Origin of the sequence: Paenarthrobacter sp. PPS72 (assembly GCF_048537125.1) — a bacterium.
GTDB classification, from domain to species: domain Bacteria; phylum Actinomycetota; class Actinomycetes; order Actinomycetales; family Micrococcaceae; genus Arthrobacter; species Arthrobacter nitroguajacolicus_E.
Genome location: NZ_JBLYIE010000019.1, coordinates 111,553 through 225,633 on the forward strand (window position 1 = coordinate 111,553; position 114,081 = coordinate 225,633).

The 114,081-nt window shown below is 60.9% G+C and carries 105 protein-coding genes, 4 tRNA genes and 2 pseudogenes (2 of these 111 cut by a window edge); 67 read left to right on the forward strand and 44 right to left on the reverse strand.

From position 1 onward, the window contains the following. A protein-coding gene (locus ACLRGI_RS09610) for a LysR family transcriptional regulator substrate-binding protein (protein WP_419201439.1) crosses the window boundary here: on the reverse strand, positions 1-70 show its start. The gene continues 656 nt to the left of window position 1, outside the view; the window shows 70 of its 726 coding nt (coding positions 1-70); the start codon lies at positions 68-70; the stop codon falls past the left edge of the window. Between the two features lie 33 nt (positions 71-103). Here ACLRGI_RS09610 and ACLRGI_RS09615 point away from each other — a divergent pair, with 33 nt between their 5' ends. The 6 genes from ACLRGI_RS09615 to ACLRGI_RS09640 all read left to right on the forward strand — a co-directional run bounded on the left by ACLRGI_RS09615 (position 104) and on the right by ACLRGI_RS09640 (position 4,455). After that, positions 104-553 (forward strand): DUF5997 family protein, encoded by a 450-nt coding sequence (locus ACLRGI_RS09615; protein ID WP_419201440.1) that lies wholly within the window; start codon positions 104-106, stop codon positions 551-553. 418 nt (positions 554-971) lie between these two features. Beyond that, complete coding sequence (locus ACLRGI_RS09620) at positions 972-1,268, forward strand: hypothetical protein (RefSeq protein ID WP_419201441.1); 297 nt, start codon at positions 972-974, stop codon at positions 1,266-1,268. Positions 1,269-1,307: 39 nt separating this feature from the next. Next, the gene (locus ACLRGI_RS09625; RefSeq protein WP_419201442.1) at positions 1,308-2,705 is read left to right on the forward strand and encodes a hypothetical protein; all 1,398 of its coding nucleotides are present in this window, start codon (positions 1,308-1,310) and stop codon (positions 2,703-2,705) included. Then, positions 2,702-3,340, forward strand: a complete 639-nt coding sequence (locus ACLRGI_RS09630) for an ABC transporter ATP-binding protein (RefSeq protein ID WP_419201443.1) — start codon at positions 2,702-2,704, stop codon at positions 3,338-3,340. Before ACLRGI_RS09625 ends, ACLRGI_RS09630 begins: the two co-directional genes overlap by 4 nt. Positions 3,341-3,420: 80 nt before the next feature. Then, positions 3,421-3,888 (forward strand): hypothetical protein, encoded by a 468-nt coding sequence (locus ACLRGI_RS09635; protein ID WP_419201444.1) that lies wholly within the window; start codon positions 3,421-3,423, stop codon positions 3,886-3,888. A 3-nt stretch (positions 3,889-3,891) separates the two neighbouring features. Continuing rightward, positions 3,892-4,455, forward strand: coding sequence for a hypothetical protein (locus ACLRGI_RS09640; protein WP_419201445.1), 564 nt, complete (start codon positions 3,892-3,894; stop codon positions 4,453-4,455). 18 nt (positions 4,456-4,473) lie between these two features. On the opposite strand, the gene ACLRGI_RS09645 is transcribed toward ACLRGI_RS09640, so the two are convergent. After that, entirely contained in the window at positions 4,474-4,854 is a 381-nt protein-coding gene (locus ACLRGI_RS09645; protein ID WP_419201446.1) for a VOC family protein, read from the reverse strand. Positions 4,855-5,010: 156 nt separating this feature from the next. On the opposite strand from ACLRGI_RS09645, the gene ACLRGI_RS09650 reads away from it, so the two are divergent. Continuing rightward, on the forward strand, positions 5,011-5,565 hold the full coding sequence (locus ACLRGI_RS09650) for a hypothetical protein (RefSeq protein WP_419201447.1): 555 nt from the start codon (positions 5,011-5,013) through the stop codon (positions 5,563-5,565). A 21-nt stretch (positions 5,566-5,586) separates the two neighbouring features. Here the strand turns inward: ACLRGI_RS09650 and ACLRGI_RS09655 are convergent, their stop codons facing one another. The 3 genes from ACLRGI_RS09655 to ACLRGI_RS09665 form a co-directional block, all read right to left on the reverse strand. Next, positions 5,587-7,092 carry an APC family permease gene (locus ACLRGI_RS09655; RefSeq protein WP_419201448.1) on the reverse strand — a complete coding sequence of 502 codons (1,506 nt, stop codon included), beginning with the start codon at positions 7,090-7,092 and terminating at the stop codon, positions 5,587-5,589. Between the two features lie 24 nt (positions 7,093-7,116). Beyond that, positions 7,117-8,004, reverse strand: a complete 888-nt coding sequence (locus tag ACLRGI_RS09660) for a universal stress protein (RefSeq protein ID WP_419201449.1) — start codon at positions 8,002-8,004, stop codon at positions 7,117-7,119. A gap of 86 nt (positions 8,005-8,090) precedes the next feature. After that, positions 8,091-9,467 carry a flavin monoamine oxidase family protein gene (locus ACLRGI_RS09665; protein ID WP_419201537.1) on the reverse strand — a complete coding sequence of 459 codons (1,377 nt, stop codon included), beginning with the start codon at positions 9,465-9,467 and terminating at the stop codon, positions 8,091-8,093. Between the two features lie 106 nt (positions 9,468-9,573). Between ACLRGI_RS09665 and ACLRGI_RS09670 the strand changes: the two genes are divergently transcribed. After that, on the forward strand, positions 9,574-10,290 hold the full coding sequence (locus ACLRGI_RS09670) for a TetR/AcrR family transcriptional regulator (protein WP_419201450.1): 717 nt from the start codon (positions 9,574-9,576) through the stop codon (positions 10,288-10,290). A 293-nt stretch (positions 10,291-10,583) separates the two neighbouring features. Here the strand turns inward: ACLRGI_RS09670 and ACLRGI_RS09675 are convergent, their stop codons facing one another. Both ACLRGI_RS09675 and ACLRGI_RS09680 read right to left on the reverse strand, forming a co-directional pair. Further along, entirely contained in the window at positions 10,584-11,207 is a 624-nt protein-coding gene (locus ACLRGI_RS09675) for an RES family NAD+ phosphorylase (protein WP_419201451.1), read from the reverse strand. Between the two features lie 56 nt (positions 11,208-11,263). Then, positions 11,264-11,647, reverse strand: coding sequence for a hypothetical protein (locus ACLRGI_RS09680; protein ID WP_419201452.1), 384 nt, complete (start codon positions 11,645-11,647; stop codon positions 11,264-11,266). Positions 11,648-12,285: 638 nt separating this feature from the next. Here ACLRGI_RS09680 and ACLRGI_RS09685 point away from each other — a divergent pair. Continuing rightward, complete coding sequence (locus tag ACLRGI_RS09685) at positions 12,286-13,413, forward strand: L-talarate/galactarate dehydratase (protein ID WP_419201453.1); 1,128 nt, start codon at positions 12,286-12,288, stop codon at positions 13,411-13,413. Between the two features lie 10 nt (positions 13,414-13,423). After that, complete coding sequence (locus tag ACLRGI_RS09690; protein ID WP_419201454.1) at positions 13,424-14,122, forward strand: FadR/GntR family transcriptional regulator; 699 nt, start codon at positions 13,424-13,426, stop codon at positions 14,120-14,122. Positions 14,123-14,165: 43 nt separating this feature from the next. On the opposite strand, the gene ACLRGI_RS09695 is transcribed toward ACLRGI_RS09690, so the two are convergent. Together ACLRGI_RS09695 and ACLRGI_RS09700 are read right to left on the reverse strand one after the other, a co-directional pair. Further along, complete coding sequence (locus ACLRGI_RS09695; protein ID WP_419201455.1) at positions 14,166-18,149, reverse strand: DEAD/DEAH box helicase; 3,984 nt, start codon at positions 18,147-18,149, stop codon at positions 14,166-14,168. Between the two features lie 435 nt (positions 18,150-18,584). Next, positions 18,585-18,667 (reverse strand) — tRNA-Leu (locus ACLRGI_RS09700). 376 nt (positions 18,668-19,043) lie between these two features. On the opposite strand from ACLRGI_RS09700, the gene ACLRGI_RS09705 reads away from it, so the two are divergent. Genes ACLRGI_RS09705 through pknB form a run of 7 tightly spaced genes read left to right on the forward strand, consistent with a single transcriptional unit; the run spans position 19,044 to position 28,634 of the window. Then, positions 19,044-19,793: an FHA domain-containing protein gene (locus tag ACLRGI_RS09705; RefSeq protein WP_419201456.1), complete on the forward strand. Its 750-nt coding sequence runs from the start codon at positions 19,044-19,046 to the stop codon at positions 19,791-19,793. Positions 19,794-19,798: 5 nt separating this feature from the next. Then, the gene (locus ACLRGI_RS09710) at positions 19,799-20,278 is read left to right on the forward strand and encodes an FHA domain-containing protein FhaB/FipA (RefSeq protein WP_419201538.1); all 480 of its coding nucleotides are present in this window, start codon (positions 19,799-19,801) and stop codon (positions 20,276-20,278) included. A 3-nt stretch (positions 20,279-20,281) separates the two neighbouring features. Continuing rightward, complete coding sequence (locus ACLRGI_RS09715; protein WP_419201457.1) at positions 20,282-21,991, forward strand: PP2C family protein-serine/threonine phosphatase; 1,710 nt, start codon at positions 20,282-20,284, stop codon at positions 21,989-21,991. After that, complete coding sequence (locus ACLRGI_RS09720; RefSeq protein WP_419201458.1) at positions 21,988-23,418, forward strand: FtsW/RodA/SpoVE family cell cycle protein; 1,431 nt, start codon at positions 21,988-21,990, stop codon at positions 23,416-23,418. The genes ACLRGI_RS09715 and ACLRGI_RS09720 overlap by 4 nt, the downstream gene beginning before the upstream one ends. Further along, a complete protein-coding gene (locus ACLRGI_RS09725) occupies positions 23,415-24,872 on the forward strand; it encodes a penicillin-binding transpeptidase domain-containing protein (RefSeq protein WP_419201459.1) in 1,458 nt (485 codons plus the stop codon). Before ACLRGI_RS09720 ends, ACLRGI_RS09725 begins: the two co-directional genes overlap by 4 nt. Continuing rightward, the gene (locus ACLRGI_RS09730) at positions 24,869-26,716 is read left to right on the forward strand and encodes a protein kinase domain-containing protein (RefSeq protein WP_419201460.1); all 1,848 of its coding nucleotides are present in this window, start codon (positions 24,869-24,871) and stop codon (positions 26,714-26,716) included. Before ACLRGI_RS09725 ends, ACLRGI_RS09730 begins: the two co-directional genes overlap by 4 nt. A gap of 10 nt (positions 26,717-26,726) precedes the next feature. Beyond that, a complete protein-coding gene (pknB, locus tag ACLRGI_RS09735; RefSeq protein ID WP_419201461.1) occupies positions 26,727-28,634 on the forward strand; it encodes a Stk1 family PASTA domain-containing Ser/Thr kinase in 1,908 nt (635 codons plus the stop codon). Between the two features lie 26 nt (positions 28,635-28,660). Here the strand turns inward: pknB and ACLRGI_RS09740 are convergent, their stop codons facing one another. Beyond that, positions 28,661-29,302, reverse strand: coding sequence for an aminodeoxychorismate/anthranilate synthase component II (locus ACLRGI_RS09740; protein WP_419201462.1), 642 nt, complete (start codon positions 29,300-29,302; stop codon positions 28,661-28,663). A gap of 170 nt (positions 29,303-29,472) precedes the next feature. Next, positions 29,473-30,300, reverse strand: coding sequence for a class E sortase (locus tag ACLRGI_RS09745; protein ID WP_419201539.1), 828 nt, complete (start codon positions 30,298-30,300; stop codon positions 29,473-29,475). Between the two features lie 155 nt (positions 30,301-30,455). Here ACLRGI_RS09745 and ACLRGI_RS09750 point away from each other — a divergent pair, with 155 nt between their 5' ends. The 7 genes from ACLRGI_RS09750 to ACLRGI_RS09780 all read left to right on the forward strand — a co-directional run bounded on the left by ACLRGI_RS09750 (position 30,456) and on the right by ACLRGI_RS09780 (position 35,181). Further along, a complete protein-coding gene (locus ACLRGI_RS09750; RefSeq protein WP_419201463.1) occupies positions 30,456-30,710 on the forward strand; it encodes a cell division protein CrgA in 255 nt (84 codons plus the stop codon). Between the two features lie 45 nt (positions 30,711-30,755). After that, a complete protein-coding gene (locus tag ACLRGI_RS09755) occupies positions 30,756-31,265 on the forward strand; it encodes a methylated-DNA--[protein]-cysteine S-methyltransferase (RefSeq protein ID WP_419201464.1) in 510 nt (169 codons plus the stop codon). Further along, entirely contained in the window at positions 31,265-31,792 is a 528-nt protein-coding gene (locus ACLRGI_RS09760) for an RNA polymerase sigma factor (RefSeq protein ID WP_419201465.1), read from the forward strand. The genes ACLRGI_RS09755 and ACLRGI_RS09760 overlap by 1 nt, the downstream gene beginning before the upstream one ends. After that, positions 31,792-32,421, forward strand: coding sequence for a methylated-DNA--[protein]-cysteine S-methyltransferase (locus ACLRGI_RS09765; protein ID WP_419201466.1), 630 nt, complete (start codon positions 31,792-31,794; stop codon positions 32,419-32,421). Before ACLRGI_RS09760 ends, ACLRGI_RS09765 begins: the two co-directional genes overlap by 1 nt. Next, positions 32,418-33,134, forward strand: coding sequence for an alpha-ketoglutarate-dependent dioxygenase AlkB family protein (locus ACLRGI_RS09770; protein WP_419201467.1), 717 nt, complete (start codon positions 32,418-32,420; stop codon positions 33,132-33,134). Before ACLRGI_RS09765 ends, ACLRGI_RS09770 begins: the two co-directional genes overlap by 4 nt. Before the next feature lie 103 nt (positions 33,135-33,237). Next, entirely contained in the window at positions 33,238-33,837 is a 600-nt protein-coding gene (locus ACLRGI_RS09775) for a DNA-3-methyladenine glycosylase I (RefSeq protein WP_419201468.1), read from the forward strand. A 732-nt stretch (positions 33,838-34,569) separates the two neighbouring features. Then, entirely contained in the window at positions 34,570-35,181 is a 612-nt protein-coding gene (locus ACLRGI_RS09780) for a GyrI-like domain-containing protein (RefSeq protein ID WP_419201540.1), read from the forward strand. Positions 35,182-35,208: 27 nt separating this feature from the next. Here ACLRGI_RS09780 and ACLRGI_RS09785 read toward each other — a convergent pair whose 3' ends face one another. Next, entirely contained in the window at positions 35,209-36,063 is an 855-nt protein-coding gene (locus ACLRGI_RS09785) for a rhomboid family intramembrane serine protease (RefSeq protein WP_419201469.1), read from the reverse strand. Positions 36,064-36,084: 21 nt separating this feature from the next. Further along, the gene (locus ACLRGI_RS09790) at positions 36,085-36,627 is read right to left on the reverse strand and encodes a peptidylprolyl isomerase (protein WP_011772794.1); all 543 of its coding nucleotides are present in this window, start codon (positions 36,625-36,627) and stop codon (positions 36,085-36,087) included. Positions 36,628-36,781: 154 nt separating this feature from the next. On the opposite strand from ACLRGI_RS09790, the gene ACLRGI_RS09795 reads away from it, so the two are divergent. Both ACLRGI_RS09795 and ACLRGI_RS09800 read left to right on the forward strand, forming a co-directional pair. Further along, the gene (locus ACLRGI_RS09795; protein WP_419201470.1) at positions 36,782-37,774 is read left to right on the forward strand and encodes a hypothetical protein; all 993 of its coding nucleotides are present in this window, start codon (positions 36,782-36,784) and stop codon (positions 37,772-37,774) included. Positions 37,775-37,914: 140 nt separating this feature from the next. Beyond that, the gene (locus ACLRGI_RS09800) at positions 37,915-38,790 is read left to right on the forward strand and encodes a glycosyltransferase family 2 protein (RefSeq protein WP_419201471.1); all 876 of its coding nucleotides are present in this window, start codon (positions 37,915-37,917) and stop codon (positions 38,788-38,790) included. Between the two features lie 18 nt (positions 38,791-38,808). Here ACLRGI_RS09800 and ACLRGI_RS09805 read toward each other — a convergent pair whose 3' ends face one another. From ACLRGI_RS09805 to dnaA, 12 genes and pseudogenes are all read right to left on the reverse strand, one after another. Then, the gene (locus tag ACLRGI_RS09805) at positions 38,809-39,717 is read right to left on the reverse strand and encodes a DMT family transporter (protein WP_419201472.1); all 909 of its coding nucleotides are present in this window, start codon (positions 39,715-39,717) and stop codon (positions 38,809-38,811) included. 145 nt (positions 39,718-39,862) lie between these two features. Next, positions 39,863-39,938: transfer RNA gene (locus ACLRGI_RS09810), tRNA-Ala, on the reverse strand. A 70-nt stretch (positions 39,939-40,008) separates the two neighbouring features. Beyond that, complete coding sequence (locus tag ACLRGI_RS09815) at positions 40,009-40,128, reverse strand: DLW-39 family protein (RefSeq protein ID WP_209756626.1); 120 nt, start codon at positions 40,126-40,128, stop codon at positions 40,009-40,011. A gap of 47 nt (positions 40,129-40,175) precedes the next feature. After that, positions 40,176-40,249: transfer RNA gene (locus ACLRGI_RS09820), tRNA-Ile, on the reverse strand. Positions 40,250-40,362: 113 nt separating this feature from the next. Continuing rightward, complete coding sequence (locus ACLRGI_RS09825) at positions 40,363-41,115, reverse strand: DUF3566 domain-containing protein (RefSeq protein WP_419201473.1); 753 nt, start codon at positions 41,113-41,115, stop codon at positions 40,363-40,365. Next, a complete protein-coding gene (gene gyrA / locus ACLRGI_RS09830) occupies positions 41,112-43,781 on the reverse strand; it encodes a DNA gyrase subunit A (RefSeq protein WP_419201474.1) in 2,670 nt (889 codons plus the stop codon). Before gyrA ends, ACLRGI_RS09825 begins: the two co-directional genes overlap by 4 nt. A 63-nt stretch (positions 43,782-43,844) precedes the next feature. Next, positions 43,845-45,923, reverse strand: coding sequence for a DNA topoisomerase (ATP-hydrolyzing) subunit B (gyrB, locus tag ACLRGI_RS09835; protein ID WP_419201475.1), 2,079 nt, complete (start codon positions 45,921-45,923; stop codon positions 43,845-43,847). A gap of 336 nt (positions 45,924-46,259) precedes the next feature. Next, positions 46,260-46,814, reverse strand: coding sequence for a DciA family protein (locus tag ACLRGI_RS09840; RefSeq protein WP_402938797.1), 555 nt, complete (start codon positions 46,812-46,814; stop codon positions 46,260-46,262). Continuing rightward, complete coding sequence (recF, locus tag ACLRGI_RS09845) at positions 46,801-47,994, reverse strand: DNA replication/repair protein RecF (protein WP_419201476.1); 1,194 nt, start codon at positions 47,992-47,994, stop codon at positions 46,801-46,803. The genes ACLRGI_RS09840 and recF overlap by 14 nt, the downstream gene beginning before the upstream one ends. 23 nt (positions 47,995-48,017) lie before the next feature. Continuing rightward, a pseudogene (gene gnd / locus ACLRGI_RS09850) lies at positions 48,018-48,938 on the reverse strand (phosphogluconate dehydrogenase (NAD(+)-dependent, decarboxylating)); the annotation flags it as partial. A 69-nt stretch (positions 48,939-49,007) separates the two neighbouring features. After that, positions 49,008-50,132, reverse strand: coding sequence for a DNA polymerase III subunit beta (dnaN, locus tag ACLRGI_RS09855; RefSeq protein WP_402938803.1), 1,125 nt, complete (start codon positions 50,130-50,132; stop codon positions 49,008-49,010). A gap of 575 nt (positions 50,133-50,707) precedes the next feature. Next, positions 50,708-52,126 carry a chromosomal replication initiator protein DnaA gene (dnaA, locus tag ACLRGI_RS09860; protein ID WP_419201477.1) on the reverse strand — a complete coding sequence of 473 codons (1,419 nt, stop codon included), beginning with the start codon at positions 52,124-52,126 and terminating at the stop codon, positions 50,708-50,710. Between the two features lie 465 nt (positions 52,127-52,591). On the opposite strand from dnaA, the gene rpmH reads away from it, so the two are divergent. The 8 genes from rpmH to ACLRGI_RS09900 all read left to right on the forward strand — a co-directional run bounded on the left by rpmH (position 52,592) and on the right by ACLRGI_RS09900 (position 58,232). Further along, a complete protein-coding gene (rpmH, locus tag ACLRGI_RS09865; RefSeq protein WP_011776797.1) occupies positions 52,592-52,729 on the forward strand; it encodes a 50S ribosomal protein L34 in 138 nt (45 codons plus the stop codon). Between the two features lie 41 nt (positions 52,730-52,770). Then, the gene (gene rnpA / locus ACLRGI_RS09870) at positions 52,771-53,187 is read left to right on the forward strand and encodes a ribonuclease P protein component (protein ID WP_419201478.1); all 417 of its coding nucleotides are present in this window, start codon (positions 52,771-52,773) and stop codon (positions 53,185-53,187) included. Further along, positions 53,184-53,597 carry a membrane protein insertion efficiency factor YidD gene (gene yidD, locus ACLRGI_RS09875; RefSeq protein WP_419201541.1) on the forward strand — a complete coding sequence of 138 codons (414 nt, stop codon included), beginning with the start codon at positions 53,184-53,186 and terminating at the stop codon, positions 53,595-53,597. The genes rnpA and yidD overlap by 4 nt, the downstream gene beginning before the upstream one ends. 16 nt (positions 53,598-53,613) lie before the next feature. Further along, a complete protein-coding gene (gene yidC, locus ACLRGI_RS09880) occupies positions 53,614-54,597 on the forward strand; it encodes a membrane protein insertase YidC (RefSeq protein ID WP_419201479.1) in 984 nt (327 codons plus the stop codon). Beyond that, a complete protein-coding gene (locus ACLRGI_RS09885; RefSeq protein WP_419201480.1) occupies positions 54,597-55,148 on the forward strand; it encodes a Jag family protein in 552 nt (183 codons plus the stop codon). Before yidC ends, ACLRGI_RS09885 begins: the two co-directional genes overlap by 1 nt. Positions 55,149-55,154: 6 nt before the next feature. Continuing rightward, the gene (gene rsmG, locus ACLRGI_RS09890; protein WP_419201481.1) at positions 55,155-55,805 is read left to right on the forward strand and encodes a 16S rRNA (guanine(527)-N(7))-methyltransferase RsmG; all 651 of its coding nucleotides are present in this window, start codon (positions 55,155-55,157) and stop codon (positions 55,803-55,805) included. A gap of 89 nt (positions 55,806-55,894) precedes the next feature. Then, the gene (locus ACLRGI_RS09895; RefSeq protein WP_419201482.1) at positions 55,895-56,950 is read left to right on the forward strand and encodes a ParA family protein; all 1,056 of its coding nucleotides are present in this window, start codon (positions 55,895-55,897) and stop codon (positions 56,948-56,950) included. Positions 56,951-57,017: 67 nt separating this feature from the next. Beyond that, on the forward strand, positions 57,018-58,232 hold the full coding sequence (locus ACLRGI_RS09900; protein ID WP_419201483.1) for a ParB/RepB/Spo0J family partition protein: 1,215 nt from the start codon (positions 57,018-57,020) through the stop codon (positions 58,230-58,232). Between the two features lie 6,608 nt (positions 58,233-64,840). Here the strand turns inward: ACLRGI_RS09900 and trxA are convergent. The 5 genes from trxA to ACLRGI_RS09925 all read right to left on the reverse strand — a co-directional run bounded on the left by trxA (position 64,841) and on the right by ACLRGI_RS09925 (position 70,794). Beyond that, positions 64,841-65,167 carry a thioredoxin gene (gene trxA / locus ACLRGI_RS09905; RefSeq protein ID WP_024818839.1) on the reverse strand — a complete coding sequence of 109 codons (327 nt, stop codon included), beginning with the start codon at positions 65,165-65,167 and terminating at the stop codon, positions 64,841-64,843. Positions 65,168-65,205: 38 nt separating this feature from the next. Further along, entirely contained in the window at positions 65,206-66,162 is a 957-nt protein-coding gene (gene trxB, locus ACLRGI_RS09910; RefSeq protein WP_419201484.1) for a thioredoxin-disulfide reductase, read from the reverse strand. Positions 66,163-66,390: 228 nt separating this feature from the next. After that, entirely contained in the window at positions 66,391-68,103 is a 1,713-nt protein-coding gene (locus tag ACLRGI_RS09915; protein WP_419201485.1) for an ABC transporter substrate-binding protein, read from the reverse strand. A gap of 141 nt (positions 68,104-68,244) precedes the next feature. Further along, positions 68,245-70,263: a murein biosynthesis integral membrane protein MurJ gene (murJ, locus tag ACLRGI_RS09920; protein WP_419201486.1), complete on the reverse strand. Its 2,019-nt coding sequence runs from the start codon at positions 70,261-70,263 to the stop codon at positions 68,245-68,247. A 27-nt stretch (positions 70,264-70,290) separates the two neighbouring features. Further along, entirely contained in the window at positions 70,291-70,794 is a 504-nt protein-coding gene (locus ACLRGI_RS09925) for an NUDIX hydrolase (RefSeq protein ID WP_026005276.1), read from the reverse strand. Positions 70,795-70,990: 196 nt separating this feature from the next. On the opposite strand from ACLRGI_RS09925, the gene ACLRGI_RS09930 reads away from it, so the two are divergent. The 5 genes from ACLRGI_RS09930 (at position 70,991) to ACLRGI_RS09950 (ending at position 76,885) form a co-directional block, all read left to right on the forward strand. Then, positions 70,991-72,457 (forward strand): CCA tRNA nucleotidyltransferase, encoded by a 1,467-nt coding sequence (locus ACLRGI_RS09930; protein WP_419201487.1) that lies wholly within the window; start codon positions 70,991-70,993, stop codon positions 72,455-72,457. Beyond that, complete coding sequence (locus ACLRGI_RS09935; protein ID WP_419201488.1) at positions 72,458-73,039, forward strand: histidine phosphatase family protein; 582 nt, start codon at positions 72,458-72,460, stop codon at positions 73,037-73,039. A 581-nt stretch (positions 73,040-73,620) separates the two neighbouring features. Then, a complete protein-coding gene (locus tag ACLRGI_RS09940; protein WP_419201489.1) occupies positions 73,621-73,761 on the forward strand; it encodes a hypothetical protein in 141 nt (46 codons plus the stop codon). A 168-nt stretch (positions 73,762-73,929) separates the two neighbouring features. Continuing rightward, positions 73,930-75,447: a glycosyltransferase family 87 protein gene (locus ACLRGI_RS09945; protein ID WP_419201490.1), complete on the forward strand. Its 1,518-nt coding sequence runs from the start codon at positions 73,930-73,932 to the stop codon at positions 75,445-75,447. Then, the gene (locus ACLRGI_RS09950; protein WP_419201491.1) at positions 75,440-76,885 is read left to right on the forward strand and encodes a phytoene desaturase family protein; all 1,446 of its coding nucleotides are present in this window, start codon (positions 75,440-75,442) and stop codon (positions 76,883-76,885) included. The genes ACLRGI_RS09945 and ACLRGI_RS09950 overlap by 8 nt, the downstream gene beginning before the upstream one ends. A 20-nt stretch (positions 76,886-76,905) precedes the next feature. Here ACLRGI_RS09950 and ACLRGI_RS09955 read toward each other — a convergent pair whose 3' ends face one another. Further along, the gene (locus tag ACLRGI_RS09955) at positions 76,906-77,511 is read right to left on the reverse strand and encodes an NAD(P)-dependent oxidoreductase (protein ID WP_419201492.1); all 606 of its coding nucleotides are present in this window, start codon (positions 77,509-77,511) and stop codon (positions 76,906-76,908) included. An 84-nt stretch (positions 77,512-77,595) separates the two neighbouring features. Here ACLRGI_RS09955 and ACLRGI_RS09960 point away from each other — a divergent pair, with 84 nt between their 5' ends. Next, positions 77,596-77,994 carry a winged helix-turn-helix transcriptional regulator gene (locus ACLRGI_RS09960; protein ID WP_419201493.1) on the forward strand — a complete coding sequence of 133 codons (399 nt, stop codon included), beginning with the start codon at positions 77,596-77,598 and terminating at the stop codon, positions 77,992-77,994. Between the two features lie 46 nt (positions 77,995-78,040). Here ACLRGI_RS09960 and ACLRGI_RS09965 read toward each other — a convergent pair whose 3' ends face one another. Together ACLRGI_RS09965 and ACLRGI_RS09970 are read right to left on the reverse strand one after the other, a co-directional pair. Then, positions 78,041-78,742, reverse strand: coding sequence for an ABC transporter ATP-binding protein (locus tag ACLRGI_RS09965; protein WP_419201494.1), 702 nt, complete (start codon positions 78,740-78,742; stop codon positions 78,041-78,043). Between the two features lie 28 nt (positions 78,743-78,770). Then, positions 78,771-79,850, reverse strand: a complete 1,080-nt coding sequence (locus ACLRGI_RS09970; protein WP_419201495.1) for an ABC transporter permease — start codon at positions 79,848-79,850, stop codon at positions 78,771-78,773. Between the two features lie 194 nt (positions 79,851-80,044). Here ACLRGI_RS09970 and ACLRGI_RS09975 point away from each other — a divergent pair, with 194 nt between their 5' ends. From ACLRGI_RS09975 to ACLRGI_RS10000, 6 genes are all read left to right on the forward strand, one after another. Then, positions 80,045-81,325: a sensor histidine kinase gene (locus ACLRGI_RS09975; RefSeq protein WP_419201496.1), complete on the forward strand. Its 1,281-nt coding sequence runs from the start codon at positions 80,045-80,047 to the stop codon at positions 81,323-81,325. Then, positions 81,322-81,978 (forward strand): response regulator, encoded by a 657-nt coding sequence (locus ACLRGI_RS09980; RefSeq protein WP_419201497.1) that lies wholly within the window; start codon positions 81,322-81,324, stop codon positions 81,976-81,978. The genes ACLRGI_RS09975 and ACLRGI_RS09980 overlap by 4 nt, the downstream gene beginning before the upstream one ends. Positions 81,979-82,046: 68 nt before the next feature. Then, positions 82,047-84,494: a penicillin-binding transpeptidase domain-containing protein gene (locus ACLRGI_RS09985; protein ID WP_419201498.1), complete on the forward strand. Its 2,448-nt coding sequence runs from the start codon at positions 82,047-82,049 to the stop codon at positions 84,492-84,494. Between the two features lie 71 nt (positions 84,495-84,565). Further along, entirely contained in the window at positions 84,566-86,248 is a 1,683-nt protein-coding gene (locus ACLRGI_RS09990) for an ABC-F family ATP-binding cassette domain-containing protein (RefSeq protein ID WP_419201499.1), read from the forward strand. Between the two features lie 64 nt (positions 86,249-86,312). Next, positions 86,313-87,080 carry a DeoR/GlpR family DNA-binding transcription regulator gene (locus tag ACLRGI_RS09995; protein WP_419201500.1) on the forward strand — a complete coding sequence of 256 codons (768 nt, stop codon included), beginning with the start codon at positions 86,313-86,315 and terminating at the stop codon, positions 87,078-87,080. Further along, the gene (locus ACLRGI_RS10000; protein WP_419201501.1) at positions 87,077-88,264 is read left to right on the forward strand and encodes an MFS transporter; all 1,188 of its coding nucleotides are present in this window, start codon (positions 87,077-87,079) and stop codon (positions 88,262-88,264) included. The genes ACLRGI_RS09995 and ACLRGI_RS10000 overlap by 4 nt, the downstream gene beginning before the upstream one ends. Here the strand turns inward: ACLRGI_RS10000 and ACLRGI_RS10005 are convergent. Then, a complete protein-coding gene (locus ACLRGI_RS10005) occupies positions 88,209-88,913 on the reverse strand; it encodes a phosphatase PAP2 family protein (protein ID WP_419201502.1) in 705 nt (234 codons plus the stop codon). The genes ACLRGI_RS10000 and ACLRGI_RS10005 overlap by 56 nt on opposite strands. A gap of 55 nt (positions 88,914-88,968) precedes the next feature. Here ACLRGI_RS10005 and ACLRGI_RS10010 point away from each other — a divergent pair, with 55 nt between their 5' ends. The 7 genes from ACLRGI_RS10010 (at position 88,969) to ACLRGI_RS10040 (ending at position 97,007) form a co-directional block, all read left to right on the forward strand. Continuing rightward, on the forward strand, positions 88,969-90,471 hold the full coding sequence (locus ACLRGI_RS10010) for a bifunctional phosphatase PAP2/diacylglycerol kinase family protein (protein ID WP_419201503.1): 1,503 nt from the start codon (positions 88,969-88,971) through the stop codon (positions 90,469-90,471). A 149-nt stretch (positions 90,472-90,620) separates the two neighbouring features. Beyond that, on the forward strand, positions 90,621-91,565 hold the full coding sequence (locus ACLRGI_RS10015) for an ABC transporter ATP-binding protein (RefSeq protein ID WP_142937331.1): 945 nt from the start codon (positions 90,621-90,623) through the stop codon (positions 91,563-91,565). A 2-nt stretch (positions 91,566-91,567) separates the two neighbouring features. Then, complete coding sequence (locus ACLRGI_RS10020; RefSeq protein ID WP_419201504.1) at positions 91,568-92,419, forward strand: ABC transporter permease; 852 nt, start codon at positions 91,568-91,570, stop codon at positions 92,417-92,419. Between the two features lie 26 nt (positions 92,420-92,445). Continuing rightward, positions 92,446-93,735, forward strand: coding sequence for a sensor histidine kinase (locus ACLRGI_RS10025; RefSeq protein WP_419201505.1), 1,290 nt, complete (start codon positions 92,446-92,448; stop codon positions 93,733-93,735). Further along, the gene (locus ACLRGI_RS10030) at positions 93,732-94,424 is read left to right on the forward strand and encodes a response regulator (RefSeq protein WP_419201506.1); all 693 of its coding nucleotides are present in this window, start codon (positions 93,732-93,734) and stop codon (positions 94,422-94,424) included. Before ACLRGI_RS10025 ends, ACLRGI_RS10030 begins: the two co-directional genes overlap by 4 nt. A 222-nt stretch (positions 94,425-94,646) precedes the next feature. Continuing rightward, positions 94,647-96,089, forward strand: coding sequence for an amino acid permease (locus tag ACLRGI_RS10035; protein ID WP_419201507.1), 1,443 nt, complete (start codon positions 94,647-94,649; stop codon positions 96,087-96,089). A gap of 132 nt (positions 96,090-96,221) precedes the next feature. After that, positions 96,222-97,007 carry an IclR family transcriptional regulator gene (locus ACLRGI_RS10040; protein WP_419201508.1) on the forward strand — a complete coding sequence of 262 codons (786 nt, stop codon included), beginning with the start codon at positions 96,222-96,224 and terminating at the stop codon, positions 97,005-97,007. On the opposite strand, the gene ACLRGI_RS10045 is transcribed toward ACLRGI_RS10040, so the two are convergent. Genes ACLRGI_RS10045 through ACLRGI_RS10055 form a run of 3 tightly spaced genes read right to left on the reverse strand, consistent with a single transcriptional unit; the run spans position 96,954 to position 98,962 of the window. Further along, positions 96,954-97,724 (reverse strand): IclR family transcriptional regulator, encoded by a 771-nt coding sequence (locus ACLRGI_RS10045; protein WP_419201509.1) that lies wholly within the window; start codon positions 97,722-97,724, stop codon positions 96,954-96,956. The genes ACLRGI_RS10040 and ACLRGI_RS10045 overlap by 54 nt on opposite strands. A 51-nt stretch (positions 97,725-97,775) precedes the next feature. Beyond that, positions 97,776-98,516, reverse strand: coding sequence for a cyclase family protein (locus ACLRGI_RS10050; RefSeq protein ID WP_419201510.1), 741 nt, complete (start codon positions 98,514-98,516; stop codon positions 97,776-97,778). Beyond that, positions 98,513-98,962 carry a hypothetical protein gene (locus tag ACLRGI_RS10055; RefSeq protein ID WP_419201511.1) on the reverse strand — a complete coding sequence of 150 codons (450 nt, stop codon included), beginning with the start codon at positions 98,960-98,962 and terminating at the stop codon, positions 98,513-98,515. The genes ACLRGI_RS10050 and ACLRGI_RS10055 overlap by 4 nt, the downstream gene beginning before the upstream one ends. A gap of 165 nt (positions 98,963-99,127) precedes the next feature. Here ACLRGI_RS10055 and ACLRGI_RS10060 point away from each other — a divergent pair, with 165 nt between their 5' ends. The 3 genes from ACLRGI_RS10060 (at position 99,128) to ACLRGI_RS10070 (ending at position 102,983) form a co-directional block, all read left to right on the forward strand. Next, positions 99,128-100,009, forward strand: coding sequence for an intradiol ring-cleavage dioxygenase (locus ACLRGI_RS10060; RefSeq protein ID WP_419201512.1), 882 nt, complete (start codon positions 99,128-99,130; stop codon positions 100,007-100,009). A gap of 37 nt (positions 100,010-100,046) precedes the next feature. Then, a complete protein-coding gene (locus ACLRGI_RS10065) occupies positions 100,047-101,354 on the forward strand; it encodes a M18 family aminopeptidase (protein ID WP_419201513.1) in 1,308 nt (435 codons plus the stop codon). 222 nt (positions 101,355-101,576) lie between these two features. Then, positions 101,577-102,983, forward strand: coding sequence for an amino acid permease (locus tag ACLRGI_RS10070; RefSeq protein WP_419201514.1), 1,407 nt, complete (start codon positions 101,577-101,579; stop codon positions 102,981-102,983). A 92-nt stretch (positions 102,984-103,075) separates the two neighbouring features. Here the strand turns inward: ACLRGI_RS10070 and ACLRGI_RS10075 are convergent, their stop codons facing one another. Further along, positions 103,076-103,240: a hypothetical protein gene (locus ACLRGI_RS10075; protein WP_419201515.1), complete on the reverse strand. Its 165-nt coding sequence runs from the start codon at positions 103,238-103,240 to the stop codon at positions 103,076-103,078. 119 nt (positions 103,241-103,359) lie between these two features. On the opposite strand from ACLRGI_RS10075, the gene ACLRGI_RS10080 reads away from it, so the two are divergent. Further along, positions 103,360-103,442 (forward strand) — tRNA-Leu (locus ACLRGI_RS10080). Positions 103,443-103,513: 71 nt separating this feature from the next. Here the strand turns inward: ACLRGI_RS10080 and ACLRGI_RS10085 are convergent. Then, positions 103,514-103,729: pseudogene (locus ACLRGI_RS10085) on the reverse strand (YnfA family protein); the annotation flags it as partial. A 267-nt stretch (positions 103,730-103,996) separates the two neighbouring features. Here ACLRGI_RS10085 and rpsF point away from each other — a divergent pair. From rpsF to rplI, 4 genes are all read left to right on the forward strand, one after another. Next, complete coding sequence (gene rpsF, locus ACLRGI_RS10090; RefSeq protein WP_011776755.1) at positions 103,997-104,302, forward strand: 30S ribosomal protein S6; 306 nt, start codon at positions 103,997-103,999, stop codon at positions 104,300-104,302. Between the two features lie 50 nt (positions 104,303-104,352). Continuing rightward, the gene (locus ACLRGI_RS10095) at positions 104,353-104,934 is read left to right on the forward strand and encodes a single-stranded DNA-binding protein (RefSeq protein WP_011776754.1); all 582 of its coding nucleotides are present in this window, start codon (positions 104,353-104,355) and stop codon (positions 104,932-104,934) included. Between the two features lie 128 nt (positions 104,935-105,062). After that, positions 105,063-105,302 carry a 30S ribosomal protein S18 gene (gene rpsR / locus ACLRGI_RS10100; RefSeq protein WP_003800144.1) on the forward strand — a complete coding sequence of 80 codons (240 nt, stop codon included), beginning with the start codon at positions 105,063-105,065 and terminating at the stop codon, positions 105,300-105,302. An 18-nt stretch (positions 105,303-105,320) separates the two neighbouring features. Then, positions 105,321-105,773: a 50S ribosomal protein L9 gene (gene rplI, locus ACLRGI_RS10105; RefSeq protein ID WP_089597031.1), complete on the forward strand. Its 453-nt coding sequence runs from the start codon at positions 105,321-105,323 to the stop codon at positions 105,771-105,773. Positions 105,774-105,912: 139 nt separating this feature from the next. On the opposite strand, the gene ACLRGI_RS10110 is transcribed toward rplI, so the two are convergent. Then, entirely contained in the window at positions 105,913-106,335 is a 423-nt protein-coding gene (locus tag ACLRGI_RS10110) for a DUF1801 domain-containing protein (protein ID WP_419201516.1), read from the reverse strand. Between the two features lie 72 nt (positions 106,336-106,407). On the opposite strand from ACLRGI_RS10110, the gene ACLRGI_RS10115 reads away from it, so the two are divergent. Next, the gene (locus ACLRGI_RS10115; protein WP_419201517.1) at positions 106,408-107,259 is read left to right on the forward strand and encodes a PhzF family phenazine biosynthesis protein; all 852 of its coding nucleotides are present in this window, start codon (positions 106,408-106,410) and stop codon (positions 107,257-107,259) included. A 49-nt stretch (positions 107,260-107,308) separates the two neighbouring features. Here ACLRGI_RS10115 and ACLRGI_RS10120 read toward each other — a convergent pair whose 3' ends face one another. Together ACLRGI_RS10120 and ACLRGI_RS10125 are read right to left on the reverse strand one after the other, a co-directional pair. Then, positions 107,309-108,841, reverse strand: coding sequence for a DUF6297 family protein (locus ACLRGI_RS10120; RefSeq protein WP_419201518.1), 1,533 nt, complete (start codon positions 108,839-108,841; stop codon positions 107,309-107,311). A 1-nt stretch (position 108,842) separates the two neighbouring features. Further along, complete coding sequence (locus tag ACLRGI_RS10125) at positions 108,843-109,520, reverse strand: ABC transporter ATP-binding protein (protein WP_419201519.1); 678 nt, start codon at positions 109,518-109,520, stop codon at positions 108,843-108,845. A 58-nt stretch (positions 109,521-109,578) separates the two neighbouring features. Between ACLRGI_RS10125 and ACLRGI_RS10130 the strand changes: the two genes are divergently transcribed. The 3 genes from ACLRGI_RS10130 to ACLRGI_RS10140 all read left to right on the forward strand — a co-directional run bounded on the left by ACLRGI_RS10130 (position 109,579) and on the right by ACLRGI_RS10140 (position 111,806). Next, positions 109,579-110,370: an IclR family transcriptional regulator gene (locus ACLRGI_RS10130; protein ID WP_419201542.1), complete on the forward strand. Its 792-nt coding sequence runs from the start codon at positions 109,579-109,581 to the stop codon at positions 110,368-110,370. Between the two features lie 25 nt (positions 110,371-110,395). After that, entirely contained in the window at positions 110,396-110,746 is a 351-nt protein-coding gene (locus ACLRGI_RS10135) for an iron chaperone (RefSeq protein ID WP_419201520.1), read from the forward strand. Between the two features lie 160 nt (positions 110,747-110,906). Further along, on the forward strand, positions 110,907-111,806 hold the full coding sequence (locus ACLRGI_RS10140; protein ID WP_419201521.1) for a diacylglycerol/lipid kinase family protein: 900 nt from the start codon (positions 110,907-110,909) through the stop codon (positions 111,804-111,806). Here ACLRGI_RS10140 and ACLRGI_RS10145 read toward each other — a convergent pair. Then, entirely contained in the window at positions 111,803-112,690 is an 888-nt protein-coding gene (locus ACLRGI_RS10145; RefSeq protein ID WP_419201522.1) for a hypothetical protein, read from the reverse strand. The genes ACLRGI_RS10140 and ACLRGI_RS10145 overlap by 4 nt on opposite strands. Positions 112,691-112,850: 160 nt before the next feature. Between ACLRGI_RS10145 and ACLRGI_RS10150 the strand changes: the two genes are divergently transcribed. Continuing rightward, the gene (locus ACLRGI_RS10150) at positions 112,851-113,144 is read left to right on the forward strand and encodes a DUF4287 domain-containing protein (RefSeq protein ID WP_419201523.1); all 294 of its coding nucleotides are present in this window, start codon (positions 112,851-112,853) and stop codon (positions 113,142-113,144) included. Positions 113,145-113,220: 76 nt separating this feature from the next. Then, positions 113,221-113,670 (forward strand): SRPBCC family protein, encoded by a 450-nt coding sequence (locus ACLRGI_RS10155; RefSeq protein WP_419201524.1) that lies wholly within the window; start codon positions 113,221-113,223, stop codon positions 113,668-113,670. Positions 113,671-113,679: 9 nt separating this feature from the next. Here the strand turns inward: ACLRGI_RS10155 and ACLRGI_RS10160 are convergent, their stop codons facing one another. Further along, positions 113,680-114,081, reverse strand: the 3' end of a protein-coding gene (locus tag ACLRGI_RS10160) for a hydroxymethylglutaryl-CoA lyase-like TIM-barrel protein (protein WP_419201525.1). It continues 567 nt past the right edge of the window; the window shows 402 of its 969 coding nt (coding positions 568-969); its start codon lies beyond the right edge, outside the window; the stop codon is at positions 113,680-113,682.

The window sequence follows — 114,081 nt, forward strand, 5'->3', positions numbered from 1 at the left end:
CCGCAACATAGGCGAAGCGGAGCCCGGCTAGGGGTTCTGTTGTTTCGGCGGAATCTTCAGCGTCTGGCACACACTCACAGTACCGGCCAGATACCCTTGAAGCATGACGTCCTCGAACTCCCAGTCCATGAAGCCGGCAACAGTTGCCAAGAAACTCGGTATCTACCTGCCCGCGACACCCCAGGAGTTCCAGGATTCGTCCATCTCCCGCGAAGAATTCGCAGAACTTCAGGCCAACCCGCCGGAGTGGCTCGCTGAACTGCGCCGCAACGGCCCGCACCCGCGCCCCGTAGTTGCGCAGAAGCTCAACATCTCCATCAGCGGCTTGGCACGCGGTGGCGTTGAGGATGCGCTCACGACGTCGGAAATTACCGAGCTGCTGCAGGCTCCACCGCAGTGGCTGGTGACCGAGCGCGCAACACACGCAGCTGTGCGCTCCGAGGCGCAGCGGGTCAAGGACGAAGCAGCCAAGAAGGCTGCCACCAAGGAAGCCCGGGACAATGCCGCTGCAAAGCGCGACGCTCCGAAGACCTCCAAGCGCGACCACGCGTAGCTTTCACTGGGTTGTGGCCGGGACCAAGGTCCCGGCCACAGCTGTTTAAGGCACCTTTACGCCCGGGAGCGGGCACGACTATGCCACAACAGCCGTCAATAGGCCGGGACGCAGGGTGCGGCAAAAGTTGAATAGATCTTGATGCGGTTCTGGAGCATTGCTCGAATCCATAATTCCTGCCGTGCGCGGCAGACATAACTCATCATTGACTCCCCCAAGTCGATCACGTTGTTTGTACAACAGTTGTGATCCTAGCCCAGAGAAGCTTCCAGTGTGGGCAGATTTATTGACTTGACTTATCGAGTTCCATGGGGAACGCTCAATCTTGGTTATTTGAGGTCCGGAATGCATGCAGTCTCAAATAGCATATTTCCATCAATTGTGCGGCTTCCTAAAGTCGCTTTATGAAAGGTGAATCATGTCAGCTATTGTTGATGGCGGAAAGCGTTCCGCTGGCATCAACGCGGCCAAGGTTGCGAAAATTGGAGGCGTCACCTTGGCCCTCTTTGCCACTATGTCCGTCGCTTTCCAGGCGGTAGCAACGCTGGGCATTTCGTCCGGCCTTGCCACCAACCTGTACTTTGCCCTGAATGCACTCTCGTGGGCAGCTGCTGCGGCTGCCGTTGTGGCGTCGTTCGGCATTGGAACTGCTGTGGCAGGACTCGTGTTCGGCCTGGCCAAGAAGTGGGCCTTGAAGCAGTTTGTTGCTTGGTAAACCGCTGAATCAACCGCTCTAGCCTCAGGGAGGGCTGCAATGACATCACCCAGCGCCGCTCAGCGACGCCCGCGTGCCGGCACTGCGGCCCTCTCTGGGTGCCAAGCCACCTTTACGAACGACTTTCGACGCCGATCGCACCGCTTCCGGGACCTCATGGGCAGCCTGGGGTTCACGGTTCATGCCCGGGCAGTCACTGCGCTCCTGTCCATCGGACAGGTTCTGTTGCTGGTGGTCATCGGCTATGGATTGCTCTGGAGTCCTCCCCGGGAGGGGCTCGCCCAAGTGGGCGTACCCCTTGAAAGTCCGGACATCGTCGCGATCGTTGGCGCATTCCTGGCGGTGGCACTTCTTCAAGCCAGGCGCAGGTTCAAGCGCTCCCACCTAGCGTGGAACACGGTGTCGCGCACACTGGAAGTTGGAATGCGCGCCGGTTTGGTCTTGCTGGACCTTGGCCTTGCGGGGATGCTCGTTGTACAGAACCTACGTTGGCATGAGCCGGGCAACATTCTCGTGACCTTCTCACTCCTTATTGCCTCCGTACTCGCTGTGACCCCAATGAGGGTTTCACTGGTTCGATCTCTCACAACTGCGGTGTTGATCAGCGGAATCAGCGGCATTGTGGTGGTGCTCCTGGAAGCACCGTGGCTCCGGGCAGCGGGCGAACTTGGGGCTGCCGGGATTTCCCAGCTACCCATCATCATCACAGGCACCTTCCTGGTCGCCGCACTAACACCCGTTGCTTATAAAGCGACCGCCCTTCCCCAGGCCATGAAGAGCCGGGGCCTACTCTTGGATTTGGCGTTGAAGGCTGGAACCATATTCCTGCTTGCCGGCACTGGCTTTGCCATTGCCCAAGTGACACCGTGGCCTTGGGTGGCACCCTATGTCTCACTTGCAGTCTTTTTCCTGGGAATTGTTCTCTATCGATCTGCATTTGCGCGGATTTCATCCCCTGAGGCGTTGGGATTTTCTCTTTTTCTCCTGCGACTCAGCAAACGACACGTGAAGCCGCTGGTTCTTCACAGCATTTTGTCCGCCTGTGTTCTTGTCGCACCACTAACATTGACAATGTCCGGCATGCTGCTTCTGAACAGACAGCCCTTGGTGGCCCTTTTATTGATTTCACTTGTTCTCCTGGAAGTCAGCATTGATGCATTGGTGATACAACGACGCACTGCTGTTTTGCCAGCCAGCCACATTCGAAAACTGGCACAGAAGTCCAAGAGCGGCATAGGGGCTGCTCTTTGCGCCGGTGTGGCGGTTATCTTCTCTGGAATCCTGGGGACCTCGTCAACCCAATCCGCGGACAGCCCGTGGCTCGCTTTGATCGCAGCTGCCTTCGTCCTTGTCGCTGTCCTTCTGACCAGCCTTGTTTTCACCGACGCACCAGCTTGGCTGCGCGACCTTTCTGCTACAGACACGGAGGATGCATGAAATCCCTTGCCAGCGTGGACCATGCTTTCGGAGACCACGTCATCTTCGATGGGACCTCCATTCAACTTCCGGAACTGGGCGTGGTTGCCCTCCGTGGACCCAACGGCTGCGGAAAGACCACCCTCCTCAAACTTTTGGGTGGGGTAATTGGAAGCTCCTGCCTTGACGTTGACCGATGGCGAAAAGAATTCGTAGCCGTCTATTTGGACATGGAATACCTGACGCTTGACTATCTTTCAGTGGGCGAGTTCCTGAGGATGCTCCGCCCGCTCACTGGCTCGTTGACAGCAACCAGCAATGAGACCCGCTCAGGTGGGCCGGGGACCGGGGAAGGCCTCCTCCTGACGGAACAGATGGTGGGAACCAAAGTTGGAGACTTGTCCCTGGGACAGCGGCAACGCTTGATCCTGACCGTAGCGTTGACACTCAAGAATGTGGACGTCCTACTTCTGGACGAACCGCTGAATGGTCTTGACCGGAATGCTGCGGCGGTAGCCCGCGAGGCTATCTTGAGGGCCGGGCAACACCAATTGATCATTGTGGCCACTCACGAGGACGAGCATTGGACCGACTTTGACCTTGAGGTTCGCAGCGGCTTCGCAGTCGAGCTGAGTCAGGCCGGGGCCCGGCGTTGAGCACTGTCAGTTCCCATGCCGCGTCCATCTCAATGAGAACCTCAGCCAGGTGGTGGCGTTACCGGTTCCCGCATCTGGGCATGGACCTGCTAAAAATCACAGTGGCCATAGCTTGCGGTATCGGCTTTGCTTCCCTTTTTACCTGGGGGAACGGAACCGACGTCGCGTCCATCAGTGCATCAGGAATCCTTGTGCACAACGCCTCGTTAGCTCTGCTGGCGCTGTTCCTGACCCACTACGGAGCCACCGTCATGATGGTCCTCAACGGTTTCTGGCTGGGGATGGGCTTGGTTGCGAGCGTGGCCGCCGTCGGCCTTCCACAGACTCTTGCGCTGACAGTGGTCCATATCCCCCTTGAAGTTATCGCGTGGGGACTCACTATCCAGGGCGCCCGGTTGGTCTGGCCGCTAATTCTGGGAAGTGGACGAAAGCGCCACAGTTGGCGTCATGCTGCCCGCCACTTAAAGGGCGTCCTTGCGGCACCCCTTGTTTTTTATATCTTGGCCGCCCTTGCCGAATGGGCAGAACATGCACTCCTTGAAAGGTAAGTAATGACCCCCGCTTTCCCCTCGACGTCCAACCGATCCGCTACGGAGACCCCGCCGAAAATCAACCCGGTCTGGATCATCTGCCTGCTGCTCGCCTACACCGCAGCAACCCAGTACGCGGTGGCATCAGGAATCGACCGATTGGTGGCGGACAACGCCGAGTACAACCAGTTCTCCAGCCAGGAAGTTCTGGTGACCTTCCTCCGCGTTGGCGTGGTGGTTTGGAGTTTCCTGGCCTCGTTCCTGCAGGCTTTGGTCCTCCGGCTGGTTTACAGGGGAATCGTGCGGGGGCAGTCCCCCACACTGAGGACGAGTTGGTTCTGGGTCCTTCTCGGCCAAATCCCGTTCATGCTGACGGTGCTTGTCATGGGATTGTTTATGCAGCCTGAAGCGCTCGGAGTCCTGGGCCAAGCCTGGATCCGGATTCTCTTCGGTGCCGTTGCTGCCGCGATCTACATAGCCCTGGCGAAGAAGGCCTTTGCAGCTGCCAATTCCCGCCTGGCCATCCTCTTTGTCATCATCACGGTGGTCAATTCAGTACTGCTGGTTTCCACAGCCACGGCCTAGCAGGATGGCCCGCCGGGACTAGTCCTGGTGGAGCTGGATGAAGTTGCCGCACCCGTCATCGAAGACCGCGCTGACGCCGGACGGATCCTCGGACGGCTCGCCTTGGAACGTCACGCCGGCGGCAAGCAACCGTTCATACTCGGCCTGCACATCCGGAACGCCGAACGTGATGGCTGCCAGGCCGGAATCGTGCAGGGCGTTCATGTAGTTCGAGGCGATGGGGTTGTCGCTGGGTTCCAGCAGGAGGCCCACGGAACTGTTGTCCGCACCGGGATCCTTGATGATGAAGAGGTTGTACTCGGGCATGGCCATCAGGGTCTCGAAGCCCAAGGTCTCTGTGTAGAAGACGTGGGCGGCCGCTGGGTCCTTGACGTGGATGCTGCACATTTTCAGTCTCATGGTGCCTAGGCTACCTCCCGGGTCCGACAGAAGGACCCCACGTCCAATTGCCCGTCGGGACCGGATTGCCGTCGGCATCCAATTGCCCCTCGCGCCCGGACAGGCGCTGCCGCATACTGAATTCAAAGCAGCGTGATGTCGCCTGGAGGTGGTCCGATGCCCGCATTGATGCTCCTGTGGGGTGTAGCCCTGGTTCTCGCAGCCGCAGCAACCACGTACGCCGTGCACCGAAAACTGGCCTACGGCCCAGGCACGGAGCCGGATGGGATCTTCTGGGATCTGTTCGGGGGCTCGATTGTGATTGCGCCGGCCATCCTCGTACCCGCGGTGCAGTGGCCGCCGGCCGGACTTGTCATGGTTTTCCTGGGCATCGTCACAGCGGCAGCCACCGTGGCAAGCATCCGGAAAGTGGAGCGGATCCACGCAGCCGAGCCCCGCCGTCGTGCGGGTTTTGCCGCCGACGCTGCCCGCCACGAGTACATCCTGGCGCAGTGGAGCCGTTATGAGCTGGATCCCGCCCAAACCATCGACTTTCCGGCCATGACGGATGTCCGGACTACCGAAACGGCGGCCTTGACTCGTGCCATGCGGGAGGCCGAGTACTGCAAAGTGACGGCCTGGACCGACTACCGCGCCGCCGTCGAGCGTCTCGCCCAAGCGCTGACCGACGCCGAACGCGCAGCAGGGGTCCCCACACCCTCGCCGAGATGACAGGTCGGCGGGAGAAAAGTCCTAGAGGACCTTGCCCTTGAAGAACTCGGGACGCAGCCGGTACATCACCAGCATGATCACTACCCCGAGCAGGATCACGCCCATTCCCAGGACGAACACCAGCCCCACGCCGCCTACGGACGAGCCCGAGCCGTATTCCGGATCCATCGAGTCCATGGCCGTTTTCACGAACATGACCAGCAGGATGACACCGCCCACCAAAGGCGCCAGGAACTTGAAGAAGAACGCTCGCGCGCCACGGAATGCCTCTGCACGGAAGAACCAAACGCAGGCCAGCGCCGTGATGCCGTAGTAGAAGCAGATCATCATGCCCAGGGCTGTGATGGTGTCCCACAACGCGTTCTCGGACACCGTCCGGGTAATCACATAGAACGCGGCAGCTGCAATCGCGGCCGCGATCGTGGCGAAACTTGGCGATTTGAACGTGGGGCTGATCTTGCCGAACTTAGGCGAGATGGCGCGGTAGTGGCCCATGGCCAACATGGTGCGGGCAGGGGAAACGAACGTGGACTGCAAGGATGCGGCCGAGCTGCTCAGGATGGCGAGCGACATCAGGATGGCGAACGGACCCATCACCGGACCTGCCAGGACGGCGAAGATGCTGGACTGGTTTTCCGGGTTCCCGGCACCCAGCCCGGTCTCACCGACGCCGGCGAAGGACAGCGTGGCCAACGCGACGGTCATGTAGATGATCACGATGACCAGCACCGTGATGGTGGCTGCACGGCCCGGGGTTTTCTCCGGATTCTTGGTTTCCTCGTTCATGGTGAGGGTGACGTCCCAGCCCCAGTAAATGAAGATCGAGAGTGACACGCCAGCGGCGAAGGACGAGAAGGAATCCACGGCGAACGGGTTGAACCAGTCCGGCGAAATGGCTGTGGCATCGAAGGCCGTTCCGTTGGCCACGTGGGCGAACGCAGAAACCGCAAACCAGCCCAGGACCAGCAACTGGAAGGCCACCAGCACGTACTGGACGCCTTTGGTGGTCTCCATGCCGCGGTAGGAAATCCAACAAGCCAAGGCGATAAACACCAGCGTTGTGGCGATGTTCAGGGGCAGGATCTTGCTGAGCTCCCCCAGTTCCGGGTTACTGAAAATCTGCGCCAGCATCAGGTAGAAGAAGTCGACGGCCACTGCCGCAAGGTTGGACAACACAATGATCGTTGCTGCGATCAGCCCCCACCCACCCATCCAGCCGATCCACGGACCAAAGGCGCGCGTCGCCCACGTGAAGGAAGTACCGGCGTCGGGCATGGCATTATTCAGTTCCCGGTAGCCGAGGGCCACCAGCAGCATGGGGATGAAGCCCACCAGGAAGATGGCGGGCAGGTGCACGCCAACCTCGGAGACGGTGGGGCCCAAGGCCGCTGTGAGCGTGTACGCGGGCGCGATGCAGGAAACACCAATCACGACGGCGCCGATCAGGCCCACCGATCCGGCTTTCAGCCCCTTCTCACTCAGGGTTGACGTTTCTTTCGACTGGACCGTCTTTGGTGCAGTTGACATGGGTTTTTGCCTCTCAGGCGATTGCTAGGCGCTTTGGCGCGTGTAGTCGCGGGGGACCACGATCATGGGAACAGGGAGGGCACGCAGGATCCGGTTCGCGGTGCTGCCCAGGAAAGTGGCCCGGTGCTGGGCCAAGCGGCTGGAACCGATCAGCAGGATTTCGCCGTCTTCCCAGTCGAGTCGGTCAACGGCTTCTTCGATGGTGCGGCCTTGGGCTACTACGATCTCAGGTTCGGGGACAGCGGCATCAAGCGCGCCGGCGGAACTCCCGCCAGCGGAACTTCCGACGGCGGCAAGCCGGTCGGCCGCGTGCATCCAGGCGGCGTCGGCCAACCCGGGCGAGTTACCGCCGTCGAGCGCCAACAGGGAGACGAGCCGAAGCGGCAGGCCACGATCAATCGCGGACTCAACAGCGACGTCGAGCAGCTCGTCGGCCCCGGGACGGGTTCCGAAACCGCAGCTCAACCGTGTGATCGGCTCGGTGCGGTGATATCCATGAGGTGCCAAAGCGACCGGAACCGGCGACGAATGAAGCAGTGAACCGGCGACGGAGCCGATGGTGAAGCGCTTGAACAAGCCACCATTCGTGGCACCGATAACCAGCGCTGCCGCGTCCATCTCCACTGCGGCGTCGATCAGCATTTGGGCTTCGGAGTCACCGCGGCGGATGTGGGCTCGGGCTGTAACGTCTGCCGGAACCAGCGCGAGGCCTTCGTCCAGCCAGCGCTGCGCCTGCTCGTTAAGAATGTCGTCGTAACCGGTCTCCGGAGGGTAGACGGCGTTGAAGGGGGAATCTTCCGGGATCACCAGGACCAGGTCCAGGCTGACATCGTGGTTCCTGGCCAGCGCAACGGCAAGGTGAACGGCGTCGTGCCCCCTCGCGTTGGCGGTGTAGCCCACTACGTAGCGCATGGTGGTCCCTTTCTTGTCTTAAACAGTGGAGCCGGCAGGCCGGGGAATGGTGCTCCCCCGGCCTGCCGGTTTTGGTGCTGAATGCCTTAGGCGACCGGTACCGCGGCCAGTTTGTTGGCCTCGACGATGCGGGCGGCAGTTGCCTGGCCCATACGGACGGCGCCATCCACGTGCTGGTAGCCCTCTGCGGCGAGGTCGGACGAAGACCAGTAAATGGGTCCGACGTTCGCGTGCTGATCCTTGCCGTAGCGGTGCAGCCCACCGAGGTCATAGCTGGAAGCGTATGCGCCGCGGGTCCATTCTTCAGAGCCCCAGTCGGATTCGTAATAGACCTCGGGTGTGAGCGCCTTATCGCCAAGGAAGCCGGCGATGGATTCGAGGATGGCCTTCTTGCGGTCTTCGGCGCTGAGCTCGAACACGGCGTCGGCCTTTTCGTCGGAAACGAAGCCCACCAGGGTGCCGCGGGAATCTCCGTGGTTGGTGTTGTCATAAACCTCTTGGACCAGCGCGCCGGCGCTGAAGCCCGTTCCGGAGAGTCCTTCTTCGCGCCAGAAGGGCGTGTCGTAGACAGCGTGGACCTTGATGACCAGGCCCAGCGACTGGTGCTGGTGCATCTGGTGCTGGCGGCGCGGCAGCGGCGGCTCGAACGAGACGCGCGAGTAGAGGTTCGGTGGTACTGCCATGATCACGTAACGCGCATTGACGGTTGCCTGCTCCGACACGACGGTCACGTTGTTGTCGTCCCACTTGATGGTGCGGACCGGACTGTTAAGCACGACGTCGTCACCCAGCTCTGCTGCCTGCAGCAGCGAAACCTGCTGCATGCCACCGATGACGCGCTTGTCCAGGATGAAGTCTTCGTCGGTCAGGTGGCTGAAGGAACCGGCCGAGGCGGCCATGAGGACGGCCTGCAGTGCGGAGAACGCGTGTGCGGGCTTGGTGAGCATTCCACCGGCAATGAAGAGGCCGATGTTGTTGCAGGCTTCTTCATCATTGGAGTTCCGGCGGAGCCAGTGGTGGAAGGAGATGGTGTCCAGCTCGCGCGCCTTGGGGTGTGCCCAGGGCTCGGTGGGGCCGATCTCGGCGGCGAGGCCGTCCAGGATGGCAACAAGCTTGTCCATCTCGGCCTTGGTGTTTTCGTTCACGGGGAACGTGTCACCGGTGTACTGGGTGCGTTTGCCGTCGGCGCCGATGTAGACGGACTCGCCCTCGCGGTATCGCGAGTACATTTTCAGTCCGAGCTCGTCCAGCAGCTCCATGAGTACCGTCTGGTCGGGGGATACCCACTGGCCGCCGATTTCCAGCATGGCGCCGTCAATGGTGTCGGTCCAGGTTCGGCCGCCCACGCGGTCGCGTGCTTCGAGCACTGCAACGCTGAGCCCGGCCTTCTTCAATTCGCGCGCGGCCGTCAACCCTGACGGCCCGGCGCCGACGATCACAACGTCGCGATCAAGATTCTGCATGTTGTCCTCTCCGTGGCCGTCCGTGGTGGCTGACCAATAAATGAATGCCATTCATTTATCTCCATAGTAGCGTTGGAGGCGCCCAGTGTGAAGGCCCGATGGAATAATGCTGGGGACACAGGCAGCAGAAAGGCCTCCGATGCCCGCACCAACGCCCGCTCCTTCCGCCCTCCCGGCCGGCTCGGTACGCCGCCGCGCCGGTCGGCCGACAGCGGCGATCCTGGACCAGGACGGCATTACGACGGCGGCGCTTGAATTGATCAGCAGCAAAGGTTACAACGGGCTCACCATGGCGGCCCTGGCGCGCTCCCTCGGCGTCGCGCCTTCTGCCCTGTACAACCACGTAGCCTCCAAGGATGACGTGTTGCTGCTGGTGGAAGACCACCTCGCGGCGATGGTGGATGTCTCCGCCTTCGGGGTGGAACCATGGGATGTTGCCGTGCGTCGCTGGGCATGGTCCTACCGCGACGTGTTCTCGGAGCATACGCCGCTGATCCCCGTGATTGCAGTGCTTCCCGTGGCTAATGCGCCCAAAACCTTGGCTATGTACGAGGCCGTGACCGCCGGCTTCCGCGACGCCGGGTTCCCGGAGGAGAAGATCATCTCAGCGATCGTGGCACTTGAGGCCTTTGTCTTCGGCGCCGCTTACGACGTCACGGCGCCTGAAGACATCTTCGACGCCGGCAGCCTCGCCGAGCAGGTCCCCAACTTCACGGCAGCCGTGGACCGGCTGGCTTTGGAGAAGCACCCGCGGCCCACCGACGTCGCCTTCAGCTTGGGGCTTGAGGCGCTGATTACGGGGTTCGGCGCGCTGCGGGGGTAGTTTTCGCCCCAGCGACCTGAGTCAGCTTGCCTTTCTGGGCCTTGACTGTCACAACGACTCGGATCTCAACCGTCACCGAAAAGTAGTGGGGACCATAGCCGTCCCCACAGTAGACCTAGATCGATCGCAAGCACCGAGCGCAGTTTCCTTCTCGAACTTTTATCTATGTGTCTTTGGACCTAGGGATTTTCGCGCCGCCCCATCTTGCTGGGGAGAAGCAATGCCGCGCACCCTGCCAACTGATGTTCTCGTCGTGCGATTCCGTAGAGCTTCTCTGCCCCGCGAGGGCCAGCCTACCGGTGCAAGGTTAACCCGTATTCCTGGGCGATACGTTGCAGGTCTGGATCACCATGCTCGATGGAGTGAGTCGCATACGTTTCCACTTCCGTGCCATCGAAAATGGCCCAGCACTCATAATCCCCAAGCCTGGACATATACCTGACTCCTGAATACAGCGGCTCGCCGTCATCGTCTGTAGCAGTATAAATTCGCCGTGCCACTTCCCTTGTAAGGAGACGATCCTTACCCCGTATATCGTCCACATCTATTGCATCAATGTCGAACCTTTCCAGATCCACACCCATTCGCCGACTCATCCACGAGCGAGTGTCCCGATTCTCCACATCCACGAAAGGCAGGGGGTCAATTAGCTGAAGTTCATACTTACGGCGCTGCAGGCGCCAGTCGCGTGCAATTGATCCGGGTGGCATATGGTGCGGATCTTCCGAGAAGTTGAGACGCGACATGGCCGGGCTGGGGCGTAATCTAGCTAGCGTCTCCGCGAAACATCCTTCGGCTTTGCTCGCGGCATAGAGGACGCCGCCGCCAGGCACGTCGAACCGGTTTCCTGCTCGTCGACTCTCAGCTTGAAATGGGTCAATCCAAGAGAATTTTTGGTCATTGCCGGTGTATGACACCCGCCAAGGCGGGTTGGGGGAGGGACGAGACTTGGTTCGACGGACCTGGACAACTACTAACCGCCCATCAAGAATGCGTCGGCGGCAGCAGCAACGTCCCGGAACTCGTCCTGGCGTAATGCCTCCACTGGCGAGACGTCATCCAACTGCGGATTCATTCCCATGAACCAGGCTCGGATGGTCGCCGATGCATCCTTGACGGACAGCTTTACGAAAATGGCGTACGACTCGCGCATACGGCGCTCAATTCCGACGGCCGGCTGCTGCGTTCCCGTTCGCCAGCGATCAACGGTTTGAGGGCTGACGCCGGCTATCTCCGAGGTCAGAACCTTTCCGAGATGATCCACGAGGAAGCCAATAATGTCCGGGAGACTGTTTTCAACAGACTTGCGGTGGGCTGTAGTTCGGCTCGAAGTCACGATCTGACGGTTGGACGTCATAGCATTTCCCATCCTAGGTGAATACTCCTGCACTGATTAAGCGCCAAAGGCTCGACATATGCTCCGATAGCCTGACGATACCGCAACGATAGTGATTCGATGCAGGTTGACGCTTAACTCGTTAGACATGTCGCCCCTGCGGGAAGCAGTTTTCTGATCTGTGCACAGCGTGCCGACACCGAAGTCACTCGTCGAGCCTTACATGTCGTGAGACGCACTGAAAGCAGTGGCCAAGCCGCGAATGGAGGGCCGGAAGGACCTCGCGCTTCTCGTCAGGTCAGGATACTCCCACGGAATCTACGCCACGGCGGAAGCATGCAGCCCCAATGCTAGGGCCGCAACGCAAGGCCAACTTTCAACCCCGAGCCCTCGAACGGTTTCCACTGATCTGACGAACAAATGCGCGGGAGCGCCGTCCGGGTATTCGTGGTGACTCCATGCCACGGCAGGCTCGCCGTTGCCGTCGGCTATTTTCACCGAAGAGCCTGCCCGCCCCGCCAAGTAGGACAGCCCCGGGAAACTGATGAGTATGCGATGCCTGGGCAATGCCCACAACAAATCCCCCTGACTCTTGTAGTACAAGTTTTGAACTTGTATCCTAAGCGGTAGGCAAGGACGCCGTACCCACTAGGAGAACCATGACCACCGTAGATCTCATTCGCCACGTCAAGCTGTCCACGGCACGTTTGCCCCTGACCGTACCCATCAGCGATGCGAAAGTCTTCACCGGCCGTCAAAAGCCCATGACAGAAGTCGTTTTCCTCTTCGCCGAGATCACCACGGAACAGGGCCACAGCGGCCTCGGCTTCAGCTACTCCAAGCGCGCCGGCGGACCGGCTCAGTACGCTCACGCCAAGGAAGTCGCAGAAGGCATCATCGGCGAGGACCCCAACGACATCGGCAAGATCTACACAAAGCTCCTCTGGGCGGGCGCCTCAGTGGGGCGGTCCGGTGTGGCAACTCAGGCGTTGGCCGCGATTGACATCGCGCTCTACGACCTCAAGGCCAAGCGCGCCGGACTCCCCTTGGCCAAACTGCTGGGCTCCTATCGCGACTCAGTGCAGACCTACAACACGTCCGGCGGCTTCCTCAACGCGAGCTTGGAAGAGGTGAAGGAACGTGCCACCCGGTCCATCGATGAGGGTATTGGCGGCATCAAGATCAAGGTCGGCCTGCCGGATTCCAAGGAAGACCTGCGTCGGGTGGCAGGAGTGCGCGAGCACATCGGCTGGGAAGTTCCGCTCATGGTCGACGCCAACCAGCAGTGGGACCGGGCCACGGCCCTGCGCATGGGCCGTCAACTCGAAGAATTCAACCTCATCTGGATCGAAGAACCACTGGATGCCTACGACTTTGAAGGGCACGCACATCTTGCGCAGGTCCTTGACACGCCGATCTCCACAGGGGAGATGCTCGCCTCGGTCGCCGAACACAAGGGCCTGATCAACGCCAACGGCTGCGACATCATCCAGCCGGACGCACCCCGGGTCGGTGGCATCACCCAGTTCCTGCGCCTCGCAGCGTTGGCGGACGAACGCGGGCTTGGCCTCGCACCGCACTTCGCCATGGAGATTCACCTCCACCTGGCGGCAGCCTATCCCCGCGAGCCATGGGTGGAGCACTTCGACTGGCTGGACCCGCTGTTCGAGGAGCGTCTGGAGACCAAGAACGGCCGCATGATCGTCCCGGACCGCCCGGGATTGGGCGTCACTCTCAGCGATCAGACCCGCGCGTGGACCACCGAATCGGTGGAGTTCGGCGCGTAATCTTGAACCCATGAGCCGAAACCTGACCGCGGATCTCGCCGCCGACCTTCGCAACCGCATCGTCGACGGCGCCATCCAGCCAGGTGAAAAGCTCCCCAGCGAAAACACACTCATCAGCGAGTTCGGGGTGAGCCGGACCGTCGTCCGTTCCGCCCTGACGCGTTTGCAGGCCGAAGGATTGGTCGAAACCGAACGCGGGCGTGGCAGCTTCGCGCTGACCCCGCCCGCGGAAGGTCCTGCGACAGCCCCGGGGACACGGCCGGTTTCCAGCATGGAAGAACGGCTGGAGATGCTCGATTTCCGCATCGGCGTCGAGACCGAGGCTGCCGCTTTGGCCGCCAAGAACCACAGTGAACACCAACTCAAGGCCGTTCACGGCGCCCTGGAGCAGTTCACCGCGAGTTCCAGCCACCCGGCGCACTCCATGAAAGCGGACTTCGAGTTCCACCGGGCGGTTGCTGCGGCCACCGGCAATCCGTTCTATACGGACTGCATCTCCGCGCTCGGCCAAACCATGATCACCATGCCCCGCCCCCGCCTGGTCACCAGTGAAGACCAGGAGTCCCCCGAGCGCTTCGCGCAGGTGGTCCACGAACACTCCTCTATATACGCAGCAATCGCGGACGGCGACCCAGTGGCTGCCGCGGCAGCAATGCGCCTGCACCTGAGTAACTCACGACGCCGGTTCACGGGTTCCGCACGCGGCTGACAGTTCGGTTTCGGACAGCTATTTGAACGCTCCCCGCCCACGGTCATAGATCCCGTGATCTGTCTTCTTGTTCATACTTCCCTTTGGTCGAGGACCTGATCGACCCCTCGCCGACGACGCGTTGCGCAAGTGTCCATTCCCATTCGGAGCAGTCGTCGGTTCCAGAGGGTACTTCATCCTTCGCCTGAATTGCGGCGGCTTCAGCGGGATGAAGGGACAAATGGTGGATGTGCCCATGCTCGTCAACCACGGTCAGGACCCAGATCAGAACGCTTGCCTTATCTCTGGCCAGCCGCTCATTGACGTCGAGCGTCCCCCCTGACGTGCAACCGAGGCGGTCCACGACGGCCGCTTTAGTCTCGGCATAGCCCAGAATCAGCAGCCGCCGGGCAACGGCCTCTTCTTCCAAACCAAGGGAATTAGACAGCACAGGGAGGGTCGGGGTCCGATTGGCCCACGCGCTGCCAAGGACACTGTCCGCATCTGGCTCCCAGAGGACTTTCCCCCTACTTCCGTGTGATGCACGTACGTAGGCCAGCCAATCAAAGGACTCATCGCGAACGGCTTCGCGGAGCTTCTCGAGTGCGTCCTTATTGGTACTGAATGTCGTCCCTGCCGGGAGAACCCATGGTGCACGGGAGCGGACTCCTCCGACGCTTCGCCGGACGTGGATCGCGAGTTCGTCGTCGCTGCAGCCGTAACGGAGGCCGGCGATGAGTGCTTCGTAGTCAGATAGATCCCATTCTTTGCCATGTCGCCCCGAGGTATCATTCGGTTCGGGTTCGGCATCCCAAAGCTCTGCACTCACGGGGGCGTCATCAGGTTCTACAACTGCACCGTCATATCCGCCGGCTTGTGTGAGGTACGACGGCGGGTCGATGCTGGGTTCCGATGCCACGTCATCCGCAGTTTCACCGCGTTGGCTCGGTTCGTCCGCGACGGAGGTGAAGAGGTCAGTGAGGGCCTGATCCTGGTCGTGGACTTGCAGCCGTGGTGCGAGAGCTTTGAAATATGGCAGCTCGGTCCACTGCTGGCGGTCGCCGATGACGTAGAGGCGTCGCTTGGCTCGACTAACCGCGACGTTGAAGAGGTTGGGTGTTCCGACGGCCCAGTTCCGTGCGCCCCTTGTTTTGCCTCCCAGGACGACGATGACGATGCTCGCTTCCTTTCCCTGCGCCCGGTGGACCGTGCCCGAGCGCGCTTTGGTGTCGATCCCGTACTTCTTGGCGATCCTGACGATGCCACTTGCCGCTTGGCGGAAAGGCGAAACAGTGAGGATGTCGTCCATGTTGTAACCGGTTCGCTGCAGGGCCTCGAAAAGCTCGTCCAGTCTGGTCAGTTCCTGGGGCGAAGCGTGCCCGTTCCATTGGCTCGTTTTCACATCAAACCAAGCGGACTCCGGTGCCTGGACCGAACTTTTCTCGGGGAAAGCCTTGCGTGGTTCTTTTTCCCCGTGAATCATGAGCCCGCCGTAGACTTCCTCATTCACCACCTCGAACATCGGGCTATCGCAGCGCCTGTGCACCCGTAGCGGCGCCCCGACCCATAATTCATCCCCGCCTGGCGGTTGAATGGTTGTCCCGTACGTTGTATAGCGGTCCGCAAGCACCTGAGCGGGATTATGGGTCGGCAGCCATCGCTGGCCTGTTCCCGTGATCTCCAACAGCCGGGCCTGATACTTTTCCGGCAAGGTCACCACGGGCGTGAGCTGGAGAGGATCGCCCACGAGAAGGGAACGACGTGCGCGCGCGATACCACAGAGCGCATGCTGAGGTGCGGCTTGCCCCGCCTCGTCAACGAAGAGCCAGCCGAGTTGCTCATCCTTAAGCGAAGCAAAGAGGCGTGGAACGGATGCAAAGGTTGTCGTGATTGTTGGTACAACCATGAACAGGGCCTCCCATGCATTTTTCACCACCTTCGAAGAGGCTTCAGCCGGCACATCGTTTGTCAGCACGTCTTGGACTGCGAGGAGATTTTGGCGCATCAATGTCCGCTGGTTGTAGATGAAAGCTTCATGCAACTTCAGCGCTTGCAGAAACAGCTCTGAGCGGGCCTGATTGAACTCCTTATCCAGCCAGGGCGATTCCTTCTCCCGCGTGGAGTTCGCCGGATCGAACCAACCATCAACAGGGTGCGCCGGAGTTATCTGCGCTTTCTCATAGTCGGGGTACTGATGTTTGCGGTGGCTCAGTTTCGTTTCGGTTTGCTCATAGCGGCTGCGCAGTTCCTTGGCCGCGTGGCGGGAGTTGGCAACGATAATCTTCAGTCCGGCAATGGAGCGGCAAAGATGATCTATCTCTCTGCCAAGCTGCTCATGTCTGCGCCTCCATTGAGCCGAGATGTCATTGGACGTCCGTATCTGTTCCAGCAGTCCGGGCTTGGCTTCGCCCTGAATCTTCAGCTCGGCCCTCCGCTTTGATTCCAAATGGTGGAGCTCCGCCAGCTCTTCCGCTTGTTGGGCAGCAACTTCTTCTTGGGTGGCGAGATTTTCCTTGTCAGAAGCGAGGACCCTTTCCAGCTCAACAATCTCCCTTCGCAACGCCGGCAGGTCAATGAAAGCCTCATGGTGCCTCTGTCGTGATGCTCGGAGCCGATCGACCTTGCTTTTGGCTGCAAGGAATGACGCCCTGGCCTCAGTCCAATCAGAGACGCCCGGACCGGGTGGGTGCTCGAGAAGCTGAACCAGCCCCGGGACTGCGTCCCCGTCTTTACGTGGTTTTCTGTCACCGTGTAAAACGGTCGAGACGAAGGCGTTCCTGTTCTTGGAGTTCCCGAGTTTCGCGGAGACGAGCCCCCATGCCCGCTTCCGAGTCTCGTCCTTCTTCTGGCTTTTGCCGTCGCCGTCATTCAGTAGTTCCGTTGCGATTCGCGTGAAGTAGGACGCTTTGGGCTGGAAATCCTTTCCAATGACCTTGTCGTCTTTCAGGGGGATTTCGAGGCTTATGTTCTCAACCGCGCCGTTGTTCGATGAGCCGATGACCATCTCGAAGCCGCGCAAACTAGGGTGCAACTCGTTGACAGTGCGTGAGTACTTAGTGCTTGATTTCAACTGATGCCGGCCCACGAAAGCATCGGCTGGTTCCGCGAAGGCAGCTAACGCCGAAGCGCGACGAGTCACCAATGCTGCAATCATGTCGCGCAACATTGTGGTTTTCCCCGTCCCAGGTGGACCGTTGACGGAGAAGATGCCTTCCCGGCCGTCAAGATCCTCCAGCGCACGGTTTACTGCAAACTGCTGTGACAAGGCCAACGGGTGCTCAGGGTTGCTGGGCCACCGCCCGTCGGGAACGAGATTTGGGGCGACAGAGTCATAAACCTTGGCTAAGTCCTGGCGCATGTCAATCTTCGGCCCTCCGCTTCGTCCGCCTAGGTACTGCGCCGCGGCACCCGAAAGCCCCGGTTGGCGGGACAAACGGTAAAGGTCAGCTGAGAAGAGGCTGTTCAGGAATCCCGGTTCTGCCTCGAGTTCGCGCTTCTTCAACGACACCTGCTCACTCTTAACCCGAATTACGCCAACTGGATCCCCGCCGAAGGTGAGTAGTCTCGTCGTCTCTGTCTTCTCTAAGCACAGGCCAAGGACAGTCCTAAGATCGTCGAGGGAAACCGAACGGCTGGTGAAGCCTTCCGAGGAAGCTGCTCCAACCCGTATGCCACGGGCGCGGACCAGATCGTCGAGGTCTTCGCGCCAGCGGGCTTCATCAGCTTTGAAATCAGTGAACACGTCATGAAGCCGCCTACGCTTGCGATGACGGCCAGCAGCCCAGACGCATTGGGACAGGGCTGCGCTGTCTGGGATCAGGGTGCCGTCCTCGTCCACAGTAACCATTGCCACGGCGCTCTGGGGCGTCGGTCGAGAATCGAAATCTTCAACGGGCGCCGGTTCAAGAACGTCCCAGGCTGAATCCAGATCGAATACTCCCAGATAGACCACGTGCTGCCAGGAGTACCCGTTGCGAGCCGGGGGCCAGTCCGCCTCCGGGCTCCACGGCAAGGGCATCTCGACGCCATAATCGTCGACAAATGGCACGTCGCTGCGGGAAGGAGACTTCTGAGGGACGTTCTGAGGGGAAAAAGCCTCAACTCCCAGCCAGAAATTTAGTGCCTTGCGATATTCGGATCGCTCCGTCGTGCGCGTTACCGATAAGCCGTATTCACTCATCAACATCGTCCCCCTAGAAGTTGTCGGTCATGCTACAAACTCTTCTCCCACTGACGAAAGTCACACGCGTTCCCCAGCCGTACGGCCTTTGCTGGTTGGCCTAAGCCTCCTAGGCAACCTCGCCGCACACTGTGTAGGTGCAGAAGGCGTCCTATATATGACGCTGCCTCAAATCCAGGACTTGTACGAATCCCCCGCCGCACAACGGTCAGGAGAGCGAACAAGGGCGGGAATGAACGCGGAAACCGGAGCCGGGCAAAACAAAAAAGCCCCGGTCCTAAGACCGGGGCTCTTTCAATTGCGTGCGCGAGGGGGGATTTGAACCCCCACACCCTTTCGGATACTGGCACCTGAAGCCAGCGCGTCTGCCGTTCCGCCACTCGCGCGCAACTTCTTTGTTCAAGACTTTAGGCTGGTCTCCCAGCTTCGTTTCCTTCAAAAGCAGCGAGATCAAGCATAACGGACATCCCGAGCAAAACACCAATCGACGGGCGGGAAGGGCCCTGAGGGGGCCGCGGGTCCCCTGGCAACAGTTGAATCGGATGAAAATTTCAGCCCCCGCGTCCCGCGCCAACAAGGGCCGGGATCGAACTTTTCCGGGTCGCAAGGCGTTGTGGATTAAGGCCATTCCCAGTCAGTCCCAGTAGTATCGGGAAGTGGAAGGGCCGTCGGGCGCGTACTTCGCCGTGTGCGCAGTGGGGGCAATGGACGGACTATTGGACCAGGCACAATGGGTGCCGCGGCAATGAAAGGAGAAGGACCATGGGTTTGCTGGACAAAGTCGAGCGCGGCATTGAAAAGGCCGTCCGCAACGTCTTCTCCACGGGGTCGCGGGCACGTGTTGAGCCAGTGGAGATCGCAAGCAAGCTGAGGCGCGAGTTGGACAACAAGTCCATTACCATCGCAGCCGGGCGGACGCTCGCTCCCAACGTTTTCGATGTCATGCTCAGCGATGAAGACTTTGCCCGGGCCCAGGAATGGGGAACACCCCTTGCCGAAGAGTTGTGCGACGTCGTTATTCAGCACGTTCGCAGCCAGGGCTACACACTCCAAGGCGCTGTGCGGATTTCCTTCCGTCGAAATGACGAGGAACGTGCAGGACATTTCGAAATCAATTCCCGGACCGAGAAATCATCCGATGACGCGGCTCCCGCTCCACAAGCCCCACGTGCCCATGTTCCGGCTGCACCGGCCCGGCAGCCCACGCGCCTCCAGCCTGTACTGGACATCGGCGGCCAGCGGTACTCCCTTAACGCCCGGTCCGTGGTGCTGGGCCGCTCCTCGGAAGCCGACGTCCTTGTGGATGACACGGGCGTCTCGCGGAAGCACCTCGAGGTCCGCACCGAAAATGGCAGCACGTGGGCCGTTGACCTTGGTTCCACCAACGGCAGTTACGTCAACGGACATAAAGTGAACGGCAGCGTGGAGCTCACAGACGGCTCAACCATCACGATGGGACGTACCAAGATCATTTTCCGCCTCCTCCCCCAAACCCCGGGTGGCCACGCGTGAACGACATCAGCGAACTGACCATCACAGCACTTCGCTTCGGGTTCCTTCTTTTGCTGTGGGTCCTGATCTTCAGCATCGTGACCACCATGCGCCGCGACTTCCAGATTGGCCGCAAAGCCGTTACTGGCGTTCCCACGGCCCGCGAAGTCCGCAAACATCCCGAGCTTGCAGCTTCTCCGGCGCCGGCTATCCAGCACGCACGCACGCTGGTAGTCACGGAGGGTCCCCTCAAGGGCACCACAGTTCCCTTGGCCGCCAGCCCCATCCTGCTCGGCCGCGCACAGGAAGCCACGCTTGTCCTGGAGGATGACTACGCTTCCGGCCGGCATGCACGCCTGTTCCCGCAGGGCAGCCGCTGGTTCATCGAAGACCTTGGTTCCACCAACGGCACGTACCTGGCCGATCAACAGCTCACCCGCGCTTTGCCGGTTGAGCTTGGCGTCCCCGTGAGAATCGGCAAGACGGTCATTGAATTGAGGCCGTAGTCCATGGCCTCCTCCGAGACCCCCAAAGGCCAGGAAAAGCCCGCGGAGCGCCCGCTCATCATGCGCTACGCCGCGCGTTCCGACGTCGGACGGATCCGCTCCAAGAATGACGACTCCGCGTACGTGGGCCGCCATCTTGCAGTGGTCGCCGACGGCATGGGCGGTCACGCTGGCGGCGATGTCGCCTCCGCTTCAACGGTCCTGGACATGATCCACCTTGATCATGACGACTATCCGGAGGGCGCGGACACCGTTTTGGCCGACGAGATCCAGACCGCCAATTCGCTGCTTTCCGAGCTTGTGCACCAGAATCCCAAGCTTTCGGGCATGGGCACCACCGTTACCGCCCTTCTCTTGGAGGGCCGCAAGCTCCACTTCGCCCACATTGGCGATTCCCGGGCCTACCGGCTTCGCAACAAGAAGTTCGAGCAGGTCAGCATTGACCACACGTTTGTGCAGCGCCTCATTGACGAAGGCCGCCTGCGCCCGGAGGAAGCGGAAACGCATCCGCACAAGAACGTCCTCATGCGCGTTCTGGGCGACGTCGATGCCAGCCCTGAACTGGACTTGGATGTCCTGGATGTTGAGCCCGGCGAACGATGGCTCCTCTGCTCCGACGGACTTAATTACGTAGCTGGCCACGTCGTGGAGCGCATGGTCCGCGAGACCAAGGACTTGCGCGAATGTGCTGAAATCCTTGTGGACCTGACGCTGGAAGCCGGCGCCCCGGACAATGTCACCGTGGTGATGTTGGAGATTGCGGAAGAGACCGACGACGACGTCAACACGGCCGCCGTCGACGTCGTTCCGGCAGCGGCGATTGCCGCGGTTGACGAGCCCGAGGCAGTGACGGCCACCAAGTCCGCCGATGACCTGGCCGCAGACAAAGCGGCACAGAGCACCAAAGCCGAGTCACAAGCCAAAGCCGCACGGGATGCCGATGCCGGATCATCTTTCAGCACGGGAGATCCGGGCGACAAGAACGATGAAACTGAGGCTGCGTCATCGGACGAGTCCACAGAACCTCCCACCACCACCGACCCCCATCTCGGTGAGCACCTGTCTGCCGAAGTGCTGCGTGAGGAACTGGCAAGCCGCCCTCATGAACTTGTTGGCGCTGCAGCCACGGCCGCTGAGACAGGCTCCATTCCTACCGTTGCCGGCCGCACCGTTGCGCGCAGGGCAGCAACCGTCCTGACACATAAAGCTGAGCAGGACCGTGTTGAGGTGGAGGAACCCTCACGTCGCCGCGTGCCTTGGTTGATGCCTGCCGTCGCAGCCGTTGTGGTCCTGGGCGTGGTGGTTGGCCTGTGGCTTGGCTATGCCTGGACGCAGACCCGCTATTACGTGGGCGAATACGACCAGCGGGTCGCAATTTTCAACGGGATCTCGCAGCGTTTGGGACCCATTCAGCTTTCCCGGCTTGAAGCCGTTACCGACATCAGGGTGGATTCATTGCCGGAATACGGCCAGCAGAGCGTACGGCAGACAGTTCCGGCAGGTGACATCGATGGCGCACAGGACATCGTGGAGAACCTGAGGAATACAGGCAGCGCCTCGGCCAATTGCCCGAGCACCACCCCCACGGCGACAGCCTCGGGATCAGCTACCCCCACGCCGACACCGTCAGCCACTGTGCCCATCCCGAGCACGGCCGCCGTTGCCAGCCCTACTCCTTCGCCCGTCCCGACTCCCTGTGAGGCGGCCAAATGATGCAGACTGAGATCGCCCCCAAACCCCGCCGCAACGTTGAGCTGGTGCTCATCGTCCTGGCCCTTGCCGTAGGCATCGGCGCAAGTGCGTTGGTGAGCATCAACTCGGAAGTCGGGCTGGATAGCGACTTCTGGTTCCAGTCCAGCCTCTTGGCGGTTGCAGCCTTTGCGTTCCATGTTGTTTTGAGGCTTCGCGCTAAGTATGCCGATCCGGTAATACTTCCGATTGTGGTTGCGCTGAACGGGTTAGGGCTTGCACTCATTCACCGGATGGACGGCCCGGGAGATGATACGGGCAACAACCAGCTGCGGTGGACACTCATTGCCATGGCAGTTTCCATTGCAGTGATCTGGTTCCTTAAGGACCACCGCATCCTTCGGCGCTTCACATATATCTCGTTGGCAGCGAGTGCTTTCCTGCTGGTTCTTCCTTTGATTCCAGGCATTTCCGCCGGTGAGATCCTGGGTGCGCGGGTCTGGATCCGGGTGGGTCCCATGACGTTCCAGCCCGGCGAAATCGCCAAGATTACCTTGGCCATATTCTTTGCCGGGTATCTATCCTCCAATCGGGATCTCATCCTGTTGGCCGGCCGGAAGATCGGCCCCATGCAGTTCCCGCGGTTCAAGGACCTCGGCCCGATGATCACCGCATGGCTGGTGAGCATCGGTGTGCTCGTCTTCCAGCGCGACCTCGGGTCTTCCATCCTCTTCTTCGGCCTGTTCATCGTGATGATCTACGTGGCCACCAGCCGAATCTCGTGGGTGGTCATCGGCCTGCTGTTGATCCTGGGTGGCGGCTTCGTGGCTGCTCAGATCTTCTCGCATGTGGCATTCCGGATCGACAGTTGGATCAATGCCTTCACACCCGAGGTCTTTGATAGATCCCCAGGCGGTAGCGCGCAAATAGTCCAAGGCTTGTTCGGCATGGCGGACGGCGGGCTGGTCGGAACGGGCCTGGGCGAAGGCCGGCCGGATCTGGTGCCTTTCGCCAACAGCGACATGATTGTGGCCCTCATCGGTGAAGAGCTGGGCCTCATTGGCCTCTTCGCCGTAGTGATGCTTTACCTGCTGCTCTTCACCCGCGGCTTCCGCGCAGCCTTGGGCACCCGCGATGCCTTCGGAAAGCTCCTTGCCTGTGGCTTGTCCTTCGCGATTGCCCTGCAGTGCTTCGTAGTTATTGGTGGAGTCACCCGGCTCATCCCTTTGACCGGCCTCACAACTCCCTTCCTTGCGGCCGGTGGTTCCTCACTTCTGGCCAACTGGATAATCGTTGGCCTGCTGCTCATGATTTCCAATACCGCCCGAGGTCCGGTGGACACCACCCCTATGGTCAACAAGCCCCCGGCCAGCAGCAGCACTCCGGGCACACGTAAACCGGCCACCGGCCAGACACCCAGCGCACCAACAGAGGCGGTGAAGCAACAATGAACCAGGCTATTCGCAGTAGCTGGATGGCTGCCGTCGCCATGTTTGCGTTGATCTTCGGCGCCATCAGCTACGTTCAGGTGATTGGTGCTGATGACCTCAACGCCAACCCCTGGAACCAACGCGCAGTCCTGGCGTCCTTCTGCAACGAGCGCGGTTCCATCATTGTGGCTGGCAAGCCGGTGGTTGAATCGGTTCCGGGGACTGAGTCCTGTGCTTTCCAGCGCAAGTACAACCAGCCGGAGTTGTATGCCGGCATCACAGGGTACTTCTCCAAGTTCTTTGGTTCCAGCGGACTGGAGCAGTCCATGGGAGAAACCCTGGCAGGCAACTCTGATCAGCTGTTCCTGGACCGTATGAGTCAGATGTTCCTCGGCAAGGAGCCCAAGGGCGCATCCGTTGAATTGACCTTGGATCCTGCCCTCCAGCAGTTGGCCATGGATCTGATCCCTGAAGGCCAGCGTGGCTCCATCGTGGTCACCAACCCCAAGACGGGCGCCATCCTGGCGATGGCTTCCAAGCCAACGTACGATCCCAACTTGATTGCCACCCATGACAAAACAACCGCTGACGCCAATTACGCCCAGTTGCTCGAGATTCCAGGCATCAACCTGAACCAAAGCGTCAGCGGCCCCACGGGTAACCTGCTCTCGCCCGGCTCGGTCTTCAAGCTCATTGATACTGCGGCCGCGCTGAACTCGGGCAAGTACAACAAGGACAGCGAGCTGCCGAATCCCAGCAGCCTGCCCTTGCCGGGCAGCAGTGCCAGCCTGCCCAACTACGCCGGCGGCAACTGCAACGTCCGCGAAACAGCGTCCTTCGCTTTTGCTCTTGAGCAGTCGTGCAACACGCCGTTCGCGAGCATCGCGCTTGACCTCGGCCAGGATGCCATCCGTGAACAGGCGCAGAAGTTCGGCTTTGGTCAGGACTTCGGTGATCAGCTCAAGCTTCAGCAGGCCGTCAGTATCTTCCCGGAAGACCTGGACCAGGCTCAGTTGGCCCAGTCATCGGTGGGCCAGCGCGACGTCAAGGCCACGCCGCTTCAGATCAACATGATGACCGCGGCCATCGCCAATGGCGGGGTGCAGATGAAGCCAAACCTGGTGGAGGCCATCCGCGCGCCTGATCTGCGCGTCATCAACGAACCCAAGCCTGAGGCGCTCCGCACCAGCACCACGCAGCCCATCGCGAGTCAGATCACTGAGTGGATGACCAGTGCTGTGGACAATGGCATCGCCAGAGGCGCAGCAGTTCCGGGCGTCAAGGTGGCCGGCAAGACAGGTACAGCCGAACTCGGCGATTCAGGTTTGAACAATTCATGGTTTACCGGGTTCGCCCCGGCAAACGACCCGCAAGTAGCCGTCACCATTGTCATGGAGAGTGTGGACGTGCAAACCGGGGCCCAGCTAACCAGTCCGAACGCAAAGAAGATTTTTGAGGCGGTGTTGAATAAGTGAGGCCTACTTCGGGAATCACACTCGGCGGCAGGTTCCAGCTGACCAGTCGCATTGCGATTGGTGGCATGGGCGAGGTCTGGAAGGCCAAGGACCAAATCCTCGGCCGGATCGTTGCCATCAAGGTGCTCAAGGAGGAATACACGGGCGACCCCGGGTTCCTTCAGCGCTTCCGTGCCGAGGCGCGTCACACCGCCCTCCTCAACCACGTAGGCATCGCCAACGTCTTCGATTACGGCGAGGAAGCCGGTTCGGCCTACCTGGTCATGGAGCTCGTGCCTGGACACCCGTTGAGCGGCATTCTCGAGCGGGAGCAGGTGCTCTCCCCGGACATGACGCTCTCCATCATCTCGCAGACCGCACGTGCCCTGGCCGTTGCGCACGCACAGGGATTGGTCCACCGCGACATCAAGCCGGGCAACCTGCTGATCACGCCGGACAACCGCGTCAAGGTCACCGACTTCGGCATCGCCCGGTTGGCGGATCAGGTGCCGCTCACGCAGACCGGCCAAGTCATGGGCACCGCTCAATACCTGGCTCCTGAGCAGGCGACCGGGCAGACCGCAACGGGTTCTTCGGACATCTATTCGCTCGGCGTCATCGGCTACGAGTGCCTCACCGGGCACCGTCCGTTCTCCGGGGAATCGCAGATTGCCATTGCCCTCGCCCAGGTCAACGACGCACCTCCGCCCCTTCCTGAGACGCTGCCTACCCCGGTGCGGGCACTGCTGATGTCCATGCTGGCCAAGGATCCCAAGAACCGTCCGGCCAACGCCATCAAGCTGGCCGAAGCCGCGGAAGCCATCCGCAACGGTGACATCGCCACGGCCCACGCCGCCGTCCCCGGCATGCTGTTGTTCGAATCCAATACCGGCCCCATCACGGCGCCGGTCGACACCGCAACGGCACCCACCGGCGTCGTTACCTCGCCTTACGGCAAGGAACAGTCGACGACGGCGACTTCCGCACTGCCGGTGCTCGGCGCCGGCGCCGCGGGAGCTGCTCTTGGGGCCTCCGCCGCGTCTTCTGATAACCCCCTGACGCGCGCAAACGCGCTGGAGGCCGAGCGTCAGCTCGATGACGACGACGGCCACGTGGTCTACACCGAAGAAGACAACTTCGACGATGCTGAGCCTGAACGCAGGAAGCGCAGCCCTTGGACCTGGCCCCTTGTTGCCCTGATCCTGCTGGTCCTGTTTGCCTTGGTTGGTTTCCTGATCTCGCAGTCGGGATTCTTCTCGCCGAGCCCCGCCCCCACTGAATCAACCACCACGAGCCCCAGCCGGAGCGCGAGTCCTACCTCCACGTCAGCTACGCCTTCGCCGCGGCCTACGGAGACTTCTGAGGCACCTCAGCCGACGCAGTCAATTCCCAAGAAGATCAACATCATCCCGGAGCAGTACGTGGGACAACCGTTCGAGACGGTCAGCGCGCAGCTTCGTGCCTTGGGCTTTGGAGTTGACGGCCAGGAGGTCTTCGATGACACAGCTGCCGCGGGAATCGTGACGGCTCTCAATCCGACGGGCCCTCGTGACCCGGGCGAAACCATCACCGTCACGTATTCAAAGGGCCCTGAATTGGTTGCTGTACCCCCCATCGGAGTAGGTGTGGACGAAGTGCGGATTCAGCAGGCCATTGAAGGAGCCGGTCTTTTGTGGGTTGCAGGAGAACCCGTCAACGGTGCCATCGGCCAGCAGCCGGGAACGTTCGTCCGTTCCTCGCCGGCCGCCGGCACCCAGGTTCCAGCCGGGTCAACAGTCACCTACTACCTGTCCAAGGAATTGGTTCCGGTTGATCCCGGATCGTCCACTGCTACCCCCAGTGGCTCCGGCAGCCCGAGCCGTTAAGTAAGCCGCCATGTCAACGCCACGTCCAGGTCCTGCGCATCGAGAGGAGAGCACACCTGTGTCCTCCCACCGCATCCTCAATTCCCGCTATGAACTTGGTGATCTGATCGGTCGTGGCGGAATGGCGGACGTCTATCGCGGCACGGACACCCTGCTGGGACGGACCATCGCCGTGAAGGTGCTACGTGCGGACCTGGCGCGGGATCCCCAGTTCCAGGCCCGTTTCAAACGCGAAGCCCAAGCTGTTGCGGCGTTGAACCACCCCTCCATCGTGGCCATCTTCGATACCGGTGAATACTCGGTCCCCGGTGGGCCCGGGGAAGACGTGCGCGTCCCCTACATCGTCATGGAATACGTGGCTGGACGCACCCTGCGCGACATGATCAAAGCGAACGAGCTAGGCGTCGAGGACTCTGTCGGCTTCACCCTGGGTGTTCTCGGCGCCCTTGAATATAGCCACCGGGCCGGCATCGTCCACCGGGACATCAAGCCGGCCAATGTAATGGTCTGCGCCGATACCGGCGATGTGAAGGTCATGGACTTCGGCATCGCCCGTGCCATGGCCGATTCCGCCGCCACCATGACCCAAACACAAGCCGTGGTAGGTACCGCGCAATACCTTTCACCGGAGCAGGCCCGTGGTGAAACGGTGGACGCCCGCAGTGACCTCTACTCGGCCGGCTGCCTGCTCTTCGAGCTGTTGACCAGCCGGCCTCCGTTCGTTGGCGACAGTCCGGTATCGGTCGCCTACCAACACGTCCGCGAGACCCCGGACCTTGCCAGTGCTCACAACCCGGAAGTCTCCGAAGCACTGGACTCAGTCCTGGTGAAAGCGCTGCAGAAGAGCAGGACAGATCGATTCCAGGATGCGGCAGCCTTCCGCCGTGCCCTGCGCGCAGCCAGCAATGGCATTCCCGTGCCCGCAGTGGCAGCCAGCGAGGCTCCCACCGATCCCAATGACCTTGTGGGACCGGAAGACCCGGCAACAGAACTTTTGAGCACCACGGCCGTGGGCTTCCTCGATGCCGATCAGTTCAAGGACGAGCCGGTTGAACACCCCGAGGAAGAGCCCCTTCCCTTGGGCCTCCCACCGGAACGTGAGGTGCCGGCACGCCAGAAGTCCCGCCGTCGTGCGTGGGTTGCAACCCTGGTGATCTTCACTGTCCTGGTGCTGGCAGGCGGTGGCTTCTGGCTCTACAGCCTCATGAACATGCAGCCACCGCCCCCGGCCAAAATCGCCGTACCGGTAGTGACCAACATGTCCGAAAGCCAGGCGATCCAGGCACTGTTTACAGCCAAACTGAAGCCCAAGTCCGTGCGGGAGCCCAGTGAGACCGTGGCCAAGGACATGACCATCGGTACGTCGCCGATTGCGGGTGCCATGCTGGAACAGGATGCGGAAGTGATCCTGAAGGTTTCCAGCGGACCCAGCTCAGTGACCATCCCGGCGGACATAGTAGGCCGGACTGAAGGGGACGCACGCGATGCTTTGCGCAGGCTTGGCATCACGGGCGACATCGTGACCACCCTGACCTACAGTCCCACCGTCCCCGCAAACGTAGTGATCAGCACGGCTCCCGCGCCGGGCGGGGCGATCGCAGTGGACAGCAAGGTGGAGCTGCAGGTCTCTACGGGCAAGGTCCTTGTGCCCCAGTTGATTGCGTTGCCGCAGGCTGAAGCTGAAGCCGCGCTCAAAGCCAACGGCCTGACCATGGCTGTAGTAGAGCAGGAGAACTCGCAGGTGGCGGCGGGCCTAGTCACGGCTCAGAGCGATGCCTACAACACTGAGGTGGTTCAGGGCAAGGTGGTAACGGTGACGGTGGCCAAGGCCCCGGCTCCACCGCCCACACCTACCCCGACGCCGACTCCCACGGAAACCCAGCCGGCGACTCCGAAGCCCACGCCAACCAAGAAGTAGCCCCCCGGAAGTAACGGCGGCTTTGCTTACTGCTTGATCAGCGGGCTCAGCTTCGCGGCCCGTTCGGCTGCCCCGGTCATGCCGAGGGACTCCAGCCAGTTGCCCAGCATCTGATACCCGCCTTCCGTGAGCACCGATTCCGGGTGGAACTGGACGCCGCACAGGGGCGCAGTCTTGTGCTGCAGGCCCATCACCACTCCGTTGGTGGTCTCAGCAGTGATTTCCAGGACATCCGGGATGGAGTCCCGAACCGCTGCGAGTGAGTGGTACCGCGTTGCCGTAACGGGCGAGGGGAGCCCCGCAAAGACGCTCTTGCCTTCGTGACGGACGGGCGACGTCTTGCCATGCATCAGTTCCGGCGCGTGAGTCACCACACCGCCATAGGCTTCGGCGAGGGCCTGGTGTCCCAAACAGACACCAAACATAGGCTTGGAGGCCTCTCCACACCACTTGATGAGCTCGATGCAGACGCCTGCTTCTGCAGGGGTACCCGGGCCAGGGGAGACCAGGACGCCGTCGCGGCTTGCAGCGAGCTCGGTGGCCTCGGCAAGTGTCACGTCGTCGTTGCGGACCACCGTTGTTTCGGCGCCGAGTTCCTGGAGGTAACCCACCAGCGTGTAGACGAAGCTGTCGTAGTTATCCACTACGAGGATTTTTGTTGTGCTCATGGCTGCTGCACTAAACCAATCGTTGAGTCGGTCAAGGTGGTGAATTGGGAGAACCATGGGAAGAGGAACTCGACCATCAGTACCAGGGCTACGCCCACCAGCACCAAGGACGTCAAGATCCGCACCCACAGGGGGCCTGGTAAATGACGGAAGATCCACGCGTACATCCGTTACCCCTTTCCGTGTGCACGGGCTACTTGGGCGGCGATTTCCGACGGCGGTCCGGCTGAGACGGGTTGCCAACTGTCCAGCAGGGAGTAGGCGATGATGCGTTCCTGGGCGCCAAATCTCGGGTTGCAACTCGTCATGGTGAGGATACTCTCCGTTGGCTGGACTCCCGGCTCAGTGGGAACGGGCATCAGGACGTCCGTGCGGTCCGGAAGGACGATCTGGTTGTTACGGAAGACGTAGGTGTAGTAGCCGTCTGCCGTCTGGATGTAGATCTTGTCGCCGGGAACCAGGGTGTGGATGTTGTCCAGGACGGCACCGTGCGTTTGACGGTGGCCGGCCACTGCGAAGTTCCCGGGTGCGCCAGGCATCGCGGTGGTTCCGTAGTGTCCCAGTCCGAGGGTGTCCAAGACGTCTGAACCGGTACCTTCAATGATGGGTCGCGTGTAGTCCGGGCCGAAGCGGGGGATGTACATGATCCCGATCATTCCCCCGTAGGCTGGCGCCGGCGTAACCACCGGCGGCCCATAGTCCACCGGTGCGGCAGGTGCTGCCGGAGTAACGGGGCCGGAGAATTCCTGTGCGAAGCTCTTGACCGCCTCAGTCTGCTTCGCATCCGCTTCCACATTGGTCCACCACAGCTGCCAGCCCACAAAGAGGAGCAGGACAATGCCTGCGGTGATGAGCAGCTCGCCCAGAACTTGACTGATTTTCCGGGCGACGTCCGAGGCCCGGAGACGCTTTCGTGGGCGCAATTCCCGCCCTGGGCCGGCGGACGGCACGGCTGAAGCCGCTGTCTGCTGCTGATGCGCCACAGGGTCTCCTTGCATAAGGGCGGGCGGCACGGGCGGACCCGGGTTGCGGCTAGACTTGACAGCTAGAACCACCCCGGAACGCCGTGTGGCCGTTAACCGCTGGAAATTTCCTTCCTGCAGGATATCAAGGCTGGCGGAAACGGGTATTAACCGAACAGCCAGGAGGATCCGTGCCCGAGTCCAAGCCCCGCAAGCGGCCTGCCCGTCAGGCCCCGCAGACTTCCGCAGCGCAGCAGTACAAGCCCAACCCTGTTTGGTACAAGGCTGTCATGTTCGGCCTTATGATCCTCGGCCTGATCTGGATCATCACTTTCTACATCACTGAGGGTCAGCTCCCCGTCCGCGAATGGGGATCGTGGAACATCGTGGCAGGGTTCGGGATCGCGATCGTCGGCTTCCTGATGACCACCCGCTGGCGCTCCTAGGAATTCCGCACCTCACATTTCCGTGCCCGTGAACGTCTACAAGATATGAGCAGCCGGCACACCACCTTGGATTCCCCGTTGGGGCAGTTGACACTGACTGCCCGCGGGGAATTTTTGACGGGCATCTTCTACGAGGGTCACTGGCATATGCCTCCGCCCGACTATTTCGGAGTTCCGAGTGAAATCACGGATCCGGTCTTCGCGCGGGCCCAAGGTGAACTCGAAGAGTATTTGGATGGTCGGAGGGCTGCTTTCGATGTCCCCTTCGAGGCCTTGGGAAACCCATTTCAGCAGAAGGTCTGGGAGCGACTTCAACATATTCCCTTTGGTGAAACCGTCAGTTATGGGGAGTTGGCAGCGGAACTCGGTGACCCCCACCTTGCCCAGGCCGTTGGTTCCGCCGTGGGACGCAACCCCATCAGCATCATCATCCCCTGCCATCGAGTGGTGGGACGGAACGGTCAACTCACCGGATATGCAGGTGGCCTTCTAAACAAGCGCTTCCTCCTGGATTTGGAAGAGCCGGCGGTAGTACGGGAGGGCAGGCTTTTCTAATGAAGCCAGGGCAAGGGGTCAACAAGAAGCCATTCGAAGCAGTGGTCAACGAACAGGGTGCCACAGTGCTTCGGGTGTGCCGCGCGATTCTCGGTGTGCACGATGCTGATGATGCGTGGTCCGACACCTTCCTGGCCGCTCTGCAGGCCTATCCGTCACTCCCTGCAGGGGCGAACGTTGAGGCTTGGCTAGTTACCATCGCTCACCGCAAGTGCATCGACCACATCCGTGCCGGTTCGCGCCGCGCCCTCCCTGTGGACCAACCACCCGAACAACATTCCAGCCTCGGTGTTCCCGGCGACGGGCATGAGGAACTGCTCGACGCCGTCACCAATCTTCCGCCGAAACAGCGCCAGGCCGTGGCCTACCACTACCTTGCCGGCCTTCCCTATAGCGATGTTGCCGCCCTCTTGGGGGGTACTGCCGAAGCTGCCCGCCGCGCTGGTGCTGACGGTGTGAAGTCACTCCGCTCAGCCCTCGCCGCGCATCCGGCGCTGGCCCACACATCCTCGAAAGGTGATATCTGATGACCGTTGAACTCAGCCCGGATCACGCCGAGGTCGTTTCGCTCCTGCATCCCCTCGATGCTGGACTGGAACCAGCCATCGCCAGCCTCCATGCTCGGTTGGCACGCGATGCTCAACTCACCCACACCCTGGACATCGCCTACCGGATCGTTGACTCCCCGCTGGGCAAGCTCCTCTTGGCTGCCACGGATCGAGGAATTGTTCGGGTGGCCTTCGAGCTGGAAGACCACGAATCCGTCCTGCAGCTGCTGGCAAACACTGTTAGCCCGCGGATCCTTCAGGCACCTGCACGTTTGGACGACGCGGCCCGGGAACTCGAAGAGTACTTCGCGGGCACCAGGACGGAGTTCGATCTCACCCTGGATTTTCGTCTGTGCCGGGGTTTCCGCCTCAACGTCCTGCGCCATCTGCCCCGGATCCCCTATGGCAGCACAGCAAGCTATGCCCAGGTTGCCCAGGCAGCCGGCAGCCCCAACGCGGTCCGCGCCGTCGGAACTGCCTGTGCTACCAACCCTTTGCCCCTCATCGTGCCGTGCCACCGGGTAGTGAAGTCTGACGGCAGCTTCGGAGGCTACCTTGGCGGAAGCGAGGCCAAACGCGCACTGCTCCACCTCGAGGCCGCGGCGTGAGTGACGACGCCCTGTTCCCGTTGGAGCTTCTCCAACCGGACGGGCACGACGCCGGTCCCCGATTGGTTGCCCCCGGCGCCGTCCATGTGCCCGCTTGGCTAACCCTTGAACAGCAACAGTGGATCGTGGCGCGCTTCGGAGAATGGACCCAAGGACCGGTTCCCTTGCGTGCCGCCACCCTTCCTGGCGGACAGCGGATGTCGGTACGAACTGTATGCCTGGGATGGCACTGGCAGCCTTACCGGTATTCAAGGGAAGCAACAGACGTAAACGGCCGTCCTGTCCTCGACTTTCCGGACTGGATGGTCCGGTTGGGACGGAAGGCAGTGAAGGCTGCCTACGCCTCCGGCGTTGAGGTTGATGAACCTTTGAGCGCGCTGGGCAATGACTACACTCCCGACGCCGCGCTGGTGAACTTTTACGATGAGGGCGCTGCCATGGGTATGCACCAGGACAAGGATGAGCGCTCCAAGGCGCCCGTGGTTTCGCTCAGCATCGGGGACACGTGCATCTTCCGCTTTGGGAATACGCAAACACGGACAAAGCCGTATACGGATGTTGAACTTCGCTCCGGAGATCTCTTCGTCTTCGGAGGACCATCACGGTTCGCGTATCACGGCATCCCCAAAGTCCTCCCGGGAACGGCACCGGAGGGCTGTGGCCTCTCACGGGGACGCATCAACATCACCATGCGGGTCACGGGGTTGTCCTGACGCCGGTCGGCGGGCAATTATGTCTGGGGCACGGGGCAGAATATGCCCGGAAGCTGAATTACCGTCCGGCCTCCTTAGAGGGTCGGCTACAGAGGAGCACGCATTGAGCCCGGATAACGGCACCATCGTTGGCGAGGATGGGTTGGCACGCCCGCTGTGGGCCGCTTCGGATCCACTCATGCAGGCCTATTACGACCATGAGTGGGGAATGCCCGTCCGCGATGAGCAGGGCATGTATGAGCGCATCAGCCTCGAAGCCTTCCAGGCCGGTCTTTCCTGGGCCACCATTCTTAGGAAACGGGATGCTTTCAGGAAGGCCTTCCTGGACTTCCACCCTGAGAGCGTCGCCGCTTTCAACGACGCCGACGTGGAGCGGCTCATGCTTGACGCCGGGATCGTCCGCAACAGGCTAAAGATCAATGCCGCCATCACCAATGCCAAGGCCACCATTGTCCTGCGCGAAGAGGGCGGATTGGTGGAATTCGTCTGGTCGTTCAAGCCGGACAATACGCCGGCGCCCCGTTCCATGGCGGACATCCCCACCACGTCGCCGGAGTCGGTCGCCTTGTCCAAGGCACTCAGGAAGAAGGGCTTCGCGTTCGTGGGCCCCACCACCATGTATGCCCTGATGGAAGCGGTGGGCATCATTGACACGCACTTGGTGAGCAGCCACCGTCGGGGGACATCAGGAGTTTGGACGTAGACACCAGGCCCGTCCCGCGCCGGACAGCGGGCGCTCGTCCATGCTTCCTGTCCACAGAAGTGCGTAACTTTATCCACAGGCGTGGATAACTTCTGTGGACATCCACATACCGAAGGCTTGAATCGGTGCCAGCCCGCGAACTTGGGACCGGAACCTCCACCACGTTGAGTTGTACCCATTGTGTACGACGCTGTGGATAGTGCCCCAAGCTTCACCCAGAGTTCAGCTTTCCGGGATTGCCGGATTTGCCAGGGGCCGTTTCGAAAGGCATCGGTCGCGGCTTCCTTGGTCCGAAGGTTCCTCGGCGCAGCCGTGAGGGCCGGAAACTTACCCACTTAACAACAACCCCCTACCCACAAGTTATCCACAGCTGGGGAAAAGGTGTGGGTTTCTCCTAGAGAATCCGCGGTTTAGAGGGCCTCAGGGCGCTTTCTCTCCACTGAACTACAGCCGTGTAAGTTATTAACACTGTTGATAAGCCTGTTGATACAGGTATCTCCACAGCGTCATTAACAGGTTTGTCCACATGCCGCACCAGAATGGCCAGTTTGTCCACATATCTACGCCTACCGGGGACAAAGTTATCCACAGGTGTGGAGAAATGCATACCTTTCCGGGGATATCTACCTCTTTGACGAGCGTCCGGACGGTTAAGGAGGATAACTACACAGGTGTAAGTTACGCACAGTGTGGATAACAGCTGTGGATAAGTACCCGGAGTACCGTGGTGCCATGAAGACCGACTTCAAGAAGCAGATCCCCAGCTACACGGCCAAGCACGGCCAGTTCTCGGTGATCACAGTCCCCACCCTGCAATTCCTGATGGTCGACGGTCACGGGGACCCCAACACTGCACAGTCCTACAAAGACGCGCTGACAACCCTGTATCCCGTTGCCTACAAGCTGAAGTTCTTCAGCAAAGGGGAGCTTGGCCAGGACTACACGGTGATGCCGCTCGAGGCTCTGTGGTGGTCGGATGACATGGATTCATTCACCAGTGCCAGGGACAAGTCACGTTGGGACTGGACGCTGCTGAACATGGTCCCCGACTGGATCACGCAGGAGCAGGTGGATACGGCTCGGGAAGCGGTGGCAAGGAAGGGGGACGCTCCACTGGTGGAAGCACTCCGCTTGGAGCCCCTCAAAGAAGGTTTGAGCGTGCAAACACTGCACATAGGTCCGTACGACGATGAGGGGCCAGTGCTCCAGGAGATGCACCACAAGTTCATACCTACGAGGTCGCTGTCCATGACCGGCAAGCACCATGAGATCTATCTAGGCGACCCACGTCGCACCGCGCCGGAGAAACTGAAAACCATCCTGCGACAACCGGTCAAAGAATGAAGGAAAAGGGGTTGGATGGCTGCGCAGCTAGCCAGCTGTAACGCGGAACCAGGTGACCACGGCCAAGAGGCAAGCCACCAGAACCAACCCACCGGTTTGCAGCAGCGCCTGGTTCTTGCCGCGAGGGGCATAGGCGATAGCGGCGGCGGCGAGTCCGCCAGTGATCAGGCCGCCCAGGTGCGCCTGCCACGCAATGCTGGGCACGAAGAAGCCGATGGCACCATTGATGGCGATCAAAACCCAGAGTTGCTTGGTTTCTCCACCCCGGTGGCGCTGCACAACGAGCATGGCACCGAAGAGACCGAAGATGGCGCCGGAAGCGCCTACTACCCCCACCAGGGGCAGGTCCGGGGTCAGCAGCAGGAAGCCCACTGAGCCACCGATTGCGGAAATCAGGTACACGGCGAGGAAACGGATCCGCCCGAGCAAAGGCTCAAGGGCCTGGCCGAAGATCCAGAGGGTGTACATGTTCAAAACGATATGGAGCAAGAAGCCCTGGGAATGCAGGAAAGCAGACGTCAGCATGCGCCAAGGCTCGTTGTCCGCAAAAATATTGGCGAACGCAAAGTTCTGGAAAACTGCGTCACCCGGTAGCAGCCACTGAAGGACATAAACCAAAGCACACAAGCCAATGATCACGTACGTCACCAAAGGCCGGCCCACGGCCAAGGCTCCGCCATACGGGGAGCGGTAGGCCGGCGTCGTACGTTTTTGTTCATTGACGCAGTCAACGCATTGGAATCCGACGGCGGCCGCCCGCTGGCAGTCGGGGCACGCAGGGCGCCCGCAGCGCTGGCACCGCACATAGGAGGGCCTGTCCGGGTGCCTGGGGCACACCGGGATATCAGCGGACGGCTCTGCCGACGGAATTCCGTAACTCATGGGCTCTGGTTTAGCGGTCTGCTAGAGCTGTTCGATGTCGATGCTGTTGATGACGACGTCTTCCACCGGGCGGTCACCCATGCCGGTTCGAACGGACTCGATTGCGTCCACAACCTTGCGTGATTCCTCGTCGGTTACCTCACCGAAGATGCTGTGCTTGCCGAACAGCCAGTCGGTGTTCACAGTGGTGATGAAGAACTGTGACCCGTTGGTGCCCTTGCCCATCTGGATGCCGGCGTTGGCCATAGCAAGCTTGTACGGAGCGTTGAAGGTCAGTTCCGGGTGGATTTCGTCGTCGAACTGGTAGCCGGGGCCACCCACGCCGCGTCCCAGGGGATCGCCTGCCTGGATCATGAAGTCCTTGATGATCCGGTGGAAGATGGTTCCGTTGTAAAGAGGGGTGCCGGTCTTGTCTTCGCCGGTTTCCGGGTGGTTCCAGGACTTTTCGCCCGTGGCCAGGCCAACGAAGTTGGCGACCGTCTTGGGGGCGTGGTTGCCGAAGAGGTCAACCTTGATGTCGCCGAGGCTCGTATGGATCGTTGCTTTTGCGGTTGCGATGGTCATGGGAACATTCTTCCATGCAGGGTCAACGCCCGTCCGGCTGTAAAGCCGGTTCCGCGCTCGGTGAAATCCGGGAAGAACTCCAACAGATGAATAGCCGGTGTTCCACAAGCCACGTAGGCTAGCAACAAACGAGCATGTGTATCGGGAGGTAGTTGTGAAGAAATCAGACCGTATTGCCCGCGAACTCGAACAATCAGTCACGGCCAGTGTGGATAACGCCCGGGACTGGGCTGCCCCACGCGTGGAAGCAGCTGTCAATTGGGCTGTTCCGCGTATCCAGCACGGCATTGACACCGCTTCCCCCAGGATCCAAGAGGGGCTGAAGTCCGCTGCGCACAACCTCGCAGACGGCGTTGCCGTTGTTACGCCGCGGATTCAGGACGGATTGGCGCACCTCGCGCCGAAGATCCATGACGTAGTTGAAGATGCCACGCCCAGGATCCAGGAAACGCTGAACAAGGCAACCCCTGCTCTTGGCCTCGCACGCGACAAGGTGGTGGTGGAGTATTTGCCGAAGCTCTCGGAGCAGTTGGGCCAGGCTTCCGTAGCCGTCCACCACGTCCTCGAGAACGCTCCTGCGCAGGTAGACGCCGTTGCCCAGCGGCTGGTTGATTCCGGCGTTGTGCACAGCGTCCAGGAGCAAGCACAGGCCACCGGTAAGCAGATCAAGGTAGTTACGGACCAGGCCAGCAAGGCGGTTTCCGCCGCGTTGGTGAAGGAACAGCCCAAGCCCAAAAAGCGTGGATGGTTGATCGTCACGGTTATTGCTGCCGCAGCTGCTGCCGGCGTTGCTGCCTGGAAGGCCTCCAAGCCTGTTGAGGATCCGTGGAAGACGCCTTCTCCGGTCACGCCAACGCCTGCTCCCGTTCCGTCAACGACTACAACTCCGGCTCCGGCCGACGCCTCTGTATCGGCCACAGCAGCAGCGGTTGCTGAGCCGACGGCTTCGGACCTCACGCCTGAGGAAGCCGCGGCTGAGGCCGAGCAGGCAACCAAGGACGCTTTCAAGAACGTTGAGGGATCCACTGAGAATGTGGCGACCGACGCAAAGACCGCCGTCAAGAACATTGCGGCCAGCCTGCATAAGGACTCTGAAAGCAAGAACACCGAAGGCAATGATTTCGACGCCAAAGGTACACAGAGCTAAACCCTGACATAGCCCTCAACAGGGCCCGCACGTCAATCATCTGAAGGGATCCCGGCATTCGCCGGGATCCCTTCAGTGTTTGCCCGCTTGTAACCGATGCCTCCATCGGACCCGGCGCCCCGGGTGTTAGATTTGAGGTGATGTCAGCCGATAGACCCCTTGCGGGTGCCCTCCAGGATGTCCCGGAACCTCCGGGAGTGTCCATCGTCATCCCGGCGTATAACGAGGAAAGCGTCATTCGCCAGTGCCTCATCGCGGCCATCTACCAGTCCGTTCCCGCTGACGAGATCATCGTGGTGGATAACCTGTCCACGGATCGCACGGCGAGGATTGTGCGCCAGATGCAGCAGGAATACCCCGAGAGCCCCATCATCCTCCTGCGGCAGGGAGACACCCAGGGGTTGATCCCCACGCGTAACTTCGGGCTGAACAACGCCACGAGCGACGTCGTGGGCCGCATTGATGCCGACTCAGTCCTTGAACCGGATTGGGTGGAACAGGTCCAAAAGGCGTTCATGGACCCGTCCGTAGCAGCAGCAACGGGTCCCGTGGTCTACTACGACATGCCCATGCGCCGGTTCGGCCTCAAAGCGGACGATAAGATGCGCCAGCTCATGCTCCGCCTGGCCAAGCACCAGTATCATTTCCTCTTCGGCTCCAACATGGCCCTTCGCCGCACGGCCTGGGAAACCATCCGCGATGAAGCCTGCTTGGACCCGAAGGACGAGATGCACGAGGATATTGACCTTTCCCTGCATCTGTTCGAGCACGACCTCAAAGTTCAGTACCTGCCTCAGATGGTGTCCGGGATGTCCGCCCGGCGGCTTGAGGACTCACCGCGCGACTACCGCTACTACGTCCAGCGTTTCGACAGGACGTACAAAGCCCATAACGTCAAGAAGATGGCCCTGAAGGCGCCCATGGTGGTGTTTTTCTCGGTCTACTTCCCGGCAAAGTTGCTGCGTGCCATCCATACGGCCAACTCCGCTCAGGGCGCCCGCCGCGGCGGTTTATAGAGGTACGACGGCGGCACCTCAGTCCGTGCCGAGCTCGGCTATGCGCGGTTCTTGTTCCGGCCGCCCACGCCACTGACCGGCGACAACCACTCCCAACCCCACAAGGATCAGCCCCAACCCCGCGTACGTGCCGCCCGGTAAGGTCTCGCGCAGGAAGATGGCTGCCAGGATGGCAGCACCAGGAATCTCCAGCAGAATGATCATGGACACCAACAACGGACTCATGGTGGCCAGTAAGTGGTTGAACGCCGTGTGCCCCACTAGTTGCGCACAAACGGTGATGGCAATAATGCCAAGCCAACCTACGGCGTCGAACCCTGTCAGCGGCTCGGCGCTGAACAATGCCAGCACGGCCACAATCGCCGCGCACATGCCGTAGCAGAGCGTCGTGTACGTTCCCGTCCCCATGGACTGGCGGGCTTTGCCGCCAGCCAGCGTGTAGAGGCCAGCGAGGGCGCCGCCGGCAAGCGCCAGGAGATCGCCCAGGAGCGCTTCCGGGGATGAACCCATATCGAACCCGGTAATGGCCACAACGCCGCCGAACGCTATCCCCAAGCCAACTAGGACCGGCCACCGGTGCCGCGTACCCCGGAATAACTGGAATACGGCTATCCACCCTGACTGCAGACAGACCAAGGCCGTAGCGGCAGCCACGGACGTCAGCTGAAGCGCGGTGATAAAGCATGCGAAGTGGAACGCAAGTGCCACGGCGGCCAGAGCGGACCAGCCAAATTCACGTCGCGTGATCTTCCCGAATGCCTTCGGCTCCCGGATGACCACGGGGCCTGCCATCACCACTGCACCGATGGCGTTGCGCCAGAATGCGATGGCCAATGCCGTCACTGAGGTGGCACCAAGCGTGCCGGCAATGAGCGGTCCTGAGGAGGCTACGCCCAGGACACCGAGCGCAGCAATAAGAAGGTTCACGGAACCACCCTAGTGTGGCCGAGCTTCCCTAACCGCCAAGCAGCAGAAGGCCTCTGAAAATGCCGAACGAATAATATGCCGCAGGATTCTCGATAAGACCGTCAAATGCAAAAGTCCCGGTCATTTCTGACCGGGACTTTTCTTATGGTGGAGGCACGGGGACTCGAACCCCGAACCCCCTGCTTGCAAAGCAGGTGCGCTACCAATTGCGCCATGCCCCCATAAGAAGCAACCCGTCAATCATACCCCATGTCCGGACTGGTATTTACCAATCCGCACCGGGCTCCTCGGCTAGTCCACCGTATCGGTTGACTTGCTCCAGACATCCTTCCGGGCCTCGGATTCCTGTGTCTTTTTATAGACCAGGACACCTGCGACTGCAGCTGCTACTACTACCAGCAACTTCTTCACAAGCACCTCATTCCGGTTCAGTTTTACCTGAACCTCTTTAGGTTCCGTGGGCGTACCAGGACTTGAACCTGGGACCTCTTCGTTATCAGCGAAGCGCTCTAACCGCCTGAGCTATACGCCCCGATGCCTCATCGGGCCGAGATATGACTGTACAGCACATCCCGGCCCGATCTCAAATCGAGGCATTTCCCCACGGGATTTCCGCCGATTTCGGCGGTTTTCCGGGGATTTTTCCTAGTCGTCGGTCAGGGTGACGCCAACGCCACCAACCAACGTTGCGGAAATGTTATACAGCACGGCCGAAAGCATGGACAGCGCGGTCAACAGAACCACGTTCACTACGGCAATGATGGTGGCAAAGGAAGCCACCTGGCCAAGCGAAGCAATCTTCTTCAGCTCGAATCCACTACCCTCGGAGCCCGCCAAGGTGCCAAGAAGGCTATCCACCTGGTTGAAGATGCCCGTGAGATCCAACACAGTCCACAGAACGATCGCTGCCACGACGGTGACGATGCCCAATGCAACAGACAACAGGAATGCCATCTTCAGTACTGACCACGGGTCCACCTTGCTGATGAGGAGGCGCGCGCGGCGAACCTTTGCCTTAGGGGCGGGCTTGACCAGTCCGGGGCCGCCCTGGGCAGCGGAGCCCGCAGGGCGTTGGGCAGCGGAGCCTGCAGGGCGCTGGCCGGGCTGAGCGGGACGCTGACCGGGAGCCCCGGCGGGACGCTGGGCGCCGGTGGCAGGACGCTGAGCACCAGTGGCGGGACGCTGGCCGGGTGCACCGGCGGGCCGTTGAGCCGAGTTGGTTCCGCCAGTGGGACGAGCTCCTGCCGCTCCGGCGTTGGACGAACCAGCACCGGCAGAACCGGCTCCGGGACGCTGCTGGGGCCTTGCAGGTGTTCCTGCCTGCGCGTTGCCCGAGGGCTGCCGGAGTCCGCCGGGGACACCTGTGCTCGGCTTGGGATATGAGTCGGAATTACTCACTCGTTACCTCCGGTATTGTCTTCGTTCAGCTCCGCGCCCGTTTCGATTTCCGGGTCTGCGTCGTTTTCCGTTTCGTGCGTCACGGCCGCCACGGAGGCGCCGTCGTTTGCAGCCAACGTTACGTCATCGTCGAGTCCATCCTCTGACTCTTCAACTTCCAAACCGCGTTCGCTGTTACGCGCAACCTCAATAATGCGGTCATTCTTGTCCGGCTTGGCAAAGATGACGCCCATGGTGTCGCGGCCCTTTGCGGGGACGCCAGTCACGGCCGAGCGGACTACCTTGCCACCCTCCATGACCACCAGGACTTCGTCTTCCTCCTGCACAATCAAGGCTCCAACAAGATCACCGCGGTCTTCTGCAAGCTTGGCCACCTTGATGCCCAAACCCCCACGACCCTGCAGCCTGTATTCGTCCACCGCGGTCCGCTTGGCATAACCGCCCTCGGTCACGATGAAGACGAATGAGCCGTCCTGGACCACATCTGCGGCAAGCAGTTCGTCGTCTTCACGGAACTTCATACCGGTCACACCGGACGTGGCCCGGCCCATGGGGCGCAAAGCATCATCGGTAGCTGTGAAGCGGATGGACTGGCCCTTGCGGGACACCAAAAGGAGGTCGTCAGTTTCGCTGACCAGCTGGGCCGAGACGAGCTCGTCCTCATCGCGCAGGTTGATTGCGATGACACCCGCCGTGCGGTTGGTGTCATAGTCCTCCAGGCGTGTCTTCTTCACCAGACCGTTCTTGGTGGCCAGCACCAGGTACGGAGCCTGCTGGTAATCCCTCAGGTCAAGGACCTGGGCGATGTGCTCGTCCGGCTGGAACGCCAGCAGGTTGGCAACGTGCTGGCCCTTGGCATCGCGCCCGGCTTCCGCCAGTTCGTACGCCTTTGCCCGGTACACGCGTCCAAGGTTGGTAAAGAACAGCAGCCAGTGGTGCGTAGTGGTCACGAAGAAGTGCTCCACCACGTCGTCGCCACGCAACTGTGCACCCTTGATGCCCTTACCGCCACGCTGCTGCGAGCGGTAGTTGTCACTGCGGGTGCGCTTTACGTAGCCACCACGGGTAATGGTGACAACCATTTCCTCTTCCGGGATCAGGTCCTCCATGGACATGTCGCCGTCGAAACCCATCAGGATGTGGGTGCGGCGGTCGTCACCGTGCTTGGCAACGATCTCGGCGAGTTCCTCGCTGATGATCTGGCGTTGCCGTTCCTCGGAGGCCAGGATCGAGTTGTATTCCTGGATCATCGCTTCGAGCTCGGAGTGGCGATCCTGGATCTTCTGACGCTCCAGGGCGGCCAAACGGCGCAGCTGCATGTCCAGGATGGCGCGGGCCTGGAGTTCGTCGATCTCCAGGAGCTCCATGAGGCCCTCGCGGGCCGCTTCGGTGGTGTTGGATGCGCGGATGAGGGCAATGACCTCGTCCAGCATGTCCAACGCCTTCAGGAGTGCGCGCAGAATGTGCGCTTCTTCCTCGGCCTTGCGCAAGCGGTAACGGGTCCTGCGTGCAATGACATCCATCTGGTGTGCAACCCAGTGACGGATGAAGGCATCCAGGCTCAGGGTGCGCGGAACACCGTCGACAATTGCCAGCATGTTCGCCGAGAAGTTGTCCTGCAGCTGAGTGTGCTTGTACAGGTTGTTCAGGACCACCTTGGCCACGGCATCGCGCTTGAGCACGATCACGAGGCGCTGGCCGGTACGGCCTGACGTCTCATCGCGAAGGTCCGCGATGCCCTGAATCTTGCCGTCCTTGACCAGTTCGGCAATCTTGATGGCCAGGTTATCCGGGTTGGCCTGGTAGGGAAGCTCGGTTACCACCAGGCACGTACGGCCTTGGAGTTCCTCCACATTGACCACGGCGCGCATGGTGATGGAGCCGCGGCCGGTCCGGTAAGCGTCCTCGATGCCCTTGTGTCCAAGGATGGTGGCACCCGTTGGGAAGTCGGGTCCCTTGATGCGCAGGAGCAGTGCCTCAAGGAGCTCTTCGCGCGTGGCCGTGGGGTTATCGAGGGCCCACTGCACGCCCTCGGCAACCTCGCGAAGGTTGTGCGGCGGAATATTGGTGGCCATGCCGACGGCGATGCCCGAGGAACCATTGACCAGCAGGTTGGGGAAACGCGCCGGCAGGATAGTGGGTTCCTGGTTCTTGCCGTCGTAGTTGTCCTGGAAATCGACGGTTTCCTCGTCGATGTCGCGGACCATTTCCATGGCCAGCTGGGCCATCTTGGTTTCGGTGTAACGCGGTGCAGCAGCGCCGTCGTTACCAGGCGAGCCGAAGTTGCCCTGGCCCAGCGCCAGCGGGTAGCGCATGGTCCAGTCCTGGATGAGGCGAACCAAGGCGTCGTAGATCGCCATGTCACCGTGGGGGTGGTACGTGCCCATGACGTCGCCCACAACGCGGGCACACTTGTTGAAGGAGCGGTCGGGGCGGTATCCGCCGTCGAACATTGCGTACAGAACGCGGCGGTGCACCGGCTTGAGGCCGTCACGGACATCCGGGAGGGCGCGTCCGACGATAACGGCCATGGCGTAGTCCAGGTAGGACCGCTGCATTTCCGTCTGCAGGTCCACCTGCTCCACACGGTCGGTCAGCACATCGCCCTCAAGGATGACGTCATCGGCGGTGGATTCCGCCGGGACTTCGGGAGTTTCGTCACTCATAATCTAAGGTTTCCGTTTCAGGTATATGTCAGTTCAGGAATATTCAGATGCCCTTGCGGACCCCTAGATATCGAGGAATCTGACGTCCTTGGCGTTCTGCTGAATGAAGTTACGGCGCGATTCGACGTCCTCGCCCATCAGGACTGAGAAGGTTTGATCGGCGGCAAGTGCATCATCCATTGTGACCTGCAGCAGCGTGCGACGATCCGGATCCATGGTGGTATCCCACAGCTCGGTGTAGTCCATCTCGCCGAGGCCCTTGTAGCGCTGGATGCCGTTGTCCTTGGGCAGCCGCTTGTTCATGGCGGCACCCTTGCGGATGGTTTCATCGCGTTCGCGGTCGCTGTAGACGTAATCGTGGGCGGCGTTGGACCACTTGATCCTGTACAGCGGCGGTTGTGCCAGGTACACGTAACCGTTCTCGATGAGCGGACGCATGTAGCGGAACAGCAGCGTCATCAGCAGGGTGGTGATGTGCTGGCCATCGACGTCGGCATCTGCCATCAGGACGATCTTGTGATAGCGGAGCTTGGCGATGTCGAAGTCTTCGCCAATGCCCGTTCCGAAGGCGGTGATCATGGACTGGACTTCGGCGTTACCCAAGGCCTTGTCCAGGCGGGCACGCTCCACGTTCAGGATCTTGCCACGCAGCGGCAGGATGGCCTGCGTTTCAGGGTTACGGCCGCGCTTGGCCGAGCCGCCTGCCGAGTCACCCTCCACGAGGTAGACCTCGCAACGTGAGGGATCCTTGGACGAGCAGTCTGAGAGCTTGCCGGGCATGCCGAATGATTCCAGCGGGCTCTTGCGCCGGGCGTTATCCCGGGCCTTGCGGGCTGCCATGCGTGCTTGCGCAGCGGAAATTGCCTTACGGATAACATCACGGGCGGGGCCGGGGTTGCGTTCCAGCCAGTCACCCAACTGGTCCGTGACAACGCGCTGGACGAAGCCTTTTACCTCGGAGTTGCCCAGCTTGGTCTTGGTCTGGCCTTCGAACTGCGGCTCGGAAAGCTTCACGGAGATGACGGCAGTCAAACCTTCGCGGATGTCATCACCGGTAAGGTTGTCTTCCTTTTCCTTGATGATGCTCTTCTCCCGCGCATAGCGGTTGATGAGCGAGGTCATCGCGGCGCGGAAGCCTTCTTCGTGCGTACCACCCTCATGGGTGTTGATCGTGTTCGCATACGTGTGGACACTTTCCGAGTAGGCGGTGGTCCACTGCATGGCAACCTCGACGGCGATGTGCCGCTCAGTGTCTTCGGTTTCGAAAGCGATGACGTCCTCGTGGACGATTTCAACCTTCTTGCTCGAGTTCAGGTGCTTGACGTAGTCCAGCAGGCCGTCCGGGTATTCGTAGACGACTGTGCGGTGCTCAGCTGCGACTTCGCCTTCAGTTGCCACGGCATCCAGATCGAGGTCGTCACCTCCGTCACGGTTGACCGGACGCTCATCCGTCAGCGTGATCCGGAGGCCCTTGTTGAGGAAGGCCATCTGCTGGAAACGTGCACGCAGCGTCTCGAAGTCAAACTCTGTGGACTCGAAGATGGTGCCGTCCGGGTAGAACGTCTGGGACGTCCCCGTAACGTCGGTAGCCTCACCCTTGACGAGTTCGCCCTGCGGCTTGCCGCCGTCGGCGAAAGTCATGCGCCATACGTGGCCTTGGCGGCGGACTTCCGTGTCAACTCGGCGCGACAGGGCGTTAACCACGGAAATACCCACACCGTGAAGACCACCGGAAACGGCATAGCCGCCGCCCCCGAACTTGCCGCCGGCGTGCAGGATGGTCATGACCACTTCAACAGTGGGCTTGCCCTCGGTCGGGTGGATGTCCACGGGGATGCCGCGGCCATCGTCCACGACCCGGACCCCGCCATCAGCACGGAGCGTAATTTCGATGTGGCTGCAGTAACCAGCCAAGGCCTCGTCAACGGAGTTGTCCACCACTTCGTAGACCAAGTGGTGCAGGCCGCGGGGACCGGTTGAGCCGATGTACATGCCGGGGCGTTTGCGCACGGCTTCGAGACCCTCCAGCACGGTAATGTCGCTGGCACCGTACTCCCTGGGCGCCTCAGCGGGCGTGTCGGGCTTGGGAACAGTCTCCTCTTCGGGCTCTACTGCCAAGGTCTCTGCATTGTCGTTAGCCACAGGCGCTTTCGACTCCTCTGTACTCGATGTCGGCCGTTCCCGGAGCTGCCCACGGCGAACCGCGGCCGCCAACGGGCACGTGACTGATTGCGCCGATTACTCCGACGACGGGATCCCCTAGGCCACAAGAGTGGATTCAGGACCCGACGACGTTTCACCGGCGCTCAGTGATCTACGCCAATTCTATCGTGGAAACGCGTGAATCCTTGCAAATACGGGGGCAGCCGAGAGCTGAATATGGCCGTAGGAGGCCGCTGGCCCTATCTTCAATGGCCCTGCGGTGGTCCCGACGGGGGTCCATACGACTTAGGGGCGTTGAAACGCCCTGCACGCCGTTTAGCCGTATGTGTCCCTCGGTCCGCGACCGTTAACGCTGCGTCCGCCTTTTCGCCAACTTGGAGCTGAAGGTCCCAGCACTTGAATGCTCGTGACCACGCCTTCGCCCAGTTCATTGCGGAACATCTCCAGGAGGCTGGTACTCAACAGCCTCAGCTGAGTGGCCCAGGCCGTGGAGTCGCAGCGGACATGAAGCGTTGTATCGGTGAAGCTCTCGGGCGTGCAATGAGCGGAAATGTCCGGGCCCACCAACGTCTCCCATTCGGCCATAACCGAGCCGACGGCCACGGGAGATGTCCAACCACGTTCAGCCACCAGTCGACCGACCACTTTTCCCAAGCCCAAGGGATCCCGGCCGCTGCCATGGAATTGGGTAAAGCCCCTGGTATCCCTAAGCCCTTTGCGCTTAGGAGCACTTCCGGGCCTCGGCGCGCGTTGGCGTACTTCGCCGCGGGCCGCAGCGGCCTCACGCATCCGGTTCAGTGCCGCTTGCGCAGCATCAATCTCGTCCGGCTCACGGCCGGGTTGCAGTCCTTCGTGGCTATCCTTCGCCATCGATGCCTCCCGGAACAACGGTTACGCGCCGTCCGGCCAGCTCCTCAGGGATATCGGCATCGACGGCGGCAGTCACCAGCACTTGCTCGGCACCAGCGACTATTGCAGCAAGCTTACGCCGACGCTGGACATCGAGTTCGGCGAAAACATCATCCAGGATGAGGATTGGCGCTGTACCACCTGTGCGGGCGTCATCCAACATCACATAGTAGGAAGCCAAGCGCAGCGACAGGCACATCGACCACGTTTCACCGTGGGATGCGTAGCCCTTGGCCGGGGCTTGTCCCAGCACGAGTTCCAGTTCGTCCCTGTGCGGACCTACCAAAGAGATGCCGCGTTCCAGTTCCTTTTTCCTCGATGCTGCGAAAGCCTGGATGTAGCGCTCCGTGAGGTCGTCAACGGACAGCAGCCAGAGGTCATCAGCCGACGTCGAAGGTTCTGTTCCATGTTCGGCCGGCCCGCCGTCGTCGTCCAGTACGCCCTGGATGGTTGAGCGGTAAACAGCCCCAGCGTCCTTGGAACCGTCAGTGAGCTGTGCATAAGCGCTGTTCAGGTGGGGACGCAAGCGCTCCACGAGTTCCAGGCGTGCATGCAGGAGTTCCGCACCGGCACGGGCCATGTGCTGGTCCCAGACGTCCAAGGTTGCCTCGTGGCCGGCCGTGAACTTGCCGGCGCGTGCGGATTTCAGCAGGGCATTGCGTTGCTTCAACACGCGATCGTAGTCGCTGCGGGTTGCAGCGTGCCGCGGAACGAGGCTTACCAACAACTCGTCCAGGAAGCGCCTGCGGTTCGAAGGATCGCCCTTGACCAGCGCCAAGTCCTCTGGTGCGAACAACACAGTTTGGCAGATTCCCAGAATATCCCTGGCCCGGACCGGGTTGCTGCGGTTGATGCGCCCGCGGTTCGCCCGGCCGGAATTGATCTCCAGCTCGATGACCGTTGACTGTTCTCCACGGACGAGCCTGGCCCGGATCATGGCGCGCTCCGTGCCGAAACGAAGCAGCGGAGCGTCTGTGCTGACGCGGTGGGAACTCAGCGTGGCCAAGTATCCGATGGCCTCCATCAGATTGGTCTTGCCAATTCCGTTGGAACCCACCAAAACCGTCACTCCGGGGCCGAGTTTCAGGTCGACCTGGGCATAGCTTCGGAAATCCGTCAGCGAAAGATGTTCTAGGTACACGCCGTTTGCAGGACTCCTGCGGCCTAGTTGGCCGGACGGGTGGCGTGTCCACCAAACTGGTGGCGCAGGGCGGAAACCATCTTCATTGCCGGAGAATTGTCTTCGCGGGAAGCAAAGCGGGCAAACAGCGCAGCCGTGATGGCGGGCGCGGGGACTGCGTTGGCGATTGCCTCTTCCACGGTCCAACGGCCTTCGCCGGAGTCCTCAACGTAGTCATCGATCGAGGCCAGGCCCGGATCTTCGTCAAGGGCCTTGACCATAAGGTCCAGAAGCCAGGAGCGGACAACCGTGCCCTTTTGCCATGCACGGAAAGTTCCCGGAAGGTCTTTCACAATGTCCTTGGCAGCCAGCAGTTCGTAGCCCTCGGCATATGCCTGCATGAGGCCGTATTCGATGCCGTTGTGCACCATCTTGGCGTAGTGGCCCGCGCCAACCCCACCGACGTGCACGAAGCTGTCGGCTCTTTCACCTTCGGGGCGGAGTGCATCGAACACCGGCATGGCCAGCTCAATGTCTTCGTCGGCGCCGCCGGCCATGAGGCCGTAACCGTTCTGAAGGCCCCACACACCGCCGGATACACCGCAGTCCGCAAAGCGAATGCTCTTTTCGGCAAGTGCAGCGGCGTGCTTTTGGTCTTCCGTGAATCGGGAGTTGCCGCCGTCGATCACCAAGTCACCGGGGCTGAGCTTCTCGCCGAGTTCCGTCACCACTGCATCGGTGATGGCGCCGGAAGGAACCATCACCCAGACCAGCCGCGGAGTGGGCAGTGCGGCGATGAGTTCATCTACTGACGCGACGTCCGTGACATCGGGATTGCGGTCGAAACCTGTGACCTCAATGCCACCGTTGCGCATGCGTTCGCGCATGTTGAAGCCCATTTTTCCGAGGCCGATCAGTCCGATGTGCACAGTGTGAACTCTTTTCTGTGAAGGTGGCGGGAGACGGGACCGGGCCGGGCCTCACTGGCTCGCATTCGTGGCCATTCCGGGTCTTCGAAACAGCCGCAACTTGAGCTAGTTGGGGAGGCGGACCGGCATCACAAGGTAACGGTAGTCGTCCTGGTCTTCGCCATCTGCTTCAGCCTGGGCCGTGATCATGGCCGGCTTCGGTGCAGTGGTGAAGGAGAAACGAACGTACTTGGTTTCGATGACGCTCAGTCCTTCAACCAGATAATGCGGGTTGAAGGCAACGGTGATGTCTTCGCCGGAAAGTTGGGCTTCGAGTTCTTCGGAAGCCTGCGCATCTTCACCGGTACCGGCGTCGAGATTCAGCAGTCCCTGGGTGAAGGCAAGACGAACAGGGGTGTTTCGTTCGGCCACGAGTGAAACACGGCGTACAGCCTCAACGAGTTCCTGGGTCTGGACTGTTGCGTGGATCGGGGTGGAATCCGGGAAAAGTGAACGGATCTTGGGGTAGTCACCATCAACGAGAAGCGACGTGGTGGTTCGTCCACCGCTTTCGAAGCCAATGAGCCTGCTGTCGTCGTCAGCAAGGGCAAGGTTGATATCGCCGCTGCCACCGAGGGTTTTAGCCACTTCGTTCAGGGTTTTGGACTTGACCAGGGCACTTGTGGAGATGCCCGGAGTGACAGGCTTCCACGGGACCTCGCGCATCGCGAGACGGTAGCGGTCCGTGGCAAGAAGCGTGATGAGGTCATCTTCAATTTCCATGCGGACACCGGTGAGGATCGGCAGAGTGTCATCCTTGCTTGCCGCAATGATCACCTGGGACACGGCCTGGGCAAAAGCATCACCTGGCAAGGTTCCGCTGATTGCTGGAAGTGCCGGAAGTGCCGGGTACTCGGACTCCGGCATTGTGGCGAGGTGGAAGCTGCTGCGGCGGCAGGTGAGCGTGACCTTGCTGCCATCAGTCTCAACTTCGACCGGCGCTGAGGGCAGGCTACGGCAAATGTCCGCCAACAAGCGCCCGGAAACCAGGATGGTGCCTTCAACAGTGATGTCTGCAGGGATTTCCAAACGAGCTGACGTCTCGTAGTCAAAGCTGGAGAGGCTAACGGTTCCTGCCTCGGCTTTGAGGAGGAGACCGGAAAGCACTGGTACGGGCGGCCGCGGAGACAACGACCGCGCGGTCCACGTAACGGCTTCTGCCAGGACGTCGCGGTCGACTCTGAACTTCACGGAAGGGTGCCGCCTTTCATTGCTGCTGCCATGTAGTAGCTGCGGATTCCTGCTTGGAAGCCGCTAAATCTTCGCAGTCCGGCACCGGAACCTGCATGGTCCGCACTGAGCGAACTACAAACAGACCCAAGGATGGGAGCGCTGCTGACAGCTTAGCCGGAAGATCCGCGATTAACCCATCCCCGTCGGGAGGGACCCCCCGTATGTGGACAGCGGAAGGCCGGTCACGGTTTGGCTGCCGGACTGTCCTCTGCAGGACGGGATGGGTGTCAGAACGAGATTGTTATTTGAGGGATTTCAATTTTTTGGGATTCGTAGTGTTAATAACTGCTGTGGAAACTGTGGATAACCCGATCTAACCGCGGCGTTCCGCGGTTAAGCCCTGTTCACGGATTGTGCGTTAACTGGGTTTTAAACAGGGTGTGGATGGGGACAACTCCCAGGGCGGTTTTTAACGATCCACAGATGGCTTAAGGGTTTTAAGCCCATTAACCGCGCTTGTCCCCTTAAGTATCCACAGGCTTATCCACATGCACCTGTTAATAAGGTATGTAGTGGCGGGCCCGATGTGGATTTCAGGAGTCGCGCTGCTGCTGTTTGATCCGGTTGGTCAGCTCGGTGACCTGGTTGTAAATCACACGACGCTCCGCCATCAGCTCGCGGATCTTGCGGTCCGCGTGGATGACTGTGGTGTGATCGCGCCCGCCGAGCTCCTGGCCAATCTTTGGTAGGGACATGTCCGTCAGTTCCCGGCACAGGTACATGGCGATCTGCCGGGCGGTCACCAGGGTTCGTGTGCGGGACTTGCTGCAGAGCTCTTCCATGCTGAGCTTGAAGTAGTCAGCTGTCTGGTCCAGGATCTGCTTTGCCGTGATTTCCTGGGCGCCGTCGTCGGTGATCAGGTCTTTCAGCACCATTTCAGCGAGGGCCACGTCCACCGGCTGACGGTTGAGGCTTGCGAAGGCGGTAACGCGGATGAGTGCGCCTTCAAGTTCGCGGATGTTGCTGGAGATCTTGGAGGCGATGTACTCCAACGCATCATCCGGCGCTGAGAGGCCTTCACTGAGGCCCTTCTTGCGAAGGATGGCGATGCGGGTTTCAAGTTCCGGCGGCTGAATGTCCGTCAGAAGGCCCCACTCGAAGCGGGACGTCATGCGGTCCTCGAAGCCGGCGAGCATTTTGGGCGGCTGATCGGAAGTGATGACAACCTGCTTGTTGGCATTGTGCAGGGCGTTGAACGTGTGGAAGAACTCTTCCTGGGTCCGGTCCTTGCCCGCCAGGAACTGGATGTCATCGATCAGGAGCACGTCCACGTTGCGGTACGTGGTCTTGAAGCTTGTGCCTTCGTCGTCGCGGATGGAGTTGATGAAGTCATTGGTGAACTCTTCCGAGTTCACGTAGCGAACCCGGATGCCGCTGTAGAGCCGTCGGGCATAGTGCCCGATTGCGTGGAGCAGGTGAGTCTTGCCCAAACCGGAATCACCATAGATGAACAACGGGTTGTATGCCTTCGCCGGAGCTTCAGCGACAGCCACTGCGGCCGCATGGGCAAAGCGGTTGGACGAACCGATCACGAAGGTATCGAAGATGTATTTCGGATTGAGCCGGCCAAACTCGTGCGAGGTACTCGGCGGCGTGGGCTGCGGCTTTGGTTCTGCGAAGTCCGATACTGCGGAAAGCTCGACGACGGGTTCCGGCTCGGCATGGACGGGCACCAGATCGGTGTCGACGTCGATTGCGCAGCGGATGTCATCAGAGAAGACATTGCGGAGGGCATCATCCAACGCGTCCTTGACCTGAGTCTGGAGGACCTCACGGGTGAGTTCGTTGGGAACGGCCACCAGCAGGGTTGAACCGATGAGGCCTTGCGCTTGGGCGAGGATGACGAAACCGCGCTGACGGGGTGAGACCCGCTCGTCCTGTTCCATGAGGCTCAGCACCCTGCGCCAGGAACTTCCGACAGTGTTGGCGTGGTTGGCTTCGTCTACTGTCATCAATCAGTTCCTAAATACTTGCTTGCCGGCGTTGCTGGCAGCCGAAGTCTCTCCGGCGGCGCTGTTCTGGGCGATAATCCACAGAGTTATACACAGCGGGTGGACATTGGGCTACTGAGCCACTCTAGGGGATGAAATCGCTAGAAGATAGCTGGGAAGTTGCCTGTGGATAATTACACCGTTGTTGTTCGCCAAAGCGGTCTGTGAGCCACTTCATCCACAGGTTGCGGGAGGCTGTTGGACACAGCTGTGGATAGCCCTCCGGCAGGCTCCCGGTTTGACTGTGGGTGCCTTTTTGCCCTAACGTTGTGAAGTCCTTTGTGTCCGCTTTTGAGATCAGTTGTAACTCCGTACGTTCACCGTGCGGAAGGCAACGGCGGCAGGCACATACAAAACTTAGCGTCGGCCAGTTCTTCCCCTTTTTTGATCGGGTGGGCGCACCTTTGATCCACTGGAGTAACTAACGTGAGCAAGCGGACTTTTCAGCCGAATAACCGCCGTCGGGCCAAGAAGCACGGCTTCCGCCTTCGTATGCGCACCCGTGCCGGCCGCGCCATCCTGGCTGCCCGTCGCGGCAAGGGCCGCGTCGAACTGTCGGCGTAAATAACTGACTTGTCGGTCAGGGTCTTTTTGCGGGTTCGACGGTGCTAGCCACCCCTAACCGTCTGCGGACGTCTACCGACTTTTCAACAACTGTACGTTCCGGCGTCCGCAATGGACGCCGGAACTTAGTGTTATATACGGCCTCTATCGGGGCCGGGGAGCCGAGTCGAATCGGCTTCATTGTCTCCAAAGCCGTCGGGAACGCCGTGACCAGGAACCTCGTTAAGAGGAGACTGAGAGAAGCAGGCGCACTGTCCTTGCATACGCATGGAACGGGTCTGGCGGTAGTAGTCCGGGCGCTGCCCGCAGCTGCAACAGCCAGCTGGGAGCAGCTGCTCTCGGACTACAACGCCGCACTGGCAGTGACGACGAAGCGATTGGGTGGCTCAGCTCCACGCAACGCTTCGACCGAACACAACGGCACCACAACGGGAAGGGACACCGCGTGCATGACATAAGCACCGCCGTCGTTCCTTCCTCAAGCGACCCCTCCGGGAAGGTTCCGCATCGGAGTCTTCCGGCGGCGGTAGGCGCTTTCCTCTGGGAGCTGCCCCGCAACATCCTCATACTTTTGCTGAAGGCGTACCGCAAGGTCGTCTCACCCCTGTACGGCCAGGTTTGCCGTTTCTTCCCCTCCTGCTCGGCTTATGCCTTGGAAGCAGTGACGGTGCATGGCGCCGTGAAGGGTAGCTGGCTCGCAGCCAAACGGCTCGCCAAATGTCACCCATGGAACGCCGGTGGAGTGGATCACGTCCCCGCCGGTCATCGTCATTGGCCCGAAGGCCGGACGCCCACAATTGTTGTACTGAACAATCCGGACCAGTTCCTGGCTGCTCAGGCTGATGAAGAAGGCCGCTCGGCGGCCTAACGAATAGGGATATCGTATGGACTTCTTTGAAACAATCATGTTTCCGTTCAAGTGGCTGGTGTCAATCATCATGGTTGGCTTCCACGAGGGACTGAGCTTCATTGGCATGCCCGCCGCGAACGGCTGGACGTGGACTTTGTCCATCATCGGCCTCGTGTTGGTGATCCGTGCCGCCCTGATTCCTGTATTCGTCAAGCAAATCAAAGCGCAGCGCGGTATGCAGCTACTGCAGCCGGATCTGAAGAAACTTCAGACCAAGTACAAGGGCAAGACCGATCAGCTGTCGCGCCAGGCCATGGCCCAGGAGCAGATGGCTCTGTACAAGAAGCACGGCACCAACCCGTTCTCGGCGTGTTTGCCGATGCTGATCCAGATGCCGTTCTTCTTCGCACTGTTCCAGGTGTTGTCGGGCATCTCGACCAACGCCAAGCAGGGCCAGGGCGTCGGTGCCATGAGCCACGAGCAGGTAGTCCAGTTCGATTCATCCAGCATCTTTGGTGCGCCGCTGTCCGCTTCGCTCCTTCACGGTGACCCCAGTGGTGGCAACAGTGCTGTGGCTGTGTGGATTCTGAGCATCATCATGATCATTGCCATGACGGCCTCGCAGTTCATCACGCAGAAGCAGATCATGGCCAAGAACATGTCCGAAGAGGCCATGGCCAGCCCGTTCATGCGTCAGCAGAAGATGATGCTCTACATCCTGCCGCTCGTGTTCGGTATTGGTGGCATCAACTTCCCGATCGGTGTCCTCATTTACTGGACCACCACCAACCTCTGGACCATGGGCCAGCAGTTCTTCGTTATCCGCCGCATGCCCACGCCGGGATCCCCTGCAGCAAAGGCTCTTGAAGAGCGCCGTGCCGCAAAGGGTCTGCCCCCGCTGCTGGGTGGAAAAAAGAACGCCGCCGCGGACGCTGCCGCTGAAGCTGCCGCTGCTGCAGCTGCCGAAATCAGGGCCCAGCGCGTCCAGCCACAACGTAAGAACAGGAAGAAGAAGTAATGTCTGCCGAGAGCACTGAAGAAGCAATGACCACTGTGGCCGAAGACCAAGAGGACTCGCAGGAAGAGACGCAATCCAAGACGGCCAGCCGCTTGGAAGAGGAAGGCGACATTGCTGCCGACTACCTCGAAGAACTCTTGGATATCGCTGACATCGACGGAGACATCGACATTGAGGTCCGCAACGGACGTACATACATCTCCATCGGCGCTGATGAAGAGTCGGCAGCGCTGGACAGCCTCGTAGGGCGCGACGGAGAAGTCCTGGAAGCCTTGCAGGAACTGGCTCGCCTTTCGGTGCTTTCCGCCACCGAAAGCCGCTCACGCCTCGTGCTGGACATCAACGGATACCGCAAGGAACGCGCCGGCGTGCTTCAGCAGATTGCCGAGGATGCCGTTGCCAAGGTCAAGGCCGACGGCGGAACAGTCGCCCTTGAGCCGATGAGCGCTTACGAGCGCAAGATTGTGCATGATGCTGTTGCTGATCTCGGATACGTCTCCGAGTCCGAGGGCGAAGGCGCTGGCCGCCACATCGTCGTTTCGGCCGACTAGCAGCTCATGGTTGAAATCACCGCAGCTGAACTGGAAGCGGCAGAGAAGATCTTCGGGGACCGCTTGGATCTTGCCAAGCGCTACGTGGAACACCTGGCGACGTCGGGGACAGAACGTGGGCTGATAGGCCCCCGTGAGATTCCGCGTCTTTGGAGCCGGCACGTCTTGAACTGTGCGGTAATTGAGTCTGCCATTGCCATGGACAGCCACGTTGCCGACGTCGGATCCGGCGCCGGGCTTCCAGGACTCTGCCTGGCTATTGCCCGCCCGGACCTCGAGCTGACCCTGATTGAGCCCCTGGAACGTCGTGTCATCTGGCTGCAGGAAGTCGTGGATGACCTGGGTCTGGATAACGTCACCGTCATGAGGACGCGGGCTGAGCTCGCAGTCGGAATGGTGGATGCTGACGTTGTTACGGCGCGTGCCGTTTCTGCCCTTTCCAATTTGGCAGGCCTCACCATCCCTCTGCTGAATGGTCACGGCGAAGTGGTAGCCATCAAGGGACGCAGCGCGGCCGAAGAGATTGAAAAAGCGAAGAAGGTCATCCGCAAACTTGGTGGCGTGGAAACGTCAGTTGTGGTTTGTGGACAGGAGCTTTTGGAGGAACCCACCACCGTGGTGAGGATCATCGTCAACAAGCCCGGAAAGACGGCGTAGGTCCCGCTCGGTTTCCCGCGTGTCGGCGGCTGAGCGGTTAGGCTAGAGAACGGCAGCAAGCGCCGAAATGAGAGTGAGAGTGTGAACCAGTGGGCAGTAGTGAAACCTCCACGCAGCGAATCCCCCCATTTATGTCTTTGGGGTCCGCGCGGGCAATGGCTACACCCTCGGCGTCACTTCAGTCCGCGATAGTGCGTACGAATTCGGTTGACAATGCTGCTGTTTCACGTGAAACCGCTTCAGATGGAGTGCGTAACGTCATGGATTCCATCGATGATTCCAGCCCCATCGCCCGTCAGTTGGCAAACGAGACTCGACGACGTGAACGGCTGATCGGCAGGGAACTGCCCAAACCGGACAAAACCCGCATCTTCACGGTTTCGAATCAAAAGGGCGGTGTAGGCAAGACCACCACCACGGTGAACATCGCCGCGGCCCTGGCGTCGGCCGGCCTCAACGTGCTGGTGATCGACATTGACCCCCAAGGCAATGCCTCCACTGCCTTGGGCATTGAACATCACGCCGATGTTGACAGCATTTACGATGTGTTGATCAACGATCTTCCCCTCAAGGAAGTCGTGGCTCCGTGCCCTGACATCCCCAATCTCATCTGCGCGCCGGCAACCATTCACCTCGCCGGCGCCGAAATTGAGCTCGTTTCGCTTGTTGCCCGCGAGCAGCGGCTCCGCCGTGCCATTGACGTCTACGCCAAGGAGCGGGAGAACAATGGAGAGGGCCGGTTGGATTACATCTTCATCGACTGCCCTCCGAGCCTTGGACTGCTCACCGTCAACGCTTTCTGTGCCGCCAGCGAGGTCCTCATCCCCATCCAGTGCGAGTACTACGCACTGGAAGGCTTGAGTCAATTGCTCAAGAACATCGAGATGATCCAGAAGCACCTGAATGCTGATCTGGTTGTCTCCACCATTCTCCTGACCATGTATGACGGACGCACGAACTTGGCCGCGCAGGTTGCTTCCGAGGTCCGCCAGCACTTCCCCGAACAGGTTCTTGGTGCTGTGGTTCCACGCTCGGTACGTATTTCCGAGGCTCCGAGCTATCAGCAGACCGTCATGACATACGATCCTTCTTCGAGCGGCGCGCTTTCCTACATGGAAGCCGCAGCCGAAATAGCTGAACGCTAGAATTCTTGAAACACTGCAACAGCTTGGGCCGATCCGTGCTCGGCAATTCCATCGGAGGGATGAATCAATGAGCGAAAAGCGAAGGGGCCTCGGCAGGGGTCTTGGGGCTCTCATTCCTAGCTCGGCCGCGGCCCAGGGAAACGGGGCCGCACCGTCCCGTCCCGTGGATCTGTTTTTTCCCGAGGCACGGAAAGCCGCAGAGCCCACTACGGTAGAGCCTGCGCTCGACGAATCGGACGCACTCGATTCCAAGCCAGTTGCTGCCAAGCTTGCTGCAAAGACCGGGGCCACGAAGTCCTCCAACAGCAACAAGACATCCTCGCCGTCCAAGCCTGCGTCCAAGTCTGCCGCGTCGCGTACCGCAGGCGCTGGCAAGGCAGTTCCTGCCGAGGCAGCATCGACGGCGACCGCCACGCCTTCAGCATCATCTCCGCGCTCAGCTCCTGAAGTCGAGCTGGTGGAAGTCCCCGGAGCTCGATTTGCTGAGATCCCCGTCGGCGATATCCATCCGAACCGTAAACAACCTCGTTCTGTCTTCGATGAAGATGACATGGCCGAGTTGGTGCACTCCGTTCGGGAAATCGGTGTCCTCCAGCCAATTGTTGTACGTACTTCAACCGAAAAGGGTGGAGAACCGTATGAGTTGGTCATGGGTGAGCGTCGTTGGCGTGCGGTTCAGGCCGCGGGACTCGAAACCATCCCCGCAATTGTTCGCGACACCACCGATGATGACCTTCTTCGTGATGCTTTGCTGGAGAACCTCCACCGTAGCCAGCTGAATCCCTTGGAAGAAGCCGCAGCGTACCAGCAGCTCCTGGAGGACTTCGGAACCACGCACGAGCAGCTCGCCGATAGGATTGGCCGCTCCCGTCCGCAGGTGTCGAACACGCTGCGCCTGCTCAAACTTCCGCCGCTTGTTCAGCGCCGTGTTGCCGCGGGGGTATTGTCCGCCGGGCATGCGCGGGCACTGCTTGCACTCCCGGATGCTGCTGCGATGGAACGAATGGCGCAAAAGATCGTAGCAGAGGGTATGTCGGTTCGAGCCACCGAAGAATCGGTTGCTTTGTATCAAGATCCCACCACGCCCGCTAAGAGCAGCATCCCGAAACCGAATGCCCGACACGAGCGCCTGGACTACTTGGCGTCATCGCTGTCAGACCGTTTGGATACGAACGTGAAGATCACGCTTGGTGCACGGAAGGGCCGCGTGAGTATCGAGTTTGCGAGTGTTGAGGACCTAAACCGAATAATGGATGTTCTTGGCCCGGGTGCCGAGGACTAGATCCAGCCATTAATTGGATGGGGCTCACATATCGTGGGCCCCATCTTTTTTGGATCTTGGTTCATTGAACAACTTTCGCTTGCTAGTCTCGCTTGAACCCTGGACGGTAATCCCTAATATGCCTCTTTCACGTGAAACCAAGTAGTTCCTCATGGTCGAATACGGCCGAACTACGGTAAGCCACGTGGATAATGGCGATTGATGCTGCTATCGATTGTCTGCGGTGCTTAGACCTCAGGCAGCTGGGGCATGTTCGGCTTGTTCTGCGGCAGCTGGCCTTGGGTATCCTGTGAAGGACTAGCGTTGCGTATACAGGGATGAAGGCACAGTTTCTCCGTGTTCGGGGTAGTACTGCACTCGCTCGAGTCTGAATATACCGGCCTCCTCACCCCCACGGGGCCACCCAAGCGCTCAGCCTGGCTAAGTCGGGCATTCCCGTAATGGCCACGGCTCCCGTCGCTACCCCGCCTATGCGGGCCGTGGCGGGCGATTGCAGGCTCAAGTGGGCAATGCGCTACGGGCGGACTGATTAGGGCTGAGTCTAGGCGGTAAATCTGAACGACTTTGCTGAACGAGGCAGTCTTTGTACTTGTTGCTACATCATCCAGAGCACTAGGTTTCACGTGAAACAAGTAGCCCGTAGGTCATCAATGCACACAGTTCCTGCTCCCCTGAGTGCCCTACCGAGCCGACGTAGGCCGGTGCGCGATACATGACCTGTGGAAGGTTCGTGTTTGGGGGCCTCCAATCCGCTCTCAGGCTCCATAGAGGCGGCATTCCTCAGTGATTATGTCCCGATATCAGATCGGTCGTGCTTCAGGTCAGTCGTGCTTTCAGGTGAGTCATGCTTTCAGGTGAGTCATGCTTCAGCGGGGGTGCTGTACTGACGCAAAACCGCCCATGTTGAACAGGTGTTGTAGGCGCCCTTATGCAAGTCATGATCAGTACGAGGGTCTGGGGTCATTCTTCGCGTGCGACTCGGGAAAAGCTTCGCAAATTGCCAATCGAAGCTCGTACGCTGACACATAGATCCACTGGTTCCGGCTCTGCATGGATATTTGGGGCAGGAACGGCGCCCAGAAATGTCGAGAACCAGGTGGTAATACCGATTCCGGGATGCCCTCGCCCCTCTACGGTCGCGCACTTGGAGAGCTCGAAGTCATTTCCTGTTTCACGTGAAACACCAGGGTAAATCATCGATGACGTCGGCTTTATAGCGAGGAGTGATTGGCACTTATGAGCCCGGAATCCTTGTGTGATCAGCCACGCGGTATGGTGAACCGTAGACACTACACGGTGGGCCGATGTGACGACGTCCTTGCGTTTCACGTGAAACAACTCTCTGCTTTCCGGTAAGAAACCTTTCCGGCGTGATCGGTCCCTTATCTCGACGAACTCAGAAGCCGGCGCAGGGGGGGCTTCGGGGATATCGGTTTGAGCATTAGCTCACCCATAGACGCTATCGAACCTTAGACCTGCTTCAGTGTGATGCTTCTAGTTCGGACGATTGCTTTCCTACTGCGGTATCTGGTCCATAAGCGCGATTGCGCACGCGCGAACGTGGGGTTCGATCAGTTGCTTTTGGTATTGCCCTGCTCAGGCTGCGGGCTTCCTTCCGTCCTTGTGTTTGTCGAAGCCCGGAACACTCACAATGGGGCGGCCGGCTCTTGTGTTGGGCTTGCGCCCACAGGTTTGTCTTGCGATCAAGTAGAGCCATTCACTCCCGGGGAGTGCCAAGAATGTGCGACAGTGAAATGAACCAAGTGATGTGACGCTAGTCTGGATGGCGCTAGTGTGATGAGGGTTTTAGAAGGAAGGGTTAGCAGGAAGGGTTAGTCGTGAGCGCCCGCCAGAGGGCTGCCGGAGACCTGACCGAGACCTGCCTCTACCCCGGTACGCCATCATGTTGCTGTCCAAGTGCGAAGCGTGGAACCGCCTCGTCCCCTGGGGGCGCAAGGAGACAGTCGATAGTCCTGTACCTACCGCTAAACGAAGACCACGTTCGCCAGCTCTACGATCGGCACATCTGCACCTTGATTCCTTCGGAGTTGACGAGGGTTCGCTGTCCCTAATTAGTGAGCTTCCCGGTGTGTACAGCAACGCGCGGGTGTCCAGGCCTCGAGCCCAATGAAGGGCTATGGCGGACTAGCGGGGTCCATCAATGGACTGAGGCGCCTTTGCATCTCCACGGCGGTTATGTATCTGCCTCTATGTGGGCGGTCCGCTAGCGTGTCGTGTTCCTGAGCGGCGACACGTCCGAACCGAGACCGGCACTACGCACTCCGATACTGAGAGCGAAGTGGGCAAATGGGACACAGCGGTCTGTCTAGGGAGTGGAGACAAGCACACGGCCTGCCGGGGGCGAAATGCCTGGAGGCCAACTATGCCTCGACCGATCCGGGCCGTCTATTGGGCCAGACAGGATGGTCGCTACGAGCTGTGGGAGTCAGCTGAACCAGCGCAGCACGGACAGCTGGTTGGGGCCGGTAGGACCAGAGGCTCTCTTCGTGGCTACAGTGTTGTGGCGCACGATTGGTCTGATGTTGCGACGCGCCCGGATGATGCGAGTGCAGACGTACCTGGCCACCTTAAGAAGGGCAGCTGGGACGGTGAGGCCGATGTGCCGATCCCCTCGCGAGGAGGCCTGCGCACAGCTCCCCCGCAATCGGAAGAGGTCGTGATGTTTCACGTGAAACGAAGCACTGTGGGCATCACATCGGGAAATGAGGATGGAGGAAACGGCGGAAGAGCCCGTGGATAACCCGGTGGATATCGCTGTGGAAAACTCTGGGGATAACTATGCGGATGCAGGAGAGTTCACCTTGATCCTCCACCCACTCGCGTATGGCCGCTGGTGTACTGTGGATCCTTCGTCGTTAGTTAGTAACTCAAATTTCCTTAGCAGCGTAGGGATACAGGATCACTTCGGCCTCTACGGCAGCTGATAGCGTCATTTTCGTTGATTTCCCGCGCTATGTCGGTGTCATTCTCTGGATTGTCCTCCGAATCCCCTTCCGCGCGCACTCGGCTGCTGGGCCAAGTACTTTCCGGGCGAATAGCAAGGCAAGCGGACCGGCTGGACCTCAGATGTGGGCAAGCTCATGGACGGTGGATAAGCCTGTGGATAACGCTGTGCATAAGTATGGGGAAAGATTGAGCAGAGCTGGTGACATGCAGGAAGAACGGGCCTAGGATCGCTCCCTCGATGCGCCCCGCCTGTTACCTCTGGACGGCACCTCGCCGGCCTAAAGTAGCCAAGTTCACTTACGTGGAACCCGCGGTTTGAATGCTGAATTCACGACGCTACCCCGCTCATGCCCAGAGCTATGTCCTGCTCTCGGCAAAGCGAGAACCTCAGAGGAAGTGGGGCCTGTTGATGATGCTCATTCATCAGATGTCTCCACGGATTGTGGAGCCGTAGACCAGGTCACGACGAGGCCATCCACGGTCGGCGTCAGGTTCCTTAGGGGTTTTATAGTGGCAAACATTCGTTGCCGCTTGGGAGAGCGTAGGCATGCTGACGTCATAACTCCCTAGGCTAGCCCGAGAGCGTCCGCACGCTGGCGTCTTGGAAGTCATCCGCTCAATACGTCGGCGACGATACTTCGCGGATCCCCCCTCATAAAACCATGTTCCACACACCTGCATGGAGTGTCATTGAGCCAGGCAGGCTGCCCCCAATGTTTCACGTGAAACTGACCGATGCCTCCTTTGGCTCACGGGAGCCCAGTTGAGCCCTGTTGGACTCCCTACGTACGGAGGTACCGAAGGCTCCCGCGAGCGGCTTGCACGCTGCTGGATCCACGGGCATGGAAGTGACAGGGGGGCCGAAGCGTTGGCAGCACCGTTGGTTTCACGTGAAACAGTGAGCCTCGCCAAGGTGTCACTGGCCTCTAAACGGAGGTATCGAAGCCCTAGCGACGCCGGGTCTCTTCTTTCCTGACCAACGTCTAAAACTTGCGTCGCCCGGGAGTGGTCATGCGACCACATAAGACTCGGTGGATCCGACGTGGAAGCGTTCCTTTACATTGCCCGCGGTCAACGGCATACGGGCCGGGGGAACCTGTCTCGCGGCAGTCGTAAGGGCTTGGAGAGGGGCTGCTGGGTGGTGGCCTCAAGCGACGTTGTGTTGCTAGAGCTTTGCTCCCTCCGTGACGGGCTGCCGTGCGACCGCTGATAGACGGTTGCCATGCGTCGGGAAACTCCCAGGGACAAGGTGTGTGCGATGCAGGCGGACGTCAAGCTGCCGCATGCTTGACGTCCTGTTGAAAGGAGGACGTCACTGCCTCTGGAGCGTCTGGTCCTTCGGTGCCCGTCTGCGTCGGCCGGTTGGGTCGTCTGCGTCGGCCGGTTCACCTCATCCTCCAGCTCAAAGATGATTCCCCGGGCTTAGCGAGTCTTGGATGACAGTCATGTCGTCTACATCTGCGGAGCCGGAAAGTTGGGGCGAGTCCAGATGGTCAGTTCCAATTGGTCTACAAGTGGCAGAAGCACGCAGAAGCACGCAGAAGCACGCACAAGCGTGCGGAAGCCTACGGGTTACTCAGCGGGTTAGCTCGTCTGTTTCACGTGAAACAGTGAGAGGCCGGACCTCTATACGGTTATTTGCCCTACCCGCCCCATTTCCTGAACTCCAAGCAAGCCGAAACCTCCGTATTTCGCGTCTTACGGAAGAATACTGGGCAGTTGCCCTCCTCGGGACGCCTGAACAGTCGGTGATGCTGAGGAATGAGCAATAAGCCTATCGGGCGGAATGGGCTGTCGGTCGATCTCGGGGGTACAGCTGAGATCTACCCTCCTGAAGAGCGTCGGATGCTGTTTGTGCATGGTGAAAGTGAGGTGGTTTTGGGGCCTATCAGGCTGGTTATTGAGATCCACGCAGTTTCGGCGTGGTGGGCGCAACTAACAGTAATAGCCCTCTAGCCAGGGCCCGGGCACGTTTCAAGCACGACAGCGGGCCGTAAGTGCATTAGCGAGCCCCAGGTGACGTAGTTCTCTAATGCCCAACTTGGTATGAAAGCTGGCGGAGCTGTTCACTGGCCCGGCTCGGAGCACGCTACTCCGCTTCGAAGTAACAAGATGGGCTCCTGCCTGTCCGATTCCGACTGTGCTGAAATGGAATCTAACGGGCGCTCGAAACGTGAGCGTTGACTATTGAACCCGGAAGCCGCGGATAGCTTTACTGCTTCCGTCGCTATCGAGAGGCCCACTTAGGGCCGTCCTAGGGGCGTCTAGTAGCCCTATGGGGCCCTTCTGGCCATGGTGGCATGCTTCTGAGTGCCTGAGGCGTCGACGGCTATACACGGGCCTCTATAGGGTACCGTCGAACCTCTACGCGGTCTTCTGGGCCATAGAACGGCTCGAGACCAGCCGGATCTGCTCCATAGTGAGCAACAACAGGACTCCCCGGAGTGTTGTAACCCTGCAGCACGCGGCAAAAGTCAGGCGTACGTCAGGTTTTGCGGCTCGACTAGAGAGCTGGATGCGTCGCAGTTCTCACCCGCTAGTCGCATGGCCTGGTGCTTAGAAGTATTTTGAGCTCGAGGGGATCACTCCCCTCCAGTGGACCACTCCCCGCGGCCCGAAACTGATCAATATACCTAATTTCGCGCATTCTTAGTGGCGTTCCAGCGTCAATGCCGGGCCTCTCGCGCCTAGGAGTATGTACGCATGGATGGGGATCTGCGTACTTGGTGTCTTGCAGGCAGCTGACCACGATGCTCGGTGTCGCCTCATTTTCATTGTTTGCTGATCTGCTCGGCCTTGTTCCATGATTCACGAGCCCCCAGAGGATGCTGCCAGGACAGGCACGATGGGCTGTTTCACGTGAAACATAAGCCCGGATATCTTGTGGCCATCCCTAAGGAATAAGCGCGCGTACCGGTTCTGTTTCACGTGAAACCCCTCCTCCGTGGAAAGTTAGAGTTTCAACAGCGGTCTACGCCGCTGACTAGAACGGGCCGCAACCTCAGCCAGCTGGAATAAGCTGGACGGATGGCGTGGCACGCAGCACCCCTTGATCCTTTTTGCAGTCGTTGTTGGTTAGTACTGAGACTGTAGACCACTCGACTGAGCATCGGTTCTTGCAGCTAATCGACCTACTGGTCGAAGTTGTGAACACTCCGTTGCTTGCCGGGAGGCGACTCGCCCATCCGCCACCTTAGTTCCAACAAGGACCCCCCGTGAACGTCCTGCCTTAGGCCACCAGCCCACCAATTCCGTACTATCGTGCCCGAGACAGACGCAACCGTCGGACAGAATCAGACGGATTCAGACGGGCTCCGAACCTTCGTCGGACGGGTGCAGTCACAGGTGGAGACTCGACCGACGGGTTGGTTCAGAGTGAAAGGTTGTAACAGCGGACTAAAGGCAAGAACAGGCAGACCGGACGGGTTAGGTCCGGTGATTGCAAAGAGTAGTCCCTATCCCAGGTAGGGACAAGTGAGTTCCATAGTTCCGGGCACGTGTGAACCTCTCCAGCGGAAAAGGGACTCGTACGCGACTGATTTAGGTTCATTTCTACCCGAGATGCAAAAATCGGCGACTACCACTCCTTCAGGAGCAGTAGCCGCCGGCTTTTTCGACTAAATTCAGCCAAGCACGGATGCTTAGGACAAGACGTCCGCGAATTCCTTCTCGAAGAACTGCTTCGGCTTGGCGCCGATGACAGTGCTCTTCACTTCTCCCCCGCTGAACAGGTATACGGCCGGGATGGACGTGATGCCATACTCAGCTGCGATGGCGGGGTTGTCATCGACGTTGAGCTTCACGACGTCGACCTTGTCGCTATACTCGACCGAGATCTCGTCGAGGATGGGACCGAGCTTACGGCAGGGGCCGCACCACTCTGCCCAGAAGTCCACGATGACCGGCTTCTCTGAAGCGAGGACATCTGTGCTGAAGCTTGCGTCAGTTACGTCTTTTGCGTTACTCATAACTTTTCCCTTCGTATGGTTGCTAGCTTGGAGGCAGCTTAGGAGTGCAGGTCGGCGAGGTAGTGCTCTACGTCAAGGGCAGCAACACAACCGGAGCCCGATGCCGTGATGGCCTGGCGGTACGTGGGATCGATGACGTCACCCGCGGCGAAGACACCCTTGATGTTGGTGCGGGAGCTACGGCCCTCCACAGCAATGGTTCCTTCAGGAGTCAGATCCACCTTGCCCTTGATGAGATCCGTGCGGGGGTCGTTGCCGATGGCCACGAAAACGCCTGTGACTGCGAGTTCGGACTCCGTACCGTCCACCAGGTTCTTCAACTTCAGGCCTGTAACCTTGTCCCCACCAAGAACATCCTCGACGGCGGTGTTCCACACGAAATTGATCTTCTCGTGGGCCTGGGCACGATCACCCATAATCTTGGAAGCCTTGAGAGTGTCGCGGCGGTGAACAACGGTGACGGACTTAGCGAACTTAGTGAGGAACAGTGCTTCCTCCATAGCGGAGTCGCCGCCACCGATCACGGCAATGTCCTGGTCTTTGAAGAAGAAACCGTCGCAGGTTGCACACCAGCTAAGACCGTGGCCCGAGAGGCGCTTCTCATTGGCCAGTCCGAGCTCGCGATACGCCGAACCCGTGGACAGAATGATGGCCTTCGCTTGGAAGGTTTCCCCTGTACCGATGGTCACAGTCTTGATATCGCCGTCGAGGTCCAGCTCGGTGACATCCTCAAAGAGGATCTCCGTACCGAAGCGGGCTGCCTGCTTTTCGAAGTTCTCCATCAGGTCCGGGCCCATGATGCCCTCAGGGAAGCCCGGGTAGTTTTCCACGTCCGTGGTGTTCATCAGTTCGCCACCAGCAGTGACGGAACCGGCAATGAGCAGAGGCTTCATGTTGGCGCGGGCGGTGTAAACGGCGGCTGTGTAGCCGGCGGGGCCTGAACCTACGATGATGACGTCACGCACCTGCGATGCGCTGTTTTCTGCAATGCTCACGTGGCGTGAACCTCTTCCTTAGTCGATGCTGCGGCTTTCGGGGCAGCCACCTGACTCAACCCCTGTTGCGTTCCAAATATTCCGTTGGAGTTGGCGACCCTAAAAGCCACCAACATTCAGGGTACCGTCTGCACACCTGCCGAATCGAAGCGGTGACGCCGATGTAGGTAGCAGTAGAGGCCGCTCTGATAGGTCAGAACGGCCTCTACTGCGACTCAGTTGGGCGTGCTACTGAACGGTGACCTCGGCCAAGCGCAGCCCGAATCCAAATCGCGTCTTCGGTGCGGCCAGCTTCGGGAGGGCGCTGATGACCACGATGACGTACTGCGTCTGGGTCGGAGCTGCAAGCGGCATGGTGAGCTCGGGGGACGTGAAGCTGTTGGTGCCCACCAGCTTTGCCCCGTCCATGGCCGGACGATCGTTGGTGTAGACGCTGATGCTACCGCCGGAGCCACCCAACTGATTCAGTACAACCGACTTGACCTCGGTGGGTTCCTTGAGCTGGATCACAAGCGGCATGTCCTGGAAAAGGCCACCCCAGTTTGCGGAGGCGAATTCCATGTCCGACCAGTAGCTTGCCGCGTTGCCGTCAAAGGCCCTGGCAAGGTCCTTGTCATAGGTGGCGGCGAACGGGAAGTCGCCGAGGCGCGTGATTCCTTCAATTTCCGGCGGTGTGGCAGGGGCCGGAGCCTCGGTAGGCGCGGGCTCCTCGGTTTCCGGGGCAGAGGGCTGCGGGGCAGGCGTGCTTTGCGTTGCGACCGGAGCGCCGCTGGGCAGGAGGCTGCCGAGATTGGTCACCGCAAGGACCAAACCGACCACCAGGACAGCGGCCAGAAGGCCACCTACGAGCCACCGCAGCGAACGCGGTTCCTTCTCAGGAGCCTCGTCTTCGTAACCTTCGTCTTCCGCGTAATCGTCCGCGTAATTGCCGGTGGCAGCTGACGACGTCGGGAAGCTGCTTGCCGCACGATCGTAGCCGGAGTTGCTGGCACGACCAGCAGCAGCGGAAGCACCAGCAGCTGCACCGGCTCCTGCGCCGCTGAAGCCGTAGTCCTCTTCGGACCACAGGGAAACCTTGGGCTCGGCAGCCGACTCGCGGCTGGCAGGCTCGCGGTTGACCGGCTCGCGGCTGGCAGGCTCGCGGTTGGCAGCCGGCGACGCAACGGGTGTGGATGAAACCGGCTGTGAAGACACAGCCTGGGTGGGCGGCTGGGATGCGACAGCAGGTGACGCTCCGCCCGCATTGCTGGAAGAGGCGGTGTTGGCACCGGCCGCGGCAGCACCGGCGTCGTTGTTCTTGGAACCAGCGTGCTTCAGCGCTGCAGCGGCGGCAACACCCGCTGCTCCGGCACCGGCAGCGGCTGCGGCCAGCTTGCCCGCGATCCCGCTCTTGGGAGAAGACGGGCTGGACGAGGGCATCGGCGGTACATGAGGTGCGGTACGTGCGGGAGGTGCCGGTTCCGAGTCAGGCTCGGACGGGATGGGGTAGCCGTTTTCGTCGTACTGGATGTATTCGGCGTCGTGCTCGTCATCCTCGTACAGGCCATCGTAAGTTTCGGGCTCGTAGGTGCGCGGCTGGCCGAAGATTTCGCTTCCGAGCGTCTCGGTGAAGAAAGGCTCGATGTACGGCGGGTTGGTGGCCACAACAAGGTCCAGCAGATCCGGCGCGGTGCTGTGATTGGTGATCAGGTAAGTGGTGTTTTCACTGATACCCAGATCCAGGATCTGAACGTGGCCCGGCCTCTCCCCAGTGGCCACTTCGCGGGCGCTCTGGGCAACCTGTTCGGCATTTCCGGGACCAGCAACAAGGATGCTCACGGGACGGTTGAGGACCTGGTCCACGCCGTCGAGCACCTGATCTTGGTCATGCGAGGTCAATACATTGGCCGTGACCTTGTAGCGGCCGCCAAGTACTGATCCGACGTCGATCGGGTGGGACACGTGTTCCTCCTAGGCTGTCCGGGAGCTGCGGTCCTGCACATGGCTCCCCCGGCGCGAGCCGGTTGAGCCGTTTTTGCAACTACCTATATTCGTTTCTAGCCTAGCGGATTGACGCCCGCCGCCCACGTTGGCGCCACCGGCTTACTTCCTATGGCTGCGCTTGGCGGGGAAGTACGGATTCTGTCCGGCGCCACCCTGGTAGGTGCGCCGACCCGGCAGTGGGACCTGCGGACGGAACTTGCCGCCACGAGCTGTACTGGGCGTGTCCTCCTCCGGCAGGTAGGTCTTCGGTGCGTCCGGCGAGTCATCCGCGGCGGGTTCCTGGGTCCGCTGCGGAGCCAACGCCGGGCCCGCCCGGAAGGAGGCTGCATCAAACTCGCCGGAGATGCGCGGAATCAAACCGGTGTCGTCCGAGACTGTGGCGCGTGCCGGCGTCGTGGGTTCCGGTGCTGCGCCGCTAACCGGCGCCGGGGCGCCGCGACCCAGGCGACCCATCAGCGGACGCAGGAGGTCGCGCAGTTCGGTGACGTGGAAGACACGAAGAAGGACCAAGTAGGCGAGCAGCATGACAGGCCCGACGACGACGACTGTCACCAGGGCGGCCGGGCGGCTGCTCCATGCGAAACCGTCGGCGCGGTAGCTACCCAAGAGCCACAAGGCCCCGGCGCCGGCAAGGGCAGAACCCAGGCCTGCGTAGCCCATGCGGATGTACGAATTGGCGATGCGGGGACCATCCAGGTGACCCAGCAAGCGGCGCAGGAACACCACGCTGATCACCACGGAGAGGATGTTGCCCAGCGTGTAAAGGATGGCAATGGCGTAGATGATCTGGCCGACGGGCAGGAACTGGATGAAGAACGCGCCCACCACGTAGATCACGGCCAGCCACAACTGGACGTACAGGGGCGTACGGGCGTCCTCGTTGGCGTAGAAGACGCGGGACATCATGAAGTTCGCACTCAGGAACGGGGTGCTCAGGGCGAGGATGGTGAGCGTTTGGGCCAGCATGACACCGTCCTGCGGCTCCCCGCCGGAGAAGAACATGCCCAGCGGACCAGCCAAGGCGAATAGCGCCAAGGCACCGAAAACCGTAGCAACGGCCATAGTTCGCAGGCCATGGGAAAGGGCGTCGCGCAGTTCGGCTTTGTTGCCGTCCTGCGAAGCGCGTGTCATGCGGTTGAAGAGCACGGTGGCCAGAGACAGGGCGATGATCGAGTGCGGCAGCAGGTACAGCTGGCTCGCGACTTCCAGGACGGCGTTACCGGGAAGGACGGCAGCAGCGGCCTTATCCCCTGCATTGTCCAGCCGGAGGCGCTCAGCACCGGGAATGGTGGCGATCCTCATGACGTACAGGAACGCCAACTGCCCGACGGCGGCCGTTGCCAGCGTCCAAACACTCAGCTTGGCTGCCTGGCCAAGTCCAACGCCGCGCCAACCGAAACGGGGCCGGAGCCCAAGGCGCAAACGGAAGACGGGAATCAGCAGGATGGCCGTCTGCGCCACCACGCCAAAAGTGGAGAAACCGGCGATCAGGAGCGTCTGGGTGGGCCCCCAATTGTCCAAGGTGTGGGGGTTGTAAACATTCTCGCCAAGAATCCAGATGAACATGCCCAGGCCCGCGATGGCCACCAGGTTGTTGAGGATGGGGGCCCACATGGCGGGGCCGAACGCTCCGTGGGCGTTCAGCACCTGGGTAAGGAGGGCGTAGAGCCCGTAGAAGAAGATCTGAGGCAGGCACCAAAAAGCGAAGGTGACTGCCAATGCTTTTTGTTGCTCGGAATAGCCTTGCGTGGTGAGGTCGATGACCAAGGGCGCCGCGAGTGTCACCAGCAACGTCAATGCCAGCAACACCAAGACGGCGAGGGTCAACAGGCGGCTGATGTAGTCCGCACCGCGGTCCGGCGCCTTGCTGGCCTTGATGATCTGAGGGACCAAGACGGCGTTGAACACGCCGCCGGCCACCAGCAGGAAGATCAGGTTCGGCAGGTTGTTCGCATTGATGAACGTGTCATTGATGGTGGATCCCAGGCCGAGCGCGGCACCGAGCATCCAGGTTTTGGCGAAGCCAAGGAACCGGGAAACGAGCGTTCCTGCCGCCATGATGGCGCTGGAACGTGCTTCTCCGGATTGAACGGACTGGGTGGTTTTGGCTTCAGACATCGCCTTTATCGTCCCATGTACCCGGGGTCAGAGGTGTTCGGGCAGCACTTCCCGTGCCAAATCGGCGATGCGGCGTTCATTCGGGAAGGACAATTTGCGAGCCAGTTCCTGGATGGGGACCCATGCGGCGTCCACGGCCTCCTGGTCCGGATCATTCTCGATGGTGAGCTCGCCGCCCGTTGCCCGGAGCAGAAAGTGGTGCACGGTCTTGTGGACGCGGTGGCCACTGACGGTGAACCAGTAGTCGATGCTGCCAAGGGGCGCCAGGATGCTTCCTTCGATGCCGGTTTCCTCGGCGATTTCACGGACAGCGGCTTCCTCGTTGTTCTCGCGACCTTCCGGGTGGCCCTTCGGGAGGCACCACTCAAGCCGGCCACCCCTATTAAGGCGGGCGATAATCGCAACCCGGAGTTCGCCGTCGGACGTATCTACTACAACGCCACCGGCTGACACTTCCTCCACAGTGGGAAGGGAGGCCTGCACCGGGTGCTGCTGGGCAGGCGCGACGTGTGCACCGATTGCCGACGGCAACGGTGCGTTTGTCCTCCTGCCAGGAGCGCTCGGGATCGGGTTGGCCATGAGGTCCACTCTAACGACTCTTGCCCTCGAGTGATGACCGGGACATGGCCACAAGATGGACTGCAGGAGATGGTCCTTGGACGCATGCCTGATTTCGCATGGAACAGTGGCCCAATGCTGAGTAAAAATCTGCCAAGCTTAAGGGACTATGGCGCACGTATTGGACAGCTCTTCAGTTAACTTCACCATCGATCCGGTGGTGCTCGACCTCGGGCAGCGCTTTGTCGACGCCGGATTCGAGCTGTCCTTGGTGGGTGGACCCGTGCGCGACCTCTTTTTGGGGAGGACATCCCCGGACCTGGACTTCACCACCGACGCCACGCCGGACCAAACCATTGCCGTCATCAAGAAGTGGGCGGACAACTTCTGGGAAATCGGCCGGGCTTTCGGCACCATCGGGATGAAGAAGAACGGTTTCCAGATCGAAATCACCACCTACCGCGCGGAGGCTTACGACCCCGATTCGCGCAAGCCCGTGGTGGCGTTCGGCAACTCCCTGACCGACGACCTGCTGCGCCGGGACTTCACCATCAACGCCATGGCGCTGCGGCTGCCAAGCCTGGAACTCGTGGATCCGTTCGGCGGCGTCCGCGACCTCCACGCGTCAGAGCTCGCAACCCCGGGAGCGCCGGAAGCCTCTTTCTCCGACGACCCCCTCCGCATGATGCGCGCCGCCCGGTTCGCCTCCCAGCTCGGCGTGTCGGTTCACGACGACGTCCGGCTCGCGATGTCGCAGATGGCAGACCGCATCAAGATCATTTCCGCGGAGCGCGTCCGGGAAGAACTGGTCAAGCTTGTTAACGGAGCGCACCCGCGGGTGGGCATTGATCTCCTGGTGGACACCGGGCTCGCTGAGTTTGTGCTCCCGGAGGTTTCCGCCCTGCGCCTCGAAGCCGACGAGCATCACCGGCACAAGGACGTGTACCAGCACTCGCTGCAGGTCCTGGAACAGGCCGCGGCATTGGAAACAGGCCCTGATGGTCCGGTGCCCGGCCCCGATTTTGTGCTGCGGTTCGCAGCGTTGATGCACGACGTCGGCAAGCCGGCTACGCGCCGCTTTGAACCGGGCGGCGCGGTGAGCTTCCGCCACCATGACGTTGTTGGTTCCAAGCTGACAGCCAAGCGCATGAAGGCGCTTCGGTTCGACAATGAGTCGATCAAAGCAGTTTCACGCTTGGTGGAGCTCCACATGCGCTTCTATGGCTACGGTGATGCCGGCTGGAGCGATTCCGCTGTCCGTCGCTACGTCACCGACGCCGGTCCCCTCCTGGAACGCCTGCACCGGCTCACCCGATCCGACGTCACCACGCGTAACCAGCGCAAGGCCGACCGCCTGTCCTTCGCCTACGATGACCTGGAGCATCGCATCGCGGCGCTCTTGGAGCAGGAATCGTTGGCGGCCGTCCGGCCTGACCTTGATGGAGCGCAGATCATGGCCCTCCTGGGCCTCAAGCCCGGTCCTGTGGTGGGGCGGGCGTACAAGTTCCTTCTGGAAGAACGCATGGAACACGGACCACTTTCCCCGGAAGAAGCCGAGCAGAAACTCTTGGCATGGTGGGAAGCGCAACCCGAGTCCGCCGTCGTCGAGCCGTTGACCGAAACTGAGGAGTCCTAATTGAACGCTGCAATTTCCCCGCGTCCGCAACTTTGGATCCTTCGACACGGCGAGACCGAGTGGTCCAAAAGCGGTCAGTACACCGGCCTGACGGACCTTCCCCTCACCGTTGAGGGTGAGCAGCAGGCCGTCGAGGCCCGTAAGGTCCTGGAGAGCATCGACTTCGACCTTGTCCTGACATCGCCACTCCGCCGAGCCCGGCGCACCGCAGAACTTGCAGGCTACCCGGAGGCAGTCCATGAGCCGCTGGCCGTGGAATGGAACTACGGAGACTACGAAGGCATCAGCTCGGACCTGGTCCGCAAGGACAACCCGGACTACCTCATCTGGACCGATGGCGTACCCAACGGTGAAACCCTGGACGAAGTGGCTGCCCGGGCGGACAAGATCATCGGAAGGGTCCTGGAATCCGGAATGGACAATGTCCTGATAGTGGCCCACGGTCATTTCTCCCGGATCCTGACTGCCCGCTGGCTGGAAATGGATGCCCGCGAAGGCCGGCACTTCATTCTCGGAACGGCGAAGGTCTGCACTCTAGGGTGGGATAAGCGGACGCCCGCAATTGTGCGTTGGGGCCTCTAAAACACTAATTTAGAAAAACTTTTGGCGAAATAGCTAATTTCGCTGGTCAAACTCCTTCTTCATGGGGTAGTTTATATCTTGTTCCCAGAGCGACCCGCCGGGAACAAGGCGCGCATTCCCTGGTTCAGTCAGCCGGATAATGCCACAGCAGGTCCCTGTGACCAGAAAAGGAGGTTGGGAAAAATGATTACTTTGACTAGCGGACGGAAGTTGACCGTCACTGCTACCCCGGCCTCTGCTGATGACGCGCGCCATTTTTGCCCTCTGACCCACTCCTGAACCATCCGGACCGGCTTATTGCCGGCGGTGTTCTGATAGCCCTCCTATCTTTGGACGGTTGAGTAGTCAGTTGTAGGCGCGGACCCACGCAGCAAGCCGCGGGTGCGCAGTTTCCCCATAGTTCGGAACCAGCTTCTTGTTGGGTCGACTGCTGGAAGCACGCGCTATTGCACGACGAATCCCTTTTTGGTTCGGTCCGCAAATTACATTATTAGCCTCGGCTCTTTATGCCCTTTTGAATTCATGCGGCTCTAATTGTTGTGCATAAATTGCGATTAATTTTGAATGAAAGGAGGTGAACCATGCGAAAACGCCCCGAAGACATGCGTTTCTACAAGAGCACCGATGTTCCCAGGGATCGCACCCTGTTCAACGGCCAGTTGCTGGACCAGCGTCGTGAAGACGTCTACGTTGTCCTGCACCAGATGGGACTCATCCGCTGATTCCCCAACAGCTGAGCCCGAAGGAGTTCAGATGCCAGACATTCATGCTGAACCTCAAGGAGCCCACGCGGCTACGCGTGGGCTCCTCCCCTTTTAACCTGGTGCACCTCGTTGGCCTGGTGCACCTCCTTAGCCTGGTGCACCTCGCAGGGACTGTAAGCTCGATCCATGCAGGAGACGAATCCTCACCGGCTGCAAAAACGTGCCCGCTTTGTGGTTCCCAGCCGCAGCGATGCCCTGCTTCGCAACTTCACGGAAGTGGTGGGCGGACCCTTGGGCAAGCACTCCTCGCCCGGGAAGATGGCGTCCGGACCGTTCACTGTGGAACGGGTCCTGATCATCCTCACCGTTGTCGCTGCCCTCCTTGCCGTGCTTGCAAAGGACTTCTGTCGCGTCCGTGGTTGGGAGACGCCAGGCCAGTTCTACGCAACCTGCTACTCCGATTTTCCTGAGCTCTTTCGCAACCGCGGCCTGGGTGACGGTATTTTTCCGTTCTTCAGCCAAGGCAGCTTGTTCGAATATCCCGTGCTCATGGGCATCATCGCCGGCATCACCGCTTTGATGGTTCCAGGCCAGGGCATAGGGAACGAACGCATCCTGGGCTACTTTGACGTTAACGCAACACTGATCGTGGCGGTGTGGATCGTCACTGTCCTCCTGACCGCAAGAATCAACAGGCGCCGCCCCTGGGACGCCGCCATGGTGGCCGTGGCCCCCGGGATTATTCTTGCCGGATTCATCAACTGGGACATGTGGGCCGTGGGGCTGCTGGCCCTGGGGATGTACTTGTTCTCCAGGGACAAGCTGATCCTGGCCGGCCTAGTCATCGGACTGGGAGCAGCCACCAAGCTATACCCGGTCCTCATACTCGGTGCTGTCCTGGTACTGAGCCTGCGAACCGGTAAGCTGCGCGTCTTCTTCATCACCACTGGTGTGGCCCTTGCATCCTGGCTGGCTGTGAATCTGCCCATCGCAGCGATGAACCCCTCGGGTTGGCGATACTTTTTCGAATTCAGCCAGGACCGCCCTGCCGGATACAGCTCACCCTGGTTTGCTTACAACCTCGTGGCGGACAGGGTTCGTTGGGCCCAGATGGACGGCGCAACCATTAATACACTGGCACTGTGCCTGTTCGTCGTGGCATGCGCACTTATTGGGGCCTTGGCTTTGTGCGCTCCACGGCGACCCCGCCTGGCCCAGCTGGTGTTCCTGATTGTTGCCGCATTCATCCTGACCAACAAGGTCTACTCCCCCCAATTCGTCATCTGGCTCATACCGCTCCTTGCCCTGGCCCGACCCCGCTGGCGCGACTTCCTCCTCTGGCAAGCTGCAGAAGGGCTCCACTGGGCTGCGGTATGGATGTACTTGGGCCAGACGACCAGCGGCGGTAACGTCCAGCACAACATCGATATGTCCTATTACGTGCTGGCCGTAGGGCTGCACATGGTTGCGACGGCCTATCTCATGGTGCGGGTGGTCATTGATATCTGGGATCCTGCCCAGGATCCACTCCGCGTGTATGGCGAGGACGATCCCCACGGTGGACCCTTCGATGGCACCCGGGACTGGCTACGGCTCGACGTGCTCCGACCCTCCCGGTCAGTGCTGCCCTGGCGTCACCCGGCTACGGTGGAAACTACGGATCCCAAAGCACCCCAGCGTACGGAGGTAAACAGCGATGGTTGATGTCGCCGTCGTCGGCGCCGGCCCCAACGGCCTGGCCGCCGCAGTTGTTATGGCCCGCGCAGGCCTGAGTGTCCATCTCTACGAAGCAGCCGATGCGATCGGTGGTGGTTCCCGGACCAGCGAGTTGATGGAACCCGGCTACCTCTACGATGTGTGCTCGGCAGTGCATCCCATGGCTGTGGCGTCGCCCTTCTTCCGCGCTTTCGAGCTATCAGACCGCGTGGATCTGCGGGTGCCGGAGGTCCAACACGGCACACCCTTGGACGTGGGTGGTGCGGCCTTGGCCTACCAGTCCCTGGATCGCACGGTGCAGGAACTGGGCGTCGATGGTCCCGCTTACCGCGGGCTGCTCCAGCCGTTGCTTGAACGGGTGGACGGGGTGGTGGACTTTACGTCCAACCAACTCCTGCGTATTCCAAAGGATCCCCTGGCGGCAATCAGGTTTGGTCTGGCCACCTTGGACCAAGGGACTCCGATCTGGATGCGCCGATTCCGCGAAGAAGCCGCCCCAGCGTTATTGACGGGTGTCATGTCACATGCGCTCGGCTCGCAGCCTTCCCTCAGTTCAACCGGTGCCGGACTGTTGCTCAGTATTCTGGCTCACGCCGGCGGTTGGGTGATACCAGTGGGTGGCTCGATGTCCATTGCACGGGCCATGGCTGATGATCTCACCGCGCACGGCGGCACGATTCATGTGGGTGAACGCGTGAACTCGCTGGATCAGGTCCGGCCCGCGAAGGCCATCCTGTTGGATATTGCTCCGCCTACTTTGGCGCGACTGGGCGGCGCGGAAGTTCCTGATGGTTACCGTCGCGCACTTGAAGCATTCCGGTTCGGGAATGCAGCATGCAAGGTGGACTTCATCCTGTCAGGTCCCGTGCCGTGGCGTGATGCCGGGTTGGCGAAGGCAGGGACGGTCCACGTGGGCGGATCACGGCGGGCCATGGCGGAGTCCGAGAACCTGGTGGATATGGGCAAACACCCAACGGAGCCCTACGTCCTGGTGTCCCAGCCATCCGTGGTGGATCCGACCCGGGCTCCGGAAGGCCGTCACGTTTTGTGGTCCTACTGCCACGTACCCGCCAACTCCACGGTAGACATGGCCGAAGCCGTCACGGCACGTATTGAGCGGTACGCGCCAGGTTTCCGCGATGTGGTGGTGGCGTCGAAAACCACGACGGCGGCGGAACTGTCCGCGTACAACGAGAACTATGTTGGGGGAGACTTCAGCGCAGGCCTGCTGGACCTGCGCGGTCTGGTGCAACGTCCGGTCGTGTCCAACGTGCCGTGGCGGACCCCTATGCAGGGTGTGTATCTGTGCTCCTCCTCAACGCCGCCTGGTCCCGGGGTGACGGGAATGCCCGGGTACCACGCGGCAAGATATGCCCTTAAGGACATATTCAAGATGCGGGTACCCGGGCTGGGTGTTGGCCTGTAGTTGCTCGTGAGTAGGCGGCTCTAGTTGGCGGCCGTGAAGCGGGCGCGACGGTGAGCCGGGCTTTCGATCTCGTCGAGCATGACCACGGCGTAGTCCTGCGTGGATATGCTGTTGCCGGCGGGTGAGTCCTTGGCAATCGTGTAGGCACCGGTGCGTTCGCCCGGCTGGATGACGGGTGCAGGAGCCAGGACGGTCCAATCGATGGTCTCCGGGGTCTGCTTTACAGCTTCGAGGGCTTTGGCGGCGGTTGTCGCTTCAGCTTTGTAGGCCTCGGGGAAGTCAGGGGAATCGAGCAGACGGACGCCATCGATTTCCAGGGTGCCGGCGCCGCCGACGATCATGAGACGGGTTCCTTCGGCATTGCTGTAGGCCGAAGCCATAGCATCAAGCCACTCGCCATGGTCGCCGCCGGTGCGGCTGGGACCCGTTGCCAGCACAACGACGTCGTGATCCTTGGCGATCGAGGCAAATGCCTCGGCATCTGCCAGATCTGCTGCCCTGGCAGCGGCTCCGGGAACCTCTGCGCCCTTGCGGGAGATAGCCGTGACCTCGTGGCCTCGGGTGATGGACTCGTTGACAATCTGGCTGCCGACCATGCCCGTTGCGCCGTAAACTGCGATTTTCATAGCTCTCCTTGAGGTTGGTATCCTTGCAATAACCACAACGGTATCCAGCAGATACTGATAGCTTCAAAGAAACCGAGTTACCTCTTGGATACTAATGACCTCTCCGGAAACATCCTGGACCCCAACTGTCCGTCACGGGTGGTCTTCCAGCGCATCGGCGACAAGTGGGCTTCATTGGTGATCCAAGTGCTCGGCGACGGGCCCGTCCGCTTCTCGGAACTCCGCAAAATGGTGAACGTAGTAACTCCCAAAGTCCTGACGCAAACCCTGCGCGCCCTGGAGCGTGACGGCCTCATTACGCGGACCGTCTACGCACAAGTGCCGCCACGGGTGGAGTATGAGCTGACGGCCTTGGGTGAGTCCCTGCTGCAGCCGCTGACCATGCTGCGACACTGGGCCGAAAGCCACGTCCCCACAATCCTCCAGGCCCGCGACGCCTACGACGATGCGCAGGATGAAGCGCTCCTCGGCTCGCCCAACTGAGAAGCAGATGATCGCGTTTTGAGGGCTCACAACGCTGCTCTGCGAGCTACATGGGTTGGGAGGACGGCACCAATGTGCGGCTGATCCTTCCGTCCCTCATGGTGGCAACGGCGTCAGTGATGGGTAGGAACTCGGTGTCATGCGTGACCATGATGGTTGCGGTCCGGAACTCATCGGTGACCTGGCGGAGCAGCCGAACAATCGACCCACTGCGTTCGTGGTCCAGTGCGGCTGTCGGCTCATCGACAAGGAGAACGGTGGGGCTGCCCATGAGGGCCCTCGCGATGTTCACCCTCTGGCGTTGGCCGCCGGACAACTGGTGAGGCCTCTTGTGGGCCATCCCGGACAGCCCCACCACGTCCAGTAGTTTTGCAGCCTTCTCCCGTTCTTCGCGTACTGGCTTGCCGCGCAGATGCTCGCGAATCAGCAACTGCTCGACGGCGGTCAGTGCCGGCAGCAGGTTGGGTTGCTGGAAGATGATGCCCACCTTGTCCCGTCGGAGTGCTGTGCGTTCGGCGTCCGAAAGGGCGGAGACGTCCTGTCCGTCGATGACGACGAGGCCGGCCGTCGGCTTCACGAGAGTCGCGGCAACGGCGAGCAGCGAAGACTTGCCGGAACCGGAGGGACCTACGAGGGACAGGAATTCACCCCTGCGAAGGCTGAGGCTGACCTTATCCAGTGCTTTGAGGGTGGAGCTGCCGTCGGGGTACTCGAGGGATACGTTGATCAGGTTCAATGCTTCAATCATGGTGTATGCCTTTCTGGGAATGTCTCAGTTAATTTCCGCCGAGGGCCAGCAGCGGATCTACCTTGGTGACGCTTCTGACGGCCAGGACAGCTCCCGCCAAGCCGAGGAGGATGATCCCGGCAATGGGGACGAGGGTGGTCAAGGGCGTGATCAGGAAAGGCGCGGCGCGGGCCGCGAAGGTTCCGCCCACCACGCCAGTCAGGCCGCCCACCAAAGCCCCGATCAGCAACACCATGGCCGCCTGGGCAAGGGCATCCCGCAACACATAGCCGGATGAAGCTCCCAGGGCTTTGAGCACGGCGATGTCCCGCGTGCGCTGCACAGTCCAGACGGTGAGGAAGGCGACAATCACCAACGCCGAGATCCCATAAAGGAATGCCTGCATGAGCATGAGGGACCCGTTTTCACTCTTGTACGAGGAAAGGGCCTGGAACGAACCCACAGGATCGGTGCTGACTGTGCCGGCCGCCGCGTTGGCGGCGTCGAGGTCCACGGAAGATCCGGCGTCGAAAGTTGCGGCGATAACAGTGGCAGAGCCCGGTGACGCGTGGGCGATGGTCCGCCAAGTGTCCAACGTTGTCCATACCACGCCGGCGTGCGAGTACCACTGGTCCTCCACGACGTCGGAAACGGTGAGTTCGGTCCCGCCCACCCGGACCAGGCTGCCGGCCTCCAGCGAGAAATCCTTGGCAAGAGTTTCGCCAACCACCACCGTCCCGTCCTCCACGGCTGCCGGAGCCACCGTCCCGCCAAACACCGCAATGTTCGCCGTGCCAATTGCCATACCGTCCGGCCCCAGCGACTGGACACGCGTTTGGCTGATTCCGAGCTCCTGGGCCGAAGCGATGCCCGGCTGTTCCCGCCAGGACTCAAGTTGGTCAAGGGAAACTTCCGACTCCGTATAAGACGTTTTCGGCTCCCCGCCGGCAGTGGCACCGAAGACAATCTGTTGAACGGGCAGAGCCCCTATGGCCGACGTCGACTGGTTGCCTAAGCCCGCAGTCAGCCCGGAAAGCATGACGAGCAGCAAGGTAATCAGGGCGACGACGCTGGCCATGAGGGCGAAACGACCCTTGGCGAAACGGATGTCGCGAATGGCAAGAAACATCGGATTCCTTCGATTCAATGCGGGCTTGTCCCGGCCATCCCAACTCTTCCGGCCATGGCTCCAAGCAGCATCGGAAGCCGGATGGATTGGCTGGCGGCGTGGGGTTGAGCCGGTGATCATCCAAATGGTTGATTCCGGCGCAATGGCGCCGAATCCGGGGCGGTTTGCGAAAGCCCGGGGATACGCTGGGAAGCATGCAGTCTCCCGCTGGCGCCGCCACAATCCTCCGTGTGCTGCGCGTGAGCCTGCATGTGGGCTTCGCGGTTCTGCTGCTGGTGGCTGTTGTCCGGTTGCTGACGGGAATGGGGACCAACGGTGCGCCGTCGGCGGTGGCTGTGGTTGCTGGACTCGGGCTTTCGGTCCTGCTAGCGCTGGTGTACCTCAGCGGGACACTCTTGGAAAAGCGCCATTCAAGTGACGCCACTCGTTTAAATCCCACACCCTATGCACGTTGGTGGCTGGCCGCGGTGATGCTCGTGTGGCTGCTGCTCCTGCTGGTCAGCAGCGACTTCGCATGGGTGGCCTTTCCCCTGTTCTTCCTGCAGCTTCACCTGCTCCCCCGGCGTTTGGCCCTCCCCGCGATTGCGGTGAGCACGGCCCTTCTGGTGGGCACTTTGTGGTTCCACAGCAGGGGATCGTCCGACGACGGCCCGCAGCTTGCGATGATCCTGGGACCGGCGTTTGGGGCCATCTTCGCAGTGGTCACCGGTTTGGCCTACAGGGCCTTGTTCCTGGAAGCCGAAAACCAGCGCACTGTTGCCGACGAGCTGCGCAGGACACGCGCCGAACTTGCCCGGACCCAGCACGACGCCGGGATGCTGGCTGAACGCGAACGGATCGCGCGGGAAATCCACGACACCCTGGCCCAGGGCTTTTCGAGCATCATCCTGATGGGTAGATCCGCAGAGAAAGCCCTGGACGACGGCGACGCCACCGCCGCAAAGGAGCGATTGCGGACGGTACAGGACACGGCAGCTGCCAATCTGGCCGAGGCGCGCAGCTTTGTTCGCGGTTTGCGGTCCCCGGATCTCCAGGAGTCGGGACTCGTGGACACCCTCCGACGGCTCTGCGAAAAGACGGAAACGGAGGCTGCTGCCCGCGGATCTGCGCTGCGTTGCCGCTTTGAGTTGGTGGGTACGCCGGTAGAACTGCCGAACACGTACCAGACCACCCTGCTTCGGGCCGCCCAGGCTTCCCTCGCGAACGTATGGGCGCACGCCCAGGCGCGCGCCGCCGTCGTGACCTTGTCCTTCCCCGGCGAGGAGGTGACCCTGGACGTTTTCGACGACGGCGTGGGTTTCGAACCGTCGACGGCGGCAGGTACAGCGCGTGGGGACGGCACCGGCGTCGGGCTTCAGAGTTTGCGCGAACGGTTGGCCGTGCTGGACGGCCGCCTGGAGATCGAGTCGGCGCCCGGCGAAGGAACCGTGGTTGCAATTCGCCTACCGCTGCCGGTGGATGAAGGTGCTGCATGAGTGAAATCCGAGTCTTGTTGGTGGACGATCACCCGGTGGTCCGGGCGGGCCTAAGGGCCATGCTGGCTGACTTTCCGGGTGTCTCCGTGGTGGCCGAGGCCGCGGATGGTGATGCCGCGTTGGCGGAACTCAGCAAGCTGCAGATCCTTGGTGAGCCTGTGGACCTGGTGCTCATGGACCTGCAGATGGGCAGCGGCATGGACGGCGTTACAGCCACGGCGAAGATCAAGTCCGGCGAGGCCGGGACTCCCCCGCCACCGGTGCTGATACTGACCACCTACGACACCGATGCCGACATCCTCGCTGCAGTAGAAGCCGGCGCCAGTGGGTACATGTTGAAGGACGCTCCACCGGAGCAGATCAGGCAAGCTGTCCTGTCCGCGGCTGCCGGACAAACCGCGCTGGCGCCGGAGGTTGCAGCGCGGCTCATGGGCCGCATACGGAACCCTTCGCCGGCGCTGAGCGCCCGGGAGGTGCAGCTGTTGGAGCTTTTGGCCACCGGCATTAGCAACCGTGCCATGGCCAAGCAACTCTTCATTTCCGAGGCCACCGTGAAGACCCATTTGGTGCACATCTATTCAAAGCTTGGCGTGGACAACCGAACGGCCGCGATTGCCGTAGCGACCCAGCGCAGGATCATCCGCGGGCGCTAAATCCCAGAACCGCGCTGCTGCGGCAGTGGGCAACGGGACCAGCCAGGTTTTGACACTGACGTACGGACGTGCCGGTTGGTTCTGTCTACGCCTCCGAGACGCCATGGGTCCAGGCTCTGAACGGCTACGGTGTGATCGGTAAGAACGTGGCGAACAAAGACTCGGCGTCGTCCCCGGACAAGCCGTTGACCATCAACTACACGGACCCTGCCACCGGTCAGCAACCAGTGTTCAGCAAAGGCCTTGGCGTGCACGCTCCCTCCAAGATCACTTATTACCTGGGCGGAAAATGTACCTCATTCACCTCACAGGTTGGCCTTGAGAGTGGCTTCGGCGGCAACATCATCTTCAAGGTCAATGTCGACGGAGTGAACAAGTACCAGTCGCGCACTTACACACCGGGATTCGCCCCTGAGACAGTGTCCGTCGACCTCACGTGCGCTCCGAAGCCTGACGCTGACTCTCCGTTTAATCGGCGCCGGAAGAAACTGTCAGGGGAACCGGGCATAATGTCGCAAATGGGGAAATTGAAAAAACATAGTCTTGTCCTTGGTCTCGTATCGTTGGTGATGGCTGGTTCGTTGACCGCCTGCGACGACGGCCGCTCCGGCGCGGAGGGAGCAGCCAAGCAGCTCGCTTCATCTTTGGCAGCGCTCGACGTCGGCCAGCTCGCCGTTGACGGCAAGGACGCTGCCGCGGCCAACGACCAACTCAAGGCCGTGTTCGGGGGACTCAACGCAAAGCCCGCGGTGGAGTCAGGCGACGTCAAGCTCGACGGCGACACCGCAACTTTCCCCCTTAACTACAGTTGGAACATCGGCTCGGCCAAGTGGGAGTACAGCTCCGAGGCCACGCTGAAGAAGTCGGGCGACAAATGGGCTGTGCAATGGACTCCTGCACTCCTTGCACCGGAACTTGCCGAGGGTGAGACCCTGTCGGTCAAGACCGTGCCCGCCCAACGAGGCCAGATCCTGGGCGCCGGCGATGCTCCGATCGTTGAGGACCGTCCCGTCTTCCGGGTGGGCATCGACAAAACCAAGGTTCCGGCTGAACAAGCCGACGCCTCCGCACGGGCCATGGCGGCATTGCTCGGGTTGGACGCAGAAGAGTATGCCAAGCAGGTTGCCGCGTCAGGTCCGCAGGCTTTCGTCGAGGGCATTGTGCTGCGCGCCTACACTGCGGAGATCACTGAAGCGAAGATCGAGGCCATTCCAGGCGGTTCGAGCATTCTGGACTCCATGGCGCTGGCCCCCACACGGACCTTCGCGCGGGCATTGCTGGGCAGCGTTGGACAAGCCAGTGCCGAACAGATTGAAAACTCCAATGGTGCGCTGCGTGCCGGAGACACCACGGGTACCGGCGGGCTGCAGCAAAAGTACGATTCGTTGCTGCGCGGTAAGGACGGCGTGGAAGTACTTGCCACCCCCGAGGTGAAGTCTGAAGGCGAGACACCCGGCACCAAAGTGTTCTTCTCGTCGCTTCCGTCGCCTGGCACTACGCTCAAGACCACGCTTGACCTTAAGCTCCAGCAGCTAGCGGAAGAGACGCTGGCCAAGGTTGGGCCCGCATCGGCCATTGTTGCCCTCAAACCATCAACCGGGGCCGTCGTTGCTGCCGCCTCCGGACCAGGCAGCAACGGCTACAACACAGCCCTGCTTGGTCAATACGCACCGGGTTCCACCTTCAAGATTGTTGATTCCCTGGCGATGTTCCGCAACGGGGCCACACCGGACTCGAAGGTTGAATGCCCTTCGACACTGACTGTGGACGGCCGCACTTTCAAAAATGCCGAGGGCTACCCGGCAAGCTCCCTTGGCTCGGTTGCCCTGCGGGATGCTTTTGCGCACTCCTGCAATACTGCTTTCATCAACGCGCGTGATGCTGTCAGCCAGGACCAGCTCGAATCCGCCGCGCAGGCATTGGGTGTAGCGGTTGAAGCTCCCAAGCTGGGGGCCGACGCCTTCCTCGGCTCGGTTCCTGGTGCTGCCGAGGGCACCGAGCACGCTGCTTCCATGATCGGCCAGGGCAAGGTGCTCTTTTCCCCGCTCTCGGCTGCGGTCATGGCTGCTTCCGTTGCCAACGGCGCTCCCGTTTCTCCACAGCTCGTGTTGAACGCCGATGCTGCACAGAACCCTGATGGCGCCCGGAACCCCAGTTCCAGTGCCACGCCCACCGAAAGCGGCAACGCGTCGCCGTCGTCCGCTTCAGTAAGCGCCGTTCCCGTCTCACCCGCCTCCACCAAGCCGATCACCAAGGATGAAGCCGCTGCGCTGTCGGACATGATGCGGGCTGTGGTGACCTCTGGCCATGCAGGGTTCCTCGCAGAAGTCCCCGGGACGCCGGTGGGAGCAAAGACGGGTACCGCTGAGTTCGGCAACGACAATCCGCCCAAGACCCACGCGTGGATCGTCGCAACGCATGGGGACCTCGCAGTTGCCGTGTTCGTGGAAGAAGGCGGCCTGGGGGCCACTACCAGTGGTCCCCTGCTGAAGTCATTCCTTACCGCGGCCGGCTGAATCGGAGGGTGTCACCGAAAGGAGACGTTCCGCCGTCGAGCGCCAATACACCGCCATGGGAGGATTGAAACGTGGCCCATATTGACGTTTCCGGCATCGACTACTTCCTCTCCGACGGCACCCAGCTGCTCAACGGGGTGACCTTCAAGGTCCCCGATGGCACCAAGACGGCGCTCATCGGGCCCAATGGAACGGGCAAGACCACCCTGTTCAAGATCATTTCGGGCGATCTCACCCCTGACGAAGGCGTGGTGGGACGTTCCGGAAACATGGGAATCATGCGGCAGTTCGTCGGGCAGGTCCGTGACGAATCCACCGTCCGCGATCTCCTGGTTTCCACGGCACAGGCCGGCCTCGCTGCCGCTGCCAAGGCCGTGGAGGACGCCGAGCTCGCCATGATGGAGCACGACGACGAGCCCACCCAGATGAAGTACGCCCAAGCGATCGTGGACTGGGGAGATGCCGGCGGGTACGACGTCGAGACCGTCTGGGACGAAGTGTGCATGGCAGCCCTCGGAATTTCCTTCGACAAGGCACAGTTCCGCCGTGCCTCCACGTTGTCCGGTGGCGAGCAGAAGCGCTTGGTGCTGGAAGCCCTGTTTGCCGGTCCGGATGAGCTCCTGCTCCTCGACGAGCCCGACAACTACCTGGATGTCCCCGGCAAGCGTTGGCTGGAGGGGAAGCTCAACGAGTCCAAGAAGACCGTGCTGTTCATCAGCCACGACCGCGAGCTGCTCAACAACGCTGCCGGCCGTATCGTCACGCTTGAGCCAGGCATCAACGGTGCGGGTGCATGGATCCATGGTGGCGGCTTCGGCTCATATGTGGAGGCACGCGCCGACAGGAACGCCAGGTTCGAGGAACTTCGCAAGCGTTGGGACGAGGAGCACATCAAGCTCAAGGAACTCGTCAACATGTACAAGAACAAGGCCGCGTTCCGCTCCGACATGGCCAACCGGTACCAGGCAGCGCAGACCCGTCTGGCCAAGTTCCTGGAAGCCGGCCCGCCTGAGGCCTTGCCGATCGAGCAGAACGTCAAGATGCGCCTCAAGGGTGGGCGAACAGCCAAGCGTGCTGTCGTGGCCGAAAAGCTCGAACTGACCGGGCTCATGAAGCCGTTTTCTACGGAGATTTGGTTTGGTGACCGCGTTGGCGTGCTCGGTTCCAATGGTTCCGGCAAGAGCCACTTCCTGCGGCTGCTCGCCACCGGCGGCACCGACCCCGAGCGCGAGCACCTGCCGGTGTCCGACGTCGTCATCGCTGAAGTTCCGCACGAAGGCACTGTGAAACTGGGCGCCCGCATCCGGCCCGGTTTCTTTGCCCAGACGCATGTCCGCCCGGATCTGTTGGGCAGGACTTTGTTGGAGATCCTGCACCGTGGAGACGAGCACCGCTCCGGCCTTCCGCGCGAGGCTGCAGCCGGGGCGTTGGATTCCTATGGCTTGGCTGCTCAGTCCGAGCAGAAGTACGAGTCCTTGTCCGGTGGCCAACAGGCGCGGTTCCAGATTCTGCTGCTCCAGCTCTCGGGCGCCACTTTGCTGCTGCTCGACGAGCCCACGGACAACTTGGACCTGCACTCGGGTGAGGCTCTCGAACGGGCGATCGATGCTTTCGAAGGCACCGTCCTTGCCGTCACACACGACCGTTGGTTCGCTAAATCTTTCGACCGGTTCCTGATCTTCGGCTCCGACGGAAAGGTCTACGAGTCTGAGGAACCCGTGTGGGACGAGAAACGGGTAGAGCGCGCCCGCTAACCTGAGCTATGAGCAAATGATCACTCGGAATGATTAACTGAGCAAACCTTGCTACGGTTGAAGCATGGGAACTGCTGACCGCCACCGGCTCATTGGCGAGCTGTTGCGCACACGCGAAGAGGCCACAGTCGATGAGCTGGTCCAAGCGACGGGCGCTTCAGGAGCTACCGTCCGCCGCGACCTGGAAATCCTCGCAGCCAACGGAGTCCTGAAGCGTGTCCACGGCGGTGCACGCAGCTTGCTGGCACGCGGCGACAACCCCGGTTACGGTCAGCGCGAATTGGAAGACCACGAGGCCAAGATTCGCATCGCGAGGGCGGTAGACAAGCTGATCAAAGACCGCGAGCATGTGTGGCTGGACAGCGGGTCCACAGCGACTGAGATCGCACGCCGCTTGAGTAACAGGGAACTGACGGTCATGCCTATGTCCCTGCACGGCGTCGAGGCGCTGACACACAGCAAGGACGGCCATGCTCCGGAGCTCCTTCTTCCTGGCGGCCGTCTCACCCCAGGGGAACAGTCGTTCAGGGGACCCATGACCGAAGCCAACGTTCGCTCACTGAGGTTCGACACCGCCGTCGTAACTCCCTGCGCCCTGAACCTGAAAGACGGCCTGCTGGCACACGATCTCGAGGACGCCGCAGTCAAGCGCGCCGGCCTGGAATCGGCGGTGCGGGTGATTGTGGCTGCCTCAGGAAGCAAATGGAATGCCAATGCACTGGCACTGGTTGCAGCGATGGACACCGTGGCTGTGATTGTGACAGACAAGGAACCATCCCCCGAAGATCTTGACCGGCTCAACAAACTCTCCGTGGAAGTTGTGATTGCATGACCACCAACACCAGAAGCACTACCAACGTCAACGCCGCTGCGGTGGCGACGTTCCTGATTTTCGGCATGAACGGTTTGGTGTTCGCCAGTTGGGCTGCCCGCATCCCTGCCGTGACGGAGGCGCTCAGCCTGACGTCCGGCCAGATGGGGACCCTGCTGCTCTGCACCGCCGTCGGGTCATTGCTGGCCCTGCCTTCAGCCGGTTGGGTGGTGGGCAGGATCGGTACGGCCAACACGGTCCGGGTGGCCAGCATCGTGGCGGGCGCTGCGGGCGCGGCCATTGCCTTCTCGCTGATGGCCGCCTCCGTGCCGGGTACAGCAATTGCGCTGTTCTTCTTCGGCATCGGCATCGGCCTGTGGGACGTGGCGCAGAACATCGAAGGCGCGGACGTTGAGCACCGCCTGAAGCGCACCATCATGCCGCAGTTCCATGCTGCCTTCAGCGGTGGCGCGTTCCTGGGAGCGCTGATCGGCGCCGGCCTGTCGCAACTGGGCGTCGGCTTGCCCGAGCATTTGTTGGTCATTGCAGCCATCGCTGTCGCCTTGGCGCTGACGGTCCCCAAGTACTTCCTGCCGCACGAGGTGGAAGAAATTCACGACGGCGGCGTGGCGGCTGAGAAGGGCCCCGCAGCTTGGCGGGATGGCAGGACGCTGCTCATCGGCGTCGTGGTCCTGGGCGCGACGCTCACCGAAGGTGCGGGTAACGACTGGATTGCGAAGGCCGCAGTGGACGGACTGGGCGCCTCGGAGTCCACGGGTGCTTTGCTGTTCGCGCTCTTTGTCCTTGCCATGACAGTGATGCGGTTCCTGGGCGGCAAGGCGATCGACAAGTTTGGACGAGTGAACGTCCTCCGGGCCAGCATGGCCGCAGCCGCAGTGGGACTCGCCCTGTTCGTTTTTGCCGGCAATGTATTCCTGGCAGGCGTTGGTGCGGCACTGTGGGGCATCGGCGCGGCGTTGGCTTTCCCCATGGGAATGTCGGCTGCAGCGGACGATCCCAAGCACGCAGCCGCACGGGTGTCAGTGGTTTCCACTATCGGCTACGTAGCGTTCCTGGCGGGTCCGCCCCTGCTGGGCTACCTTGGCGACCACACCGGAATCCATATGGCCCTGCTGGCCATCGGGGCGCCTATTTTGCTTGCCCTGCTGCTTGCCGGCGTTGCGAAGCCTTTGCCGCCCAAATAGTCTTTCCGTCCGCTTGCTCATTCTCCTGAATGCATATGTCCCGGAACCGCCACCACATCAAGAGAACGATGCCGGTGGCGAGGCAGGCGCCACCGAGGACGTCGCTGAGCCAGTGGGCCGAGAGATACGTGCGGCTGATCATCATGGCTATGACGCCGATGGCAGCTATCAGGGCCATCCACCAACGCCCAATGAGGAGGGCGAGCACCACAAGGAAGGCCGTAGTGGTAGATACATGCCCCGAGGGGTATGAACCTGTATCGGATAGAACCCTGGCTCCTTCGGGCCTGTCCCTGCCTACCATAGCTTTGGCGAGCTGCGTCAGCGCCAGCACGACTATGCCGCTGAGAGCAGCGAAGACTGCGGCCATTGGTCGCTGCCAAATGAGGAGTGAAATGGCGAGCAGCACGTGGAAGACAAGCATCCCCGCGTACCCGGCCCAGTTGAGGACCACGTTCACGCCATCCCAAAAGGGCGAGTGCAGGCTGAAGGCGTAGGCCTGCCAAGTGGTGTCTACGCTGTTGAACGCCGGCTCGCCTTGCCCGGTCATCAGCAGCACCCCGGGAATAGTGAAGGCGCAGAGCAGAAGCACTCCAGGAGTCACCAGTTGCCAGCTGCGACGTTGACGCGGATGGAGTACACGAATCATCCATTCATCGTAGCCATGGCCGCTGGACGGCACCGGCAGGCGTTAGTGTGAGGGGATGCGAGGCTTCTTGGGCAAAGGCCCCAAACGGGTTGCAGGATTCGACCATTTCCTGGTCCGGGCTGTGTCCCGGCAGCCCCAAGGTGATCACGATGTGTTCTTCCGCGAGCTCTCCGCAGCTGCCACCAAAGGCAAGCTGTGGTTCGGGATCGCGGGAATCATGGCAACGTTCCCGGGAAAGCCCCGGAGGGCAGCCCTGCACGGGCTCCTTGCCTTAGGCGTTGCATCAGGGGTGACAAACCTGGTCTTCAAAACGGCGCTTCCCCGCACCCGGCCGCTGCCTGAGCACTTGCCCATCTTCCGTTTCGTGCACCCGCAGCCGATCAGTTCTTCCATGCCCTCCGGCCATTCCGCATCCGCTGTGGCCTTTGCAGTAGGCGCCGGCATCGTTTCCCCGGCTCTCGGCGCCTTGCTGGCCCCCATAGCTGCCGGCGTTGCGTACTCGCGCGTTCACACGGGTGCTCACTGGCCCTCGGATGTGGTGTTCGGTTCCGCTCTCGGCGCGGGGGCAGCCCTGCTGACGCGCAGATGGTGGCCGCCCCGGCCGCCTGAACCAATGCCTCGCAGGACACCCGCAGACGCTCCTGCAATATCCGACGGCGAAGGGCTGGGTATCGCGATCAACGTCTTGGGTGGTTCTTACTCACCCGAGACCGCCGAGTTGCTCAAAGTTATATTCCCTAAGGCTTATATACATGAAATAGCAGAGGGCGAAGATGTGGCTGCCGAGATCCAAGCGGTCGCTACCCGGGCAGGCATCGTAGCGCTGGGCGTCTGGGGCGGGGACGGAACGGTGGGCACTGCGGCGGCTGCCGCCGTCGAACATTCCCTGCCGCTACTGGTGCTTCCGGGCGGAACCCTCAACCATTTCGCCCGCGACCTGGGCACCAGTTCGATCGACGACGCAATTGACGCCGTGACCAAAGGACATGCAGCCTCGGTCGACCTCGGACACGTACTGGTGCAACGTGGCCTTCCCGAGACGCCGGAGACCACCGAGCTGGCCATGTTGAATACCGCCAGCGTGGGGGTATATCCCAACTTGGTCAGGCGTCGGGAGCGACTCCAGCCGGCCATGGGTAAACCGCTGGCCAGCCTGGTGGCGTCGCTGCGTACCTTCGGCGTGAACTCCCCCACCACTCTTCTGGTGGATGGGGTGAAACACAAGCTCTGGATCCTCTACATGGGCAGGGGCAGGTTCTATCCCAGCGACCATGCACCGCTTCGCAGGCCCGTGCTGGACGACGGTGTTTTCGATCTGCGCATGATCACTGCGGACGAGCCCTTCGCCCGGGCGCGGCTGCTGTGGGCGGTAGTGACCGGTACTGTCGCCGCTTCCAAAGTCACCCATCTGACGGAGGCCACCACCATCACAGTGGAGGCCATCGGGCAACCATTGGTCCTGGCGGTTGACGGGGAGCCGAAGCCCGGAGTCCGCAGCGCCACGTTCACTGTTAAGCCCCGCGAACTTACCGTGTACTCGCCGCTGCCTGTGGACTGAGTTCGTAACGAAGTCATCCGCGAGGACTACCCTGACTGAACCCTGAATCATCCCTGAGACAGGCGATTTACGTCCCTTCCCTGAGTAGCGTTGTAGGTACATTCAAAACTCACTTGCACACACATGTGCTCCGAGGAGGGAACGCTTCCATGATCGAAGCAAAAGGCCTGACCAAGGTCTACGGCGAGAAGACCGCCGTGGGCGGCGTCAGTTTCACTGTCCAAGCCGGACGGGTGACGGGCTTCCTGGGCCCGAACGGTGCCGGCAAGTCAACCACAATGCGCATGATCATGGGATTGGACGCTCCTACATCGGGCTCTGTAACCGTGAACGGCGAGCCCTTCGCCCAGCACAAGGCGCCGCTGCGCGAGATCGGTGCCCTCCTGGACGCCAAGGCTGTCCACACCAGCCGCACCGCTTACAACCACCTTCTTGCCATGGCGGCGACGCACAGCATCCCCAAGAGCCGGGTCCGTGAAGTCATCGAGATGACCGGCTTGGGTGACGTGGCCAAGAAGAAGGTCAAGGGGTTCTCGCTCGGAATGGGTCAACGCCTCGGCATCGCAGCCGCGCTGCTGGGTGATCCGCAGACCATCATCCTGGACGAGCCGGTCAACGGCCTCGATCCTGAAGGCGTGGTCTGGGTCCGTAACCTCGTCAAGTACCTGGCCTCCGAAGGCCGCACGGTCTTCCTGTCCAGCCACCTCATGAGCGAGATGGCGTTGACGGCGGATCACCTGATCGTAATCGGCCGCGGCAGGATCATCGCCGACGCACCCATTGCCGAAATCATCACCGGCAAGGGCCACGCCCGCACTCGCGTCCGCACCGATCAGCCGGAACGCCTCATGCAGCTCCTTGCCGGAACCGGTGTTTCCGTGGAGGTCCACGAACGGGAACTGCTGGAGGTTTCAGGGCTCGACCCACGCGGCATCGCCCGCACAGCCCTGGACAACCAAGTCATGGTCTACGAGTTGACCCCCCTCCAGGCAAGCCTGGAAGAGGCGTACATGGAACTGACCAAAGACGAGGTGGAATACCACTCGCACATCACCACCGGGGCCTCGGTTCCCGCTCAGGCCGGAGGGAAATAGACATGAGCACCACCACTTTGGACCGCAAGTCCATTCGCAACTCCGTCGGTCCCGGACCGGCATTCCACCGCGTACTCAACTCGGAATTCATCAAGTTCCGCACCCTGATGTCCACGCTGATCCTCTTGGCGTCCACGGCACTGGTCATGGTGGGCTTCGCCGCCCTCTCAGCATGGGGAACGGGACAGTTCGCAGAGCAGGTTGCCAACGACCCGGATGCCGCAGCCGCCATGGCCGCCCAGGGCGGGGACCTCGCAGTCAGCATCCCCACCTCCGGAATCTCGTTCGCACAGCTCATCCTCGGATCCCTGGGTGTCCTGCTCATGAGCTCCGAGTTCACCACGGGCATGGCGCGCTCCACCTTTGCCGCCGTTCCCAAGAGGCTCTCGCCGTTCATGGCCAAGCTGATTGTGGTCATGGTCAGCTCCTTCCTCCTGACAGCAGTGTCCATCTACATTGCCGGGCTTGTGTCGCTCCCCATCGTGGACAACTACGACCTCAAGCTGGACCTTGGAAGCTCACAGTCCGTCAAGCTCCTTTTGGTCAACAGCATCTACGTGGCAGCTGTGGCAGCCATTGGCATGGCCCTCGGAACAATCGTGCGCAACTCTGCCGGCGGCATCATGAGCCTCGTTGGACTCCTGTTCGTGGCACCCATCGCCTTCCAGCTCATCCCCGGCGACTTCTTCAAGGAAGCCAACAAGTACCTCCCCACCAGCACCATTAGTCCGCTGACCGCCGTCGAGCATGTCCCCGAAACGCTCGAAGCCTGGCAGGCAGGACTGGTCCTGGGAGCCTGGGTTGTTGTCCCGGTTGCGCTTGCCATGCTCCTGCTCAAGAAGCGGGACGTCTAGGACGGGTTGCCGTCTAGGCTCGATCCATGACTGAAGTTTCACAGATGAAGGACGCGTCAGCCACCACGGCCGACGCGTCCTTCGCTGAAATCACCCAGCGCCGCAGGGGCCGGATCCGGCGCTACTTCTACAAGCGCCCTCGCGCCATGGATGCAGTGGTAATCCTTTGCTACGTGCTGTTGGCATTGCCCACGATCATTACTTCGATCATCGATGGCAAGTGGCTCGTGGTGGCCATCCTGCTCCTGATCGCCATCGCGTTGATCTTCAGGCGGCAATTTCCGCTTCAGGTAGTGCTCGCGGTCGCCCTTCTGGAAATTGCGGCCACCATCCTGAACCCGTGGGGCTCGAACGTTTCTGCGGGTCTATGGTTTGCGCTCTATGCCGTGGCGTCCCTTCGGAAGCGCGGGCTCGCGTTAGTGGTTTTCGCTGCTGCCAGCCTGCCGTTGAGCCTTCTGTACTTGTTCATGTGGACGAGTCCAAGCCAGATGGACAACCTGCAGGACGTCCCTGAGAACTTCCACCTCATCAACAACATCGCCACTGCTGCGTCCATCCTGCTTTCCAACCTCCTGGCTACTGGTATCGGCATATCGGTACGGCAACGCAGGGAGCATGAAGCAGAAATCGCCGCGTGGGCCGCCCGGACAACGCAGCTCGGCAAGGTCACTGAGCGGAACAGGATCGCCCGCGAAATGCACGACGTCGTGGCCCACTCGTTGACGGTCATGATCAGTCTCTCGGACGGCGCCGCGGTGGTGGTCAAGAAGGATCCGGATCGAGCCGGCGAGGTCCTCGGCGAACTGTCGCGCACCGGCAGGGCCGCGCTGGCCGATATGCGCAGGGTACTCGGGGTTCTGAGGGACGATTCCGGGCGACCGGCGCCGCTGACGCCTCTCGAATCCGGGCAGAACCTTGCGAAACTCCTGGACGGTTTCCGAACCGCCGGACTGCCGCTGCACTACGCCCACACGGGCCCGGGCCTCCCGGCTGACCCGGCTTTTGAACTCACTGTCTACAGGATCGTGCAGGAGTCGCTGACAAACGTCCTGCGGTACGGGCGGTCGCTCAGCCGAGTTGACGTCCATGTGGCTCGCGACGGCGATTTGGTCACCATCGACGTGCTCGACGACGGCCGCGGAACCCGCGAAGGCGGCAGCGAAACCGTGGGCAGCCTGGGAACCGGACAGGGCATTGCAGGAATGAATGAACGCGCCGGAATCTATGCTGGAATCGTTACGGCCGGTCCAGGAAAAAGGGGAGGCTGGGCGGTCCACGCCGAGCTCCGCTGGAACGGCGAAAAGGGGGAATCATGACCGATGACAACATCAAAGTGCTGCTGGTGGACGATCAGCCACTGCTTAGGATGGGCTTCCGGCTCATTCTTGAAGGCGAGGACGACTTCCGGATTGTGGGAGAGGCCTCTGATGGAATTGAAGCCGTCCGCCAGGTGGAAGCTTTGCAGCCGGATGTCGTCCTGATGGACGTACGCATGCAGGGCATGGACGGCATTGAAGCCACACGACGAATCACGAATTCAGGTTCCGATGCACGGGTCATCATCCTCACCACATTTGATCTTGATGAGTACGCCTTCACAGGGCTGCAGGCCGGGGCGTCTGCCTTCCTGCTCAAGGACGTGGCCCCTTCCGAGCTGGTCCACGCGGTGCGCTTGGTGGCCAGCGGCGATGCCGTAGTGGCTCCCCGAGTCACGCAACGGCTGCTGGAAACGTACGTTCGAGGCGGCGTGGTTCCAGGTAACTCGCCGGGTCCGCACCGCGATCCTCTCTTGGACGAACTCACACCACGTGAAACCGAAATCCTCACCACCATCGCGGAGGGCTTATCCAACGCGGAGATCGCCCACAAGTTCTTCCTTTCCGAAGCCACGGTGAAGACCCACGTCCGCCGGATACTGAGCAAGCTGCAACTGCGGGACAGGGTGCAGGTTGTGGTCTACGCCTACGAAACCGGACTCGTGGTTCCGAGCAACCCGGACTACTGACGCTGCTTCCGCTGGTCTACCGGGACCTTTGAAGCCCGGGGCACTCTTCTCAGCGGGCGCCATCGAGCAAGGCAAGGCAAGACGCGTGCGTTATAAACATTCATAAATGTCTTTAACGCCCATACGGCCGTGTCTTGTGTTACCTTCGTCACTACAAGCGGACTGGTTTCCTCCTGCAGCCACGGCGTACCGTTCGCATCTGTCACGTAACGGAGACAAGACATGGAATCATCTACACCCCTGAAACTGGAACAGCCCTCGGACGCCATGCCCACGGCAGTGGAAACCGGCCTACGCCGGTCAATGGGTCCACGCCACCTGATCATGATCGCGATGGGAGGCGTCATCGGTTCAGGCCTGTTTCTGAGCTCCGGCTACACCATCTCCCAAGCAGGCCCCCTTGGCGCTGTCATTGCCTATCTGGTAGGCGCCTTTGTGGTCTATCTGGTGATGGCCTGCCTCGGAGAGTTGGCCATCGCTTACCCGGTGTCCGGTGCTTTTCACATTTACGCCGCCCGTTCCATCGGTCCGGCAACGGGCTTCGCCACGGCCTGGCTTTATTGGCTTTGTTGGGCAGTGGCGATCGGCTCTGAGTTCACAGCCTCCGGATTGCTCATGCAGCGGTGGTTCCCGGACGTTGATGTGTGGGTGTGGTGCCTCGTCTTCGCCGCCATGCTGTTCGGGTTCAACGCCTTCTCCTCCAAGTTCTTTGGAGAGTCCGAGTTCTGGTTCTCCATAGTCAAGGTGGGTGCCATCATCGCCCTGATCATCTTTGGCGGGGCTGCCCTGTTCGGCTTCCACCCCATGTCGGAGTCCACCAGCCACCCGTTCCTCTTTGAAAACTTCAATACTTCGGGTGGTCTGTTCCCCAACGGATTTTCCGGCGTCCTGGTGACAGCACTGGCGGTATTCTATGCCTTCTCCGGTTCCGAACTTATTGGCGTAGCCGCCGGGGAAACCAAGGACCCGGCCCGGAGCATCCCTAAAGCCATGCGCAGCACGGTCATCCGACTCCTGATCTTTTTTGTGGGTGCCATTGCCGTGATCGCCGCAACGGTACCCTTCGACCAGGTGGGGTTGGACGAGAGCCCATTCGTTACGGTCTTCGCTTCCGTGGGGATCCCCTTCGCAGCGGACATCATGAACTTTGTCATCATTACTGCGCTTTTGTCTGCCGGAAACAGTGGTTTGTTCTCTTGCGCACGGATGCTCTATTCATTGGCCGATGAAGGACATGCGCCCAAGGCCTTCAAGCGTCTCACCCGACGCGGCATACCGCTGATAGCCCTTTCGGTCAGCATGGTTGGCGGCTTGGCGTCCCTGGTCAGCAGTGTGGCTGCCCCGGAGATTGTTTACCTGGCCCTTGTTTCCATTGCAGGTTTTGCCGTGGTGGGTGTCTGGATGTCCATCACAGCATCCCATTTTTTCCATCGCAGGGCGTTCGTCCGCAATGGCGGGCGTGTAGAGGACCTTGCCTACAAAGCCCCGCTTTACCCGTTGGTGCCTATCCTGGCCTTTGCGCTCTGCTTGGTCTCCCTCGTTGGCATCGCTTTTGACCCTTCCCAGATTGCCGCCCTGTACTTCGGTGTTCCCTTCGTGGCCGCCTGCTACCTGTTCTTCCACTTCCGCTACGGCCGGAAGTCCAGGGCACGGCGTTCGGCCTGATTCAGCCCCACCATCACTTCGCAGCCGGACTTCATGTCCGGCCGCGGAGCTTGTTGTGCGGACCCCTTAATGACCCTGCCCTCACTTCAGCGTGTGAGAATTGCGTGAACGCTTGGTGGAAGGAGCGGATTCGTGGATGTGTCACCCGAGGCGTCGTCCTTATCGCAGGGCCTTCGTCTTGTTCGCTTGGTAACGGACCGTGAGAAGCAGGGCCGGCAGCTTCTGGGAGTGTCGCACCTGGCCGCGGAGTTGGACATGGAACAAAGCCGTGTGTCCCGGCTCGCTCAGGAACTGTGTGATCTGGGGCTGCTCGAGCGCGTAGACCGCGGCCCCTTCCGGACGGGACCACGGTTTTTTAGTTTGGCGGCCTCGCTCAATGCAGGATGGGTCCTTCAAGCTCGCGCGGAGTTGGAAGAGTTGGTGTCGGCCTTCGGGTTGAGGTCCAGGCTCTCCGTACGGGACGGCGTCCGCGTTCTCTTATTGCGCTCGTCCACCAACAACTCGGTGCTGGGTGGTTTCGCCAAGCCCGGCATGGTGACGCCCGTGTGGTGCACTGGCGGGGGCCGCGCGCTGCTGTGGGATCACTCCGTCGCTCAAATCGAGTCGCTGCTCGCTGAGGTCAACTTCATTGGTGTCGGCGGACCAGCGGCTGCGCATTCGGCTGCGGAGGTCACAGGATTAATGGAACGCGACCGTCCCCGGGGCTTCGTTCTGGCCGCTGAAGAGTTCGAACACGGAGTCTGGGAGTTGGCTGTCCCTGTCCGCGACACCGGAGGCCGGATTGCGGCGGCCCTCAGCGTCCTGGGAAGCCGGTCAAACCTTGAGTTGGGCGCCCCGGAGATTGCTGCGGTTCTCCAAGCGGCTTCACAGCGGCTGGGCACTCCCGCCCACTTGGGCCTCAAGCCACTCTCGCCATGAGCCCAGAGCCACGGCGAACGCCTCCCGCTGGGGTTCGATCCGTGCCTTGGGCCCAACGATCTGCAGGGCAGCTGCAACTTCTCCCTTGAAGTCCCTGATGGGTGCCGCCAATGAGTAGAGCCCAGGCTCGGCCTCTTCATCCACTACTGAATATCCACGCGCACGCGCTTTGTTGAGTCGGTCCAGGAAGTCTTCCACTGACACCGGGGTGTTGGGCCCGTGGTTGACGAATTCCACGTCGTCAAGGATCTTCCGTATTTCAGCGTCGTCAGCATCCCAGAGGAGAGCCTGGCCGGCGTCACTGCAGTAGGCGGGGTAGGGGCGGCCCAACCAAGAACCCACCAAATTGGCGCTTTCCGGAACTTGCTCGCCTATTGTCACCGTACTGTTTCCACTGAGCACGCCCAGAAAGCAGGCCTCGTTGGTTTCGGAGGCCAAGCCTTCCAAGGCAGTGAGACCGTCGGTCTTCAACCGCTGCTCAGTCACCAGCTGAGCGTCGGTAAGGATGGACCAGTCCAAGCTGTATTCACGCTGCTCGGTGCGCCTGAGGAAACCTTCCTGGTGTGCCCCCTTCAAGCTCCGTGACACCTGACTGCGGTCCTTGCCCAGGCGACCTGCGACGTCGGCCACCGTGCCGCCGTCGAATCCTTCTGCGTGACGTTCCCCGACGGCAAGGAGGGCCAACATTCCACGGCCCATGCTTGAAGTCTTTGACATGGCTCGATTCTAACCACCCGCTTGCGGCATGCGTGCATGCAGGGGACAGGCCTAGTGGATGGAGAAGACCCGGGCCGGAAAGCCGCTGCCCTCCAGCGGCTTCGCCCACGTAGCAATCAGGGCGGCCCCCGCCACAGGAACGTGCTCCAGGTTGGCCATCAGTTCGATCTGCCATTTGTCCTTGGCGAGCACGTAGGTTTCCAGGCTGAAATCCTGCCGTGAGGTGGCCGTCCCGGGGTCAGTGTCTGTTTGTTCGTGGCCGAAGGCGGTGACTGCGCGTTTTTCGATCAGGTGTTCCAGAACTTCGTGGGACCACCCCGGAGTGTGGCTTATCCCGGCGGCGTCGCGGTTGGCCATGGCTGCAGTATCCGGCCAGCGGCGGCTCCATCCAGTGCGTAAAGCCACGAATGACCCCGCGGGGATGTCACCGTGGCGCGATTCCCACTCCAGGACGTCGTCCATGCGGGGTGTGGCGTCCGGATCGGCCGGAACCCGGCTGCTGATGTCCAGGATCACTAACGGCAAAACCATGTCTTCGACGGGGAGCTGATCAAGGGTTCGCCCGCCACGGACAAAATGCGACGGCGGATCTACGTGAGTGCCCCACTGGCCCACAATCGAGTACCTGTGGGCAGTGAATCCATCCCCTCTTGCAAGGTCGAAGAGGGTATCCCTTGTCTCGTCGGGAAAGGCAGGAAAGTGGGGCTGGCCGGGATGGAAGGCGTGGGTCAGGTCCGTGAATGTTCTGTTGAGGAGTAGTGGTGCCAGCTCCGGCCACAGGGGAGAGTTCATGATGCCATCCTTGTTTCGGAGTGGGCGGCAGCAGCGCTGCTGGAGACGCTGAGTGGTCCCGATACCTCGATAACGGGAACTTCCCACGGGTGGATGTCCACAATTCGCTGAACAAGGGCTTGGACAGTGGTCTGGTCCAGGGTGTCGTCAAAGTAGGTGGTGAACACGAACGTTGGTGAGATTGTCCGCTGGCCCACGGTCCCAAGGGTGGGGTTGGCCCCTTCGGCAACTGTGAAGCCCTCGAATCCTGCGGAGGACTCAAAGACGTGGTGATAGTTCCCGAAGCCGCCCAGTTCCGGTGTGGTTTGCAGTTCATCCAGCAGGGAGGTAATTCCGGCGTCGGAGTTCAACGCCCGGAGGTCGCCGCCGGCAAGTTTAGTCAATGTCTCTGCGGGAATGGGCCAATGGATGCGGAGCTTGCGCACCGTTTTAAGTTCAATGTTCATGTCAGGGACCCTTCCGTCAGTGCGTCTTTGAGATATGGTGTCACGATGCCAAGGTCATTACAAGCATATGGAAATGTTTATATTGCACGTTGGTGCGGCTGCCTTCACAGCGCTCGCACAGTCCCGCCATGTACAAGCCATAGGTGGGCCGAGTTTCATGGATGCATGACTACTCCACATCCCAACCATGATCGCGGCCTTGAATTCGATCTCTCCACGCTCCTGAGTCGGCGTCGCAGTTTGGGCCTCCTCTTTGGCGCCGGAACAGCAGCAGCCCTCGCGGCCTGCACCCCGGGTACGGGAGGCGGCAAAGCGTCGCCGTCGAGCACTGCCAGTGCTACCGCTACAGCAACTGAAAGTTCGACGGCGGCAGCATCGCCTTCCGCTACGAGTACCGTGACCCGTGCCTTCGCAGAATGCGGAGTGGAGATCCCTGAGGAAACGTTGGGACCCTACCCTGGCGACGGTTCCAACGGCCCCAACGTGCTTGAGGCGTCCGGAGTGGTTCGCCGCGACATCAGGTCCAGCTTTGGAACTTCCACCACCAAGGCTGAGGGTGTGCCGCTGACGGTTACCCTGACGCTCCTGGATAACGCGAACGGTTGCGCTCCTTTGGCCGGCGCCGCTGTGTATGCCTGGCACTGCGACAAGGATGGCAAGTACTCGCTCTACGATTCCGGCCTTGAGAACGAGAACTACCTCCGCGGCATTCAAGAATCCGACGCCAACGGGCAACTCACTTTCAGCACCGTTTATCCCGGAGCCTATAAAGGCCGCTGGCCTCATATTCACTTTGAGGTATTTGAATCCATGAGCAACACAACGGCAGCCGGGCAAGTGCTCGCGGTCTCGCAGATTGCCCTCACGGAGGCCGCGTGTAAGGACGTCTACGCTAGTTCCGGTTACGAGTCCAGCGACCGAAACTTCCCGAATACCACCCTGACCTCGGACAACGTCTTTGGGGATGATGGGGGCATATACCAGTTGGCGACTATGTCTGGTTCAGTCGCGGGTGGCTACACTGCCGCGCTGAACGTCACCGTGTAGCCCTGTGGATAAAGAAAGCGCGGCTAGACTCGGGGGCATGCCTTCGAATGCCTCCGCAGCAGTTGACCACATCAACGATCTGGGCGCGTACGTAGCGGCCTCTCCTTCGAGCTTCCACGCGGTGCACCAGGCTGCCCTGCGGCTGGACGCTGTTGGCTTCACTGCGTTGGATGAGCTGCAGCCGTGGGGCGGAGGAGCAGGCAAGTTCTACGTGATTAGGGACGGCGCACTGATCGCTTGGGTGACCCCGGAGAACGCAGGTCCCACCACCGGCTTCAACGTCCTTGGCGCGCACACCGATTCGCCGTCCTTCAAACTCAAGCCGAAGCCCACCACGGGCAAATTTGGTTGGTTGCAGGCCGGCGTCGAGGTCTATGGCGGCCCACTCCTCAACTCCTGGCTGGACCGTGAACTCCAGTTGGCCGGCCGGCTGGTGATGCGTGACGGCACCCAACACCTCACGGCGACTGGACCACTCCTCCGCTTCCCGCAGCTTGCCATTCACTTGGACCGCGGCGCCAACGACAACGGGCTGCAGCTGTCCAAGCAGCAGCACATGAACCCCATCTTCGGTCAGGGTGATCCCGCCGGTGAGGACGTGCTGGGATTGCTCGCCTCACGTGTGGAAGGCAGCAGCGTTGATGCTGCGGACATCGGCGGGTACGACGTCGTTGTTGCGGACACGCAGGCACCTGCGGTTTTCGGGGCCAAAGGTGAGTTCTTCGCCTCCGGTCGCTTGGACAACCTTTCCTCCACGCACGCTGGCTTGGTGGCGCTGATGGCGCACGCAGCCGCAGCACCGACGACGGGTCCGATCGCCGTCCTCGCGGCGTTTGATCACGAAGAGATCGGCTCCAATTCGCGCTCCGGCGCCTGCGGACCTATCCTCGAGGACATCCTGGTGCGCGTCTCCGACGGCCTCGGCGCCTCGGTGAGCCAGCGGCGGCAGGCCCTGGCGGCGTCGTTCTGTGTATCTGCGGATGCCGGCCACGCCGTCCACCCGAACTACGCGGAGAAGCACGATCCTGCCAACAGGCCGGTACTCAATGGGGGTCCGCTGCTCAAAATCAACGCAAACCAGCGCTATGCCACCGACGCTACCGGCGCGGCGTTGTGGGCACGGCTTTGCGATGAGTCAGACGTTCCGTACCAGGAGTATGTTTCACACAATGACCTGCCGTGTGGTTCCACCATCGGACCCCTGACTGCCACCCGCTTGGGTATCCGCACGGTGGATGTAGGTATCCCGCTGCTGTCCATGCACTCTGCGCGGGAACTGTGTGGAGTGCAGGATGCGAAGAGCCTGGCGGCGGTAGCAGAGCGGTTCTTCCGGACAGCAGTGTAAGCGGAAGCTTCAAACAGTCATTTCACGGGTGTTACTAAAGTTTCCTATAGGAAACATTGGATGCATGCGAGAGTACATTTTGTGCAGGCTTCTGTTTTCAAGCTCCGCAAATTGTTCAGCTGCACAGGATGAGCGCTGGTGTAGCAGGTTAGCGTGATTTAGTCATGTGGTCCGTGGCACACCACTGCGGCCAACCTCAAACCTAAAGGACGGCGCCGATCCATGCACGCTGACCAACAGCTTTCCAAGTCCCTTAAGCCCCGACACCTCTCCATGATTGCCATCGCCGGCGTCATCGGAGCCGGTCTGTTCGTTGGCTCCGGGGCTGCCATCCAGCAGGCCGGCCCGGGAATCCTCGTGGCCTACCTGGCTGCCGGCCTCGTGGTCATCCTCGTCATGCGCATGCTTGGCGAAATGGCTGCGGCCAACCCTGAGACGGGTTCCTTCTCCACCTATGCCGACAAGGCGCTTGGCCGCTGGGCCGGGTTCAGCATTGGCTGGCTCTACGCCTGGTTCTGGATCATCGTCCTGGGCATTGAAGCCACGGCCGGTGCGGCCATCATGCACCGCTGGGTTCCCGGCGTCGATCAGTGGGTCTGGGCCCTCATTCTGATGGTGCTCCTCACGCTGACCAACCTGGGATCCGTGAAGTCCTACGGTGAGTTCGAATTCTGGTTTGCCTCCATCAAAGTGGCGGCAATCGTCATTTTCCTGCTGGCTGGAATCGTTGCCATCCTCGGCTTCATGCCCGGAGTCTCAGCACCCGGCGTCGCCAACCTGCTTGAGCAGGGCGGCTTCATGCCAAACGGCCCGGGCGCAGTCCTCGCGGGCATCCTTGTGGTGGTCTTCTCCTTCTTTGGCGCGGAAATCGCCACCATTGCCGCCGGCGAATCCGAGAACCCGGTAGACGCCGTCAAGAAGGCCGTGAAGTCCACTGTTTGGCGCATTCTGATCTTCTACATTGGATCCATCGCAATCGTGGTCACGCTCCTGCCCTGGAATGACGCCTCCGTGGCGAAGAGTCCCTACGTTGCCGTGATCGAGCTCTATGGAATCCCGGGCGCGGGCACCATCATGGACATTGTTGTCCTCACCTCGGTGCTTTCCTGCCTGAACTCCGGCCTTTACACCGCCAGCCGCATGCTTTTCTCGCTCTCGCAGCGCGGCGATGCACCCCGGGCCTGGATGAAGATCTCCAAGCGTGGCGTTCCGGCTGCGGCCGTGCTCGCTTCCACTGTGGTGGGCTTCCTCACCGTTGGTGCCAACTACATTGCACCGGATTCCGTGTTCCTGTTCCTCGTGAACACCTCGGGTGCCATTGCATTGTTCGTGTGGTTGGTCATCGCAACCTCGCAACTCATCCTGCGTAAACGAATGGGCGCGGCTGCCAAGGATCTCGACCTCAAGATGTGGTTCTTCCCGTACCTCACGTGGATTGCCATCGGTGCCATCGTGGCGCTCATCATCGGGATGGTCATCATCGAATCCACGCGCGAGTCACTGTTCCTCTCGCTGGCCCTGGCGGCGATCGTTGTAGGCATCGGCGTGCTTCGCTACCGCAATAAAGCGAACTCGCCTTCCACTCCGGTGCTTGGCGGGGAAGCCGAACGAGCCAAGATCGGTTCCTGACCGGCGTCGTGTCTTATTGCGGGACAGCCGCCGTCAGTACTCGACGGCGGCTGTCCCGCATCGCTCTTAAGGCACCACCGCCGTCGAGCCTTCTAAAACTCTGTTTGGCGTGACGGTTCCGCTTGCTCGTTGCGCTTTCTGTCAGCTTGCAGGATGCCGTCGCGCACGCCGGCGCGGATCACGAAGTACAGAAAATAGAGCGCGATCGCGGAGAAGATAACTGTCAGAACCAAGGCGCTTAGGGGTGTGGCATCCATGGCCCCAACCCTAGCGGGAGGCTCCCAGTGCCACAGGAATCCACAGATTGCCGTTCTTCGTGTTAGTGTCTTTGACGCTGTCAAGGAGAAAAACGAAGTCTTGTTCTCCTGATCACCTTGCGCGGGTGGCGGAATGGCAGACGCGCTAGCTTGAGGTGCTAGTCCTCGAAAGGGGGTGGGGGTTCAAGTCCCCCTCCGCGCACAAAGAAACCCCCGGAAGTTAATCTTCCGGGGGTTTTGTCGTTTCCGTTCGCGTTTCTTCGAGTCCCAGTCGCCAGTTCGCGGCGCAAACATGATGACGCCCATGCCAACGATGCAGATTGCTGCCCCGATCACGTCCCAGCGGTCCGGCCGAACATCGGCCATGAGCATTCCCCACGCGAGTGAGTCGGCAATGAACACCCCGCCATAGCCCGCGAGGACGCGGCCAAAGTGGGCGTCGGGTTGGAAGGCTGCGAAGAAGCCGTAGATGCCCAGCGCGGCGATACCAAACGATAGAGAACGATGGACTTCAGGACGGTCATAGGCCCAGCATTCCGTGCTGCTGCGTCAGGTTATCCACATACGCAACCTGACTGGTTCCGGCCCTGGATCCCGTCGAATAGCTTTGAGTGCAGGAGATGCACTAAGATATTGAAGTCTGTGTTACGCCCTCTTGCCGTGTTTTCGGCCGGGGAGCGCCAATGCAGCATCGCAAATGAACCTCCTGTTACGGAAATACCGTAACCGCTTAGCCCAAAGGAGGTGGGTTCACATATGCGTCCTTACGAATTGATGGTAATCATCGACCCCGAGGTCGAAGAGCGTACCGTAGAGTCGTCGCTTCAGAAGTTCCTCAATGTCATCACCACCGATGGTGGAACCATCGAAAAGGTAGACATCTGGGGCCGTCGCCGTCTGGCGTACGACATCAAGAAGAAGTCCGAAGGTATCTACGCCGTGGTGAACTTCACCGCAGCTCCGGCTACCGCCAAGGAACTTGATCGCCAGCTGTCTCTCAACGAGACGATCATGCGCACCAAGATCATCCGCCCTGAAGACCAGAAGGTCGTTGCTGAGTAATCAGCCCCTTCCAGATCTTTACCCCGAAGGAACGAACAAGGAGGCAGTAGATGGCAGGCGAAACCACTATTACGGTCATCGGTAATCTCACCAATGACCCCGAGCTGCGGTTCACCCCGTCTGGCTCAGCAGTAGCGAACTTCACCATCGCTTCTACTCCCCGGACCTTTGACCGCCAGTCCAATGAGTGGAAGGACGGGGAAACCCTGTTCCTACGCGCATCGGTATGGCGCGAAGCAGCCGAGAACGTGGCCGAGTCCCTCACCAAGGGCATGCGCGTCATCGTTTCCGGCCGTTTGAAGAGCCGTTCTTACGAAACAAAAGAAGGCGAAAAGCGCACCGTAATCGAGCTTGAGGTCGACGAAATCGGCCCGAGCCTGCGTTACGCAAACGCCAAGGTCAACCGAACCCAGCGCTCCGGCGGTGGCCAGGGTGGCTTCGGTGGCGGTAACGCCGGTAATTCCGGTGGCTTCGGAGGTGGCGCTCCTGGTGGAAACCAGGGCGGCGGCAACTCCGGTGGAACCTGGGGCGGCAACCAGCCCGCACAACAGCAGGATGACCCCTGGGCTACGCCCGGTGTCAGCAATGCTGGCGGCTGGGGCAACGGCCCGGATTCCGAACCTCCCTTCTAAACACCAAATAAACGTCCGACGCCGGACGCTCACCGGAAGTGCCGAAAGGCACCATGGCAACAACCGCCGTCGAACACCACCATCCCGTGGATCAATATCCACGGGCTCCATAGAAAAGGAGCTCCACGATGGCTAAGGCTGAACTCCGTAAGCCCAAACCAAAGTCCAACCCCTTGAAGGCCGCTGACATCACTGTCATCGACTACAAGGACGTAGCACTGCTGCGCAAGTTCATCTCCGACCGCGGAAAGATCCGCGCTCGTCGCGTCACTGGCGTTACCGTTCAGGAACAGCGCAAAATCGCCCAGGCAATCAAGAACGCCCGCGAAGTTGCTCTGCTGCCTTACTCCGGCGCTGGCCGCGGCTAAGGGAAGGGATTAACTAACATGGCAAAGCTCATTCTGACCCACGAAGTAACCGGTCTCGGTGCTGCTGGCGACGTTGTCGAGGTCAAGGACGGTTACGCACGTAACTTCCTGCTGCCCCGCGGCTTCGCACTGACCTGGAGCAAGGGTGGCGAGAAGCAGGTTGAGTCCATCAAGGCTGCCCGCGCCGCTCGTGCACACGCTTCTGTTGAAGCTGCACAGGCACAGGCCCAGGCTCTGTCCTCCAAGAAGGTCAAGCTCGAGGTGAAGGCCGGCGAGTCCGGTCGTCTCTTCGGCACCGTCAAGCCTGCTGACGTCGCTGCTGCTGTTGAGGCCGCTGGCCTCGGCGCCATCGACAAGCGCAACGTTGAACTGCCGAACCACATCAAGTCTGTCGGTTCGTACACGGCCAACGTTCGCCTGCACGAGGATGTTTCTGCTGTCATCGACCTCGAGGTCGTAGCAGCAAAGTAGTCTCTGACTGCATCTGAAGACCCCTGCTACCGGATTCCGGTAGCAGGGGTCTTTTTGTTCCCCAAAGCCCCGCCGAGATGGCACTTAACGACAGTTCGGGGCGAAAACACCGTCATCAAGTGCCACCTCGGCGCGGGATTTAGGGGGTGTGAAGCTCCTCCATGACGTGCTTGTAGCCGGTACGGATCATCTCGGCCAGGATGTCCCGGTCCACATCGTCCAGCTTGTTGACATAGAGGCAGGCGGCACCGGTCTTGTGTTTCCCGAGATCGGGAAGCAGGCGGTCGGCATCGGGGCCATAGGTGAGTCCATACAGTGCCAAACTGCCCTTGCGCGGTGAGAACCCGACGGCGGCTGAGTCACCTTCGCGCCCGGTGTCGTATTTGTAGTGATAGCTACCGAAGCCAACGATCGACGGGCCCCACATGACGGGTTCCTGACCGGTGATCTCACGCATCATTTCCAGCAACTCGAAGCCGTCCTCACGACGCTTCGGATGTTCCACAGCGGCCAGGAATTCTTCTACGGAAACGTCCGTGGGCTGGGTCTTGTTCTCTGCCATAGGGGTAGTTTCGCAGACGTGGGCAGGTGCGTCAGCAAAAACCGGTCAGCACCCGAATGATAGCCTTCAGCGGTGACTTCAGAAGCCCTGCGCAACCGCCCATTCCATCAGGTAGACGTCTTCTCGGAGGTGCCGTACAAGGGCAACCCGCTGGCCGTCGTGGTCGATGCCGAAGGCCTCAGCCCAGGGGCGATGCAGCACTTCGCCAACTGGACCAACCTCTCCGAAACCACGTTCCTGCTCCCTCCCACCCACCCCCAAGCGGACTATAGGGTACGGATCTTCACGGGCAGCGAGGAGTTCCCCTTCGCCGGTCATCCCACGCTTGGTTCAGCGCATACGTGGTTGCAGGCCGGGGGAGTGCCCAAGACGGACGGAGTTCTGGTTCAGGAATGCGGCGCGGGTTTGGTGAGGGTAAAGCACGACGCCGGCCGCCTGGCTTTCGCCGCTCCGCCCCTGACTCGCTTTGGCCCCGTGGATGACGCCATCCGGGCACAGCTCGCTGCTGGTCTGAGGCTGCCCGAGGGTGCTCTGCTGGACGCGTCGTGGCTGGTGAACGGCCCCACGTGGATCGGCGTGCTTCTTAATTCCGCGGAGCAAGTCCTGGCCATTGAACCCGATCTCGTCGCCATGGGTGACCTCAAGGTTGGGGTGATTGGCCCACACGAGCCGGGTTCCGGCGTCGACTTTGAAGTCCGGACGTTCATTCCGGGTGACGCCATGGTGGAGGACCCGGTGACCGGCAGTTTCAATGCCGGTGCGGCGCAGTGGCTTATTGGCAGCAGCCGGGCGCCTGATGAATATGTGGCAGCTCAAGGTACTGTCCTGGGCAGGGCTGGCCGCGTTCACGTCAAGGCTGATGATGGCGAAATCTGGGTTGGTGGGGCGTCGGCCACGTGCATCGAAGGTACGGTGCTCCTCTGAACGGTGCTTCTCTCAACGGCGCTCGGAAAGACGGCGCTCCGCAAAACAGTCACGTGCGCTTGGCCCGCGACAGCACCACCACCAGGAAGATGCCGGCACTCAAGGCAGCCTGAATACTGACCACGGACATCGGCACGTAGCCGAGGTACAACGCTAGCAGCAGCGGAACCATGGCCAGGATAGTCACGTCCATCCCCCGCATGAGTGTGCCAAGTTGGGCGCGGGGAACCGGACCGAAGGGTGTTTCAACCGGAGGCGCGGTCCAGTCCGGGGGAGTCCTCGTCGCAGCGCGGAGAGTCCCCGCGCCCATACCTACGCCTGCGAGGGCGCCGACTCCTATCAACCAGGGATCGGCCGCACCCAGGAGAACCAAAAGCCCACTCAGCCCGGTCATCCAGACAGCCATTGCCAAACACGGCATAAGCGCCCGGCTGCTCCTCACAAGTGCCGGATGCAGCGGCAGCAGGGCGTCGATTTCCGGAACCAGCGCCGTCTTACGGGCCACGTGGCCCATACCGGAAGCAGTGGCACAGCCGGAGACCACTATGACCGCCAGCTGTGCGAATTCCGGCAGCCCGCCTTCCACGAGCAATACGGCGATGCAGGCGATAAGCCACAGAATCGGTGGTGTCACCGGGGGATTGAGCCTGAGGAAGGCCACCACATCAGCGCGGATCAGTGCCCTCAGTGGGCCCCGGGCCGGGCGGGTGTAGAAGCGGGCTGCCCGGCCGCCGTCGACCCTCTTGTTGCCACCACCAAGCGCTCGAAGCACCTCATTGGAATCCATCATGAAGAGGGACGCTCCGGTATGACCGGCTACGGCGCCGCCCCGGACCAGTTCGTCACCCCGCACTTGACCCGCGCGCGGCACCACCACTGCCAGGAGTCCGATGGCGGCAACGGCCAGCAGCGCTGTCGGCCACGGCGACCAGAACACTGAGGGAAGGATCGAGCACAACAGAAGGGCCGCCGTCGTCGTCGCCCTGCCGAGACGCGGCACCAGCAAACCGAGCTGCTGAACGGCCGCGAGAGTAACCGCGATAGCGCCGGCCGCGCCGAAAGCGAAGGAAGCAAGAAGGTGTTCCAGAGGCGCGCGGTCAACGGCAGTCACCATGCTGAAGGGCAGGTAGATCACGGCCGCGCCGGGGGCAGTAAGCGCAACTTTTCGAACGAAGGGCGGCAAGACCATGGGACGGCGATCGACGGGTAGCGTCAGCCACCAGGTGCTCTCTGCGCCGTTGACAGTCATCGGACCAAGCTTCCGCGCAAGGTTGCTGATGACGAGGAGGGCCGCGAAAGTGACGGATGTCCATAGCAGGGACTCCGGCAGGACGAGCCATTGCGCGCGGATGATGCTGTTGGATGTTGACGCCCGGTCTGCGATTTCGTTGCGCAGCGCCAGGACGAACGAGGCCGCCAGGGTCAGTGATACACCAATGCCTAGTGCCCAGCTGTAGGCGTCGACGAACAGGTCTCCCCACGAGGTCCGGCTGCGTTTGTAGCGTCTGGCCGAGCGGCGGGTGAAGCGGACAATCTCAGAGGCGAGCTCCCGATCCTGCGAGGATGGTTCAACGGCGAGCATGTCAGGACCCGGCAATGATCGAGGCCCCCTGATCCGGACTGAACTCCCGGACTTCGTCGTCAATAACCAAACAGGTGGAGGCCGTGGCAAGCAACAGTTGGGGATCATGGGTGACCAGCACTACTGCGCCGCCGTCGTGCGCATGCGTGGCGATGCGATCCCCGAGGGCGACCCGCATGCGCGGGTCAAGCCGTTGTTCCGGCTCGTCGAGGATAAGGAGCGACGACGGGCGGATAAGTCCAGCGGCAAGCAGCAACCTCCGGCGCTGGCCCGAAGACAACGCATCAGGGATGGCGTGGGCCCTTCCCAGGAGTCCGAAGAACTCCAGTTCTTCCTCGACACGGGCTTCGGGGTCATCAAGGGAGTGTCCTCGGGCTATGAGGAGCAAATGTTCGCGAACGGTGAGGGAAGGGAAGAAGAGATCATCGTCGAAGACTGCGGATACTTGCCTCCGGAACGGCACGGCGTCCGGATCAATGAGTAAGCCGTGGACCTTCACGTCGCCGGCCAGGGAAGTCTGCCGTCCCGCTATGGTCCGGGCCACCGTAGACTTTCCTGCGCCGTTGACGCCGACGATTCCCAAGACCTCGCCCGCGTCCACCGACGCGGAAACTTCGCCACAAACCGGAGCCCCGGCATAGCCAACCAACAGGCCTTCGGCCTCCAAAACTGTCCCCATGGTGCAACCCTACCGGCGGGATTGGCGCGACCCCGCTGCAGCGTTTAGCGTGAGTCATATGTCAGCATCCGATGCTTCCGCGAAGGCCAGCGGTAACCCTTTGCTGGTTCTGGGTAAGATCACGTCCATCCTGGATGCCTTTTCCTTGTCCAAGCCCGTGCTTCAGTTGGCTGATATCCGCGAGTTCACCGGCATGCCCACGTCCACGGTGCAACGACTGGTCACGAATCTGACATCCCAGGGCTTCCTTGACCGCGAGGGCGACGCTTACCGAATCGGGATGCGTATGGCGTACTGGGCTGCGCCCGCAACCCGGGGCATGGAGGTTGTGGACATCCTCAGCCCGCTGCTCAAGAACCTGCGCGACACCACCGGAGAGACTGCCTGCTTCTTCAAAGCCGAGCAACACTACCGGGTTTGCGTCGCCATGGCCGATACACATCACGCACTCCGCCGCGAGATGCACCTGGGCAAGATCGTCCCGCTTCATGCAGGCTCAGCGGGCAGGGTCCTGCTCGCTTGGTCGCCGGAGCTCATGGAAGCCGTCCTGAGGGACCCTTTGGAATCCATTACCGACTACACCATCACCGGTTCAGAAGAACTCGAAGCCGCAGTGAAGAAAACCCATGCGGATGGTTTCGCCATCACTGTGGGGGAGAGGGAAGACGGGGCATCGGGCCTTTCGGCCCCTGTTTTCGACTCTGCCGCCGGCTTGGTGGGCGCGGTAACCATCAGCGGACCAACACTTCGGATGCCGTTGGAGACGTGCGAGGCCTGGGTGGAACCCCTTCTCGCCACAGCGGAGCACATGACCAGGCTCATTGGTGGCCGGTTCCCCGGCGAGAGCTGAATCCTCAACCGTAGGGAGAATGACCATGCCTGACAAACCCCCGACAGTGGATGCGTATATCTCTGCCCAGCCTGAGGCCACCCGGCAGGTCCTCCAGGAAATTCGACGAACCATCCACGCCGCCGTGCCGAATGCGGGGGAGATGATCAGCTACGGCATCCCCACCGTCACCATTGGCGGGCACTACGTGGTGTACTTCGCAGCTTGGGCGCACCACATCTCGATCTATCCGGTCCCTCGTGGTGATGAAGGCTTAGCCGCGGAGATCGCCCCTTACCTCTCCGGCAAGGGGACCCTGAAATTCCCGCTGGCCAAGGAAATTCCTTTCGATTTGATAGCCAGGGTTGCTGCGCAACTCGCGGCAGGGAAGAGATAAGGGCCCCCAACTTCTCCGTTGAGGGCTATCGTGACAAACTCAAAGAGCTGGACGAGCAAATGAGAGCTGGTCGCCCCTTCATGGCTCACTCCACCCGGCACCTGATTGACGCCCAGCGCAATGGGTAGAAGTTAAGCGGGCGCACCTAGGAGGAGCACATATGGATTCTGCACGGACCTTTGAGTCGATTGTCATCATCTTCAATCCCAACAGCACCGGGGACGCGCCTGAGCTGGCGCAGCAACTGCACGACAGGCTGAGGGAGCTGCTCACGTATCAGCCCGAAATTACCCTCAAGCCCACCGAGCACGCCGGGCATGCGGTAGACCTGGCGCGGGAAGCTGCCTCAAAGGGCGGCGATGTCCTGGTGGTTTCGGTGAGCGGCGATGGCGGCTACAACGAGGTGGTTAATGGTGTGATGCAGGCCAAGAACCCGAAGGCCGTCTGCGCTGTGAGGGCTGCCGGCAACGCGAACGACCATAGCCGGATCATGGCGACCAAACCTTTGGAAGAGGCCATCGCGGAGGGACACGTTCACAACATCGACCTTCTCCGGATTCACACTGGCCAAACGGAGAATGAGCCCCTCGAATATGCGCATTCTTATATCGGATTCGGCCTCACCCCGGTGGTTGCCACTGAACTCGAAAAGGGCAGCAAAGGCGCTTTGAAGGAAATGGTCACGGTGATCCAAACCTTCTCCAAGTTCGAACCCTTCGGCATCCGCCTGGCAGACGGTAAGCGCCGAAAGTTCGACAGTCTCGTGTTCGCCAATATCAATGAAATGGCCAAGTACGCCACGTTGAGCGAAGCAGAGGACCACCCGTCGGATGGGAAATTCGAGGTGATCGTCTTCCCGCACATGCCCAAATGGCGCACTCTGCTGACTGCCCTCAAGGCCACCACGCAGGGGCTGGGTGATCAGCCGAGCGTGAGCAGCTACGAATTCACCACGCTCAAGCCGCTGCCGTACCAAATGGATGGTGAAGTGAAGACAGTGGAGGCCAACGTGAAGGTAAAAGTGGAGTGCGCTCCCCGCGCCTTGCCCACTCTCGGTTAGGCCCGTTGGCCAGCGCAGGCGGCCGTGACGAAGTCGTAGATTCGCCCGCGCAGGTCATTCGAAGCCGCAATCTTCAATACGCCCTTCCTATCGCCAATGGCGACCCTCAGCGGTAATAAGGTCCCCACCTTGTCTTCCGCGACAGCATGCGGGTCACAACGGGCGGGGCGGATGGTCAGCGGAAGTTCCTGCGGGGCCGTACCCACGGTTGTGTTTGTCGGCCAAGGATCCGTGGGGGATTGCGCCAGTAACGTGGTTTCGTCGATCGACTCAATGGTCAGGTTTTGCCCCGTCCCTCCCGGTGTGGCTGGCGTGATGACAAGGCGCACGACGGCGGTGCGACCGTCCGCGTCCACCTCCAGTGCCGGGTCCAAGACCATGGTTGCGACAGCGGCTGCTTCCGATGCAATGCATAGCTCTCCGGCGTTTCTGGGCAGGACGCCGAAGGGATCAGAGGCGCTGGCGTTTTCCTCTACAGGATCCTCGCCCGGGGCTGAGTAGCTGATACTGGCGTTGATTTCCGTTGTGGCTTGGTGTGTTTCGCAGGCTGCCGCGGGCAAAGCAGCAGGAAGGCTCTTCGGTTGGCGGGGTGGCAATTCAAGGCTGCCCTCTGATGGCTCCCAGGTGATGTCATCTTCAAACAAGGGAGATCGCAAACGGGCGCCGGTCACGGTCAGAGGTGAATCCGTGGTGTTCGTGAGCTGCAGCAGGATGGCATGTTGTCCGTACTGATCCCGGGATTGGTTGACCTCTACAGTGATGGGTCCCGAACTCCCGCTGGTGGGCTGGGAGGCTGGATCGCCCGAGTCACATCCGGACATAAGCGGAAGCGTCACAGCGACGGCCGCACCCACCGCAAAAGAGTGCCACAGCTGGCTCGTCATGCGATCAGTGTAGGGGCGCAGGCATACCGCCCGATACCATCGGGACCCCTCCACCCCGGCGCAGCAGGTTCCATAAAAGGTGCCGCAAGGTGTCGGTACCATGTGGATCACGAATACTTAGGCATCCTCCTCATGAAATCAAAGACGAAAGGCGACGCTGATGTCGTTCCAGGCTTACCTCGACGCTATTGAAGACAAAACGGGACTCACACCTCGGCAACTGGTTGAAATTGCGGAAAGTAAGGGATTCAACGACCCTTCGGTTAAGGCCGGGACCATCCTTGAATGGCTCAAAGCTGACTATGATCTTGGCCGTGGACACGGAATGGCGTTGGTGCACGTCATCAAGAAGGGCCCGGGGATTGACAGCAAGCATGTGGGATCGGACGGGACCCACCGCGACGAATCGGACACACTTTGGCTGGACGGCAAGGCCACTAAACCAACTTCATGACAGCATGGTGGCGAGGTAACACTAAGCATGCTTAGCTTAGTGTCAACACACTGATGGGCACGCAGAGAGGAACACCATGTCCACCGTGACGCAGCTGTTCAAGTCCCCTGCCGCTGCTATTTGGAAGGTGATCGCCGATGGCTGGCTCTATTCGGGCTGGGTTGTGGGTGCCTCAAGGATCCGCGCTGTAGACGAGCAGTGGCCCCAGGTTGGCGCGAAGTTGCACCATTCTGTTGGCTCCTGGCCTTTCCTTATCGATGACAGCACCCGGGTGACAAAAATGGAACCCAGCCAAAAGCTTGAGCTTCTCGCCAGAGGCTGGCCTTTGGGCGAGGCGAAGGTGCAGATCACGCTGGAGGACCTGGGAGGTTCCCAATGCCGGGTTTCCATCTCGGAGGATGCAGTGCGTGGCCCAGGAAAAGTGGTTCCCAAAGCCCTGCGGGATCCCATGATTTCCGTACGGAACCGGGAGACACTTAGACGCTTGGAGCTCATGGCTGCGGGCGGGGCTGGCCGGAAAAGCTAGGAAGCGGCACTAGGGCGCAGGCTGAACAGCGGATGGCATGACCCAATCAAAAGCCTCAGCTTTCGAACGCGCACCTTGGGCTGACTTGGAACGGTTGGGCTCACCCAGTTCCGCCAAGAGTTTCTCTGAAAGCGCCACGAGTTCCCCAAAGACGTCCGGAGTCAGCCACGCGGGACGTGTCGCAAAGAGGATGTCTTCGCTGGAGGTGTTGCCACTGGCCCCGGGCGCGAACGGGCAGCCGCCCAAGCCGCCAAGGGCGCCGTCAACCATCGCGGCGCCGGCCTGGATGGCAGCGAGCGTATTTGCAACACCCAAACCCCAGGTGTCGTGGCCGTGATAGACAATCCTGCGGGCAGGGGACTCGTCCCGCACGCGGGTGATGAGCCGGGATACTTGGGCGGGGACGGCTTG

What these genes read in the sequence shown, in the direction of transcription:
- ACLRGI_RS09615 (WP_419201440.1), top strand. Translation starts at nt 104, where the DNA reads ATGACGTCCTCGAACTCCCAGTCCATGAAGCCGGCAACAGTTGCCAAG.
- ACLRGI_RS09620 (WP_419201441.1), top strand. Translation starts at nt 972, where the DNA reads ATGTCAGCTATTGTTGATGGCGGAAAGCGTTCCGCTGGCATCAACGCG.
- ACLRGI_RS09625 (WP_419201442.1), top strand. Translation starts at nt 1,308, where the DNA reads ATGACATCACCCAGCGCCGCTCAGCGACGCCCGCGTGCCGGCACTGCG.
- ACLRGI_RS09630 (WP_419201443.1), top strand. Translation starts at nt 2,702, where the DNA reads ATGAAATCCCTTGCCAGCGTGGACCATGCTTTCGGAGACCACGTCATC.
- ACLRGI_RS09635 (WP_419201444.1), top strand. Translation starts at nt 3,421, where the DNA reads ATGGACCTGCTAAAAATCACAGTGGCCATAGCTTGCGGTATCGGCTTT.
- ACLRGI_RS09640 (WP_419201445.1), top strand. Translation starts at nt 3,892, where the DNA reads ATGACCCCCGCTTTCCCCTCGACGTCCAACCGATCCGCTACGGAGACC.
- ACLRGI_RS09645 (WP_419201446.1), bottom strand. Translation starts at nt 4,854, where the DNA reads ATGAGACTGAAAATGTGCAGCATCCACGTCAAGGACCCAGCGGCCGCC.
- ACLRGI_RS09650 (WP_419201447.1), top strand. Translation starts at nt 5,011, where the DNA reads ATGCCCGCATTGATGCTCCTGTGGGGTGTAGCCCTGGTTCTCGCAGCC.
- ACLRGI_RS09655 (WP_419201448.1), bottom strand. Translation starts at nt 7,092, where the DNA reads ATGTCAACTGCACCAAAGACGGTCCAGTCGAAAGAAACGTCAACCCTG.
- ACLRGI_RS09660 (WP_419201449.1), bottom strand. Translation starts at nt 8,004, where the DNA reads ATGCGCTACGTAGTGGGCTACACCGCCAACGCGAGGGGGCACGACGCC.
- ACLRGI_RS09665 (WP_419201537.1), bottom strand. Translation starts at nt 9,467, where the DNA reads ATGCAGAATCTTGATCGCGACGTTGTGATCGTCGGCGCCGGGCCGTCA.
- ACLRGI_RS09670 (WP_419201450.1), top strand. Translation starts at nt 9,574, where the DNA reads ATGCTGGGGACACAGGCAGCAGAAAGGCCTCCGATGCCCGCACCAACG.
- ACLRGI_RS09680 (WP_419201452.1), bottom strand. Translation starts at nt 11,647, where the DNA reads ATGACGTCCAACCGTCAGATCGTGACTTCGAGCCGAACTACAGCCCAC.
- ACLRGI_RS09685 (WP_419201453.1), top strand. Translation starts at nt 12,286, where the DNA reads ATGACCACCGTAGATCTCATTCGCCACGTCAAGCTGTCCACGGCACGT.
- ACLRGI_RS09690 (WP_419201454.1), top strand. Translation starts at nt 13,424, where the DNA reads ATGAGCCGAAACCTGACCGCGGATCTCGCCGCCGACCTTCGCAACCGC.
- ACLRGI_RS09705 (WP_419201456.1), top strand. Translation starts at nt 19,044, where the DNA reads ATGGGTTTGCTGGACAAAGTCGAGCGCGGCATTGAAAAGGCCGTCCGC.
- ACLRGI_RS09715 (WP_419201457.1), top strand. Translation starts at nt 20,282, where the DNA reads ATGGCCTCCTCCGAGACCCCCAAAGGCCAGGAAAAGCCCGCGGAGCGC.
- ACLRGI_RS09720 (WP_419201458.1), top strand. Translation starts at nt 21,988, where the DNA reads ATGATGCAGACTGAGATCGCCCCCAAACCCCGCCGCAACGTTGAGCTG.
- ACLRGI_RS09725 (WP_419201459.1), top strand. Translation starts at nt 23,415, where the DNA reads ATGAACCAGGCTATTCGCAGTAGCTGGATGGCTGCCGTCGCCATGTTT.
- pknB (WP_419201461.1), top strand. Translation starts at nt 26,727, where the DNA reads ATGTCAACGCCACGTCCAGGTCCTGCGCATCGAGAGGAGAGCACACCT.
- ACLRGI_RS09740 (WP_419201462.1), bottom strand. Translation starts at nt 29,302, where the DNA reads ATGAGCACAACAAAAATCCTCGTAGTGGATAACTACGACAGCTTCGTC.
- ACLRGI_RS09745 (WP_419201539.1), bottom strand. Translation starts at nt 30,300, where the DNA reads ATGCAAGGAGACCCTGTGGCGCATCAGCAGCAGACAGCGGCTTCAGCC.
- ACLRGI_RS09755 (WP_419201464.1), top strand. Translation starts at nt 30,756, where the DNA reads ATGAGCAGCCGGCACACCACCTTGGATTCCCCGTTGGGGCAGTTGACA.
- ACLRGI_RS09760 (WP_419201465.1), top strand. Translation starts at nt 31,265, where the DNA reads ATGAAGCCAGGGCAAGGGGTCAACAAGAAGCCATTCGAAGCAGTGGTC.
- ACLRGI_RS09765 (WP_419201466.1), top strand. Translation starts at nt 31,792, where the DNA reads ATGACCGTTGAACTCAGCCCGGATCACGCCGAGGTCGTTTCGCTCCTG.
- ACLRGI_RS09780 (WP_419201540.1), top strand. Translation starts at nt 34,570, where the DNA reads ATGAAGACCGACTTCAAGAAGCAGATCCCCAGCTACACGGCCAAGCAC.
- ACLRGI_RS09785 (WP_419201469.1), bottom strand. Translation starts at nt 36,063, where the DNA reads ATGAGTTACGGAATTCCGTCGGCAGAGCCGTCCGCTGATATCCCGGTG.
- ACLRGI_RS09790 (WP_011772794.1), bottom strand. Translation starts at nt 36,627, where the DNA reads ATGACCATCGCAACCGCAAAAGCAACGATCCATACGAGCCTCGGCGAC.
- ACLRGI_RS09800 (WP_419201471.1), top strand. Translation starts at nt 37,915, where the DNA reads ATGTCAGCCGATAGACCCCTTGCGGGTGCCCTCCAGGATGTCCCGGAA.
- gyrA (WP_419201474.1), bottom strand. Translation starts at nt 43,781, where the DNA reads ATGAGTGACGAAACTCCCGAAGTCCCGGCGGAATCCACCGCCGATGAC.
- ACLRGI_RS09840 (WP_402938797.1), bottom strand. Translation starts at nt 46,814, where the DNA reads ATGGCGAAGGATAGCCACGAAGGACTGCAACCCGGCCGTGAGCCGGAC.
- dnaA (WP_419201477.1), bottom strand. Translation starts at nt 52,126, where the DNA reads ATGACAGTAGACGAAGCCAACCACGCCAACACTGTCGGAAGTTCCTGG.
- yidC (WP_419201479.1), top strand. Translation starts at nt 53,614, where the DNA reads ATGGACTTCTTTGAAACAATCATGTTTCCGTTCAAGTGGCTGGTGTCA.
- ACLRGI_RS09885 (WP_419201480.1), top strand. Translation starts at nt 54,597, where the DNA reads ATGTCTGCCGAGAGCACTGAAGAAGCAATGACCACTGTGGCCGAAGAC.
- rsmG (WP_419201481.1), top strand. Translation starts at nt 55,155, where the DNA reads ATGGTTGAAATCACCGCAGCTGAACTGGAAGCGGCAGAGAAGATCTTC.
- ACLRGI_RS09900 (WP_419201483.1), top strand. Translation starts at nt 57,018, where the DNA reads ATGAGCGAAAAGCGAAGGGGCCTCGGCAGGGGTCTTGGGGCTCTCATT.
- trxA (WP_024818839.1), bottom strand. Translation starts at nt 65,167, where the DNA reads ATGAGTAACGCAAAAGACGTAACTGACGCAAGCTTCAGCACAGATGTC.
- murJ (WP_419201486.1), bottom strand. Translation starts at nt 70,263, where the DNA reads ATGTCTGAAGCCAAAACCACCCAGTCCGTTCAATCCGGAGAAGCACGT.
- ACLRGI_RS09930 (WP_419201487.1), top strand. Translation starts at nt 70,991, where the DNA reads ATGGCGCACGTATTGGACAGCTCTTCAGTTAACTTCACCATCGATCCG.
- ACLRGI_RS09940 (WP_419201489.1), top strand. Translation starts at nt 73,621, where the DNA reads ATGCGAAAACGCCCCGAAGACATGCGTTTCTACAAGAGCACCGATGTT.
- ACLRGI_RS09945 (WP_419201490.1), top strand. Translation starts at nt 73,930, where the DNA reads ATGCAGGAGACGAATCCTCACCGGCTGCAAAAACGTGCCCGCTTTGTG.
- ACLRGI_RS09950 (WP_419201491.1), top strand. Translation starts at nt 75,440, where the DNA reads ATGGTTGATGTCGCCGTCGTCGGCGCCGGCCCCAACGGCCTGGCCGCC.
- ACLRGI_RS09955 (WP_419201492.1), bottom strand. Translation starts at nt 77,511, where the DNA reads ATGAAAATCGCAGTTTACGGCGCAACGGGCATGGTCGGCAGCCAGATT.
- ACLRGI_RS09965 (WP_419201494.1), bottom strand. Translation starts at nt 78,742, where the DNA reads ATGATTGAAGCATTGAACCTGATCAACGTATCCCTCGAGTACCCCGAC.
- ACLRGI_RS09970 (WP_419201495.1), bottom strand. Translation starts at nt 79,850, where the DNA reads ATGTTTCTTGCCATTCGCGACATCCGTTTCGCCAAGGGTCGTTTCGCC.
- ACLRGI_RS09975 (WP_419201496.1), top strand. Translation starts at nt 80,045, where the DNA reads ATGCAGTCTCCCGCTGGCGCCGCCACAATCCTCCGTGTGCTGCGCGTG.
- ACLRGI_RS09980 (WP_419201497.1), top strand. Translation starts at nt 81,322, where the DNA reads ATGAGTGAAATCCGAGTCTTGTTGGTGGACGATCACCCGGTGGTCCGG.
- ACLRGI_RS09995 (WP_419201500.1), top strand. Translation starts at nt 86,313, where the DNA reads ATGGGAACTGCTGACCGCCACCGGCTCATTGGCGAGCTGTTGCGCACA.
- ACLRGI_RS10000 (WP_419201501.1), top strand. Translation starts at nt 87,077, where the DNA reads ATGACCACCAACACCAGAAGCACTACCAACGTCAACGCCGCTGCGGTG.
- ACLRGI_RS10005 (WP_419201502.1), bottom strand. Translation starts at nt 88,913, where the DNA reads ATGATTCGTGTACTCCATCCGCGTCAACGTCGCAGCTGGCAACTGGTG.
- ACLRGI_RS10010 (WP_419201503.1), top strand. Translation starts at nt 88,969, where the DNA reads ATGCGAGGCTTCTTGGGCAAAGGCCCCAAACGGGTTGCAGGATTCGAC.
- ACLRGI_RS10015 (WP_142937331.1), top strand. Translation starts at nt 90,621, where the DNA reads ATGATCGAAGCAAAAGGCCTGACCAAGGTCTACGGCGAGAAGACCGCC.
- ACLRGI_RS10020 (WP_419201504.1), top strand. Translation starts at nt 91,568, where the DNA reads ATGAGCACCACCACTTTGGACCGCAAGTCCATTCGCAACTCCGTCGGT.
- ACLRGI_RS10025 (WP_419201505.1), top strand. Translation starts at nt 92,446, where the DNA reads ATGACTGAAGTTTCACAGATGAAGGACGCGTCAGCCACCACGGCCGAC.
- ACLRGI_RS10030 (WP_419201506.1), top strand. Translation starts at nt 93,732, where the DNA reads ATGACCGATGACAACATCAAAGTGCTGCTGGTGGACGATCAGCCACTG.
- ACLRGI_RS10035 (WP_419201507.1), top strand. Translation starts at nt 94,647, where the DNA reads ATGGAATCATCTACACCCCTGAAACTGGAACAGCCCTCGGACGCCATG.
- ACLRGI_RS10045 (WP_419201509.1), bottom strand. Translation starts at nt 97,724, where the DNA reads ATGTCAAAGACTTCAAGCATGGGCCGTGGAATGTTGGCCCTCCTTGCC.
- ACLRGI_RS10050 (WP_419201510.1), bottom strand. Translation starts at nt 98,516, where the DNA reads ATGAACTCTCCCCTGTGGCCGGAGCTGGCACCACTACTCCTCAACAGA.
- ACLRGI_RS10055 (WP_419201511.1), bottom strand. Translation starts at nt 98,962, where the DNA reads ATGAACATTGAACTTAAAACGGTGCGCAAGCTCCGCATCCATTGGCCC.
- ACLRGI_RS10060 (WP_419201512.1), top strand. Translation starts at nt 99,128, where the DNA reads ATGACTACTCCACATCCCAACCATGATCGCGGCCTTGAATTCGATCTC.
- ACLRGI_RS10065 (WP_419201513.1), top strand. Translation starts at nt 100,047, where the DNA reads ATGCCTTCGAATGCCTCCGCAGCAGTTGACCACATCAACGATCTGGGC.
- ACLRGI_RS10070 (WP_419201514.1), top strand. Translation starts at nt 101,577, where the DNA reads ATGCACGCTGACCAACAGCTTTCCAAGTCCCTTAAGCCCCGACACCTC.
- ACLRGI_RS10075 (WP_419201515.1), bottom strand. Translation starts at nt 103,240, where the DNA reads ATGGATGCCACACCCCTAAGCGCCTTGGTTCTGACAGTTATCTTCTCC.
- rpsF (WP_011776755.1), top strand. Translation starts at nt 103,997, where the DNA reads ATGCGTCCTTACGAATTGATGGTAATCATCGACCCCGAGGTCGAAGAG.
- ACLRGI_RS10095 (WP_011776754.1), top strand. Translation starts at nt 104,353, where the DNA reads ATGGCAGGCGAAACCACTATTACGGTCATCGGTAATCTCACCAATGAC.
- rpsR (WP_003800144.1), top strand. Translation starts at nt 105,063, where the DNA reads ATGGCTAAGGCTGAACTCCGTAAGCCCAAACCAAAGTCCAACCCCTTG.
- rplI (WP_089597031.1), top strand. Translation starts at nt 105,321, where the DNA reads ATGGCAAAGCTCATTCTGACCCACGAAGTAACCGGTCTCGGTGCTGCT.
- ACLRGI_RS10110 (WP_419201516.1), bottom strand. Translation starts at nt 106,335, where the DNA reads ATGGCAGAGAACAAGACCCAGCCCACGGACGTTTCCGTAGAAGAATTC.
- ACLRGI_RS10120 (WP_419201518.1), bottom strand. Translation starts at nt 108,841, where the DNA reads ATGCTCGCCGTTGAACCATCCTCGCAGGATCGGGAGCTCGCCTCTGAG.
- ACLRGI_RS10125 (WP_419201519.1), bottom strand. Translation starts at nt 109,520, where the DNA reads ATGGGGACAGTTTTGGAGGCCGAAGGCCTGTTGGTTGGCTATGCCGGG.
- ACLRGI_RS10130 (WP_419201542.1), top strand. Translation starts at nt 109,579, where the DNA reads ATGTCAGCATCCGATGCTTCCGCGAAGGCCAGCGGTAACCCTTTGCTG.
- ACLRGI_RS10135 (WP_419201520.1), top strand. Translation starts at nt 110,396, where the DNA reads ATGCCTGACAAACCCCCGACAGTGGATGCGTATATCTCTGCCCAGCCT.
- ACLRGI_RS10140 (WP_419201521.1), top strand. Translation starts at nt 110,907, where the DNA reads ATGGATTCTGCACGGACCTTTGAGTCGATTGTCATCATCTTCAATCCC.
- ACLRGI_RS10145 (WP_419201522.1), bottom strand. Translation starts at nt 112,690, where the DNA reads ATGACGAGCCAGCTGTGGCACTCTTTTGCGGTGGGTGCGGCCGTCGCT.
- ACLRGI_RS10150 (WP_419201523.1), top strand. Translation starts at nt 112,851, where the DNA reads ATGTCGTTCCAGGCTTACCTCGACGCTATTGAAGACAAAACGGGACTC.
- ACLRGI_RS10155 (WP_419201524.1), top strand. Translation starts at nt 113,221, where the DNA reads ATGTCCACCGTGACGCAGCTGTTCAAGTCCCCTGCCGCTGCTATTTGG.